Annotated in this window: 103 protein-coding genes, 1 tRNA gene, 1 pseudogene, 3 riboswitches and 2 other annotated features; of the genes and pseudogenes, 24 read left to right on the top strand and 81 right to left on the bottom strand. The window is 30.2% G+C overall.

The genetic code is table 11. The features are described from left to right. Positions 1 to 166: 166 nt before the first annotated feature. The 5 genes from CLOPA_RS06100 to CLOPA_RS06085 form a co-directional block, all read right to left on the bottom strand. Entirely contained in the window at positions 167 to 511 is a 345-nt protein-coding gene (locus CLOPA_RS06100; RefSeq protein ID WP_015614594.1) for a phenylpyruvate tautomerase MIF-related protein, read from the bottom strand. A 202-nt stretch (positions 512 to 713) separates the two neighbouring features. Further along, on the bottom strand, positions 714 to 1,340 hold the full coding sequence (locus CLOPA_RS06095; protein ID WP_015614593.1) for a hypothetical protein: 627 nt from the start codon (positions 1,338 to 1,340) through the stop codon (positions 714 to 716). A gap of 51 nt (positions 1,341 to 1,391) precedes the next feature. Beyond that, positions 1,392 to 1,520 (bottom strand): hypothetical protein, encoded by a 129-nt coding sequence (locus tag CLOPA_RS26435; protein ID WP_278246037.1) that lies wholly within the window; start codon positions 1,518 to 1,520, stop codon positions 1,392 to 1,394. 18 nt (positions 1,521 to 1,538) lie between these two features. After that, positions 1,539 to 2,153 (bottom strand): HD-GYP domain-containing protein, encoded by a 615-nt coding sequence (locus CLOPA_RS06090; RefSeq protein ID WP_015614592.1) that lies wholly within the window; start codon positions 2,151 to 2,153, stop codon positions 1,539 to 1,541. After that, the gene (locus CLOPA_RS06085; protein WP_015614591.1) at positions 2,131 to 2,442 is read right to left on the bottom strand and encodes a DUF2325 domain-containing protein; all 312 of its coding nucleotides are present in this window, start codon (positions 2,440 to 2,442) and stop codon (positions 2,131 to 2,133) included. The genes CLOPA_RS06090 and CLOPA_RS06085 overlap by 23 nt, the downstream gene beginning before the upstream one ends. A 236-nt stretch (positions 2,443 to 2,678) precedes the next feature. Beyond that, positions 2,679 to 2,735 (top strand) — a sequence feature (sodium ion sensor (DUF1646 type); this cis-regulatory element may regulate processes involved in with the transportation of sodium ions). A gap of 203 nt (positions 2,736 to 2,938) precedes the next feature. On the opposite strand from CLOPA_RS06085, the gene CLOPA_RS06080 reads away from it, so the two are divergent. Beyond that, the gene (locus CLOPA_RS06080) at positions 2,939 to 4,135 is read left to right on the top strand and encodes a cation:proton antiporter (protein ID WP_015614590.1); all 1,197 of its coding nucleotides are present in this window, start codon (positions 2,939 to 2,941) and stop codon (positions 4,133 to 4,135) included. Between the two features lie 80 nt (positions 4,136 to 4,215). Here the strand turns inward: CLOPA_RS06080 and CLOPA_RS06075 are convergent, their stop codons facing one another. The 6 genes from CLOPA_RS06075 to sleB form a co-directional block, all read right to left on the bottom strand. Beyond that, on the bottom strand, positions 4,216 to 5,535 hold the full coding sequence (locus tag CLOPA_RS06075; RefSeq protein ID WP_015614589.1) for a chloride channel protein: 1,320 nt from the start codon (positions 5,533 to 5,535) through the stop codon (positions 4,216 to 4,218). Between the two features lie 69 nt (positions 5,536 to 5,604). Beyond that, the gene (gene nth / locus CLOPA_RS06070; RefSeq protein WP_015614588.1) at positions 5,605 to 6,246 is read right to left on the bottom strand and encodes an endonuclease III; all 642 of its coding nucleotides are present in this window, start codon (positions 6,244 to 6,246) and stop codon (positions 5,605 to 5,607) included. Positions 6,247 to 6,332: 86 nt separating this feature from the next. Then, the gene (locus CLOPA_RS06065; protein ID WP_015614587.1) at positions 6,333 to 7,037 is read right to left on the bottom strand and encodes a lysophospholipid acyltransferase family protein; all 705 of its coding nucleotides are present in this window, start codon (positions 7,035 to 7,037) and stop codon (positions 6,333 to 6,335) included. A 94-nt stretch (positions 7,038 to 7,131) separates the two neighbouring features. After that, positions 7,132 to 8,112 carry a tRNA epoxyqueuosine(34) reductase QueG gene (gene queG, locus CLOPA_RS06060; RefSeq protein WP_015614586.1) on the bottom strand — a complete coding sequence of 327 codons (981 nt, stop codon included), beginning with the start codon at positions 8,110 to 8,112 and terminating at the stop codon, positions 7,132 to 7,134. 187 nt (positions 8,113 to 8,299) lie between these two features. Continuing rightward, entirely contained in the window at positions 8,300 to 8,875 is a 576-nt protein-coding gene (gene epsC / locus CLOPA_RS06055) for a serine O-acetyltransferase EpsC (RefSeq protein WP_015614585.1), read from the bottom strand. Positions 8,876 to 9,366: 491 nt separating this feature from the next. Beyond that, entirely contained in the window at positions 9,367 to 10,068 is a 702-nt protein-coding gene (sleB, locus tag CLOPA_RS06050; RefSeq protein ID WP_015614583.1) for a spore cortex-lytic enzyme, read from the bottom strand. Positions 10,069 to 10,874: 806 nt separating this feature from the next. Between sleB and CLOPA_RS06045 the strand changes: the two genes are divergently transcribed. Then, the gene (locus CLOPA_RS06045; protein ID WP_015614582.1) at positions 10,875 to 12,824 is read left to right on the top strand and encodes a YgiQ family radical SAM protein; all 1,950 of its coding nucleotides are present in this window, start codon (positions 10,875 to 10,877) and stop codon (positions 12,822 to 12,824) included. 266 nt (positions 12,825 to 13,090) lie between these two features. Here the strand turns inward: CLOPA_RS06045 and CLOPA_RS06040 are convergent, their stop codons facing one another. The 4 genes from CLOPA_RS06040 to CLOPA_RS06025 form a co-directional block, all read right to left on the bottom strand. Next, positions 13,091 to 14,470, bottom strand: a complete 1,380-nt coding sequence (locus tag CLOPA_RS06040) for a sensor histidine kinase (protein ID WP_015614581.1) — start codon at positions 14,468 to 14,470, stop codon at positions 13,091 to 13,093. Next, on the bottom strand, positions 14,460 to 15,143 hold the full coding sequence (locus CLOPA_RS06035; protein WP_015614580.1) for a response regulator transcription factor: 684 nt from the start codon (positions 15,141 to 15,143) through the stop codon (positions 14,460 to 14,462). The genes CLOPA_RS06040 and CLOPA_RS06035 overlap by 11 nt, the downstream gene beginning before the upstream one ends. 253 nt (positions 15,144 to 15,396) lie before the next feature. Next, entirely contained in the window at positions 15,397 to 15,969 is a 573-nt protein-coding gene (locus CLOPA_RS06030) for a phosphatase PAP2 family protein (protein ID WP_015614579.1), read from the bottom strand. 230 nt (positions 15,970 to 16,199) lie between these two features. Further along, on the bottom strand, positions 16,200 to 17,594 hold the full coding sequence (locus CLOPA_RS06025; protein ID WP_015614578.1) for an MFS transporter: 1,395 nt from the start codon (positions 17,592 to 17,594) through the stop codon (positions 16,200 to 16,202). Positions 17,595 to 17,900: 306 nt separating this feature from the next. Here CLOPA_RS06025 and CLOPA_RS06020 point away from each other — a divergent pair, with 306 nt between their 5' ends. Beyond that, positions 17,901 to 19,001, top strand: coding sequence for an MGDG synthase family glycosyltransferase (locus CLOPA_RS06020; RefSeq protein WP_015614577.1), 1,101 nt, complete (start codon positions 17,901 to 17,903; stop codon positions 18,999 to 19,001). A gap of 38 nt (positions 19,002 to 19,039) precedes the next feature. Here the strand turns inward: CLOPA_RS06020 and CLOPA_RS24180 are convergent, their stop codons facing one another. Beyond that, complete coding sequence (locus CLOPA_RS24180) at positions 19,040 to 19,204, bottom strand: hypothetical protein (RefSeq protein WP_207637900.1); 165 nt, start codon at positions 19,202 to 19,204, stop codon at positions 19,040 to 19,042. 356 nt (positions 19,205 to 19,560) lie between these two features. On the opposite strand from CLOPA_RS24180, the gene CLOPA_RS06015 reads away from it, so the two are divergent. After that, the gene (locus CLOPA_RS06015) at positions 19,561 to 21,168 is read left to right on the top strand and encodes an FMN-binding protein (RefSeq protein ID WP_015614576.1); all 1,608 of its coding nucleotides are present in this window, start codon (positions 19,561 to 19,563) and stop codon (positions 21,166 to 21,168) included. Between the two features lie 279 nt (positions 21,169 to 21,447). Here the strand turns inward: CLOPA_RS06015 and CLOPA_RS06010 are convergent, their stop codons facing one another. The 6 genes from CLOPA_RS06010 to CLOPA_RS05985 all read right to left on the bottom strand — a co-directional run bounded on the left by CLOPA_RS06010 (position 21,448) and on the right by CLOPA_RS05985 (position 26,717). Then, a complete protein-coding gene (locus tag CLOPA_RS06010) occupies positions 21,448 to 22,965 on the bottom strand; it encodes a sensor histidine kinase (RefSeq protein WP_015614575.1) in 1,518 nt (505 codons plus the stop codon). Continuing rightward, positions 22,966 to 23,652: a response regulator transcription factor gene (locus CLOPA_RS06005; protein WP_015614574.1), complete on the bottom strand. Its 687-nt coding sequence runs from the start codon at positions 23,650 to 23,652 to the stop codon at positions 22,966 to 22,968. 39 nt (positions 23,653 to 23,691) lie between these two features. Further along, a complete protein-coding gene (locus tag CLOPA_RS06000) occupies positions 23,692 to 24,345 on the bottom strand; it encodes a hypothetical protein (protein WP_015614573.1) in 654 nt (217 codons plus the stop codon). Between the two features lie 53 nt (positions 24,346 to 24,398). Next, on the bottom strand, positions 24,399 to 25,280 hold the full coding sequence (locus tag CLOPA_RS05995) for a YegS/Rv2252/BmrU family lipid kinase (protein ID WP_015614572.1): 882 nt from the start codon (positions 25,278 to 25,280) through the stop codon (positions 24,399 to 24,401). Between the two features lie 265 nt (positions 25,281 to 25,545). Next, positions 25,546 to 25,974, bottom strand: a complete 429-nt coding sequence (locus tag CLOPA_RS05990; RefSeq protein ID WP_015614571.1) for a CBS domain-containing protein — start codon at positions 25,972 to 25,974, stop codon at positions 25,546 to 25,548. A gap of 53 nt (positions 25,975 to 26,027) precedes the next feature. After that, entirely contained in the window at positions 26,028 to 26,717 is a 690-nt protein-coding gene (locus CLOPA_RS05985) for a TVP38/TMEM64 family protein (protein ID WP_015614570.1), read from the bottom strand. Positions 26,718 to 26,961: 244 nt separating this feature from the next. On the opposite strand from CLOPA_RS05985, the gene pssA reads away from it, so the two are divergent. Beyond that, positions 26,962 to 27,498, top strand: a complete 537-nt coding sequence (pssA, locus tag CLOPA_RS05980) for a CDP-diacylglycerol--serine O-phosphatidyltransferase (protein WP_015614569.1) — start codon at positions 26,962 to 26,964, stop codon at positions 27,496 to 27,498. Positions 27,499 to 27,532: 34 nt separating this feature from the next. On the opposite strand, the gene CLOPA_RS05975 is transcribed toward pssA, so the two are convergent. From CLOPA_RS05975 to sdaAB, 3 genes are read right to left on the bottom strand one after another with little or no spacing between them, the layout of a single operon-like run. Then, positions 27,533 to 27,907: a hypothetical protein gene (locus CLOPA_RS05975; protein ID WP_015614568.1), complete on the bottom strand. Its 375-nt coding sequence runs from the start codon at positions 27,905 to 27,907 to the stop codon at positions 27,533 to 27,535. Positions 27,908 to 27,917: 10 nt separating this feature from the next. Then, a complete protein-coding gene (gene sdaAA / locus CLOPA_RS05970) occupies positions 27,918 to 28,799 on the bottom strand; it encodes an L-serine ammonia-lyase, iron-sulfur-dependent, subunit alpha (protein WP_015614567.1) in 882 nt (293 codons plus the stop codon). Next, the gene (gene sdaAB / locus CLOPA_RS05965; protein WP_041711313.1) at positions 28,800 to 29,483 is read right to left on the bottom strand and encodes an L-serine ammonia-lyase, iron-sulfur-dependent subunit beta; all 684 of its coding nucleotides are present in this window, start codon (positions 29,481 to 29,483) and stop codon (positions 28,800 to 28,802) included. Between the two features lie 282 nt (positions 29,484 to 29,765). On the opposite strand from sdaAB, the gene CLOPA_RS05960 reads away from it, so the two are divergent. The 3 genes from CLOPA_RS05960 to fba all read left to right on the top strand — a co-directional run bounded on the left by CLOPA_RS05960 (position 29,766) and on the right by fba (position 31,968). Continuing rightward, complete coding sequence (locus tag CLOPA_RS05960) at positions 29,766 to 30,437, top strand: DUF421 domain-containing protein (RefSeq protein WP_015614565.1); 672 nt, start codon at positions 29,766 to 29,768, stop codon at positions 30,435 to 30,437. A gap of 77 nt (positions 30,438 to 30,514) precedes the next feature. Further along, entirely contained in the window at positions 30,515 to 30,895 is a 381-nt protein-coding gene (locus CLOPA_RS05955; protein ID WP_015614564.1) for a DUF4363 family protein, read from the top strand. Positions 30,896 to 31,044: 149 nt separating this feature from the next. Further along, positions 31,045 to 31,968 (top strand): class II fructose-1,6-bisphosphate aldolase, encoded by a 924-nt coding sequence (gene fba / locus CLOPA_RS05950; RefSeq protein ID WP_015614563.1) that lies wholly within the window; start codon positions 31,045 to 31,047, stop codon positions 31,966 to 31,968. Between the two features lie 30 nt (positions 31,969 to 31,998). On the opposite strand, the gene CLOPA_RS05945 is transcribed toward fba, so the two are convergent. From CLOPA_RS05945 to CLOPA_RS05935, 3 genes are all read right to left on the bottom strand, one after another. After that, complete coding sequence (locus tag CLOPA_RS05945) at positions 31,999 to 33,123, bottom strand: MalY/PatB family protein (RefSeq protein ID WP_015614562.1); 1,125 nt, start codon at positions 33,121 to 33,123, stop codon at positions 31,999 to 32,001. A gap of 652 nt (positions 33,124 to 33,775) precedes the next feature. Next, on the bottom strand, positions 33,776 to 34,813 hold the full coding sequence (locus CLOPA_RS05940; RefSeq protein WP_015614561.1) for a nucleoid-associated protein: 1,038 nt from the start codon (positions 34,811 to 34,813) through the stop codon (positions 33,776 to 33,778). A 25-nt stretch (positions 34,814 to 34,838) separates the two neighbouring features. After that, positions 34,839 to 35,342: a DUF6106 family protein gene (locus CLOPA_RS05935; RefSeq protein WP_015614560.1), complete on the bottom strand. Its 504-nt coding sequence runs from the start codon at positions 35,340 to 35,342 to the stop codon at positions 34,839 to 34,841. Between the two features lie 235 nt (positions 35,343 to 35,577). On the opposite strand from CLOPA_RS05935, the gene CLOPA_RS05930 reads away from it, so the two are divergent. The 5 genes from CLOPA_RS05930 (at position 35,578) to CLOPA_RS05910 (ending at position 38,623) form a co-directional block, all read left to right on the top strand. Next, positions 35,578 to 36,117, top strand: coding sequence for a class IV adenylate cyclase (locus tag CLOPA_RS05930; RefSeq protein ID WP_015614559.1), 540 nt, complete (start codon positions 35,578 to 35,580; stop codon positions 36,115 to 36,117). Between the two features lie 65 nt (positions 36,118 to 36,182). After that, positions 36,183 to 37,046: a DUF5685 family protein gene (locus CLOPA_RS05925; RefSeq protein ID WP_015614558.1), complete on the top strand. Its 864-nt coding sequence runs from the start codon at positions 36,183 to 36,185 to the stop codon at positions 37,044 to 37,046. A gap of 199 nt (positions 37,047 to 37,245) precedes the next feature. Beyond that, on the top strand, positions 37,246 to 37,863 hold the full coding sequence (locus CLOPA_RS05920) for a J domain-containing protein (RefSeq protein ID WP_015614557.1): 618 nt from the start codon (positions 37,246 to 37,248) through the stop codon (positions 37,861 to 37,863). A gap of 17 nt (positions 37,864 to 37,880) precedes the next feature. Continuing rightward, positions 37,881 to 38,399 carry a hypothetical protein gene (locus CLOPA_RS05915; protein WP_015614556.1) on the top strand — a complete coding sequence of 173 codons (519 nt, stop codon included), beginning with the start codon at positions 37,881 to 37,883 and terminating at the stop codon, positions 38,397 to 38,399. Between the two features lie 147 nt (positions 38,400 to 38,546). After that, positions 38,547 to 38,623: transfer RNA gene (locus CLOPA_RS05910), tRNA-Gln, on the top strand. Between the two features lie 21 nt (positions 38,624 to 38,644). Here the strand turns inward: CLOPA_RS05910 and CLOPA_RS05905 are convergent. Then, positions 38,645 to 40,603, bottom strand: a complete 1,959-nt coding sequence (locus CLOPA_RS05905; protein ID WP_015614555.1) for an IucA/IucC family protein — start codon at positions 40,601 to 40,603, stop codon at positions 38,645 to 38,647. Between the two features lie 374 nt (positions 40,604 to 40,977). Beyond that, positions 40,978 to 41,176: a binding site (T-box leader), on the top strand. A 149-nt stretch (positions 41,177 to 41,325) separates the two neighbouring features. Between CLOPA_RS05905 and leuS the strand changes: the two genes are divergently transcribed. After that, entirely contained in the window at positions 41,326 to 43,752 is a 2,427-nt protein-coding gene (leuS, locus tag CLOPA_RS05900) for a leucine--tRNA ligase (RefSeq protein ID WP_015614554.1), read from the top strand. Between the two features lie 259 nt (positions 43,753 to 44,011). Here leuS and CLOPA_RS05895 read toward each other — a convergent pair whose 3' ends face one another. The 3 genes from CLOPA_RS05895 to CLOPA_RS05885 all read right to left on the bottom strand — a co-directional run bounded on the left by CLOPA_RS05895 (position 44,012) and on the right by CLOPA_RS05885 (position 47,922). After that, positions 44,012 to 45,232 (bottom strand): IS256 family transposase, encoded by a 1,221-nt coding sequence (locus tag CLOPA_RS05895; protein ID WP_015614553.1) that lies wholly within the window; start codon positions 45,230 to 45,232, stop codon positions 44,012 to 44,014. Between the two features lie 171 nt (positions 45,233 to 45,403). Further along, positions 45,404 to 46,522 carry a Ger(x)C family spore germination protein gene (locus CLOPA_RS05890; RefSeq protein WP_015614552.1) on the bottom strand — a complete coding sequence of 373 codons (1,119 nt, stop codon included), beginning with the start codon at positions 46,520 to 46,522 and terminating at the stop codon, positions 45,404 to 45,406. Then, positions 46,519 to 47,922, bottom strand: coding sequence for a spore germination protein (locus CLOPA_RS05885; RefSeq protein WP_015614551.1), 1,404 nt, complete (start codon positions 47,920 to 47,922; stop codon positions 46,519 to 46,521). The genes CLOPA_RS05890 and CLOPA_RS05885 overlap by 4 nt, the downstream gene beginning before the upstream one ends. Before the next feature lie 129 nt (positions 47,923 to 48,051). On the opposite strand from CLOPA_RS05885, the gene CLOPA_RS05880 reads away from it, so the two are divergent. Continuing rightward, on the top strand, positions 48,052 to 49,158 hold the full coding sequence (locus CLOPA_RS05880) for a GerAB/ArcD/ProY family transporter (protein WP_015614550.1): 1,107 nt from the start codon (positions 48,052 to 48,054) through the stop codon (positions 49,156 to 49,158). A gap of 177 nt (positions 49,159 to 49,335) precedes the next feature. On the opposite strand, the gene CLOPA_RS05875 is transcribed toward CLOPA_RS05880, so the two are convergent. Then, a complete protein-coding gene (locus tag CLOPA_RS05875) occupies positions 49,336 to 50,133 on the bottom strand; it encodes a GTP pyrophosphokinase (protein ID WP_015614549.1) in 798 nt (265 codons plus the stop codon). Positions 50,134 to 50,750: 617 nt separating this feature from the next. Between CLOPA_RS05875 and CLOPA_RS05870 the strand changes: the two genes are divergently transcribed. Further along, complete coding sequence (locus CLOPA_RS05870) at positions 50,751 to 51,737, top strand: methyl-accepting chemotaxis protein (protein ID WP_015614548.1); 987 nt, start codon at positions 50,751 to 50,753, stop codon at positions 51,735 to 51,737. 55 nt (positions 51,738 to 51,792) lie between these two features. Here the strand turns inward: CLOPA_RS05870 and CLOPA_RS05865 are convergent, their stop codons facing one another. The 4 genes from CLOPA_RS05865 to tyrS form a co-directional block, all read right to left on the bottom strand. Further along, entirely contained in the window at positions 51,793 to 52,485 is a 693-nt protein-coding gene (locus CLOPA_RS05865; protein WP_015614547.1) for a metallophosphoesterase, read from the bottom strand. An 82-nt stretch (positions 52,486 to 52,567) separates the two neighbouring features. Then, positions 52,568 to 52,855, bottom strand: a complete 288-nt coding sequence (locus tag CLOPA_RS05860) for an EscU/YscU/HrcU family type III secretion system export apparatus switch protein (RefSeq protein ID WP_015614546.1) — start codon at positions 52,853 to 52,855, stop codon at positions 52,568 to 52,570. A gap of 26 nt (positions 52,856 to 52,881) precedes the next feature. After that, the gene (locus CLOPA_RS05855) at positions 52,882 to 54,336 is read right to left on the bottom strand and encodes a hypothetical protein (protein ID WP_015614545.1); all 1,455 of its coding nucleotides are present in this window, start codon (positions 54,334 to 54,336) and stop codon (positions 52,882 to 52,884) included. A gap of 642 nt (positions 54,337 to 54,978) precedes the next feature. Next, positions 54,979 to 56,199 carry a tyrosine--tRNA ligase gene (gene tyrS, locus CLOPA_RS05850; protein ID WP_015614544.1) on the bottom strand — a complete coding sequence of 407 codons (1,221 nt, stop codon included), beginning with the start codon at positions 56,197 to 56,199 and terminating at the stop codon, positions 54,979 to 54,981. A gap of 211 nt (positions 56,200 to 56,410) precedes the next feature. On the opposite strand from tyrS, the gene CLOPA_RS05845 reads away from it, so the two are divergent. Continuing rightward, on the top strand, positions 56,411 to 57,238 hold the full coding sequence (locus CLOPA_RS05845) for an RMD1 family protein (protein WP_015614543.1): 828 nt from the start codon (positions 56,411 to 56,413) through the stop codon (positions 57,236 to 57,238). A gap of 89 nt (positions 57,239 to 57,327) precedes the next feature. On the opposite strand, the gene CLOPA_RS05840 is transcribed toward CLOPA_RS05845, so the two are convergent. Next, a complete protein-coding gene (locus CLOPA_RS05840) occupies positions 57,328 to 58,413 on the bottom strand; it encodes a sensor domain-containing diguanylate cyclase (protein ID WP_015614542.1) in 1,086 nt (361 codons plus the stop codon). Positions 58,414 to 58,693: 280 nt separating this feature from the next. On the opposite strand from CLOPA_RS05840, the gene CLOPA_RS05835 reads away from it, so the two are divergent. Then, positions 58,694 to 58,858, top strand: coding sequence for a zinc-ribbon domain-containing protein (locus CLOPA_RS05835; protein ID WP_015614541.1), 165 nt, complete (start codon positions 58,694 to 58,696; stop codon positions 58,856 to 58,858). A gap of 30 nt (positions 58,859 to 58,888) precedes the next feature. On the opposite strand, the gene CLOPA_RS05830 is transcribed toward CLOPA_RS05835, so the two are convergent. Beyond that, on the bottom strand, positions 58,889 to 59,455 hold the full coding sequence (locus CLOPA_RS05830; RefSeq protein WP_015614540.1) for an ECF transporter S component: 567 nt from the start codon (positions 59,453 to 59,455) through the stop codon (positions 58,889 to 58,891). Between the two features lie 579 nt (positions 59,456 to 60,034). Here CLOPA_RS05830 and CLOPA_RS24850 point away from each other — a divergent pair. Further along, entirely contained in the window at positions 60,035 to 60,190 is a 156-nt protein-coding gene (locus tag CLOPA_RS24850) for a hypothetical protein (RefSeq protein WP_015614539.1), read from the top strand. A 180-nt stretch (positions 60,191 to 60,370) separates the two neighbouring features. Here CLOPA_RS24850 and CLOPA_RS05825 read toward each other — a convergent pair whose 3' ends face one another. From CLOPA_RS05825 to CLOPA_RS05710, 26 genes and pseudogenes are all read right to left on the bottom strand, one after another. Then, positions 60,371 to 61,231 carry a kinase involved in propanediol utilization gene (locus CLOPA_RS05825; protein ID WP_015614538.1) on the bottom strand — a complete coding sequence of 287 codons (861 nt, stop codon included), beginning with the start codon at positions 61,229 to 61,231 and terminating at the stop codon, positions 60,371 to 60,373. A gap of 98 nt (positions 61,232 to 61,329) precedes the next feature. After that, on the bottom strand, positions 61,330 to 62,076 hold the full coding sequence (locus tag CLOPA_RS05820) for a hypothetical protein (RefSeq protein WP_015614537.1): 747 nt from the start codon (positions 62,074 to 62,076) through the stop codon (positions 61,330 to 61,332). Next, positions 62,067 to 62,552, bottom strand: a complete 486-nt coding sequence (locus CLOPA_RS05815) for an ECF transporter S component (RefSeq protein ID WP_015614536.1) — start codon at positions 62,550 to 62,552, stop codon at positions 62,067 to 62,069. Before CLOPA_RS05815 ends, CLOPA_RS05820 begins: the two co-directional genes overlap by 10 nt. A 188-nt stretch (positions 62,553 to 62,740) precedes the next feature. Beyond that, positions 62,741 to 63,076, bottom strand: coding sequence for a YnfA family protein (locus CLOPA_RS05810; protein WP_015614535.1), 336 nt, complete (start codon positions 63,074 to 63,076; stop codon positions 62,741 to 62,743). A gap of 17 nt (positions 63,077 to 63,093) precedes the next feature. Next, a complete protein-coding gene (locus CLOPA_RS05805) occupies positions 63,094 to 63,867 on the bottom strand; it encodes a cobalt-precorrin-6A reductase (RefSeq protein WP_015614534.1) in 774 nt (257 codons plus the stop codon). Then, positions 63,864 to 64,580, bottom strand: a complete 717-nt coding sequence (gene cobJ / locus CLOPA_RS05800; protein WP_015614533.1) for a precorrin-3B C(17)-methyltransferase — start codon at positions 64,578 to 64,580, stop codon at positions 63,864 to 63,866. Before cobJ ends, CLOPA_RS05805 begins: the two co-directional genes overlap by 4 nt. 177 nt (positions 64,581 to 64,757) lie before the next feature. After that, the gene (gene cbiG, locus CLOPA_RS05795) at positions 64,758 to 65,843 is read right to left on the bottom strand and encodes a cobalt-precorrin 5A hydrolase (RefSeq protein WP_015614532.1); all 1,086 of its coding nucleotides are present in this window, start codon (positions 65,841 to 65,843) and stop codon (positions 64,758 to 64,760) included. Then, entirely contained in the window at positions 65,815 to 66,591 is a 777-nt protein-coding gene (cobM, locus tag CLOPA_RS05790; protein ID WP_015614531.1) for a precorrin-4 C(11)-methyltransferase, read from the bottom strand. Before cobM ends, cbiG begins: the two co-directional genes overlap by 29 nt. A 16-nt stretch (positions 66,592 to 66,607) precedes the next feature. Next, positions 66,608 to 67,273, bottom strand: a complete 666-nt coding sequence (locus CLOPA_RS05785; RefSeq protein ID WP_015614530.1) for a cobalt-factor II C(20)-methyltransferase — start codon at positions 67,271 to 67,273, stop codon at positions 66,608 to 66,610. 54 nt (positions 67,274 to 67,327) lie between these two features. Further along, positions 67,328 to 67,894 carry a precorrin-6Y C5,15-methyltransferase (decarboxylating) subunit CbiT gene (gene cbiT / locus CLOPA_RS05780; RefSeq protein ID WP_015614529.1) on the bottom strand — a complete coding sequence of 189 codons (567 nt, stop codon included), beginning with the start codon at positions 67,892 to 67,894 and terminating at the stop codon, positions 67,328 to 67,330. Continuing rightward, a complete protein-coding gene (gene cbiE / locus CLOPA_RS05775) occupies positions 67,875 to 68,612 on the bottom strand; it encodes a precorrin-6y C5,15-methyltransferase (decarboxylating) subunit CbiE (RefSeq protein WP_015614528.1) in 738 nt (245 codons plus the stop codon). The genes cbiT and cbiE overlap by 20 nt, the downstream gene beginning before the upstream one ends. 119 nt (positions 68,613 to 68,731) lie before the next feature. Next, positions 68,732 to 69,142: a hypothetical protein gene (locus CLOPA_RS05770; RefSeq protein ID WP_015614527.1), complete on the bottom strand. Its 411-nt coding sequence runs from the start codon at positions 69,140 to 69,142 to the stop codon at positions 68,732 to 68,734. A 232-nt stretch (positions 69,143 to 69,374) separates the two neighbouring features. After that, positions 69,375 to 70,466 carry a cobalt-precorrin-5B (C(1))-methyltransferase CbiD gene (gene cbiD / locus CLOPA_RS05765; protein ID WP_015614526.1) on the bottom strand — a complete coding sequence of 364 codons (1,092 nt, stop codon included), beginning with the start codon at positions 70,464 to 70,466 and terminating at the stop codon, positions 69,375 to 69,377. A 4-nt stretch (positions 70,467 to 70,470) separates the two neighbouring features. After that, positions 70,471 to 71,100 (bottom strand): precorrin-8X methylmutase, encoded by a 630-nt coding sequence (locus tag CLOPA_RS05760; RefSeq protein ID WP_172638640.1) that lies wholly within the window; start codon positions 71,098 to 71,100, stop codon positions 70,471 to 70,473. A 94-nt stretch (positions 71,101 to 71,194) separates the two neighbouring features. Next, positions 71,195 to 71,641, bottom strand: coding sequence for a GNAT family N-acetyltransferase (locus CLOPA_RS05755; protein WP_015614524.1), 447 nt, complete (start codon positions 71,639 to 71,641; stop codon positions 71,195 to 71,197). A 26-nt stretch (positions 71,642 to 71,667) separates the two neighbouring features. After that, positions 71,668 to 72,987 carry a cobyrinate a,c-diamide synthase gene (locus CLOPA_RS05750; RefSeq protein WP_015614523.1) on the bottom strand — a complete coding sequence of 440 codons (1,320 nt, stop codon included), beginning with the start codon at positions 72,985 to 72,987 and terminating at the stop codon, positions 71,668 to 71,670. A 4-nt stretch (positions 72,988 to 72,991) separates the two neighbouring features. After that, positions 72,992 to 73,531 (bottom strand): cob(I)yrinic acid a,c-diamide adenosyltransferase, encoded by a 540-nt coding sequence (locus CLOPA_RS05745; RefSeq protein WP_015614522.1) that lies wholly within the window; start codon positions 73,529 to 73,531, stop codon positions 72,992 to 72,994. Between the two features lie 189 nt (positions 73,532 to 73,720). After that, positions 73,721 to 74,770: a pyridoxal phosphate-dependent aminotransferase gene (locus CLOPA_RS05740; RefSeq protein WP_015614521.1), complete on the bottom strand. Its 1,050-nt coding sequence runs from the start codon at positions 74,768 to 74,770 to the stop codon at positions 73,721 to 73,723. Between the two features lie 97 nt (positions 74,771 to 74,867). Further along, positions 74,868 to 75,905 carry a S66 family peptidase gene (locus CLOPA_RS05735; RefSeq protein WP_015614520.1) on the bottom strand — a complete coding sequence of 346 codons (1,038 nt, stop codon included), beginning with the start codon at positions 75,903 to 75,905 and terminating at the stop codon, positions 74,868 to 74,870. 70 nt (positions 75,906 to 75,975) lie between these two features. Beyond that, complete coding sequence (locus CLOPA_RS26430) at positions 75,976 to 76,098, bottom strand: hypothetical protein (RefSeq protein WP_278246036.1); 123 nt, start codon at positions 76,096 to 76,098, stop codon at positions 75,976 to 75,978. 90 nt (positions 76,099 to 76,188) lie between these two features. Then, positions 76,189 to 76,284 (bottom strand): annotated as a pseudogene (locus tag CLOPA_RS25910) (GyrI-like domain-containing protein); the annotation flags it as partial. 35 nt (positions 76,285 to 76,319) lie between these two features. Next, positions 76,320 to 77,279 carry an adenosylcobinamide-phosphate synthase CbiB gene (gene cbiB / locus CLOPA_RS05730; protein WP_155241873.1) on the bottom strand — a complete coding sequence of 320 codons (960 nt, stop codon included), beginning with the start codon at positions 77,277 to 77,279 and terminating at the stop codon, positions 76,320 to 76,322. Beyond that, the gene (locus CLOPA_RS05725) at positions 77,276 to 78,913 is read right to left on the bottom strand and encodes a cobyric acid synthase (protein WP_015614518.1); all 1,638 of its coding nucleotides are present in this window, start codon (positions 78,911 to 78,913) and stop codon (positions 77,276 to 77,278) included. The genes cbiB and CLOPA_RS05725 overlap by 4 nt, the downstream gene beginning before the upstream one ends. 2 nt (positions 78,914 to 78,915) lie before the next feature. Continuing rightward, entirely contained in the window at positions 78,916 to 79,761 is an 846-nt protein-coding gene (locus CLOPA_RS05720) for a sirohydrochlorin cobaltochelatase (RefSeq protein ID WP_015614517.1), read from the bottom strand. Between the two features lie 275 nt (positions 79,762 to 80,036). Continuing rightward, a riboswitch (cobalamin riboswitch) is annotated at positions 80,037 to 80,242 on the bottom strand. Between the two features lie 82 nt (positions 80,243 to 80,324). Further along, the gene (locus tag CLOPA_RS05715) at positions 80,325 to 80,753 is read right to left on the bottom strand and encodes a hypothetical protein (RefSeq protein WP_015614516.1); all 429 of its coding nucleotides are present in this window, start codon (positions 80,751 to 80,753) and stop codon (positions 80,325 to 80,327) included. A gap of 28 nt (positions 80,754 to 80,781) precedes the next feature. Further along, complete coding sequence (locus CLOPA_RS05710) at positions 80,782 to 82,242, bottom strand: FTR1 family iron permease (protein ID WP_015614515.1); 1,461 nt, start codon at positions 82,240 to 82,242, stop codon at positions 80,782 to 80,784. 450 nt (positions 82,243 to 82,692) lie between these two features. Here CLOPA_RS05710 and CLOPA_RS05705 point away from each other — a divergent pair, with 450 nt between their 5' ends. Then, entirely contained in the window at positions 82,693 to 83,157 is a 465-nt protein-coding gene (locus CLOPA_RS05705) for a hypothetical protein (protein ID WP_015614514.1), read from the top strand. A 485-nt stretch (positions 83,158 to 83,642) separates the two neighbouring features. Here CLOPA_RS05705 and hemB read toward each other — a convergent pair whose 3' ends face one another. Next, complete coding sequence (gene hemB, locus CLOPA_RS05700) at positions 83,643 to 84,611, bottom strand: porphobilinogen synthase (RefSeq protein WP_015614513.1); 969 nt, start codon at positions 84,609 to 84,611, stop codon at positions 83,643 to 83,645. A gap of 275 nt (positions 84,612 to 84,886) precedes the next feature. Next, positions 84,887 to 85,129, bottom strand: a riboswitch (cobalamin riboswitch). Between the two features lie 436 nt (positions 85,130 to 85,565). Beyond that, the gene (locus CLOPA_RS05695) at positions 85,566 to 87,155 is read right to left on the bottom strand and encodes a peptide chain release factor 3 (protein WP_015614512.1); all 1,590 of its coding nucleotides are present in this window, start codon (positions 87,153 to 87,155) and stop codon (positions 85,566 to 85,568) included. 808 nt (positions 87,156 to 87,963) lie between these two features. Between CLOPA_RS05695 and yidA the strand changes: the two genes are divergently transcribed. The 3 genes from yidA (at position 87,964) to CLOPA_RS05680 (ending at position 92,705) form a co-directional block, all read left to right on the top strand. Then, positions 87,964 to 88,770: a sugar-phosphatase gene (gene yidA / locus CLOPA_RS05690; RefSeq protein ID WP_015614511.1), complete on the top strand. Its 807-nt coding sequence runs from the start codon at positions 87,964 to 87,966 to the stop codon at positions 88,768 to 88,770. A gap of 259 nt (positions 88,771 to 89,029) precedes the next feature. Further along, positions 89,030 to 90,946: a diguanylate cyclase domain-containing protein gene (locus CLOPA_RS05685; RefSeq protein ID WP_015614510.1), complete on the top strand. Its 1,917-nt coding sequence runs from the start codon at positions 89,030 to 89,032 to the stop codon at positions 90,944 to 90,946. 100 nt (positions 90,947 to 91,046) lie between these two features. Then, positions 91,047 to 92,705 carry a PAS domain-containing sensor histidine kinase gene (locus CLOPA_RS05680; RefSeq protein WP_015614509.1) on the top strand — a complete coding sequence of 553 codons (1,659 nt, stop codon included), beginning with the start codon at positions 91,047 to 91,049 and terminating at the stop codon, positions 92,703 to 92,705. 192 nt (positions 92,706 to 92,897) lie between these two features. On the opposite strand, the gene trpS is transcribed toward CLOPA_RS05680, so the two are convergent. Then, complete coding sequence (gene trpS, locus CLOPA_RS05675; RefSeq protein WP_041711308.1) at positions 92,898 to 93,902, bottom strand: tryptophan--tRNA ligase; 1,005 nt, start codon at positions 93,900 to 93,902, stop codon at positions 92,898 to 92,900. 207 nt (positions 93,903 to 94,109) lie between these two features. Beyond that, a complete protein-coding gene (locus CLOPA_RS05670) occupies positions 94,110 to 94,484 on the bottom strand; it encodes a desulfoferrodoxin (RefSeq protein ID WP_015614507.1) in 375 nt (124 codons plus the stop codon). A gap of 345 nt (positions 94,485 to 94,829) precedes the next feature. Here CLOPA_RS05670 and CLOPA_RS05665 point away from each other — a divergent pair, with 345 nt between their 5' ends. Further along, entirely contained in the window at positions 94,830 to 95,021 is a 192-nt protein-coding gene (locus CLOPA_RS05665) for a hypothetical protein (RefSeq protein ID WP_015614506.1), read from the top strand. Positions 95,022 to 95,097: 76 nt separating this feature from the next. On the opposite strand, the gene CLOPA_RS05660 is transcribed toward CLOPA_RS05665, so the two are convergent. From CLOPA_RS05660 to CLOPA_RS05615, 12 genes are all read right to left on the bottom strand, one after another. Further along, positions 95,098 to 103,752, bottom strand: coding sequence for a GH36-type glycosyl hydrolase domain-containing protein (locus CLOPA_RS05660; RefSeq protein WP_015614505.1), 8,655 nt, complete (start codon positions 103,750 to 103,752; stop codon positions 95,098 to 95,100). A 192-nt stretch (positions 103,753 to 103,944) separates the two neighbouring features. Then, complete coding sequence (locus CLOPA_RS05655; protein ID WP_242834274.1) at positions 103,945 to 104,892, bottom strand: MFS transporter; 948 nt, start codon at positions 104,890 to 104,892, stop codon at positions 103,945 to 103,947. Further along, positions 104,852 to 104,980: a hypothetical protein gene (locus CLOPA_RS26425; protein ID WP_278246035.1), complete on the bottom strand. Its 129-nt coding sequence runs from the start codon at positions 104,978 to 104,980 to the stop codon at positions 104,852 to 104,854. Before CLOPA_RS26425 ends, CLOPA_RS05655 begins: the two co-directional genes overlap by 41 nt. A gap of 61 nt (positions 104,981 to 105,041) precedes the next feature. After that, on the bottom strand, positions 105,042 to 105,092 hold the full coding sequence (locus CLOPA_RS25905; protein ID WP_242834307.1) for a hypothetical protein: 51 nt from the start codon (positions 105,090 to 105,092) through the stop codon (positions 105,042 to 105,044). A 397-nt stretch (positions 105,093 to 105,489) separates the two neighbouring features. After that, the gene (locus CLOPA_RS05650) at positions 105,490 to 106,626 is read right to left on the bottom strand and encodes a hypothetical protein (protein ID WP_015614503.1); all 1,137 of its coding nucleotides are present in this window, start codon (positions 106,624 to 106,626) and stop codon (positions 105,490 to 105,492) included. Between the two features lie 472 nt (positions 106,627 to 107,098). Continuing rightward, a complete protein-coding gene (locus CLOPA_RS05645; protein WP_015614502.1) occupies positions 107,099 to 107,911 on the bottom strand; it encodes a Cof-type HAD-IIB family hydrolase in 813 nt (270 codons plus the stop codon). A gap of 32 nt (positions 107,912 to 107,943) precedes the next feature. Next, positions 107,944 to 108,699: a DeoR/GlpR family DNA-binding transcription regulator gene (locus CLOPA_RS05640; protein WP_015614501.1), complete on the bottom strand. Its 756-nt coding sequence runs from the start codon at positions 108,697 to 108,699 to the stop codon at positions 107,944 to 107,946. 33 nt (positions 108,700 to 108,732) lie between these two features. Next, positions 108,733 to 109,347, bottom strand: a complete 615-nt coding sequence (locus CLOPA_RS05635) for a DeoR/GlpR family DNA-binding transcription regulator (protein ID WP_015614500.1) — start codon at positions 109,345 to 109,347, stop codon at positions 108,733 to 108,735. A gap of 390 nt (positions 109,348 to 109,737) precedes the next feature. Then, on the bottom strand, positions 109,738 to 110,511 hold the full coding sequence (locus CLOPA_RS05630; RefSeq protein WP_015614499.1) for an SDR family NAD(P)-dependent oxidoreductase: 774 nt from the start codon (positions 110,509 to 110,511) through the stop codon (positions 109,738 to 109,740). Between the two features lie 46 nt (positions 110,512 to 110,557). After that, positions 110,558 to 111,922, bottom strand: a complete 1,365-nt coding sequence (locus CLOPA_RS05625) for a hypothetical protein (protein ID WP_015614498.1) — start codon at positions 111,920 to 111,922, stop codon at positions 110,558 to 110,560. 326 nt (positions 111,923 to 112,248) lie between these two features. After that, positions 112,249 to 113,550 carry a diaminopimelate decarboxylase gene (gene lysA, locus CLOPA_RS05620; protein ID WP_015614497.1) on the bottom strand — a complete coding sequence of 434 codons (1,302 nt, stop codon included), beginning with the start codon at positions 113,548 to 113,550 and terminating at the stop codon, positions 112,249 to 112,251. A 153-nt stretch (positions 113,551 to 113,703) separates the two neighbouring features. After that, positions 113,704 to 114,903, bottom strand: coding sequence for an aspartate kinase (locus tag CLOPA_RS05615; RefSeq protein ID WP_015614496.1), 1,200 nt, complete (start codon positions 114,901 to 114,903; stop codon positions 113,704 to 113,706). 130 nt (positions 114,904 to 115,033) lie between these two features. After that, positions 115,034 to 115,220: riboswitch (Lysine riboswitch) on the bottom strand. Positions 115,221 to 115,343 lie beyond the last annotated feature (123 nt).

Here is a 115,343-nt window from a genome sequence, read left to right as displayed (position 1 = left end):
AAGATTTTTTATGTATTATTTTGCACATACATACAACACCTACTTACAAACCAATTAAAATAAGAGGTCAACCTTTTCCTTTCTCAATATTTATGAAATTTACTTTTAATTTTATGTGTTCCCATACAAATAAATACAATAAATTTATATCCTTCAAAAATATATTCTAAAATAGAGTTCCATTATAACCCCAATCATTAATTTCATGGAAAATCACATATGTACTTTCTCCATCAATATTAAGTTCATCCCTTAATAAATTGCAAATAGCACCAGTAAGCTTTTCTTTGCTTTCTCTACTTGCACTTCCGCATATCTGTACTTCTACAACTGCTGCTTTTTCTTTTTTTTGACCCTTGAAATATAAAGTCTTATTATCATTAAATCCTACAAACAGCCAATCCTCACTTTTGCCAGGTAAAATGCTTATAAGTTCCCCTAATTTCTCTTTTATTGTATTTTTCTTTTCCTCTGTAAGTTTCATTGTTAAATTTGAGTTAATATAAGGCATCCCAACACTCTCCTACTAAGTTTATATTAAAATTTCTTTTTTACCACTTATTTAAATTTTTCTAATTAAATTATACCATGATATTAATAAAATTACATTTAATTATTTATTTTATATAGTTTCACATGCTAATTGAACTTTTAGCAAAAATAGATCAATTGTCCACTTCTTATAAAGTAGCTTCTTAGTTATATTTAAAAATTTAGTTTGAAGAATTACAAATTTTATTTAATTTCTGAAGTACAATTTTATAACCAGCTTTTATAAAATTATTACTTATTAATTCTTCATAACTAATTTCATTATCTATGTCTAAATTTAGAATTATACTCATATTTTTCCCATAAAGCTTTTCTAGGAATATTTCAAAATCTATTTTTACAGAATCATAGCCTCTATTATTTTTATAATCTAAATTTTTTATATCATAATTTATCTTTTCAATAATTCCATATAATTGATATAAATAGCTCATTTCTTTTAAATTAAAATCATCCGTAAGAAATGCAATTGCTTTAGAATATTGAGTATTCACTGGTATATAAATTGGATATTTGTCATTTTCATTACTATTAATATTTCTTATTGACCTTATACTTTGAAATATAGCTGTACATATATCTAGCTGCAGTATATTTGCATATTGGCAGGTGTTTTTTTTCCTTATATTTTCTTCTAACCTTCTGCTTTCATTAAATATTTCATTTTGAACCTTTGTACTTTTATTAGTAGTACTTTTAGCTATGAGATAACTGCATATGGCACCTATAAGGGTTCCGATTATGATTGCAGTAGCCGAGATCATTTCTCTAAAAAAAGTTTTTGTCATATCATTCCACTCCCTTTGCTGCAAGATAAAAATATATTTAATTGTTAATTTTTATATTTTCTTCATTTTTTCAATTATTATGCAAATATAAAATAAAAGCTTTAATACTGAAGTTAACTGCATTGTCAGTATTAAAGCTTTTATTATAACAAGTTCTAAAAACATCAATAAATTCTTCATAAATTTATTATTATAATTCTATTTTAGATTAATAATTTGTCTCATAAAATTCAAATTATCCTCAATACACTCAATTATGTATGGATCAAACATAATAGCTTTGTTAATTAATACTTCTTTCATGCAAATCTGAAAATCCATTGCTTTTCTATAAGGTCTATTAGAGGTCATTGCATCAATAGAATCACATATAGCTATTATCCTTGCACCTAATGGAATATCTGTTCGAATAAGTCCATTTGGATATCCTTTCCCATCCCATCTTTCATGATGATATAATACCATTTTTGCTATATGTTTTAATTTTTTTGACTTACTCAAAATATTATATCCTATTTTAGGATGCATTTTTATATACTCCCATTCGTATGGTAATAATTTCCCCTGTTTATTCAATACCTTATCCGGTACACCTATTTTCCCAATGTCATGAAGATGTGCAGCTATATGAATATTTTCAATATCTACTCCTTTTAGACCAATTTTTTTAGATAATTCATAGGACAAAAAAGCTACTCTTTCAGAGTGACCACTTGTATAAATATCCTTAGCTTCAAGAGCTGTTACTAAGCTTTCAATAATATCATGATATATAGTCTTTTCCTTAGTTCTAAATAGAACTTCGCTTATCATTTCCTATGTCCTCAATGCACTTTTGAATAGTTTTCTCCATACACGTCCACGAACGTTTACTAAAGGCAATTCTTACATCACACTTTCTAGATTGCTCCTTTATAGTTTGTGAAAGCTTGTGTCCTACATAATCTACAAAAACTAAAACTAAATCTGTCTTTTCAGGAATTTTTATCTTCTTGTCACTCTTCTTCCTGCCACTAACATGCTCTATATTCTTAAATCCCTTCTCCGTTAATTTTTCCTTTATATTATCTAGTTTGTCTCCCCCAACAAGTAAAATACTCATAAAATTTTCCTCCTATTATTTTAATTCAACAAAACATCCCTTATTGATTTCAATTTATGTATTGATATCGATTCTCATTTTCATTTTAATATAGATTTTACCACTTGTAAATATATTATTCCCATATATACATTTTTTTATTACTTTAATTGTAATTTTGTAGTAAAAATTTTATATGAATTGACTTAATATTATATCTATGCTAGTATCAAATTAAATTGAATATTTGTATTTTCGGTTGGACGAATAATTTATTTGTTTTCAAGAGATTATGACTTTTGGGGTGGAAAGTTTCAATACTTACCGCTTTTTTTGTCGTTATTTTAAATTTATTTTACCTTTAATCTAAAAATCATATTGCAATAAACTAATTATTTTAATATTTATTACAAATGACTATTGATTTAGGTATATTGTAATTATCTATTATCAGTTAAATGTCTAATTGAAACTTATATACTAAAAATAATTTAAATTATTAAATAAGGAGGTCATCATGGAAATAACCTTATTAAACATTGCTTTAATATTAGTATTCACAAAAATAGGAGGGCTAATAAGCAAAAAATTTAAAATGCCTGAAGTTCTTGGAGCTTTAGTAGCTGGTGTAGTTCTTGGACCAGTGATATTGAACATTGTACATTATGATGATAATATAAAGCTGCTTTCAGAGTTAGGAGTAATCATGTTAATGTTTCTTGCAGGCGTAGAAACAAATGTACAGGAATTTAAAAAATCAGGCTTATCTGCACTTATAATTGCACTAATGGGAATTATGGTTCCTTTAATTTTGGGTACATTATCTGCCTATATCTTTTTCAATAATTTATGGGAAAATATTACTATTGGGGTAATTTTAACAGCTACCAGTGTCAGTATAACAGTTCAAACCTTAACAGAACTTGGTAAATTAAATTCCAAGTCTGGAATTAATATTTTGGGAGCTGCGGTAATAGACGATGTACTTGGTCTTATTCTTATTTCTTTAGTACTTGTTTTAGCTCAAACAAATACTACAGCAGCTACCACATCTTCTACTGCCGTAATACTCTTGTTAACTTTTACAAAGATAATCCTATTCTGCATTGGTTCAATATTCGCAATAGCATATTTGCCAAAATATATAATTAGATTCTCCAAGGATATAAAACCAGGACGATCTGTACTTACATTTTCCATAGCCTTTGCCCTATTAATGGCCTTTATAGCTGAATCTTTGGGAATGGCTGCAATTACAGGAGCATATATATGCGGTCTTATTCTTTCATCGCTGCATTACAAGGAATATATAGAACGAAATTTAAAAGCCATTTCTTCAGGATTTTTATCTCTTATATTCTTTGCCAGCGTTGGTCTTGAAACAAATTTAAATGGATTGAATTTAAAAATAGTACTTATAACTATAGTAATGTTCATAGTGGCCGTAATAGGAAAAATAGCAGGCTGCGGTATTGCTGCCAGAATGTTAAAAATGAGTAAAAGCGAATCCCTGCAAATTGGAGTAGGTATGATTTCAAGAGGTGAAGTAGCTATAATAACTGCAAATATATGCCTTCAAAGAAAACTTATATCAGAGGAAGTATTTCTACCCACATTAATAGTAGTAATACTTACCACTATAATTACTCCTATTCTGTTGAAAATGGCATTTTCCCACAGAAATGAAAAATTAATTGAAAACAATAATATATAAATAACTATAAAAAACAGTGCTTTCTCTAATAGGCATTACTAAATTTTGAGACCGTATTGTTTCTTAAATCCATTAAGCTGTTATTTCCACATTATATGTTTTTTTTCTGATATTTTTTGTTCTTTAATATCACCTATTTCCATATCTGTATCAATTGACACTGAAGGTGTTTTAGAGTATACAAGAACTTGAGTTGGGTAAATACTTTCATGACCAACTATTATATAGCTTATTCCTATTGCTATAGCTGCATATATTCCAGCCTGATTTCCAAAAAGCTCCATGGCAATTATAATGGATGAAATAGGAACATTTGAGCAGGCAGCTAAAAAGGATGCCATGCCTATTGCGGAGTAAAAAGCTACATTTGAACCTGTAATTTGCGCCCAAGCATTTCCAAAGGAAGAGCCAATGAAAAGCATAGGTGTTAGAATTCCGCCACTTCCGCCAGAACCCAATGTAAAAGCAGTTACTAAAGCTTTATTTATAAATAAGAAATTGTTAAATTTTTCACCTGAAACAATTCTATTTATAGTTCCATCTCCTATTCCAAGTGACTGAAAAGAATTAAACATATAAATTGTTGCTATTATTAAAATACCACCTATAATTCCTCTCAATGGAGCATATATTTTGATTTTTTTAAAGCCTTTTTCAACATATTTAATTAATTTTATAAACAGTATAGCTAAAAATCCAATGGCAATACCAAAAACAAATACTTCTAAGAATGCAGTTACCTGATTATTGGGTACATATTTTATAGTAAAAATCAAAGGTTTATTTCCCATATATAGTCCAACATAGTAACTTACAAAAGAAGATATGAGTGAAGGAAGAAGAGCTATGTATGAAATTTTGCCTATGTATAAAACTTCACAAGCAAATATTGCAGCACCAACGGGAGCATTAAATACAGACACAAATCCAGCACTTATTCCGCATACCACAAGACGGCGCTTGTCCATTGCGTTCATTTTTGTTATCTGACCTATAAAAGATGAAATTGCACCACCTATTTGAGTGGCTGGGCCTTCAAGCCCAACTGAGCCACCGAAAATTATAGTTATAAATGTAGTTAAAAGTTTTACAGGAACTACAACTATATTCATATTTCCATTATTTTTATTTACACTTTCAATAGCTTTTTCTGTACCATGACCTTTTGCATCAGGTGCAAGTTTAAGTATTATAAAACTACTTAAGAAGAATGCCGCTGGAAGAAAAAAATAATAAAATTTAAACTTTGATGTAAAATCAGCACCAATCACTATAATTTTTATAAATAAGGTTGTAAAGGATCCTACTAATAAACCTATTAGTATAGATAAGAAAGTCCATTTTAGTGCACTTGCAATAAAAATGGATTCCTCTGTAGAAATTTTTTTTAAAGATCTCACAAAAGTCACCTCTTGATTTATTTTATCAATCTTGAGTATAGATTCCAATACTTCAATATTACTGATTAATTATAAGTGACTAAAATTTTCTTTATAATAATTACAATATTCACTTATGGGGCAAATTTCACACTGTGGCTTTCTCGCTTTACATATCTTTCTGCCGTGCCATATAAGATAATGGTGTGCATTACTCCATAATTTTTTTGGAATAACCTCTCTAAGTTCTTCTTCTACTTTAAGAGGATTGTCTCCTGAAGCAAAGCCTATCCTCTTAGATACTCTAAATACATGGGTATCTACTGCTATAGCGGGTATATTAAAAGCATTAGACATTACCACATTTGCAGTTTTTCTCCCTACTCCAGGTAATTTAATAAGCTCCTCCATGGTATTTGGAACCTGACCATTATAATTTAAAAGCAAAGCTCTAGATGTAGCCAAAATATTTTTACTCTTATTTCTATAGAAACCACAGGGTTTAATCTTTTCTTGAAGCTCTTCATCTGTGAGTTCCGCCATTTTTTCTGGAGTATTGTATTCATTAAATAATTTTTCAGTTACCATATTCACTCTTACATCTGTACATTGAGCAGATAAAATAGTTGAAATTAAAAGTTCATAGGGACTCTTAAAATTCAGTGCACATTTTGCTTCATTATAGACTTCACTTAGAATTTTTAAAGTACTATCAATATCTTTCTTCTTCAATTTATCACCAACTTTTATTTAGATATGCTAAAATAAACAATAATTCAAAGCCGCTATCTATACATTTTAACTGTTTAATTTGAACATTACTTATATACTCCTCTGTATTCCTCTGGCAAAAGCTCCGCAATTTTCTTCATTGCTTCATCTGCAGCTCTTTCCTCATATTCCTTTCTGCCTTCATCTTTATCTCTCTTTGACATTTCAAAAGGTTTTCCGATTTTTATATACACATCTGACTTGTGAAAGGTTTCATTATTCATGTCAGCATCTCTTCCTACAGGAAGAAGTTTTTCGGAACCGTACATTCCTATAGGTACAACCGTAGCCTTACTTAACTTTACAATTAAATTAAGTCCTCTTTTAGCTTTTATCATAGAACCTACTCTACTTCTAGTTCCCTCAGGAAACATCACTATATTTTCCCCACTTTTAAGTAATTTTATTATGTTTGATATTCCCTCTTTATCTGCAGTATTTGGTATTATAGTTGTATTTTTAACAGCTATTGTACCTAGATAAGTTAAAGCATCGCCCTTTAATTTTACACCTGCTACAAAGGTTGGATCCCATTCCTTCATAACTTTCCATAAAATAATTCCATCAGAATTACTCAAATGGTTACCTATAAAAAGAAATGGTCCCTTTGCTCCTTCTAAATTCTCTGTTCCCGATAAATGAATTTTTGCATGTTTATCTATAAGTCTCGACAAAAATTTAATAGCAAAAACTCTAACCACTCCAGTAGGAAGAAGCTCTATAAGTCTTAATAATTTTGGAGAAATAATCACTTAAATCCCGCCTTTCAATTAATAAATTATATATAATCCATAGATATACAAGCTATATGTAAATTATAAAATTAACTTTCAATTGTCTATTATATTATAATTTATTAAAATTTAAAAGTCTATTAAGGTATTCATTTATGTAAGGTGATATTATTTTCTGATTCTCTACCATTCTATTATTCTTATACAATAAAAAGTTTATAAGAGCATTCCTTTGAATTATATTCTTGCCTCTCCACCCGCAGGAAGACAATTTATATTTATCATTGAAGGTTTTATTATCCATACAAATAAGTTCATATAGATCAACCTTGCTCATAAACTCCAATGGTTGAAAATCTTCTATGCTTGAATATTCCACCTCATAATTAAAAGGACACACTATCTGACAAGTATCACAACCAAACAGCCTCCCATTAAATCTACTAAACCATTCATCTTCTATGTGTTTTTTCTGTGTAATATAAGATAGGCATATATTCGGATCATTAAAATCTCTATTTATAGATTTAGTAGGACATGCATTTATGCATCTTTCACACTCCCCACATTTGCTTTTAATTGATTTATCCGGCTCTATAGATAAATCTGTTATAATCTCTCCTAGAAAAACATAGGAACCATACTTTTCATTAATAAGCATATTGTTTTTACCTATAAAACCTACTCCACTTTTGTAGGCTATATATCTTTCTGGAAGAACATTACTGTCTACAAAATATTCTGATCTTCCCCCTATCGCTTCTATAAAATTACATACTTTTTCAAGATAGCTGGACACTACTTTATGATAATCTTTTCCTCTTGTATATGAAGAAAAATATACATCTTCTCTTTTATATTCATTAACTCTATAGGGAAATGCTATAGATATGATAGTCTTACCTTTCTCCATGTAAAAATTAGGATTTATTCTCTTATTTATATCTTTTTCTTCAAACTCATTTTGTAATTTCAAAGTTTTTCTCTTATTCAGATATATCTCTAATTCATAAAAAGTTTCGCATTTACAAAAACCTATTTCTGAAATACCTAGTTTTTTACAAAAATCTATAATATGACTTTTATTACTCATATATTTTTCTCCATTTATATTCTTGTTTTTTGCTCCATATTACTGAATCTTATTTACTACAAATTGATTTAGGCATATGAAAATAAATAGTAAATCAAAGATACGACGTATATTTTGAATATGCCTTATACTAAGAAAAAAACTGCCCCCTTAGCAGCAGTTTTGATTATCAATTAATTTACTTAACTTAATACATATAATCCTTCATATCAATTATATTTTTTTCTTCTACTATACTTTTTTCTTCTAGTCTGGGAGGAATTATTCTTGCTGGCACTCCAACAGCTGTACAGTTATCAGGTACATCCTTTAATACCACCGCATTAGCTCCTATTTTAACATTATTCCCAATATTCACAGGTCCTAATACCTTCGCCCCACTACCTATAAGAACATTATTTCCAACAGTAGGGTGTCTTTTTCCCTTGTGTTTACCTGTTCCCCCTAAAGTAACCCCATGATATAATACCACATTATCTCCTACTTCAGCAGTTTCACCAATTACAACTCCCATTCCATGATCTATAAATAGACCCCTTCCTATTTTTGCACCTGGATGAATTTCTATTCCAGTAAAAAATCTGGCTAACTGTGAAATTAATCTGGCTAAAAAGAACATTTTTGATTTATAAAAAAAATGAGATACCCTACTCCATAATATTGCATGTACACATGGATAAAGTAAAAATACTTCAATCCTATTTCTAGCAGCAGGATCATTTTCCATTATTTTGTCTAAATCGTATTTCAGATTATTAAACATTAACATCTCACCTCAAATAGATATATAATTGTTTTATATATCTTTATATAAAATAAAAAAACTCCACCCCATTATAGAGACGAAGTTCATAGCTCGTTATCCACTCTAAAAGCTACATATTCAAGCACATTATGCCCTAAAGCTATAACGGGCTTCACCGTTGTCTTTTACTAAAATTCAAAGACACTATTCCAAAGGGCACTTCTCTTAAACTTCCTTTAAGAACTTTTTCAGCTTCCAGTTCTCTCTCTGCAAATTCCATTTAAAATACTTTCCTTTTTCAACATATTTCCAAGTGTTTGAGTATGTTTTTATATACTTATTATATTCTATAATTATTTTTTGTCAACTGTATTTTGCAAATAAATGTATTTTTATGTACATATCAATGAATCAATCTTAGAACAGTTTGTTTTTTTCAATGAATTAGAAAATAAAAATCTAAGCTCAGTGAAGATATAAAATTCACTGAGCTTAGACTATTAAATATATTAGCTACAAAATCTATGAGCACCAATAATTTTAATTAGTGGTCTGGACCATATCCATTGGCTTGTAGATTTAGCTGGATTAAAATAATAAATTGCCCCTCCTGATGGATCCCAGCCGTTTAGAGCATCTCTTGCTGCATTAATAGAACTTTGTTCTATGTTAGCATTTATCTGACCATCTACCGTCGCTGTAAACGCCCCTGGCTGATATATCACTCCCGCAACAGTTGAAGGAAATCTTGAATCTCTTGTTCTATTGATAACTACTGCTCCTACTGCCACCTGACCTTCATAAGGCTCTCCTCTTGCCTCACCATTAATTAATCTTGCAAGAAGCATTAAATCCTGACTATTACCGGAATACTGTGCATTAGTAGACTGTGATGGGTTATTTATACCTAAAGCTGCCAAAGTACTATCTCCTACAATACCATCTGCCGTCAAACCATTTTTACTTTGAAAACTTTTTACAGATAAATAAGTATCATATCCAAATTTACCATCTACACTACCTTTATAGTAACCCCAATTTTTTAATTTAGTTTGAATTTGAGTTACTGCAGCGCCACTTGATCCATATTTATAGGAAATAACATTGACAGCGTTGCTATAGGGAGAAAAAATAATGGAAGTACTAAAATATGTAACTAGTAATACCGCTATTAGAGAAAATGTAATTTTTTTATTTTTTATAGTCTCCATATAATCATAGCTCTTAAGCAAAACTTATATATTTAAAATAAAACTTTAAATAAGTTTTACTAAGAGTATTCCTCCTTTTCATAAATTTTGTTACCATTTAATTTACTTTTACTCTTTTAAAAGATAATTCTATTTTTTACTTAATTATTGAAAAAAATACTTTTCTTTTAAAGGAAATTTTTTCTTTATCCTTTACTTATAGAAATATAAAATTCTTGATTTAAGAAAGTTGCCAACTAACTTGAAAGTTTCTGTTCATTAATCAGTGAAAGCTTTAACGTCGCTTCGCTGGTTAAAAGTGATAGACTTGGCTAAAGCCAAAAGTGAAGGGTATTTTTTCTCCGCTTTCGCTGCGATAAAATTTAAAATAAAAAATAATTAGCCTTTCATAATAATTAAACTTTTAGTTATAAAGCTTTTTCGCAGCACAGCGGAGAAAAAGCCTCCTTCACTATTCACTACGTGAATTCTTTCACTTTTAATCGAGGCGAAGCCAAGATTAAATCTTTCACCTTGACGCCCCAGCGGCAATCTTTCACTTTTTCACCGCGTCAGCCAGGTGAAAAGCTTTCACTTGTTAATGCTCAAAAATTACCATGTATTAGCTTAACTAACCTGATAGTTAGTTCGCCCTTTCTCACTATTGCATATTTATATTTATCTCATATTATGTTAATATTATTTATTAATCAATATTACACAATACTAGTTTTTTATATTATTAAAAAAATACATCAATAACTGTACAAAACTATTTAAAATTAGAAATACATTGAAATATTGAAAATAAGTTTAGGAGAAAATTAATGAAAGAAAACAATAGATTTTTACCCATATGTAAAAATGATTTAATAGAAAGAAGAATAGATCAACTTGATTTTATAATAATAACGGGAGATGCCTATGTAGACCATCCTTCCTTTGGCAGTGCTATAATTGGAAGAGTTCTTGAAAATGAAGGCTTTACTGCTGGAATAATAGCTCAGCCTGATTGGAGAAGTTCTAAGGATTTTATGAAGCTTGGGAAACCTAAATATGCTTTCTTTATAAACTCTGGAAATATAGATTCTATGGTTAATCATTATACTGCTGCAAAGAAAAAAAGACATGATGATTTCTATTCCCCCGGAGGCGAAAGTGGTCATAGACCAGACAGAGCGCTTATAGTATATTGCAATAGAGCTCGTGAGGCTTATAAAGATGTACCTATAGTTGTAGGCGGCATTGAAGCGAGCCTTAGAAGGTTTGCTCACTATGATTACTGGGAAGACAAAGTTAGAAGAAGTATACTCATTGATTCTAAAGCAGATTTATTAGCCTATGGCATGGGTGAAAAAACTACCGCTCAGATAGCAAATTTATGTAAATATGGCATGAATATAAAAGACATGAATGATATACGCGGCACGGAATACACCACTTCAGACATAAGTTCCTTAAAGGACTATGTAGAAACACCTTCCTATGAAGAGGTTTCTTCAGATAAAAAAGCCTATGGAAATGCCTATAAGCTTCAAGATATGGAACAGGATGCATTTAGAGGAAAAGCCATTGTTCAAAAGCATGGTGATAGATATATAGTACAAAATCCACCACAATATCCTTTATCAGAGGATGAAATGGATGTAGTATATAATCTTCCTTACACTAGAACCTACCACCCATGCTATGAAGATAAAGGTGGAATACCTGCTCTTACAGAGGTTAAATTTTCCATTACCAGTCACAGAGGTTGTTATGGCGGCTGTTCCTTCTGTGCTCTAACTTTTCATCAGGGTAGAACTATTCAGCATAGAAGCCAGACTTCTATTATTGATGAAGCTAAGGCTATGACAAATTACAGTGACTTTAAGGGCTATATTCATGATGTTGGTGGTCCTACTGCTAATTTTAGACATGTATCATGTAAAGAGCAGCTTGAGAGAGGTGTATGTAAAAATAAACAGTGTCTTTTCCCAAATCCCTGCAAAAACTTAAAAATTGATCACACTGAATATCTTAGCCTCTTAAGAAAGCTTAGATCACTACCAAAGGTAAAAAAGGTATTTATACGTTCTGGAATAAGATATGATTATCTCATACATGATAAAAACACACAATTCTTTGAGGAACTTTGCAAATATCACATAAGTGGTCAGCTAAAGGTTGCACCTGAACACATAAGTGATAAAGTTTTAAAGAAAATGGGAAAGCCCGGTAGAAATGTTTACGATAGCTTCGTAAAAAAATATTTTGATATAAATAATAGTTTGGGAATGAAACAATATCTTGTTCCTTATCTTATGTCAAGTCATCCAGGAAGTGACCTTAACGCTGCCATAGAACTTGCTTTATATATAAAGGAGATGAAATACGTGCCAGAACAGGTACAGGATTTTTATCCCACACCTGGAAGTTTTTCTACTACTATGTATTATACAGAAATGGATCCTTTTACAGATGAAAAGGTATATGTCCCTAAAACGCAGCATGAAAAAAACATGCAGAGAGCACTGCTGCAATTTGCTAAACCAGAAAATTATAAAATTGTTAAAGAAGCATTAGTAAAGGCTCATAGAGAAGATTTAATAGGCGGTGGTTCTAATTGCCTTATCCCATCGTTTCCAAGGGTAAAGGTAAACAAATCCACTAAAGCTAAAAATAGTAAGCAAAAAATTTCAGATAATGAAACAAAGCATTTTTCTAATAATAAAAACAATACAAAGATTAATAAACATAATTCCAAGAAGAGTAAATTAAAAACTAGAATAAACTAACAGTTTTAATTTATCTAGAAAGCATGTATTTGTATTCATATCTTCTCCTGCTTACAAATACATGCTTTTTAGTAAACCTGATTATAGTAAATTTCCATCCTAATAATTTCAATCTATCCGTGCAGTTATATATTTGCTATCTATCCTCTATAGGCGAGAGCTAGATAGCACATTAAAATGTTAGTTGCTCTTTGTAAACTGAAACAAATACAATAGAAAATAAATACACTTCTTCCATATAAATTCTATAGCTTATCATATTTTTCCTAATTATTTATGTTAATTTTAATGATTATCCTTGTTCCCTTTCCTTCCTCACTAATTACTTCTATATTTCCATTATGTCTATCCACAATCCATTTGGCAATAGATAGTCCAAGACCTGTTCCTCCTTTATCCTTAGACCTGGATTTATCAACAGTATAGAACCTATCAAATATTCTTTCTATTTCTTCCTTTGGTATTCCAATTCCAGTATCACTAATTGTCATTTCTATAGTTTTTTCTTCCATTACAGAGTTTAGAACTATATTGCCATTTTCGGGTGTAAACTTAATGCTGTTATCAATAAATATTCTAAGCATTTGTTTTATCATTTTATAATCAGCGACAATCTCTACCGCTTGATTTTTTTCACTTAATATATTATGAGTTTTATCTATAAGCCTACTTTCTTCAATTACCTCATCTATAAGTTTATTTAGAAAAAACCTAGTTTTATTCATCTCTAAAACGCCGCTATCACCTTTAGCAAGGAAAAGTAATTTTTCTATCATATCGGCCATAGTGGAGACTTCAAACTTAATAGCATAAATTGACTTTTCTAAAGCCTTTTTATCATTTTTACCCCACCTGTCAAGCAAATTTACATATCCACTGATTACTGCAATAGGAGTTCTTAATTCATGTGAGGCATCAGATACAAATTGAGTTTGCCTGTTAAAAGAATCCTGAAGTCTGTTTATCATATTATTAAAAGTAGCAGCGAGTCTTTTAAGCTCATCCTCCGGACCCTTCATATCTATTCTTTCATTTAAATTATTAATACTTATATTTTCAGCTGCTTTAGTAATATTATCTATAGGCTTCAGCATTTTTTTACTTATAATATATCCAATAATAATTGAAGAAACAATACCTATGAAATCTGATACTGCCATAAAGGAAAATAATATCTTCATAAAATCATATTCTCTACCCATATCTTTAATTATTTGCATATTTTTAATACCATAATTATTATTTTCAATTTTTACATTTTCATATATCAGATGTCTATCCTGTTCCTCTAAATGCATTATTTTGTCATAATCCTCATTAATCTTTACATTGTAATAATATCTCTCAGGAATACCTACTGTCTTTCCATCCTTTTCTGTAAGCTTTATATATAAATTTTCTCTGGATGGCAAATTTATCAATATTTTTTTATCTAGTGTATCGCTATTATCTTGCTGGTCTCTTATATCATTTAAAATTATATTTTTGACATCAACTACCTGCTTATTGGCCTGGGAATAAAAATAGTGTTTTATTCCATATAAAACTGAAGCATTTAATATAAGTAATATAAAGGAAAACATAAAAGCATAAATTATTGTTAATTTAACAGAAATTTTAGCTCCTCTAATAATATTAATTTTCATTAATTACATATCCTACCCCTCTAACAGTAGTAATAATTTTATTTTCAAAATCATCATCTATTTTGCTCCTCAAGTATCTTATAAAAACATCTACTACATTTGTGTCACCCTCATAATCGTAGCCCCATATTTTTTCAATTAGCTGCTCTCTGGTAAGAACTATATTTTTATTTATAAGTAAAGTTTCTAATAAATCATATTCCTTCTTTGTCAAATCAATTTTTTTACCATTTCTTAATACTTGATGTGTACTATTATTCATTACTATATCCTTAAATTTTATTTCATCATATTTACAGCTTGATGATATATTATTTCTCTCTATTACTCTTATTCTGGCTAATAGTTCCTCTATTGCAAAAGGCTTGGTCATATAATCATTTGCCCCAATATCTAGTCCTTTAACTTTATCACTTACATCACTTTTGGCTGTAAGCATTATAATGGGTATATTGTAGCTGCCTCTAACTTCTCTACAAACTTCCATTCCATTTAAACCAGGCAGCATTATATCAAGAATAATCAAATCATATCTGTTTTTCTCAATTTTTTTAAGTGCATCTATACCATCATGAGAAACATCCGCCTTATATCCCTCATGAGTTAATTCCATTTCAATAAACATAGCCATCTGTTTTTCATCTTCCACTATGAGTATCTTGAAAGCTTTCATATTTATCCTCTTTCTACTCCAAATATTTACTGAAACCACGCAGCTGTTTCACTATTAAAAATAACTATTAATTTCAATTTTTAACCTAATGTGCAGAATTCTCCAATCCTCTATAGGTAGGAAATGGATACCATACCCTTGGTGCAAGGGTATTTCAAACCTGTGGAGAATGTAGGTAACGTTGTACTCAATAATTTATTATATCTAATAATTCCCAATGCTATACTCATAGTTCTCCTTAATTACCTTCTCACTAATATATTTTGTATGGAACATGAATGTTCTGCATAGAAATTATATTTAAAATTATAAATACTGATTTTGAACAGAGTATCCCGATTATAATACCTCCTATAATATCTGTAGGATAATGTACATACAAATATAATCTGGATAATGCTATTAAGAATGCTACTGACATAAATATTATTCTATATTGATGGAAATACATAGATAATACCCCTGCAACAGCAAAGGATGAACTTGTGTGTCCTGAAGGAAAGGAATAGGATATTGGCCTCGAAATTAGAAGGTGAATATTAATTCCATTATTACAAGGTCTAATCCGCTTTACTATATGTTTCACTATCCCCTCCCCAACAATTGTACTTACAAATAATGTTAGTATCACTATATCTCCAATTGTTCTATAAGGTCTATTTAATAATAAAATAATTGCCACTGCTATCCAAATAATGCCTACATTTCCCATTGCAGTTACTATAGGCATTAATTTATCTAAATATTTATTTTTTAAATATTTATTAATAGAATGCAAAACATAGTTATCAAATATATTTATTCTATTTAAAATATTTAAATACATATTTACTCACCTCTTTCCCCTAATTTACATATATTATTCACACTGGAGATTAAAATTGGATTAAAAATATTTTATTTATCAAAAAAATTTTTAATCCTACTTAAAATTTTATCGGGCAAGTAATTACAGAGAGGTTGATAGATTTAATATTTATAAATATTAAATCTATCAACACTTACAAGAATTACTTGCCCAATTTAGATTGAATATACTACCGAAACAATAATATATTAATTAACCTTAGCCCTTCTATACAATGTCTTCTTTACGTCTTTTATATCTCTGACATTTGTTTTTGCTATTTGTAAATAACAGATAGCAGCCGGAACCAAAAACATCTGAAATATTACCATAGTTATAATATAATTACTTGGTTCCCTTTTATATATTGAAATAAAAGCTAACAAATATCCTATTCCTACATTTCCAACAGTTCTACCAAGACTGTTTGCAATGTTAGATATGCTAAAAGCTGCACCCCTATGTTCTGGAAGATTCACCTCTGTTATTAATGCTAACCAATTTGGAGTATTTGAAGATTGAGTAGCACTTGCCAAAAAAGACAGTATAAATATTCCCAACATCCATGGATTTATAACTATTTCTCTCAAAAGACTTATTAGTATAGAATAAGTACTGCTGGTATCAATTAAAAGTTTATTCATTGGCATTATAAACATAATTACATAAAGAGGCATAGTTATAAATACAAAAAATGAAGTCATTAATGCCCTTCCTTTATAACTTTTTCTCTGCAATAAATCTCCTAAATATCCAAAAGCAGAGGACGTCAAACCACCTAATTGCAATATTGCATACAGATATCCAGCAGCTATAATAGCCGTTTTATTATCATAACCTTGATTTTGTATTTTTGAAATATATAGAGTTGGAAGCCATATAAGACTCCCAGTAGTAATATTCATAAAAATACCTTGAAGCAACAACAATAGGTTAGTCTTTTTACATATTATTCCTTTAACTTCATTTAATTGTATAGTGTGATTATAGCTATTTCCCTCTCTTATAAGCTTTTTAAGTTCAGGCTCCGCTCCACCTAAAACTGGTTCTCTTATAAAAACATATAAAACAGTTAAGAAAAATCCTATTATACCTACAATCTGAAAAGGCTCTCTCCAGTTACTTGATGTAGCAATAAGTGACGCCATTAGAGATCCCATTATACCCCCAAAACCCTGAGACATTCCCCAAAGACTGAGAAGCATTCCTCGATATTTATAGGGTATAAAGTCTGTAAGCACACTAAAACCAATAGACGCTATACAGCCAAGACCAATTCCTGTAAAAAATTGTGATACTATAAGTTCTAAATAATTATTACTCCTAGAAGTAAAGAAAACGGCTATAGACCAAATAATGGTACCAAACATAATAAGCCTTTTCCTATTGTACTTTCCTGCTGCATATCCCCATAATATAGATGACATAGCTGTAACAATTATATTTATAGCAGATACAACTCCTAATGAAGATATAGTTATGTTTAAATCCTTGGCTATTGAAGAAAACAGAGGTGGAAATAAACCTATTATAATATTGTCAAATGCTGCTAAGGCTACAAAGATAAACACAGTATATATTGTTCTAATATTATTTCTATTCATATATAAAAAATCACTCCCCAAATTATATATTACTGTACCTGTTTGATTTTCTAAAGTTATATTTTTACATTGATAAATTTTTTACTTATTGTTAACATTAAATATGAGCTTATTAATATAAAATTTATTTATAGGCATTTAACAAAATTCATTAATTATTCGTGTAATAATTAATATGTATTTTAAACAAAATACTAAAGAGCAATACGGCATATGAAAATAAATAGTGAGTTAAAGATGCTAGCATACTGACTATTTATTTATTTGAATGTGCCTAAACTATTATTTAATTACAGAGGTGAAAACATGACTAAAAACATATTAATTATTTCTTCCAATTATACAGGCAATGGTCACAAAAGTATATCAGAGGCTCTATGCGAACAATTCGCTCTGCATTCTAATGTAAAAGTAACTGTAATAGATGGCTTTTCCTTAGGTGGTGATTCTCTCCTTAAAATTGGTAAATCCTATGGTACAATTACAAGAACTGCCAAAGGTTTATGGCAATTAATCTGGGATTTATCATCAATTAAACCATCTATAATAAATGAAATAATTGAATTGACCATAACTGATAAATTCATGGAATTATTTAAAAGCGTAAAACCAGATTTAATATTATCACTACATCCTAATTTCAATGGCTCTATAATAAATATTATGGAGAAAAACAAAATAAAAATTCCTTTTATCACTTTTATTGCTGATCTAGTGAGTATTTATCCACTTTGGGCAGATAAAAGAGCTGATTATATAATTAGTCCAACCATTGAAGCCATGGAAAAATGCATACAATTTGGAGTTCCAGAAACAAAGATTAAAGTTTTAGGTTTTCCTGTACGCTCAAAATTTTATAACAGCCCCGATATTATAAACCAATATGGCACCTATAATAAGCCTTTAACTTTCCTATTGCTTAGCGGAGGCGATGGTGTTGGTAATATGAATAAGATTTCACATATTCTCCTTAGTAACTTTAATTGCAATTTAAATATAGTTACAGGCCGTAATTCACTATTGAAAAAGAGACTTGAAAAATCTTTACTTGAAAAATATGCTGATAAAGTTCATATTTATGGTTTCGTAGATAATATTGAAGAACTTATGGTAGACTCTGATGTAGCCTTCACCAGAGGTAGCCCAAATGTAATGATGGAAGCTATTGCCTGTAATTTACCTATGATCATAACTGGAGCTTTACCCGGCCAAGAGGAAAGAAATCCCCAGTATATTAAAAAATATAATATAGGAGCAGTCTGCACCAATGTGAGAAAGCTAAAAACCACCATTGATAACTTACTTTCCCATGATGCTTCTGAATTAATAAAAATTAAAGAATGTCAAAAAAATTATAGTGATCCCAATATTGCGAAAAATATAGTTGATTTTATAATTCAAGTGTAGAATAAATGGTCTAAAATAATAATTTTAGACCATTTATTTTATATTATTAATACCTCTTGTTTTTTTAAACCTTCTGCCAAAAAACTATCCTTGCTAATTTTTAATATATATTTATAAATATATAAATTATACTTAGACAAAAGTTCTTGAAAAGCACTTTTATCTCGGTTCCTACATCTTTCTATCAATTCATTCTTTTCCATATGTATCAGCCCTAGTTCTTTCGTTAAATTATCTACATGATAAAGTGATTAACAATCATAAATTGATTATATATATGTAATATTCTAATTGCAACCTATATATCATCAAAATATCAACTTAAGTTCAGCAAGTAATCCAGTTTATGTTCACCTTTATTATCTTTAAGAAAGATTAAAATCAAATTAAAAAAGAAAAAAATATAAGAGGATTATGAAAATCACTTAAAATAATATTAACAATATAGTTACTCATTTCTCAGCAAATTTTAAGTAAACTCTAAGTGTTTATTAATATAGGTGTTATATAGTTATATTCATAGTATATTTTAATAAATAGAAATAGGAGAATTGATGTTATGAAAAAAATACCTAAAATACAAATATTTAGAATTTTTGTTCAAATTGCATTTTTATTTTTACTCCCCGGTCTTTTTGCTTTAGCTTTCAGTCAACTAGGTCAAATATATTCTGCGATCATTAATGGAAAATTTAATCTTCTTCAGTTATTTCCTAATTTGGTGTCAATGTTAACACTTTTCATTTTAACCATAGTATTGAGCAGATTTTTCTGCGGTTGGTTTTGTGCCTTTGGAACTTTTAATGATTTTATATATATTATATCAAGGAAAATATTTAAAACCAAATTTAAAATTGATAAAGATGTAGATGCTGTATTAAAATATTTAAAATATGTAGTTTTATTGTTTATAGTAATTTTCATGTGGACAATTGGCAGCAAAGCCTTCCAAACTTTTAGTCCCTGGGATGCCTTTGCACAAATAACTAATTTACCGCAAGTTATCTTAAATTATCCACTAGGCTTTATTATATTGATATTAATAGCCTTGGGAGCTGTATTTATCGAAAGATTTTTCTGTAGATATCTATGTCCTTTAGGAGCTGTATTTTCAATAATATCTAGGATTAGTATATTTAAAATAAATAAACCTTCTGATAAATGTGGTAAGTGTAGAGTATGTACTAACAATTGTTCAATGGGAATAGAGTTATATAAACTTCAAAATGTAAGGGGCGGAGAATGCATAAATTGTTTAAAATGTGTAGAAAAATGTCCTAGAAGTAATACTAAAGCCACCATTTGTGATGAAAACATTAATCCAGCATTAGCTAGTTCAGTTGCCATAGTTGCTTTTGTAGGAATATATTCCGCTAATAATGTGGCTGGTAAAGTGATAAGTCGTAATTTTCCAGTTACTGTATCAGCTAATACAAGCAGCACTATGCCACAAACAAAATATAATGATGGAACTTATACTGGTACCGGTACTGGCTTTAGCGGTGGTACAACTAAAATTTCAGTTACAGTAAAAAATGGTAAAATTGCTAGTGTTGAAACAATATCAGATGAAGATACGCCAGACTATTATGATAGAGCCTACAGCTCAATACCAAACGAAATAATTTCAGCCCAATCTACTGAAGTAGATGCTGTTTCAGGTGCTACATATAGCAGCCATGGGATTATTTCTTCAGTACAGGATGCACTTAGTAAAGCAGTAGCAAGTAATACTAATAATACTAACGTACCAGCAAGCAATAATTCTTCTTCAGATAGTAGTACTACTAAATCAGCTGAAAATAATAATTCAACACTAAATAGTAATACATCTGCTGCAAGCAATACAACACCTGGTGTAAGCAGCGCAACACCTAGTGCAAGCAGTGCAGCTGCTCAACGTAAATATAAAGACGGAACATATACCGGAACAGGTAATGGCTTTAACGGTGAAACTAAAATTTCAGTTGCGATAAAAAATGGTAAAATTGTTAATATACAAACAGTATCAGAAAATGATCAATATTATAGAATGGCTTACAGCTCAATAAAAGATGAAATAATTTCGGCTCAATCTCCTCAAGTAGATGCAGTTTCAGGTGCTACCTATAGTAGTAAAGGAATTATCACAGCAGTAGAAAATGCGTTAAATCAAGCTAAAGCATAGAATTTATCTCAAAATATATTTGTTATGAAAATTTATCCGATAACTAGTAGCTGTAACACTCCACCTCCTAAAGATGGAGATAACAGCCACACGTTCCTAGATAATTCATCTAAACTTAGTGGGAATACAAACTCCCACTAAGTAAGATTCATTCATAGCTAAACTTTCATAATTATAAAAAACACTATGAAATCCATATAATTTTAATTGATTTTCATAGTGTTTTTATTTTTTTTGTATATAATTATGAATGTTATTTAGGAAATCATTCATTAATTTTTACTTTTGGGACACCCTCTTTAAATATATAGAAAAGGTAGTTCCTACTCCTAATTTACTGTTGACTTGAATTTTTCCATAATGATCATCTATTATAGATTTAACTATGGAAAGTCCTAAACCATATCCGCCGTATTTACGTGATCTATGGGACTCATTACGAAAAAATCTATCAAATATTTTAGCAATATTCTCTTTAGATATTCCCGTTCCATTATCTTTAACCTTTAGAATAACAAAATCCTTTTCACAATCTGTAATAATACTTATAATGCCCTTCTCCTCATCCGTATGCCTTACTGCATTTTGCATCAGATTATAAATAACTTGCTTTATCTGATCTCTATTAGCATGAGCTAATACATTGTCCTTTAACTGTAATTCTATTTTTCTTTCTTTTGAAAGTATTTTTAGCTGAGGATATATTTCATTTATAATATCACTAATATTTTCTTTATCCATTTTTACAGGAGCATGTTGGTCTAATCTAGTCAACAATAATAAATCATTAACCAATTTATTAAGCCTTTCGCTTTCTATTAAAATACTATTCAATGCTAAATCCAATTGTTTCTCATTTTTTGCCGCTCCTCTTAATAAAACTTCTACAAAGCCATGAATGGATGTAAGTGGAGTTCTTAATTCATGGGAAGCATCGGAAATAAACTGTCTCATCTTTTCTTTAATGTATTGTTCTTTTTCAAAGGACGTTTCTATTTTCCCAAGCATAGTATTAAAAGCACTTGCTAATTTATCAATTTCCAATTGTTTATTATCCACCGGTAAACGAGTATTTAATTCTCCAACACTGATATTCTCTACAATATTAGTCATATTATAAAGTGGTTTTAATGTATATTTAAATACTGTTATACCAAATATTCCGCCTACAATTAATGTTAAAATTGAAACTGCTATGTAAATGTAAAATTGTCGATAAAGTATATCCTCAACAGGTTTAGCCGAAATGCTTAATTGTATCAAACCTGAGGGGAAATCTAGATTTCCAATTTTACGAAAGGATACTATTTGTAAATTATTATTTTCATCTTTAACTAATCTATACCCTTCTAGGGTTCCACTTTGCTTAAATAGCCATTTATAATCATCCTGTGATAACTTTGGAATAGGAACAGTTTGTTGGAATCTATCTAAGTCTTTAGATTTACTTATATCATTAGTATCTATGTTGCTTGGTCCTTTACTAGCACCTACTACAATATTTCCATTTATATCTATAATTGCACCACTCATATTTGAATCAATTGTTTTATCCATAAGGTTATTTGAATTTTTTATAACATCTACTGATGTTTGAATTTGCTGTACTTTGTGTTCATCGAGATTATGAAATCTGGAGTCTAAAACCTGCTCTTTACCTCCATATAAATATTCTTTCATGGTTACATATTGCAAAATTCCAATTATAATTAATAACAATATTAATATTAGAAAAAAACGAGATAATAGCTGCCATTTTAAGCTATTAGTCTTTAGTATATTTTTGGGCCTTTTCATCTATATTACCACCTTATAACCTACACCACGTACATTGCGAATAATTTTATGTTCCTTATCCTCAAGCTTATCTCTTAGGTATCTAATATACACTTCTACTATATTTTCTTCACCATTGAAATCATTACTCCAAACTTTTTCAAGTATTGCTGCTTTACTCAATACTAATCCATTATTAACTAATAAATAATTAAGTAAATTATATTCTGTTGGAGATAATTTCAAAATTTTATTATGGAAAGAAATTTCATGAGCACCATTATCCACTGAAAAATCACCTATATGTAACACATCATTTAGCTCCGGAAATCTATTACGAAGCCTAACGTTAATTCTTGCTAATAATTCCTTGAAACTAAAGGGCTTTACCATATAATCATCTGCCCCTAAATTTAACCCTTTAACTCGATCATCTATTTCATCCTTAGCAGTAAGCATGATAATGGATGTTTTTATAATTTTCTTTATTTCAGAGCATACCTCATAGCCATTCATACCCGGCATCATAACATCTAATATTATTACATTGGGATTTAATTTTCTCGCTAACGAAATTGCCTCAATCCCATCAGATGCAGTATGTACAATAAAGCCTTCAGCTTCCAGCCCCATTTTTATAAATAGGGTTATACTCTCCTCATCATCTACAACAAGAATGTTTACTTGATCTTTATTTAATAAAGTCATAAAACCTATCTCCCTTTTCTTTTGCTTCCCCTTTTAAAGCTATCTTTTCTTTACCTTGTGCAGGCAATAATTTAAAGTTGATATCCACATAAATTCTCCCCATATATACTGAGGCATAATTTCAATACCAATATAAGGTAATATAATGGCCACTGTAGTACAAAGAGCAGAGCAAACTACCAATATTATACCCATCTTATTTATATTTGAATTACTTATAGCATTAATTGCCAACATTAAAAAAAACATATTTATAACAAGATAAATTATATCTATATACCAAAAATTATGTTGTAAATTCATGCTATAGCCAAGTGAACTATCATTTATCATTGATATATACACTGTAACCTTTGAGAACATAAAAAAATAGATAATTATAAATGCTAAAGCTCCCAAAGTAATATGTAAAAAATTTATCCTATCTCTTCTAAGTAAAATATATAGTATTATAGCACCACTTATTGGTATACACACAAAATGTAGAAAATAAACAGACTTCATAATATACATATAACTGAGATTATTATTTATATACATAATAAAAAGTGATATATATCTTAGCAATAAAAAAATTAAAACAATGCTGCTAAGAGCTCGTATTTTTTTTGGACCTTTTAAGCATAGTCCTATTCCAAATAAAACAGATAATAAAACAAGCAATAATAGAATTAGATATATATAAACCATCATTTATCTTCTCCTCAAACTTATTATTACTTATTAATATTAGTAAAAAACTCTATTTATTCTTCTATACCTAAAATTTTTAGTCCATGCTTTATACAGGTAATTTTAAGTGGAAAATCTGGACCTTTCTCCCCATCTATGTCTGTAGTTATATCCTCATAGCTTTCTATTTCCAGTTCATCAGTTTTAAAATACATTATTGAACTATTATCTAAATGATCACCTTTAAGCATGTTTATAAATAGGCCTATCATATCTACAGGATTACTAGCTTTTATTATAATTACGTCTAAAAGGCCATCATCTAAATGAGCTTTATAAGCAAAATTCAGATTTCCCGCGGTTTGTCCATTAAATATAAGAACCAAGTACATATCGCCATCGAAATGATTTTTAGAAGATTTAACCTTAACCTTTAACTTTCTAAAATTAGGCAGTTGCTCTATGCCCTTAATATAATAGGCTAACTTTCCCATGGTGTTCTTTAAATTGATATCAATTTTTTGTGATATATCTGTAAACAGCCCCATACTAGCTACATTTATAAAATATTTATCATTTATTTTACCTAAATCAACTTTTTTTACATCTGTATTCAATATCTGTTTACAGGCCTTTTCAATGTCAGCAGGCATACCAATAAATTTTGCAAAATCATTAGCTGTACCTACCGGAAGAATAGCTATAGGTATATCTATTTCTTTATTCTTCATACAATTAACCACTGTATCTACAGTCCCATCTCCTCCAGCTATAAGTATATATTTATAGTCATCTTCTATATCCTCAAAGGCCTTATCTATGTTAAATCCCCTACTTATTCTATAGGGTATTACGATATAACCCTTTTTTTGATGTATCTCTATAACCTTATCTATGTTGGTTATAATGGAATTTTCTCCCGAATAAGGATTATAAATAAATTTTACTTTATGCATACTGAGTCTCCTATCAATAAATTTCATAATAGTATAATGTAAAATTATTATAAAAGCACATTTATGTTTCTTTATATAGTATATTCTATTTTTAATATTTGTTTCAAAATAATTTGTAAACAAATAACAAGTCAACATACATATTTTCTTTGACTTGTTATTTGTCCGATGACTAGTCCCTGGATAATTCATCTAAACTTGATGGGAATAAAAACTCCCACCAAGTAAGATTCATTGATTTAATGTGCCTAATATCAGGCTGTTTTTAAATTATTGGTGTACAAGGCTCTGAAATCTCACATAATGTCTTTTCCGCTAAGTTTTTCATAGTAGAATTAGTTGCTATATCACCTAAAGAGATAATACCAACTAAATTGTCATTTTCTACTACAGGAAGTCTTCTTATCTGTCTTTCACTCATTATTCTTGCTGCATCTTCAGTCTCCATACTAGGTTGTATAAGCACAGGATTTGAAGACATTATTTCTTTAACGGTTTGTACTTTTGCATTTTGTCCATTGGCTACAGATCGAAGAGTTATATCCCTATCTGTAATAACACCTACAACTTTTTCCCCTCTGCATACAGGAATAGAACCAATATTATGTTCCATCATAAGTTGAGCTGCCCTCTCAATGGTATCATCTGAATTTAAACTAGCTACACTTTCAGTCATTATTTCGCTAACTTTCATAATAAAAACACCTCCTAATTATATTTTAACCAAGAGTAATTTTTATATGATACCTAATTAGTTTTTATTTTTTTATACCTTCTATATATGTAAGAAGCTGTAACCGCAACACCAGCCATTGCAGCAATAGGTACTAACATTTTAACTGAAAAAGGTCTATTTAAATGCTTTCCCATAAAGGAATAAGCTAACATTTCCGGTATTATTCCAAGCATAGTTCCAAGAATGAAATCCGTATATCTCATTTTAGTAAGCCCTGCGGCATAACTAAGAGGGTCATAGGGAAAAACAAAAGATAATCTCATGAGAAACATTATTAAAAAACCATGTTCTTCTATTCTATTGTCAAGTTTAAAAACCTTTCCTCTAAGTATTTTATCAACAAAGGGTTTTCCAAGCATATGAGCAAGGAAAAATGCTAGGGAAGCTGAAAAAAAACATCCTATCATACTCAATGCAAAAGCATACATTGGTCCAAATATATTTCCTGCCAATATAGATAATAGTGAAGTTGGAATAACTAAAGCCACTGGTTTAAGTGAATATATTATAATAAAAGCAACTGCCGCAAAATTTCCATAGCTTAATATATAATTTTTTAAATATCTCATGGATATGTGTTTTCTAAAATGTCCCATACCTATATATGTCAATATAGCTCTATTACAAAAAAATAAGTATAAAACAATAATCACAATACAAATAATAAGAACATATTTAAATTTGTAATTATAGTTCTTCATATTTTTATCATCTCCAGTATATTATATAATAACATGGTAGTAAATTCATTTCTAGTATTTGCAAAAACTAGAACACTTATATATATAAATATTAATAAACTATTAACTATTTTCTATAAATGAGTTATAATAAATGATATTATTATTCATGTTTAATATTGCACCTTGATATATTATAATTATCTGGCTGATATTTGCGAACTCATTATGCAATATCATAGAAAACATAGGAGTGATTTTAAAAATGGCTAAAAATTCTGTACCAAATTTTTTTACATTAAGTAATTTGGCCTGCGGGGTATTATCTCTTTTGATGACATTCGAAGCTTCATCACAAAATTTAGGTGCTTACAAATGGGCTTGTCTCTTTATTATATTCGCAGCACTTATAGATAGGTATGATGGTAGAGTAGCAAGATATTTAAATGTTTCTAGTGAACTTGGAAAGGAACTTGATTCACTAGCTGATTTAGTTTCCTTTGGTGTTGCTCCTTCCATACTAATTTTTAATTTGTATGATTTTTCTAGATTTGGTCTAATTGGCTATGTTTTAGTTTTGCTATTGCCAATTGCAGGAGCATACAGACTTGCAAGATATAATACTACAACCTTTGATGGAAATTTCATAGGGATTCCAATAACTGCTGCCGGCATAATTGTTGCATTTTATTCCCTAGTTCTAATTTTATCTAAAGCGACTCCTAATCCAATTTTAACCATTGTCTTAATAGTAATGCTTTCATATCTTATGATAAGTAGGTTAAAAATTAAAAAAGTGTAAAAAAAGAGCTCCATAAACTAATTATGGAGTTCTTTTAATTTGATGATTTTAGCTCTTCTTCAATTTCTGTACGAATACTATCTATATTTGTAGATTTTTTTAGAAATTCACTTTTAAGCTTACAATATTGAATATAGTGTACATTAGTATCATCCATGTCACTCAATATGCTATCAATAACATCACCAAGCATATCCACTCTCTTAAGTGCATTTTTTACATCATTTTTAGTAGCCAGTGCTATTTGATTGAGTTCACCTACTCCGCCGATTAAAAGTCTATAAGAATTAACAAGCCTCCCAAGTAGATCCGCAAGATTGCTAACATCGGAGTAATAATTTTCTATAACTTTTCGCTTTGACAAATCAAATCCACCCTTAAGATAAATATCACTAGTATTATATGTCATAAATGCTGATTTAATGATTTTTGCTCTGAACAAATTTCTTAAGTTCAAGTCCTGTTTTAGTAACTGCAAGTCCTCCCATGGCTGTTTCTTTAAGCTCACAGGGCAATTGTTTCCCTATGGTATACATAGCAGCTACACAATCATCAAAGGGTATTTTACTTTCCACACCACTGAGTACTAAATCTGCTGTAGATAATGCACTTACAGTGCCTCCTATATTTCTCTTTGCACAGGGTACTTCCACAAGCCCTGCAATAGGATCACATACAAGTCCCAAAATATTTTTTATGACTATAGCTGCTGCATCTAGTGCTTGTTTCGGACTGCCTCCAAGCATCTCTACTGCTGCTGCTGAAGCCATGGCTGCTGCAGATCCACATTCTGCTTGACAGCCTCCTTCCGCTCCAGCTAACGTAGCATTTTTAGCTATTATTATACCTACCCCCGATGCTGTTAACAGTGCCCTTATAAGCTCATCTTCAGACTTACCATACTTTTCGCCAGTACTTATTATAACTGCCGGTAAAATTCCACAGGATCCAGCAGTAGGTGCTGCAACAATTTTCCCCATAGCTGCATTTACTTCTGAGGAGGATAATGCTCTTGCCATAGCCGTAACTAAAAATTCTCCACATATGGTATTTTTACTCTTAGCATATTTATATACTTTTACAGCATCCCTACCAATGAGACCACTGACAGAGGTTACCTCATGAGTTAATCCATATTCCGCCGATTCCTTCATTACATTTAAAGCTCTCTTCATTCTATTCAATATAGTGTTCTCTGTTTCACCACTTTTCTGCATTTCCTGCAGCAGAGTATACTGGTATATGGATATATGATCCTTGCTGCATATATCTACAAGTTCACTGCCTGTATTTACAAACATTTATTTCCCCTCCGTAACTGGATTTACACATCTTATATTTTCAATGTTTCCTACATCTTTTATTTTATTTAATATATTTTCAGATATAATTTCATCTGTTTCAAATATCATGGCTGCAGTAAGACCCTTGCTTTTTCTATATACCTTTAAAAATGCAATATTTATACCTGCTTCAGATATAACCGTACTTACCTTTGATATCATTCCCGGTACATCCTTATGCTTTATTATAAGAGTTGGATAATCTCCGTCAAAGTCTACCTTTTGTCCATCTATTTCACTTATTTTTATATTTCCTCCTCCAACTGAAGAACCTAAAACTGTAACTTCACTTCCATCCTTTCTTGTAATAATAAATTTAACTGTATTAGGATGATCTATGCCAAGATCTGTCTCTATGAACTCATATTTTAAATCTGTCTCTTTTGCTATTTCAAAAGAATTTTTAAGCCTTTCATCCCAAGGATCCATCCCAAGAATGCCTGCTACCAGTGCTTTATCTGTTCCATGGCCTCTATAGGTCTTGGCAAAGGATCCATGAAGAAAAAATTGAACTTTTAAAATTTCTTTTTCTCCTGCAATTATACCTGCAATTCTTCCAAGTCTTGCTGCACCTGCTGTATGTGAGCTGGAGGGTCCTATCATTATTGGTCCTACTATATCAAAGCAACTAAACTCTTTCATACCTTTATCACCCATCTTTTTCTTCAATAGTGTCATTTATGCATATGAAAATAAATAGACTAGTTACTCACTAGTTATTTATTTGAATGTGCCTCACTATAATTATATATAAATATAGTAAACTACCCCCAATCATAAAACAACCACTACTATTTGTAAAATTTATTATCTTCCTGTCTTCCAGTAAAAGGCAACTAAAATAGAAAATTTATTTTGCATTAAATTTCACAAATATGCAAACATTATAGATTGTAGATAGAATAACTACTAAGGGGAGATTTTATGTTTATTCTTATGATAAGGACTATTATATTATATATTTTACTGATTATAGTAATGAGAGTCATGGGAAAGAGGCAAATAGGCGAATTACAGCCTTTCGAACTTGGAATAACTATAATAATTTCTGACTTGGCTTCGCTTCCTATGCAGGATACAAGAATACCTATTATTCATGGAATAATACCCATAATAACTCTTTTATTTATAGAAATAATTATTTCCATATTACAATTAAAGATTCAGCCTGCTCGTTTAATAATATCCGGGAAACCAAGTATACTGATCAATAATGGTAAAGTAGATGTAGAAGTAATGAGAAGTCAAAGACTGAATATGAATGATTTATTAGAGGAAGTACGTCTTAAAGGCTATTATAATCTGCAGGATATAGAATTTGCCATATTAGAAACCAGTGGGCAATTATCCATAATTCCAAAGACTGAACTTTCTAATGCCACAAAACAAGATTTAAATGTTAAATGTAAGCAGGATACTATTCCTGTAACCTTAATATTAGATGGTGTAGTTAATCATAAAAACTTAGATATTATAAACCGGGATGAAAAATGGCTTATGACTACATTGAGAAGTAAAAATATAAATTCATATAAAGATGTATTTATTGCCCTTGTTGATTCAAAGGGAAAATTTTACACACAACTTTATCAATGAAACTTACTTAGTGGGAGTTTGTACACCCATTAAGTTTAGAGATATGAAATTTAAATTTTATACGAGGAGGATATATAATGAAAAACGTTGTTGTAGCTTTTGTCTTATTTGCAGCTATGATATTTGCTTGTTTTCTTTCAGTAAAATATCTAAACAAAATATCTTATATCATGTATTCCTCTAATAATTCTATAAAAAATTATATTAATGATGGCAATTGGAAGGCAGCTAATAATCTATCAGCTAAAATAACTAATGATTGGCACATTTATTCCAATAACTGTTCTCTATTTATAAATCATACTCTAATTGACGATATAAGCATAGAAGAACACAAGCTTGAAGAATACATAAAATGTGAAAATAAAGATGAAGCTCTTGCATCTGCTAAAAGTATAGAATTTTTGATAGAAAGAATTAGAAAATTAGAGAAAATTAACATTCAAAACGTATTTTAATGAAAATTAACATTTAAAACGTATTTTAATGAAAATTATTGTGCCTAAACTATGGAAAATAATCTTCATTTGAATTATAATAAATGTAGGGAGATGTCCCACTGGGACAAAAATAGTCCCCATTTAAGTTTGAAAGGTGGAATTTTAAAATGGCATTAGTTACTACTAAAGAATTGTTTAAAAAGGCTTATGAAGGTCATTACGCAATAGGTGCTTTTAACATCAATAATATGGAAATAATTCAAGGAGTTGTTAACGGCGCAAAAGCTAAAAAATCACCAGTTATACTTCAAGTATCATCAGGTGCTTTAAAGTATGCTGGTCCTAAATATTTAAAGGCAATGGTTGATGCTGCTATAGCTGATACTGGAGTAGATCTTGCTCTTCACTTAGACCACGGTCCAGATTTTGAAACAGTTAAACTTGCTATTGAAACAGGTTTTACTTCAGTTATGTTTGACGGTTCACATTTTGAATATGAAGAAAATGTAGCTAAAACTAAAGAAGTTGTTGATTATGCTCATGCTCATGGCGTTGTAGTTGAAGCTGAACTTGGAGTACTTGCTGGAGTTGAAGATGACGTTAAAAGCGACGTTCATGTATACACTGACCCAGACCAAGCAGTAGACTTCGTAAACAGAACTGGAGTTGATTCATTAGCAATAGCTATTGGAACAAGTCACGGTGCTTTCAAATTCACTGGAGAAGCTAAATTAAGATTTGATATCTTAGAAGAAATACAAGAGAAATTACCTAACTTCCCAATAGTTCTTCATGGTGCTTCTGCAGTTGATCCTGTAGCTGTTGCAACTTGTAACAAATATGGTGGAGATATTGCTGGTGCAAAGGGAATACCTACTGATATGTTAAGAAAAGCTTCATCTCTAGCTGTATGTAAAATCAACATGGATACAGATTTAAGACTTGCTTTTACAGCTGGTATCAGAAAAGTATTTGGAGATACTCCAAAAGAATTTGATCCAAGAAAATACTGTGGAGCTGGAAGAGCTGCAATCCAAACTACTGTAGAAGATAAAATAGAAAATGTTTTAGGTTCAGCAAATACTCTATAATTTTTAAAAGGAAGGTATCCCCTTCCTTTTTTACTTTCTTATAGCATCTTCTATCCTATGAAAGGCTTCCTCTAACAACTGACGGGAACAGCCAAAGTTAAGTCTTACAAAACCATCTTCGCCAAAATCCTTACCATCTGAAAAAACCACCTTAGCTTTTTCATAGAAAAATTGAAATGGTTTTTCTATTCCAAGTGGTCTGAAATCCAGCCACATTAAGTAAGTCCCTTCCACATGTGTATAAATTACTCCAGGAAATCTATTAGAAATTTCTCTTTCAATATAGTCACGATTATCACGTAAATAATTTATAAGCTCTTTTTTCCACTGCTCTGAATCTCCGTAGGCAGCACGGCAAACTTCATAGTTCAATATCCCTGGATGAGGCATGGCATAACCTGCTGCCTCAAAACGTTTTTTAAGATTCTTATTAGGAATAATTGCAAAAGCAATAGGAATTCCAGGAATATTGTATGTCTTTCCAGGACTCATAAGAGTAATAGATCGCTGAAGAGCAATATCTCCTGTAGTTACAATAGGTATATGAGGTCTATCAAAAACTAGTTCACAATGGATTTCATCTGACACAAGAATTAAATCATGTTTATTACAAAATTCTGCTGCCTTTAAAAGTTCCTCTTTTGTATATACTCTTCCCACAGGGTTATGTGGATTACAAAGTAAAAATACCTTTGTTTCAGGAGTAATTCTTCTCTCTAAATCCTCAAAATTCATTTCATAGCCTCTACTACCTAGCTTTAATGGAGAAACAATTCTATGCCTCCCAGCTTTTACTGGTGCAGAAAGTAACATGGAATAATTAGGTGTAGTAGTGATTACGTCTCCTTGTCCCATTGCACTTGCCACCCTAAGTCCGGGTACTACACCAGGAAGCCAGGTAATCCATGATTTTTTTAATTGAAACCCATATTCCTTATAAAACCACTTAAAAATAGCATCATAAACTTCCTCACCAGGGTTTGTGTATCCAAAAACACCATGAGCCGTTCTTTTCTCTATAGCTTTAATAATAGCAGGTGAAGATTTAAAATCCATATCCGCTATGAAAAGTGGAATATAACCTTCAGGAACTGTATCCCATTTGATACTATTAGTACCCTTCCTGTTTATAATAGAATCAAAATCAAATTTCATATTATTCACCTCTTAATTTTTATACTTTTTTATATCCATAACATAAATTCTATTGATGATCCATCTAATTGAGAATATTGAACAATATAAGAAAAGTACGAATTAACTTGATTGTTTTTGTTCATTAACCAGTGAAAGCTTTAACGTCGCTCCGCTCGTTAAAAATGAAAGATTTGGCTACGCCAAAAGTAAAGGATATTTTTTCTCCGCTTCTCTACGAAAAAATTTAAAACAAAAACATTCAAATAGTTATTTTATAGTCCGTAGGACCAATTGTATTATACTAATATGATATTATCTTATAGAGTTTTAGGCTTACAATATTGGATAATTCAACTATTCCAACGACCTACCGGTCTAAAAACATATTTGAACTTCCATAATCATATAATCATTAAATTTTTATTTATAAGGCTTTTTTCGTAACGCAGTGGAGAAAAAGCACCCTTCACTATTCACCACGTGAATTCTTTCACTTTTAACCGAGGCGAAGCCAAGGTTAAATCTTTCACTTTGACGCTCCAGCGGCAATCTTTCACTTTTTCACCGCGTAAGCAAGGTGAAAAGCTTTCACTTGTTAACGATTTAAAATCACCATCTATTAGTTTGATCAATCTTTATAGTTAGTTCGCCCCTTTTTACTACTGAGAATTTATTTCTCTATATAATTCTTAATATGCTTAATAACTATATTTATTGTTCCATCACCATTTCTCACAATTTCAAACCTTGAACTATCATCATAAGTCTCTTCATTTATATAGACATCAATATCCTTGTCTATTTTGAGGCGTACTCTCTTTAGCTTATTCTCTACCCACTGTTTATCAACCTCTACATGCTCGCCTACACCTTGTTCCTTAACATATTGAACAAAATTTTCTGCTACATCTTTACTTTCACCAAAAACATCCTGAGAAAATTCATTAATATCAATTTTATCCTCCTGCTTAAGTTTTTTCTTAAGAGAAGATCTGACAACCTCTGCTGCTTCCGCATTATCCTTTAAATTATTTCTTGTCCACTTTTCAGCTGTCTTAATAAAATTACGGGTAACATCTCTCTCATTCTCAACCACAGTGCAGCCCAAAAAATTACTTATAAAATAATTTGAACCATAGTCTTCACCATCTTTAGTTTTACTCTGCTTATCTATAAGCATTAAATCAAAACTGTTCTCATCTAAAATAGGCTTTATAAAAGCGCATTTTTGAAGTCTCTGTCCTCCAGACGGGAGGCCTATAAATTGAGGTATTATATTTATTCCTATTTTATCCTCCAAAAATTCTATATTGTGAGTGTAATTTTTAACATAATCCATTTTTAAAAGTGCCAGCATAGGCCCAAATTCTGTAGATATAGATACTACTATGAGATCACAAGATGGTATATTCCCATTTGACTTCATTAATATAAAAAGCTGCTTTGCTATTTCTTTAGATATAGCTATGAAAGCTCCCTGACCACTTAGATATTCCTGTGAAAGCTCCTTAACAATGTTTCTTTCACTATTAAATACTGCATATTTTAATTCTTCATCTTTTAGAGATTTTTGTATATGTTTTAATATATATTCATAGGTTTCATCTGAAAGCTCCAATGTGTATTCATCGTAGATGGGCTCATCACCATTGTTGTCTAACACATGAAGGATGGCTTCATTCAAATTAACCTCATTAATGTATTCCAAATTATTCCCTCCAAATTGTTTATGATTATCTTAAGGATGTTTTTACTTTTCTAGGGTTCATCGAAAAGCATACTTCTATAAATTTCTTATCCGGCCCAAAGTTTATTCTTAATTTTTCCTGATTGCAAACTGTTAATATACTGTAAATATCGCTATTATTACAATTATTATAACAATTCAGTTCTTTGTCATACTTAAAGTCGCTAGACTTTACAAAATCACTTTCTGCCTTTGCCATGAGTTCAATATCTCTTATTTGGAAATTAGCTGCTGTTTTTCTATTGTTTTTATCTATTATCTTATCAATATCTATTTCTCCATTAGTAAAGCTATATTCATATTCCACATATAACTTTCTCCTGGCAACAAAAATAAGAACTGCTATTACAGCAAATATAATAAAACCTATAATCTTCATTATGGCGAAAAAAACTAAGGCTATAAAACTAGTAGCATACATTAAAAACTTAATATAATTATATAATCTGCTGTCTTTCCTACCCACAAATTGTTCATAAAAATCATTCATTATTTATCCCCCTCGTCTAACATTTAAATATACTTAATTATATCATATCAATCTTTTAATCTAAACTTATAAGTTTTTACATAATTAGTCAGTATACTAGTCTATTTTGTAACTTATTATTTATTTTCAGATGCCTTATTTAATTCCACTATGTTATAATATCAATGAATATTATTTGAGGCATGTAAAAATATGAATTTAAACTGTCCTTATGACGGATTAAGAGGTGAAATTTTTGAAAGAACTGGAAACAAAGATAATACATATAAATGTAGATGAAATAAGAAGTAAACTACTTAACATAAAAGCTGAAAGAGTAAAAATGGAAAATCAAATTAATAATTTATATGACTTTCCTGATAATAGACTACTTAAAGAAAAGGGCTACGCTAGAATCAGAGTTATAGAAGATTTATTAAAAAATGAAACACGCTATTATATGACTACAAAAAAACTTATAAGTCAGGAAAAATATAAAATTATGGAAGAGAATGAAGTTATCATAAGTAATGGTGATATAGGTAATGATATATTCTTGTCTCTTGGTCTAATACTTAAAAGCAGCATAAAAAAATCTAGAGAAAGCTATAAATATAAAAATACTTTAGTGGAAATAGACATAAATGATAAATCCTTTTGTCCCTTCCCTTATATTGAAATTGAAACTAATGAAGAAAATGAATTAAAGGAAATAGTACAACTTTTAGGTTACACCATGGAAGATACTACTTCAAAAACCATATACGAAATACTTAAAGAAGCATCAAACAAATAACCTTCTAGTATTCCATATGGTAAATTTAAAACTTGTATATGTATATATAAGAAAAAGGAGCCGCTATGTTTGGATATGTACTACCCTCAAAGGGTGAACTTAAGATAAAAGATTATGAGAAATTTAAAGCTTATTATTGTGGTCTTTGTCTCTCTATAAAAAAGAATTATGGAACTCTTCCAAGGTTTATCGTAAATTACGATATGACCTTTGTAGCAATTCTTCTTGATGCTTTAGAGAAAGAACCCTGTGAGCTTCATTATGGAAACTGCATAGCTCATCCCGTTAAAAAAAGGAATTTTATAATTAATAATTCAGCACTGGACTATGCCAGTTTCTTAAATGTAGCACTGGTATATTTTAAACTGACAGATGACGTGAAAGATGATAAATCAAAGCTGAGTAGCTTATCTGCCTTCTTCCTAAAAAATTACTTTAAGAAATTTCCAGATAATCTTAAAAAACATAGTAATTTCATAAAGGAAAAGTTAAATGAATTATATAAATTAGAAGATACTGTAGATAATATTACCATAGATGAACTTTCTCATCCCTTTGCAGAGCTTACAGCCTTTGTACTTAGTTCCTATCCTAAATTGCAAGATTATAAGGATACGCTTTATACCCTTGGATATAATCTAGGTAAATGGATATATATAATAGATGCCTTTGATGATTTAGAGGAGGATATGAAGAAAGGTAAATTTAATGCCATAAATAATATTTTTAACGCTGAAAATTTACCCTTTAAAGAATTCAAAGCTTCCATAAAGGATAGAATAGATTTCATATTAGTTACCTGTGCAAGAGGTTGCTTTGAATGTCTTAATAAACTTCCCCTTAAAACCAACAAGGATATTCTCTACAATATATTACAGCTTGGTCTTTTAGAGAAAATGGAGAAGGTTTTTATCACCCCAGTTGTATGATTTTATCCGTTTATTCCAAGAATCACACCCATGTGAGGTGCAATTTTGGGGAAATTCTATCCTTGGATGCAATTTAAATGGTATTTTTACAGTTAATTTGTTAAGATTAAAAGAGAAGACTTAAAGTTTACTACATTGTATATGAAAATGTAATTTAAAATATAATAATGCTTACATAAATGCGAGGAGGAAACAATAAATGAGAAATCCCTATGAGGTACTTGAGATAAAGGAAGGTGCTTCCGAAGCAGAAATAAAAAAGGCTTATAGAGAATTAGCAAAAAAATATCATCCTGACCAATATGGTAATAATCCATTAAAGGATCTTGCAGAAGAAAAGATGAGAGAGATAAATGAAGCTTATGATTATCTTTTAAAGAATCATAGTTCAAGTCAAAATAGCTATAATAATAACAGTACAAATTATAATCAAAGCTACAGTTCACAGTCCACTGGCAATAATGCTGATTTATATAATTCCATACGAATGGATATAAATAATGGTAATTTAGATTCAGCAGAGCAGAAATTAACTGGTATAAAGGTAAGAGATGCAGAATGGAATTTTCTAATGGGCAGTGTTTGCATGAAAAAAGGCTGGTATGATAATGCCTATACTTATATAAGTATGGCGTATAATTTAAGCCCTCAAAACCCTGAATACAGAAATGCCTTTCAATCTCTTAATCAGAGAAATAGCACCTATAGAGAGCCCTATTTTAATAGAGGAAGAAACGATAGAGATGATTGCTGCAGTATTTGTATAAGCATATGGTGTGCAGAACAGATGTGTGATTGTATGGGTGGAGGCTGCTAGTTAGGAGGTTAACTTGTATGGCGAAAACAAAAACCAGTAATATAACTAAAGGAGGATTATATACAGCACTATCACTGTTATTTATATATATCTCCAATATATTACCTACAAATAAATTCTTTATTCTTATAATAGTTTCCTGTATAATTCCTATTTCCATAATCACTACCAATTTAAGAAATAGCGTTACTATTTATGCAGCTACCTCACTATTATCCCTTCTGCTGCTGGGAATAAAATTAAATGTATTATCCTATATAATATTCTTTGGAAGCTATGGCTTTATAAAATACTATATAGAGAAAATCAATAAACTGCCTATTGAAATATTATTAAAAATTCTATTTGCTAACATATGTGCTGTAATTATCTATCTTATCTATAAATTGATATTTGTGGTGGATATAATAGCAGCAACAAAGTTTCCCATTGCCCTTTTAATAATTGCAGTGGAAATTATTTTTCTACTTTATGACTACGCTTTAACTTTATTTATCTCTTATGTGGGTAAAAACTATTTGAAAAGACTAAAATAGTAACGAGAGCATTTTTAATGTGGTTATCTGCCATACTAAAAATACTCTTAATTATATCTGAAATTACTTTTTATTTATTTAGAAATTTTTTCATCTATATTGTATTGACATTTGCTAAAAAACTGATAGAATATTAATTGTCGCTAATGCCCTATAGCCAAATTGGTAAGGCACCTGATTCTGGCTCAGGCATTGTGTGGGTTCGAGTCCTGCTAGGGCAGCCAAAAAGCTAAGATTTAAAAATCTTAGCTTTTTTGATTTTTATACATGGGATTATGAAGTTTTACATATATAAATTTATTTCCTGATTTGTCTTCAATTTTCATTTTAAAAAGGCTTTTACTGAATATATAAGGCTGAAATAAATACTCTTCGTCCTCTAATGCATTTTTTTCATATCCAGCTTGTTTAATTGATGCAAATATTGATTTGAATATATTTTTTACAATTTTCCATAAGGTATCTTCATCTATATTATATCTTTCAGATAAATAATAAATAAATTGTCCAATATTGGAAATAATTAAAGAATGCATTATTACCTTTTGACAATCTTCAGGTCCCTCAATAACATTCCATGAATTCTTAAAAAATTTATGCTGTGGGAAATTCACTTTTAATCTATCCAGACATACGTTAATTGCCTCTGCATCTCTTATAATTACTTTTTCCGGATAAAAATTTTTCAATACAATTATACTGTTCTGAAGATGAGCCTCCAAAGCAATGCCATATACTGTCAGCAGCCTAATTACATCTGTTGTCATCAAACTTGTATATTGCTGAAAAAACTTTAAAACAGCTTCATTAGTGCTTGTAAAATCATTAGTCTTTAAATATGCTGCCAGTATATCATCTATTACAGTATTATCCTTATTTATTAGAGACTCCTCATAAAAAGCTGCTGCTGGAATTGCTATACTATTTTCCCCTACAAAGCTATCTATGCTCTCACGATATATTACACCAATATATTTAGATATATGAATACTGCTCTCCTCATTTTGAAATTGAAATTTATCTGATACTCCTTTATTTTGTTTTATATCAGAGATTATTTTAGAAATATATATTGCATGATGACAGGCTCTATTAGACAAATGCCTTCTTGAACTTGTTATCTGAAGTTCCATTGGCAATTTTATAAACTTATCTAATCCTTTCAAAAGTAAGGATCTAAAAGCAATAAGAGGCCGTCCTTCTATATTGACATCACCGTTTATTTTAAATAATTCTTTGCTGCTATTTAATGTCTTATTATCCAATACTTCAATATTATTATTTATTATGTGAGAATATTGCCAAGGATGAACAGGTATAACGTAATAATCCTCCCAGGATAATCCCAAAGCCTTAAATATATTTTTTAATTTTAAATAATTTTCTTTAAAAATAGTACTAATATAATCATCATAATTATAATCAAGGTTAGAGTTATATACTGCTAAATTTCTCTTCACAGCTATAAGTTCCAGCTTAAAAGTATTCTTGGCCTCTGGTGAATACTTTATCAAATCATCTACAGTTAAGCCTTGCTTTGACTTTGGTGTGGGATGCATTAAATGCCCATTTATGCACCATTGCTCGAAAAAAGTCAAGAGTTCATTTTTATCTCTATTATAATTACCACTAAATATATCTCTATAGATTTTATTATCCAAATGCAGATTCTTTAATCTTAATAATGTTGTCATAAAAAGCTGAGCATTACTTATGTGCAGATCCTTACTTATTTTATCTATATTATAAGACTTTAAAATACTGATGCTTTTAAATACATCTATTACTGTATCAGTACTTTTTATTTCAACTATATTATTATCTTCAAGTAAAATTGGAAATTCTTCAATTAAAAATCTCTTAAGCTCATACTCTTTTTTTATAAATATTATAAATGTAGTCTTTTCTTGCGTAAAATAAGGTATCCTAGCTATTTTTTCCATAGCAATATTATTTTTTTTCAAGTAATTCTCAATAACTAAACTATTGTCATGATTAACTTTTTGAAATATTTCTTCTGTGGAAAATTCTCTTAGAAAACTGCTTAAAAACCGTGAAATAGAATTTAGCCTAGCCTGGTAAAGGCATTTTAAAATATTTCCTTCTGAAAATTTATTTTCCATTGCCCATTTAAAAATCTTTTTTTCCTCTTGATTCATGTCATAGTCATCTGATTTTAAGGGGATCTTATTATTAAAATTCATATCAATACCTCTTTCTTTTATCTATGTAAAAATAACACTTTAAAGATGTGATATAGATTTCATAATAGACAAATATGTAATTTTTTACAAAAATTATACCATCTTATGTTGAATTTTTCATATTAAAACAATAAAATACTGATGTATTAATCAACTTATAGTTTCATCTTTAATACACTAGCTCATTTATCTTCCTTATTTTTACAAGTAATAGCTTATCTTAAAAATGTATAAGTCATCTGAAAATAAATTATTATTAAACAATTAAAAATATGCTAAAATACCAATACTTATTACTTTTAATTTGGCTTTTTAAATTGTATTGACAATATATGATATATAATCTATAATTTATTGGTGTAAATATATTTTTATATTTTGCTTTGAACAAGAATAGTAATATTGAAATCATCTAAAGAGAGCTGTTGTTTTGCTGAAAGACAGTGATGATAATATATGAACTCACTTGGGAGCATTGCTGCCAAAAAGCAGTACGGTTAAAACCGTTATATTGTAAAGTGAGGTTCTTACCTAATTAGAGTGGTACCACGGAGTTTAACCTTCGTCTCTTTTTGAGATGAGGGTTTTTTTTAATATGTTTTAAATATTAGCTAAAACTAAAGGAATTGATATTTAACGTGAACTTAGCAGAAATACTAATATTCTAATAAATAAGATAAGATATATTATTACATATGAGATATTGAGGAGGTCATTCAAAATTGGGAAACTACAGTACTAAAATTGATGAAAAATGGCAAAAAATATGGGAAGATAAAAGCCTTTATAAATTTGATGAAAATAACATGGGTAAAAAATTATATGCTCTAGAAATGTTTTCATATCCTTCTGGAGCAAGGCTTCATGCAGGTCACTGGTTTAACTACGGTCCAGTGGACTCCTGGGCAAGATTTAAGAAAATGCAGGGTTATAACGTATTTCAGCCTATGGGCTTTGATGCTTTTGGTCTTCCAGCAGAAAATTATGCTATAAAAACAGGAGTTCATCCCAAAGACTCCACTATTAAAAATATAGAAACCATGGAAAAACAACTTAAGGCAATGGGAGCAATGTTCAACTGGGATCATGAGGTTGTAACCTGTTTTCCTGACTACTACAAATGGACTCAGTGGTTATTTTTGAAACTCTATGAAAAAGGCTTAGCTTACAGAAAAAAAGCTCCTGTCAACTGGTGCCCTAGCTGCAATACAGTACTTGCAAATGAGCAGGTAGTAGATGGTGGCTGTGAACGCTGCGGTACTGAAGTAGTAAAAAAAGATCTAACCCAGTGGTTTTTAAAGATTACCGATTATTCAGAAGAACTTTTGCAAAAACTTGATGATTTGGATTGGCCAGAAAAAACAAAAGCCATGCAAAGACACTGGATTGGTAAATCTAAAGGTGCTGAAGCTACTTTCAAAGTGGATAATAGTGATGTTACCTTTGATGTATTTACTACAAGAGTAGATACACTATTTGGAGTTACTTACGTAGTTCTAGCTCCTGAAAGCCCATTAACAGATAAAGTTACTACTACTGAACACATAGAAGCTGTAGAAGAATACAAAACTCAGTCAGCAAAACAATCTGATATAGAAAGACAATCTTTAACAAGAGAAAAAACTGGTGTATTCACAGGCTCTTATGCTATAAATCCTGTGAACGGCAAAAAAGTTCCTATTTGGGTAGCTGACTACGTACTTGCCACCTATGGAACAGGTGCTGTTATGGCAGTTCCTTCTCACGATGAAAGAGACTTTGCCTTTGCAACAAAATATAATTTACCAATAATAAGGGTAGTAGAAGGCGGAGATTCTCTTCCTTATACTGACTATGGTAAACTTGTAAACAGTAGTGAATTTGACGGTCTATCTGGTAATGAAGCTAAGGAAGCTATAGTAAAATTATTATCTTCAAAAAATCTTGGTCATTGGAAGGTTAACTACCGACTTCGTGATTGGCTTGTTTCAAGGCAAAGATATTGGGGTGCACCTATTCCTATAGTTTACTGTGAAAAATGTGGAATCGTTCCTGTACCAGAGGATCAGCTTCCTGTTGAACTTCCCTATGATGTTGAATTTGCTCCAGATGGCAGGTCACCTCTTGCAAAATCTGAGGAATTCGTAAATACCACTTGTCCACATTGTGGTGGACCAGCTAAAAGAGAAGTTGACACTTTAGATACTTTTGTATGTTCATCCTGGTATTATTTAAGATACCCTGACAGCAAAAACAGTGACAAGGCTTTTGATCCAGAAATTATAAACAAAATGCTTCCTGTAGATAAATATGTAGGTGGACCAGAACATGCCTGCATGCATCTTTTATATGCAAGATTCATCACAAAGGCTTTAAGGGATATGGGATATCTAAATTTTGATGAGCCCTTCCTTTCACTAAGACATCAGGGCTTAATACTTGGACCGGATGGACAAAAAATGAGTAAATCCAAGGGAAACACAATATCACCTGATGATTATATAAAAGAATACGGTGCTGATGTATTCAGACTATATCTTATGTTTGGTTTTGACTACACAGAAGGTGGTGCCTGGAGCGATGATGGAATAAAGGCTATCTCAAAATTTGTGGATAGAGTTGAGAGAATTTTATCACAATGTACTGAAGCTTCCGCTGACAAAACTACCATAGATAAAGCTGAAAAGGAATTAAACTATGTTAGAAACTTCGTAATAAAGAGCGTAACTGAAGACGCTGAAAAATTTCAGTTTAACACATGTGTAGCCAGAATAATGGAATTCACAAATGCACTTTCAAAATATCTCAATGAAGAGAAAAAAAATACTGAACTCCTAAAGCAATGTGTCAATGATTTTATAAGAATTTTATCTCCTTTTGCTCCTCATTTTTCGGAGGAAATGTGGTTAAATACAGGAAATAATTTTTCAGTATTCAAGGAAGCTTGGCCAAATTTTGATCCAAAAGCATTAATTAAAGATGAAGTTGAAATTGCAATACAGGTGAATGGAAAAATCAAGGCAAGAATAGATATAGCCTCTGATTTAAAGGAAGATGCAATTAAGGAAACTGCATTAAAGGATGATAATGTCAAAGCAGCTATTGAAGGTAAAAATGTTATCAAGGTAATTGTAATCAAAGGAAGATTAGTTAATATAGTTGCAAAGTAGAAAATAAATATGAATAATGTCTTTAACTATTCTTTTGCCACTATAATAATTTAGATATCAGTTTAAAACATTGTAAATAAATAGTAAGTCAAAGGAGTCTGTCAATAATTTTGTGTAAACTGCCATAAGAAATTTTAAATTAGATGTTTTTATGAGAAACTAGGTTTGGTATTAGAAATATAAAAACCTAGTTTTTTATATTTATTATATATTTTTACAGTAAAGCATTATAGCTATGACTAGAAGATTATAGGTAAATTTAAAAAATTACAGTTTCAAGCCTATCACTAAAATATATAGATAATTGAGCTAGTATTTGAGCCCATCCACGTATAGATTGGGTCCACTTTTTGCTTATATCCATTGTTGCTAGATAAAGCATTTTAAGTAAAGCATCATCTGAAGGAAATACGCTTTTACTCTTGGTTACTTTTCTTAATTGTCTATTATAGCTTTCCATTGCATTGGTAGTATATATTATTTTTCGTATCTCTGGCGGGTATTTGAAGAATGTAGAAAGTTCTTCCCAATTAGCTTTCCATGAGCGGATAGCAATAAGATATTTATCTCCCCATTTTTCTTCAAATTTAGCTAGCTCCGCTAAGGCTGCATCTTCTGTTGCAGATGTATATACTAGTTTTAAATCTGCATTGAATGCTTTTAAATCTTTATAAGATACATATTTAGAAGAGTTTCTAATTTGATGTATTATGCATCTCTGAATCTCAGTACGAGGATAAATCGCTTTAATAGCTTCTTTAAATCCATTAAGACCATCAACACAAGCTATAAGTATATCATTAACCCCTCTATTTTTAAGTTCATTTAATACTAAGAGCCAGTATTTTGATGTTTCATTAGCTCCAATCCAAATTCCCAAAACTTCTTTAATACCATCTAAGTTTACTCCAATAACTGCGTAAGCAGCCTTGTTTATGACTCTATTATCCTGTTTAACTTTATAATGTATGGCATCCATAAAGATTATAGGATAAACGGCTTCTAATGGTCTATTTTGCCATTCTTTAGCTATAGGAGTAATTTTATCTGTTATACCAGATATTAGTGTAGGCGAAGCCTCAAAACCATATATGTTTTCTAAGTGAGTAGCAATATCTCTGGTAGTCATTCCTTTTGCATACATACCAATAACTTGATCTTCAATTCCAGATATATCTGTTTGATTTTTCTTAACAACCTCCGGTTCAAAACTACTGTTTCTATCTCTTGGTACATCAAGTTGAAATTCTCCAAGATCTGAAATTACCTTTTTAGAGCTTCGTCCATTTCTACTATTAGATGTATTTTTATTTTTGTAGTCATATTTAGAATATCCCAGATGGTCATCAAGCTCCGCTTCTAACATTTCTTTAAGCGTATCGGCGAATAGATCTTTCAATGTTTCTTGAACATCTTTTGCACTTGTAGGCTTTGTTTCCTTAATAAGTTGTTTAATAAGTTCCTTTCTTGAAAAAGACATAATCTGTGCACCCTCCATTTAATAAGAATAATTATATCATCTTTATGGAGTTTACACAGATTATTTTACACTCTCAGTCAAAGATACGACGTATTTTGACTTACTATTTATTTTTGCATGCCTAAGAATTTATTGAATGCATTTTTCTCTACCTATAAAACAACTATAATCTTATTTGTATGCTCTTATTCTTCCAGGACTATCTATAAATACGCTTGGCTGTATTTCCATATTAGTATGCTCTATTATATTTTCACCATATTTCATACCCTTTTCACCATATTTATTTTCAACATCCTGTCCGATCATAAAAATATCTAAATTTCTATTTTTGTATTTATTAAATATATTCATGCAGGAATTAATTAAATTAGCCTCTGCCCCCCTTCTTATTTCATCTAACTGTTCATCTGTCAAATCCATATATTTCTGTACTTCAACAATTCTAGCTTTTATATTCATTTTTTTGGTAACCTGTATATTGTTACCATTCATATTTACATCAGTATTCGTTTTACTGTTTTCTATAGCCAATGATATATATTTTGTCTTATCCCTTGGATCAGCCACTTCCATAGAGCCTAATGAGACTGCATCAATTAGAAAATTATAAGCCTCCCCTTCTGATTGTGGAAGCATTTCAGCCAATTTATTATCTTTCATTATAGCCCCGCCGTTAATTACAAGAGTAGGAATAGGTTCATCATTGTTTATCTTTAGTACTGTCAATACATCTGTCTTACTTGGAGCCAACCTTCTCGATAAATATCTGTTAAGTGAAGATTGAACTGCTCTTGGGCTGCTTCTTACATTGCCTATTAAGTCCCATACAAATAGACCTATATACTGTTCTCCTTCAAAATTTCCTTTGGCAAGTCTTTCTACATCACCATCATAAACCAGTAAATAAGGCTTTATTATAGCATTTACATCTCTTCTAAAAATATCAAGATAATTTTCTATCCCCTGTGCTGCAGCTGCTTTTGTATATATTATAGCTTTATTTTGTGTATAATTTATCTGAAAACTAGATGCCAAATTTATATCGTTTACCGCTTCATAGACAGTTTTACCTGTGCCCTTTAAAACAATTCTCTGACCTGTTTCTGCAGCTTTAGATGCAGCTCTAACTGATTTGAAAATCTCCAAATATACTACAGGTTTATTTTCTTTATCTATGTCTACTATTACTGAAGTTACAAAAACTACATTATTTATATCCGTATAGCTAAAGCATCCATTTAAAAATATAGAAGCTGTTAAAAATAAACATATAAGTAATTTTTTCATTTTTTACCATCCTCATTCGTAAAGTCTCCAGATATGGAATCTAAATCATCTCTTAAAATTAAATCTCTAAAACTAAACTTTTTAATGGTTCCCATTGGAAATACATATTTAAATCCACAGCTTTTTAGTCCAGCTATTTCAGATATCATTAGAACTATCCCTACAAAATAGCCTGGTAATCCAACAACACTGGATATTATTATTAAAAAAATTGACCAAAAGGTTATTGCTCCATAAATTTTTGGTGTCAAAAATGAGGCTATGGAAGTTAAAGCCACAATAATTATTGTAGTTTCAGAGGCAAAACCTGCACTTACAGCGGATTGTCCTAGAATTAAAGCACCCACAATACTCATTGCCTGCCCTACTGGTTGAGGCAATCTTACTCCGGCTTCTCTCAATATTTGAAAGAAAAATATCATTATAATCATCTCTACTACCAGGGGAAATGGTACACCTGCTCTGGATATAGAAAGCCTAAATACAAATACAGAAGGTATTAGTGAAAAATGATGAGTGGTTAAAGCAACATACAGTCCTGGTAAAAGCACTGAAATAATATATCCCAGCCACCTTAAAATTCTTAGAAAATTAGACATATATTTGTTTAAATAATAATCATCTGGCATTTGAAAATTTTCATAGAAGAAATAAGGTGCTGTAATTACAAAAGGTGTACCATCAACAATAATTGCTACTCTTCCTTCAAATAATTTTGAAGCTACCACATCCGGTTTTTCAGTATAACCTACAGTGTCATAAAGGGTACGCTTTTCTTTTAGTTGCTCTTCTATATAATTTGTATCCAGTAAAAAATCCACATCCATCTTTTTTAGTTTCTTTCTTATTTGAGATACCAATTTACTGCTAGCTACACCTTTTATATAAACTAGTATTACAATTGAATCAGATTTTTTTCCCATATACATGCTTTCAAATTTTAAATCCGCATTTCTAGCTTTTCTCCTTATAAGAGAAATATTATCTACAAAGGCTTCTGTAAAACCTTCTCTTGGTCCTTTTATAACACTCTCTGTAATTGGTATGGATACAGACCTTCTAGCCCAGCTCTTTGCCTCACAAAATATTAGCCCCTCATAAAAATCAGAAATTATAACTACATCTCCTGAAAGTATATGCAGCAGTACGTCATGACTGGTATCTATATTCCCTATGGAATTGGCAAATATAATACTTTTTTTTATATCTTCTGCAGTTTCAATATTATCTCTTTCTTTTACAATGGGTTCAATTATATATTGGCTTATAAAATGAGAATCTGTTAAATTATCAATAAATATTATATATATGCAGCCTTTTTTACACTTTATCTCCCTATTTTTTACATCTACATTATCCTTTAACTTTTCCTTTACAAATGTAATATAATCTTCATTCATGCTATCACCTGCCTTATTTTTTCTTTACCTTGCATAATTTTCAATAAATATCAAATAATAGAATTAAGTACAAAGCTTTCAATAGTAGTATGGATTTTTATAAATACTTTATGCAGAAGAGGTAATGTTATGGATAAATTTAATGGTACTCATTTAATTTTTCTCCTATGTGGAGTAACTATAGTTTCAATGAAAACCTATCCTTCTCTTTATACTGAATTAGGCGGTAGAGATTCCTGGATAGCTGTAATTTGCTCAGGAATAATTATATTTTTGTTTGCTTATATAATTATGGCTATAATGCAAAAAAATAACAATTATAATATATATGATATCTATTGCAGTGCCTTAGGAAAAGTATTGGGAAATATACTTATTTGGTGTTTTATATTGACTCTGTTCTTCACCTTAATAGAATGTACAGCTGTTGAAGCAAATTCAATGCATGTTAGCATGTTAGCTGACACGCCGCCTTGGTTTTTTTCAGTATTCTTTGCTATACCTGCTATATACACAATTTGGAGAGGAAGTCACTCCATAGTTATTGTAACTATAATCGGAATAACTTTAGTAGCCCTTTCTGGAACTAATTTAGCTATACTTACCTCTAAATATAAAAATTTTAATTTTCTTTTGCCTGTTATGGAACATGGCATAACACCAAACTTTCTTATAAGTATCATAAAAAGCTTAGCATTTTTTAGTTTTTTTTCTATAATATTACCTTTTCTAACAGAACTGGAAAATAAAAAAACTGTAAAAAAATATTTAACTATAGCTCTTTTATTCATTATTCAAATGGAAGTAGTTTCTACTGCGGGAATTATAACAACCTTTGGAACTTTACTTGGAAATACAATGTATTATCCAAAATTAACTCAAACTCAGCTTATAAATTATTGGGGATTTTTAGAAAGTGGTGAATTATATGTATTATTACAGGTAGTTGCAGGCTGGTACATAAAGTATGTGTTAACTTTTTTCTCTATGAAGTTGATATTAAATAAAATAAATATACGAAATAAGTTTTATATTTATTTTGTAACTGCACTAGTTTTAATAATTTCATTTTTATTTTCTCGTGATATAGTGTTACTTTTTAAAGCATTAAACATATTCCTCTATATTTCACTTGCTAATTTTATTGTTATACCAATTATAGTATATATAATATTTCATTTAAAAAATAAAAAAAGTTTAGAATCAAAAACCACTATAAAATCTTCCAAAATATAAAGCTATTAAAAAATTCATTTTATAAATAGAATTAATTTTTACTAATGATTTTCTAAACCATTTGATTAATTGAAGCCAACGTAAATGATTGAATCTAATACATAAAATCAGGATAATTGAAAATTTTCAATTATCCTGATTTTATATTAATATTTGAAATTAAATTTTTAATTTTATTTAATATTTTTTAAACTCATAAATTGATTTTTCTATGGCTTCTAGTAAGCTATTTAATTCAAATACATCCTCTTCTTCAAGTAATTTATTCAGCCGATTCTTATAATAAACAGCTTCAGATAACTTATTCATAGAAGATAACACTAAGATGTCATTCACAATATCAGAAATCAAATTTGATTTTACTTCAAATAATTTCTGAGCATCCTTTATCTCATCTTTAATTTCAAGCATCTGTCCATCTAATTGAAATGCAGCATCGGCAGCATTTTTAAGTTTTTCTCTTACCTCTATAGGTATGTCATGTTTATATTTATAATTTAAAGAATGTTCGATAGTAGCCCAAAAATTCATAGCTAATGTTCTTATTTGTATTTCTGCTAATATTTCTTTTTTTCCATCTGCTAAGTTAACTGGATATTTTATAATCATATGATAACTTCTATAACCACTATCTTTTACATTGTTTATATAATCTTTTTCATTTATTACAATCATATCCTGTCTTTGTCTAATTAAATCTGCTACATGCTGAATATCATCTACAAACTGGCACATTATTCTGATTCCAGCTATATCCTCCATGTAGCTATCAATTTCATCTAGAGTTAAATTAAGTTTCTTAGCTTTTTCCAAAATACTGGATATTTCCTTCACCCTACCAGTAACAAACTCAATTGGGGAATATTCATTTTTTTTCCTATACTCTTTTCTTACACTTCTCATTTTTACTTTTAATTCCTCTACCGCTTGACTGTAAGGAATTAAAAATGTCTTCCATTTAACCATCATAGTCATAAAGAATCATCCTTTTCAATAAAAATTTATCTAAAGATCAATTGTCATAGATATTATTTAGACTATAATAAAAAATAACAATCATACCCGTTCTAGATAATTGATATAACTTAATATAATACATAATTCAACTAAGCAACATTCATTTATGGAATTTTATCCACAGTAAATTATTATAATATTATATGCTATATTTTTCAATTAGATAAAAAAAATTGTACCAATTAATATTAATTTTAATCTTATATTATTTTATCTTATATTAATTTTTAGAATTTTCTATCTAAGTTCAGCAAATCATTATTAATAAATTTAATTACTTTTTAAAAAATATTACAAATAATATATATAATATAATTATTTACATATATTGTTTATTAAATTTTAGTTTACCTAAAATTTAGAATCAATAAAAAATATTCAAAAAGATTTGATAGTTCTTACTAAAAAAGGTATAAATTCATCTGACTCCAATATTAATAAAAACATGGAAATTAAAAAACCTAAAAAGAAAGGATTTTTCTCAAAGTTTTTCTAATTTAAAATATATTTCTCTACAGTTTTAACAATGCTATACGAGAAATAAACTGTGAAACATTATAACGAGGAGGATTCATATGTCACTTTTTAAGAAAAATAAAACTTCCATCTCCAATACAGTTGAAAACAATATAAACAAATTAGAAGAATATAAAAGCTTTATAAATGAAATTTCTAAAGAAATAGACTCCGCTATAGAAAGAATAACTTCCGATTCTGAAGCTATTTCAAATACAACTTCTACAATTGATTCTTCTTTAACTGAAATGGCCTCATCTTCTCATGAACAAGAAGAAAATTTTGAAAAATCTGTAGGCTTGCTTGAAGAATACACTGAATATACAAGCTCAATAGACTCTAATATTCAGGATGTAAACAAAAAAATAGCTGATTCCAGCAGTCTCACAGAAAGTAGTCTAAATCAAATTAAAAATCTGGATTCATCCCTTAGCGATCTTGAATCTGCCTTTAAAAGTTCTTCATCAATAGTTAATGATATGGTTTCAAAAATAGAATCAGTTAATATTATAACAGATACCATAAGTCAAATTGCAAGTCAAACCAATCTTCTTGCCCTTAATGCTGCTATAGAGGCCGCAAGAGCTGGAGAAGCTGGTAGAGGCTTTGGAGTAGTTGCTGATGAAATAAGAAAATTAGCTGAAAGCACTAAATCTGCAGTAGAGAACAGTACAAAAATACTTGAAGAAATTAAAAACGATATATTGAATACTTCTTCAACTATGTCCACTGCTAATAGTGCTATTAGCTTACAAAACGAAACCATTAAAACCACTAAGGGATCTCTTTCTGGAATAAAAAATTCTATTGATAATACCTTAGGTGAGATAAAAGTAAGCATAAATTCATTAGTAGAAGTAAAAGATAAGGAAAATTCTATAAAGGAAACCTTTGAAAATATATCTTCCCTTAGGGAACATCATTCAAATATATCTAATGAAATTACATCTTATGTTGAAAATCAATCTCAACTTTTGGAAACAATTAATACTACAGTAAATGATCTTAAAAACACAGTTTTAAAAATAAATAATTTTTCCAAATAAAATAATATAGCTTATTTTGTTTCTTGATACATATATAATACAGCCTCAATAAAAATCATGTTAAAATTTTTATTGGGGCAAAATTTACATAATCACAGGAAGTTATTATATACTCTAAATTATTCTTTTTAACTACTGACTTTATTTTTTGAAGTGAACTTCCATGTAAATGGCCATAAATTATTTTTTCTACTTTATATTCTTCTAATAAAGCAGTCATAGCATTATCCTCTTCTTTCTCAGAAAAAGGCGGAAAATGAATCATTACTATTATTTTATTATATCCACTTTTAACAGCGGCATCTAAGGATAATTTTAATCTTATAAGTTCTCTTTTATATATTTTTTCATCATGCTCTGTAAAGCTTTCAAACTTGGGATTATTCCAGCCTCTTGTTCCACAAATAGCATAACCTCCGTATGTGTAAAAGTTATTTTGTATAAATTTCATATCTTCATAAAGTTTATTCAACTTAGTTATAGAAGTCCAAAAGTAGTCATGATTTCCCTTTACAAATATCTTGGTACCTGGTAGCTTATGAATCCATTCCAGATCTTTTATTCCCTCTTCCATGTGCATAGACCATGATATATCACCTGCAACCAGTACTGTATCTTTTTCTGTAATATTAGCTAACCAATTATTTTTTATTTTTTCGTCATGTTTATACCAATTATCGCCAAATACATCCATTGGTTTGTCTCCACTTAAAGCTAAATGAAGGTCTGATATAGCGTATAAAGCCATTAATTTCCCTCCTTGTCTATTAGCAAGTATTCAATTAAAAAATGATTCTACAACATTAATAGGATTGATTATTAACTATCCCTTACTTTGGTGTTTTTTCAGTTTGCTGATTTAAATTATCGTCTATATCCATGACATAGTTTATTACCTCTGCAACTATTTCATATAATTCTGTAGGTATGCTGTCACCTATATCTACATTTAATAATAAATCTGCTAACTCCTTATTATACACTATAGGCACCTTATTTTCATCAGCTTTTTCTACAATCTTATCTGCTAGCGCACCAACTCCTGCTGCTGTAACCAATGGTGCTTCATAGCCTTTATCATATTTCAAAGCCGCTGCTTTTTTCCTTTCATAAGGCATTTATATTCCTCCTAAATTCGATGTATTTACACCCTTCTATCTATATTATTACTACACTCATTATTAAAAAAACTTCGACAACTTGCTATGTCAACTTCACTTTCTTTTGGTTTTACCTTTAAACTTACTGTATACCCCATATCTATCTTATTTAAAAAGTTATCTTTAGCTGCTTTCAAAAGTTTAACCCACTTGTGTTCTGATTTTATATCCACATTTAGGTTCTTATTATTTACAGTTATAAAAGTATCTATTACACCCATATTTACAGTTTTAATTGAAGCTATTAACTTTACATTTTTTGAGTCTATTTTTTTCCCACTTTTTCTATCATCCTTAACAATAAACTTAAAAATATAATCATTATCTTTAAAATTCAAGGGTATATCTACATAATAATATCCTTCAGATATAACATTGAATAATTTTATATCATTTATATTATTTCCTAAAATATTTGATATTTTTTCTAAGCTTTCTCTATTTAAATTCCCTTTACTAATCAGCTCTTTAATAGTGCCCTTCATGAAATTAATTTTAAAATTTATTTCATTGATAACTGTCTTATTTAAATCATTATTTAAACTGACATTTAACTTATTATTTAAGATATTTTCTATTGATTTATTTAAATTATTTTTTTCATCTACAGCGACCATATTATCTATTTCTTTGTTAGCAACTTCATTACCTAAAATTTTATCAGACACCTTCTCTGGAATTTGTTGCTTTAATGCATCTTTTTGCTCCTCAAATATATTAAGTTGATTTATTTTATCATTTATAACTTCTAAGGATTTGTATATAGCTGCATCCTGTTTAAAAATTTTATTAAAGCTTTTTATATTGTCTCCATTAATTTCTATTCCATTTTCAATAAAAGAAGTAAGTTCTTCCAGGCTAAGACCCTTTAATTCTTTAAAAAAGCTTTCCAATAATTTTTTTACTTCCTTGCCTTTATCACTATTCACATCTATATTATTTTTTACTATGTATTGATTTATAAACTCATCTTCTTTATTAGGATTTTCAATTATATTATCTTTAAATTTTAAAAGTGATTTCACATTTGAAATATTCTCTTTAGTAAGTGGTATGTTATGCTCCAATAAAGATTTTAGTATATTGTAATCTTCTTTACTGTATGTATTTGCTATATAGCCTCTTAAAATATCCTGTTGTGAATCAATTAAAGTGCCATTATTTTCTAAATTATGTGGAAGTATTTTAATCTTTATTTTACCCTCTTCATAGCCCTCTACAATAAATTTATTAAAAATATTGGCATCATAATTTATATCCTTGGTAAGCTTGGCACTAAATTTCCAGCCATCATTTAATTTTAGCACAGCCTCACCTTCACCAGTATTTTCATCCAATATTTTAGCAGAAAATACTTCACCGATTTCAAAACTAAGTTTACGAACAGCTTTCCCAGCATTATACTGCACAAGATTATTAACATTTGATATTCCAGCCATTATAGTACCCCCCTCTCTTAAATTAATCTTATAAAATCTACAATTAAACATATGAAAATAAATAGCAAGTCAAAAATACACTAGTATACTAGCTAGTTATTTATTTATCATGACTTAAGCGAACCTGTATAATACTTTATCTAATTAAATATACTCTATCTTATTATAATTATTTTGTAATTTAATAGTTTTATATATTATATATTATCGTTAATTTATTGTATTTTTTCACTTGTTAAATTATATAATTTAGATTGTAATACATATAATACTTTTCAGTAAGTGCTGAAATTTCTGCATGTGGAAAAATACCCCTCAAGATAAAGCTATAAATATTACTAGTGGCATCAATGAATCTTACTCAGTGGGAGTTTGCATTCCCGCTGAGTTTAGATGAATTATCCAGGGACGTGCCGCTGTTATCTCCAGCTTTAGAAGGTGGAGTATTACAGCGGCTAGTCATCGGATAAATGTACAAAATCTACCTTAATATTTAATTGCAATAAAAATACAGCTTCAGATGATATTCACCTGAAGCTGTATTTTTATTTGATAGCACATACCATAAATATCTTTGAATCAGATCCAAAGTCTTTTTGTTTTTTTGTAAGCTATATTCTTCTCTTAATTATATAATATACACTATTCCACTACTATTTTATAAAATTTCTTCTTTCCTCTTTTTAAGAGAACACTGCCATCTTTAAAGTCATCTTCACTTATCAATGCATTTACTTCTGTAATTTTAGTATCATTTACTACAATACCACCCTGTTGTACGAGTCTTCTTCCTTCTGATTTTGAAGGTATTATCTTTGTATAAACCAATGCATCCAGAAGTGGTCCTCCAAGCATCTCTTTAGTTATGGATACTGTAGGAACATTACTCATATCTTTTCCACCTGAGAAAAGTGCTTCTGCTGCTCTTTCAGCTTTTTCAGCTTCCTCTTCTCCATGAACAAGCTTTGTAACTTCAAATGCAAGTATCTTTTTTGCCTCATTTATTGCTGCATCCTTTAATGCTCCAAGTCTTTTTACCTCATCCATAGGAACAAAAGTTAAAAGAGAAAGACATTTTTCTACATCAGAATCAGCTACATTTCTCCAATACTGATAGAAATCATAAGGTGTAGTTTTTTCAGTGTCAAGCCATACAGCACCACTTTCAGTTTTTCCCATTTTCTTACCCTCACTATTAGTAAGTAGTGTAGCTGTCATGGCATAAGCTGGTTTACCTTCTTTTCTTCTAATAAGTTCTACACCTGAAATCATATTTGACCACTGATCATCTCCACCTAGTTCCATTACGCAGTTATACTTTTTATTCAGCTGCAAAAAGTCATAACCCTGCATAAGCATATAGTTAAATTCCAAGAATGTAAGACCTTTTTCTAATCTTTGCTTATAGCATTCTGCTGTAAGCATTCTATTTACAGAAAAATGTACTCCTACTTCTCTTAAAAAGTTTACATAATTTAAATTCATAAGCCAATCAGCATTGTTTGCTAAAATTGCTTTACCATCACTAAAATCAATAAACCTACTTACCTGCGCCTTTATACACTCTACATTATGGTCAATATCTTCCTTTGTAAGCATCTTTCTCATATCTGTCTTACCTGATGGGTCACCGATCATAGCTGTTCCTCCACCCATGAGCACTATTGGTCTGTGCCCTGCCTTTTGCATATGTGACATAAGCATAAGAGCTAAAAAATGACCAATATGTAAGCTGTCAGCTGTTGGATCAATACCTATGTAAAAAGTTATCTTTTCCTTTTCAAGAAGCTCTTTTATCTCTTCTTCATGTGTAAACTGTTTTATAAATCCACGTTCTATTAAAGTATCTACTACACTTGACAATTAAATCACTCCATAAAGCTAAAATTTTCACCTATTTTATTAGTATATATGTAAATTTCATAATTATCAATAATATACTGTATATAAACTTATTTTTGTGATAGAATTTAGGCATATTCAAATATATAATTAGTTAGTATGCTAGCATCTTTAACTTACTATTTTTTTCATATGCCTTAATAATCATTTACTGGAAAGGAAGATTTTATTCATGCAGGGTTGGAGTTTTAAATCTCTTGTACTAAGTAGCGAAATAAATTTAAACATCATAGCTGATCATTTTGGAATAAATAAGAAATTCAAGTGGGGGGATCCTTTAGTCCTCACAGATAACAGATTAAATGGAATTCTTAAAGTTCCAAATAACAAAACTGTATATATTTATCATTATGGTTCATTAGTATTTATTAACATGGAATATCATGAAATTCAAGATGTTATAAAATATTTGAAGGAAATAGATGAAATTCTCAGAAATAATACTCCTAGCGAGTATATAGATGAATATAATCTAGAAGTATCTTCGGATTATGAATATGCACTATATAATGATCTTATGACCTCAAATGAATTCAGGCCCTACTATCTTGATATAATATCTCTGGTACTTTCGAAATCCACATCCCTACATAAAATTGAAATGAATATAGATAAGCTTTTAGATAATATAGAAGATGTAATAGATTATCTTGATAAAGGTAAATTCAATATGTCAGATATTGAAATTTCTAAGACCTCAGCTAAAGTTTTAAGATTTAAATATGATACTCTATCCTATCTTATGCTACTTGATAAACCAAAATCTGCTTGGGATAATGAGGATATAGAAAATTTCTTTTCCGAAATATCTGAGCTCTTTGAAATACAGGATAGGTATAAAAAGATATCTCATAAAACTGAAGTATTAAAAGACATAACTTCTGTATTTTCTTCTCTTTCTCATGAAAAAAGAGGTACTAAACTAGAAATAATGGTTATCGTATTGATACTTCTGGAATTGATTATTGGAATAGCTGAATTAATTTTTAGATTATCCTAATAACCTTGTTCAACTTTATTTTTTTCAGTACTATTGTAAAATATCGAAAATTATATTCACACAAAATAACTCGTGCATAGTGATTAGGATTAGATAGTAACAACTTTATTTCTCCCTGAATTTTTAGCTTCATAAAGCATTGAATCTGCTACACTTAATACTTTTTGCACTGTATTCCCATTTTGTGGATAATAACTTATACCAAAGCTAGCCGATATAGATTTCTTATTTCCATCATACTCCACAATATTTTCACAAATTCTTTTCCTTATCTCCTCTATTCTATTAAAAACCTCTCCATGATTATAAGCTTTACTTATGTATATAACTATCTCTTCTCCACCGTATCGAGCCAAACAATCCATGTCTTCCATACCATCTTTTAATATATTAACTACAGATATAAGTACTTTATCTCCAAATTGATGGCCATAAGAATCATTAAATCTCTTAAAATTATCTATATCCATCATTACAATTGCAAATTCCTTTTTCCGTTTCTGCAATAGTTTTTTTTCTAAAAACTCGAAAAAATACTTTCTATTGTATATTCCCATAAGGGGATCTCTAATAGAACTCTCTTTAACCTGATTATATAGAAAATTATTTTCAAGAGCTATAGCTATTTGGTTTGCAATGGCAGATATAAATGTTATGTGATCATGACTAAAAAAATTAAAAAGCGTATGTTCTACTATTATATATCCCCTAAACTCATCTCTAAGATATACTGGTACACCTATTGCTGAGTGAATATTTGCTTTACTATTACATCCCAAAAATATAGAATCCTTGCAATTGAGCACAAAGGGCTGCTCATTATTAAGACTTTTAAAAAATTCATCATTTTCAAAATCAAGCTTACAGCTCTTAATATTTGTAGCTTTCACTATTAAATGATTTGTAGCTTTATCTATAAGACAAATGGAAGAATATATAACTCCCAATATGCCAATAATCATATCATTAATCATAGTAATAAGATTATCAGCACTTACATTGGAGTTAATATATTTACTTACCTCTACAATGTTAGTAAGTGAGTCTAATTTCTTCTCTAATTGTGTGTTCTTTTCATTCATCATTTGAATAGTACTTTCTGCAAAGTTCTGATAAGTTTCAAATTCCTCTTTAAGCTTTAAAAATTGTGATTGAATATCATCTTTTTTATCCATAATTCTACACTTTCCCTTTTATATCATATATGTTATCACTATAATAATTATATTTCAAAATCAACAAAAAACAAATGATATATTTGTTTTTTGTTGATTAAATTAAATAAATTAATAATGTTGAATTTTCCAATCTATATGTTATAATAATCCATAGAGTAAACTACTCATAATTCAGTAGGTTAATTATCAAGGTGATTTCAACTCCTCTTTTATCATAGGAGAAGGTTAATTATCAAGATACATTATTCCTATGATATTTTCAAGGAGGTTTTTTATAATGGCTGATAAGACTATCGTATGTAAAGACTGTGGAAAGGAATTTGTTTTCACTGAAGGTGAACAAGCATTCTACAAAGAAAAAGGATTTGAAAATGATCCAGTTAGATGTCCTGATTGTAGAAGATCAAGAAAAGCTAACAGAAACAATTTCCACAGAGAGTAATAGCAATAAAAGAGAGGATTTACCTCTCTTTTATTTTATGATTCTTTTAATATTATTTTTTATTAATAATTCACTTATAGGTACTGCTATGAGTATTCCAACTATAACCTGTGCTATATTTCCCGGCACATGAGTTGATTCAATAATAAGTGCTTGGTTTAATGGCACATTAGTGTAGAAATGCTCTATAAATACTCCTGCAAAGTAGTAGGCCCCTATCATCCAGATTCCGGCAATAATAAAGCCAAAGATATTGTTAATTACATTTTCACCTTTATAACTACTCCTATAGGCAATAACTGCTGCAATATAACCCATTACTCCTTTTATAACAAAAGTATATGGTGCCCATATAGAATAGGGTGATAATAAATCGAACAAACTCATTCCTATAGCCGCAGCTAAAGCTGCCTTTTTCTTCCTAAGTAGTACTGCTGCAAGAAATACCATACTATCTCCTAGGTGCACTACTCCTTTATATCCAAGACCTACTGGTACATTAATCATTGCTGTGGCAACATATACTATTGCTGCCATTAAAGCTATCTGTACCAAGTCAATAGTACTTACCCTTCTTCTAGCTTGTTTTAATTCCATTTTTACCCCTCCAACTATTTGTTTTAATTAGACATCTTTGTCTTGCTATTTATTTTCAGATGTCTCACAAGTAATAAGTCAATAACTTCTTAACAAATTTAGCATTCTAAAATACAATTTAATAATTTATTAGGTATTCGAAAATAAATAATAATTCAAAAATGCAAAATACTATCATACTAACAGTTACCTATTAAAAATACTTTAATTGTTTTAGTAATTATTATAAATTCCTGTGAAAATCATAATCTTAAAATGCCATCTTGAATAAAGTACATTAGACTTATTAAATCTTTTAAAAGATTTAATAACAATTATAAATAAAATATATATTATTGCAAATGTATCCCTACATTTAAATACAAGTAAATATTTTTTTGAATATTAATTATTATCTTGGATAAAATATAAATAATGTTACTTAATATAAATTTCAAAAAATTAATCAAATATATAGATAAACAACTTCAATAATGAATTTTGCCTTAACAAAACAAAAAGCATTGAAAATACTATATTTTATCAATATGTAAATTAAGTTTTCATATTGTTTATCTATAATTTGCACGGAGGATACACATGAAATTTTTACGTTGGATAAGCAGTCTTTTTCTACTACTTTTTATAGTAGGCATAATATTTAAGGCTGGAAGTAATTTAATAAATATAGTGCTGATTTTGTCTGCATTTTTACTAGTTTTAGATATGTTTTTTCAAAGGAGAAAATCTATATAAGGCATGTGAAAATAAATAGTAAGTCAAAGATGCGACGAATATTTTGAATCATACAAGGAAACAGGTTCTGATGATAGTGGGCTATCTGAGGGTTCTGTTGACGCAGTAGGATTCAAAATAGGCTAGCATACTGACTAGTTATTTATTTGAATATGCCTAAATAGAAAATAGAACCCTACCCTAAAATAATGGAAGTAGAGTTCTATCAATATTCTTTATGGCTTTAACTAAATATGTGCTATACTCATTTAATTCACGTCTGTTGCTATGATTTCTGTAGTATTTCAGCTTTTCTAAATCATCAAGTATTATACCCAAACAATTTCCACTATGAGCTCCTAATATCCCAATACCACCAATATCCTTCATTATATATAAAACTTTATCTAAAAAATCATATTTAAGTCTATGTTGATTTCTAATTATGCTCTCTGTAGAACAAAAAGCTAATTTTTCCAAATTTCTTTCTCTAACTCCTTCAATTAAGATTGGAATTAAATCTGATATATCACCATGAGCTGGTAGAGTTTTTTTGTTAAATTCAATTGTATTAATTTTATTTCTACCCTCAAAAATCACTACATAAAACTCCATATAGTTTCCTATAGTTTTCTTAAAAGTTCCTCTTTTATAATCAAATAAAGTCATTTTTTCGAATATAATACTATCTGTAGGTTCTATTCTTAAACATTCTTTTACAAGCTCTCTCTCACTAAATTTTCTATTAAAGAGTTTAAGCAATGCATTATAAAGAGCACATAAATCTGCCGTACTGCTGGCAAAACCCTTTCCTATAGGAATATGTGAATTTACATTTATCTTTAATATTTTACCAAATTCTTCATATCCCCATGCTTTCAATATATTAATCATAAATTTATTTGTCTTATAATTACCATGCTGCCTATATGCGCAGCTATCTTCGAATACCCTTACTTTAGTGTAAAGATTAATAGGACAAGATGCTAACACATCTAAACCTCTCATATTACCTTGTACTATTTCTCCTACACTTCCCGGATAGTATGCAGTAGCTTCCATTGGTTATCTCCTATACAATACAAAACTATGACTTATACGTTATTAAAGTTATATAATATTTAATATAATAAAAATTCCATCTAAGTTTAATAATCAATTTAATTCTTCATTAAATAACCTATTATACTCACATTATTAAAATCTTTTATTATTTCATCAATCTTCTTCAGATCTACAGCAGCAATAACACAGGTAGAAGGTCCTCCTGACTTATGTGTATCAACTAAGAGTTCTGTTTTAAATTTCAACTTAAATCCGTTATTCCTTGCAAGCATTTCCGTCTCATAAGCAATGCCTTTAGAGCCAACAGGTACTATCTCGTAGACATCTTTTGATTGTTGAAGCTTACAAATGGTATCATAATCAATAATTTCATCATCTTTAACAAAGCTAATTTCATGTCCTACCTTTGGAAGACCTATACTCACTATAATAGCTTCTTCCTTAACGGAATTAACTTTAAGCTTATCTTTACTGACCATGCCTATAGCTGTTATTCCAATTCCCGTGGAAATAGTTTTAAAATTCTCCTCAGTACTTCCTGTAAGGGTCATGTCATTTATTCCCGCCAGCATTAATTCTTCCTTTATTCCCTTTATAACCGCCATACCGGTATCATTCATTTCATTACAAACTGCATTGGTAATAGTAATAATTTCAGCTCCAGAACATATAACCTCCATAATGGCTACTCTTACAGTAAACCTAGCTGCATAAATAGTAGGAACCTTAAAGGTATCTCCTTCTTTCATTCCTATGCCGCCGCAGCTGTCACAAGCTATAACTATAATACGATTTTCATCTATAGAAATTAAACTTAAATCTCTAATCTTTTTTACTTCCATGCTTTTATATTCTCCGGTAAAAATTTATATACTAAATAAGCTATTAGTATATTTAAAAACGCTGCTAGACATAGAATTGGAATCATTGCCATCATTGCCCATCCCATAATGGGTACTAATATAAGTACAGATATAGGTCCATTTATTATTATTCCTATAATAGCAGCTATAATTATGCCCAGATATCTATTTATCTTAGAAAGTTTATTATATATTATTCCGAAAAAAAACATAGTAAGAGCCATATCCACCATAATTAACATATGTACAGGCAATGTATATGGAAAACCACTAGTTGCAGCAGTTAAAAAATGTCCTAGGGCTCCTATAATAGCACCATAAACCGGTCCTAGAATTAAACATCCTAAGAAACCTGCCATGGAGTCAAAAGCTATGGTTCCCATTATTTTTATGTTGGCACCTAAAAAGCTTACAGCAATGAACAATGCCATTATAACTAGTTTTCTTGTTTTCATGTCTAATACCTTCTTTCACTTATATTTAGTATACAATGTACTAAATCTGTTGTCATGACTATTTTTACATGAATTACATACAATCAATGTAAATATAATTTTAAAATTGCTTAATAACATATTGCTATCTATAATATGTTTAGAAATGAGAGCTTCCTTAGTTGAAATTCACTTATTAAATTGCTCCCTTACCCTCTTGGATAATACATTATTATTAAAACACCTATAAGTGCAATAAAGCCTCCAATTAAGTCAAATCTATCTGGGATAACCTTGTCTATCTTCCATCCCCATAAAATTGAAAGAACAATAAATATTCCTCCATAGGCTGCATATACCCGTCCAAAACTAGAACTTGGCGGTTGTAATGTTGGTACTACTCCATAAATGATTAAACTTATAGCTCCTGCTAAACCGTACCATATGCTTTTACCATCTCTTAGCCATAACCATATAAGATATCCTCCACCTATTTCAAATACTCCAGCTAACACAAAATAAAATATTGATTTAAGTATTCCCATCAGTAGCACCTACTTTCTCACATTAGTGATAATTTATTCACTACAAAATCAACTACCTCATCTTCACTGCTAAAACTATTTTCAGTATTAATTGTGTGTCTTTCAATTACCAGTGCCTTTATTCCCATATCTAAAGCGGCTCTCAGCTTTTCCTCAGTTCCACCCTGAACACCGCTGTCCTTAAGGATCACTGCTTTTGAATCGTACTCCTTTATAAAACTGCAGTTAAGTTCATAACCTATGAGACCTTTAATAGCTATTATATTTTCGGTCTTTACACCTAAGCCAAAACACTTATCCATAACCTTAACAGAGGGAAGAACCCTATGTATTATTCTGTTGTTTAGTTTCATATTGATAAACTTTTCAATATTATTGCTGCCAGTAGTATTTAAAATTGTTCCATTAATATGTAAAAGTTCTTCTTTAAGCTCATCATAATCTTTAACTTGAATTATATTGTTATTTCCCTTAAATTTATCTAAGATAGATTTTCTTTCATACCTGACATAAATTATCCCAAGTCTTTTACATGCCACCATAGCATTTTGTGTAATAACTAAGGCATAGGGATGGGATGCATCTACCAAAATTTCTATCCTGTTTTCCCTTAATTGCTCTATAAGTTCTTCTAAAACAAGAGGCTTCGTATTCAACTTTTTAAATTTAAAATTTTCCAGTAGTTGTCCACCATACTCAGTAGCTGTGGTAATAAATATATTATCAGTATACCGGTTAAGCTTTGAAAGTATATTTTTACCCTCTGAAGTTCCAAGTATAAGGCCTATCATAGCTTATATCCTCTAGGAGTTATGAATATTCCATTTCTTACAAAGCTTTGGCTGTTTCCAATAATAACAACAGAAAGCATATCTGCATCACTATCATCAAAAGAATCCAAAGTAAATAATTGCTGTTTTTGCCCTTCCCTTAGAGCATTTTTAACTATTGCCACAGGCGTATGTCCCTTCCTGTATCTCTTTATTATTTCTATACTTTCCTTAAGGTAATATGGTCTTCCTTTGCTTTTAGGATTGTACAGTGTAATTACAAAATCACCTTGTGCTGCCATTTCGACTCTTTTCTTTATAAGTTCATAGGGTGTCATAAGGTCACTAAGACTTATATTACAGCTATCATGCATAATAGGTGCTCCTAAAACGGAAGCTGCTGCACTAGAGGCTGTAACTCCTGGTACTACTTCTACCTGTTCATCTTTTCTCATTTCTAAAACAAGCCCCGCCATTCCATAGATTCCTGCATCTCCAGTACTAATTATGGATACTACCTTATCCTTTGAGAGTCTCAGAGCCGCTCTACACCTTTCCTCTTCCTTCATCATTCCTGTAGAAAATATTTCTTTACCTTTAATTAATGATTTTATCAATTCAATATATTTAGTGTAACCTACTATAATTTCACTTTCCTCTATCACCTGTCTAGCCTTTACTGTCATATGTTCAAGACCACCTGGACCTATACCTACCACGTACAATTTTCCCACGAGGATTTCTCCTTTCCATTATTAAATCTTAGTATACTAATGACTTCTTAAATTCATTCATATCAATTATGTTAATACATATTGCAATAAATTATATTCATTATAAAGTAACTATTCTATTTAATTCTCATCTGTTAATTATTTTAATTGCAGCCTATATAAATTAATATCTTAATTTTAAGCTTTTCCAACACATAAAGTCATTCCAGAAATACTTAACTTTTCTGTTAAAAGTATGCCACCACATAGTTCTACGCATGGCTCACAAACTGCTCTTATACCTATACTCTTCTCCACAAAATCACTGCCTTTATATTTGTGCTGAACTTTCCTTATGGCCTCTCTAGTAAAAATTTTCAATTCTCCCTTTAAAGCCTTATTTAATTCCAGAATAGCCTTTTCATCCTTTTTTATCTCTACAGTAGCTACATATTTTACTGCTCTTTTATCTATATTAAGTTCTTCTAATTTTTCACAAACCTGCTCTATCATCTTTTCTGCTGGGTAATTCTTTTTACAACCTATTCCAAGCACAACATCTCTTCTTATAAGTTTTAATTTTTTTTGATTATTGTACTCGGCTTTGTTAAAGCCTTGTATCTTAGCCTTATCAGTTACATATACAATTCCATTAATCTGTTCTTTTTCTTTTTTCAGACTAACTTCCTTTGTATGTAATCTACAATTACTATGATCATCTGAATTCATTAATCTATAACTTTCAAGTTTATCTTCTAGATTAATATACCCCTCCGGCAAATCAATTTCATTTTTATCATCTACAAATGCCACCTTTTTCCCATCTACCAATAGAGCTGATATTTCCTTTGCATCCTTTAGGCTATCTATTATCAAATTATTTTCCAATGCAATAATATCTGGTGCCTTTACTTTTAAAATATCCGTAGCTGTAGTTATAACTGGTAATGCTCCTACTATCTCTGCAAGCTTTATAGAGAGAGCATTAGCTCCACCTAAATGCCCACTTAAAAGACTTATTACATATTTTCCAAGCACATCTATAACTATTATTGCTGGATCTATGTCTTTAGATTTTATGTAGGGAGCTATAGACCTCACTGCAATACCCGTAGAGGATAGAAATATCACTGCTTCATATTCTTTCATAAGTTCTTTAGTTATATTATTTATATTAAACTCTTTTATTTTAGTTTTAGAATATAAGTCTATATCAATACTTTTGCCAATTCTTTCAGCTATAATATCACCTTTATTATTCAGACTTATTACTGCTATTTTCATTTATACCCTCTCTAAACATATGTGTAAAGCTCTTATCATAAAGCTTACTCTTTTCATATTCACAATCTATGAAATCTCCGACCAATATCTGTGCACATTTAGTTATATTTGCTTCTTTTACCTTTTCAGAAATATCATCTAAAGTACCAATAATAGTCCTCTCATCTTTCCAGGTAGCTCTTTCTACTATTGCCACTGGTACATTTCTACCATAACCCTTTTTCAATTTTCCCACTACTTTATCAATCATACTAACTGATAGAAAAATTGCCATAGAGGCTCCTATAGCTGCTAATCTTTCAAGATCTTCTCCCTTTGGTACTGGCGTTCTGCCTTCTATTCTTGTGAGAATTACAGTTTGACTCACCTTTGGAAGGGTAAATTCTCTCTTTATTGCCGCCGCTGCAGCTGTAAAAGAGCTTACTCCAGGGATAACTTCATAGCTTATGTTCAGGCTATCCAATATGTCCATCTGCTCCTTTATAGCACCGTATATAGCTGGATCTCCAGTATGTAATCTCACTATAATTTTGTTTTCAGTACTGCCTTTTTTAATAACTTCAATTACCTCTTCAAGATTCATAGAGGCAGAATTGTAAATTTCCACATCTTTTTTACAGAAACTCATATGTTCTTTGCTTACTAGTGAACCTGCATAAATCACTATGTCAGCCTTAGCTAAAATATCTCTTCCCTTTACCGTTATAAGATCCACATCTCCCGGTCCTGCTCCTATAAAATAAACCATGCACTCACTCCCTTTTCTATTTCCTATTTGCTATAATAAGTGACATATATTCTCTGTTTTTTAATATATCATCTCTATCTCTTAAAACTTCCTGTCCTTCTCTGCCAGCTTTTTTTATGTATACATAGGTAAAACCTTTTTCTTCCAAGATATTAAGTATTTCTTCCTCCATTTTATATACTTTCATTATAACCACATATTTTTCATCTTTAATAGTATTTACTTTCTCTCCTGGAACTATAAGAAGTGGTTCATTGCCAATTACTAAAGGTTCCTTCGCAAGACTGGCACAGGCGCAGAAGGAGGTTATTCCAGGCACCGTTTCTGTTTCATATCCCTTTTCTTCTATGTATTTTAAAAGATATATATAAGTACTGTATACAAAAGGATCTCCTATCGTTAAAAAGGACACATTTTTGCCTGCTTTAAGCATTTCCTCTATGACCTCAAAGGCTTCATATATTTTCTGTTCCTGCTCCTTTCCTCCCATAGGGAAATGTTTCACTATTATCTCTGTATCCTTACTTATGTAATCTTCTGCTATTTCTAGTGCTATGCTTCTCCCACCAGCCATACCACTGGGAACTACCACTACTTCAGAATTTTTTATTGTTTTAACTGCTTTAAGTGTAAGCAGTTCCTTATCTCCAGGTCCAACCCCTATGCCATATAATTTAGCCATTTTTTCCCTCCTGTATTTGAATCTTATATGATTCACCTTAAACACATATTCTTTCTAATGTTTCTTTACCGCTGTTACTATAAAAATAGGATTGATTGCCACCAGCATACCGCTCTTTCCCTTGCCTTTGCTCACTGCTACCTGAATTAAATCTATATCATATTCCAGATTCCTAAGTGTGTGCATTGCTCTATATACATTATCAATGGTAATAAAATTTAACACCATATTCTTTCCCTGCTTTAACTTTCCTCCATAGCTAGTTATTATATCCTCTATATTTCCACCACTGCCGCCGATAAATATAGCATCAAATTCTCCTTGTATACTATTTACTGCCTTAAGAGCTTCTCCTTCTATAATACTAATATTATGAGCACTAAATTTCTCTTTATTTTTCTCTATTAAATCTATTGCTTCTTTGTCTCTTTCAACAGCTGTAATCTGACCCTCATAACATATTTTGCTCATCTGTACAGATACAGAACCAGTTCCAGCACCTACATCCATCACCTTAAAATCTTTTTCTAAATTAAGCTTAGAAATACTGAGTATTCGTATTTCTTCCTTTGTCATAGGAGTTTTACCCCTTATAAATTCTTCATCCCTTATGTATCTCATTTTCTATCACCACCACCGCTAAATCATCAATGAATCTTACTTGTTGGGAATTTGTACTCCCAACAAGTTTAGATGAATTATCCAGGGACGTGTCGCTGTTATCTCCACCTTTAGAAGGTGGAATATTACAGCGACTAGTCATCGGATAAAATTCTCTATGTATAAATTCCTCTGGCTTTCCAATTAAAATTCTTTCATCATCATAGGACAAGTTTTCTCCTATATATACTTTAACTGAAAGCTTTTCCTTAAATAATCTTTTACAAATTTCTTCTGGAGAATTTACCTTATCTGTAAGCCATATAGATACTTTATAGTCTTTAATTTTCTCTATAAAATTTTCTTCTCTTCCATGAAGACTTCCAAGATAGGCTTCCTGCCAGGATTTATTGAGTTTTGCCATAAGATATTGAAAAGAACTTATACCTGGTATTGTAATTAATTCACCTTTGTAATTCCTATTTATGTAATCTGAAATTCCATAGAAACAAGGGTCTCCAGAAGCTACAATGGAAATACTCTTATCCGCATTATTATTTATTATATCCAGTATTTCCTTTAAAGTCTTCACTAATATTCTATTTTTATCTTTAATAAAAGCTATACTCTCTATTGCTCTTTTAAAACCTATAATAATATCTGACCTATCTAAAATTTCTATAGCTTTAACCAACATGTATTTTCTGCTGCCTGGACCAAGACCTACTATATAAAGCATAATTTTATCCTCACAATTATAAAGAGTTTTCATATATTTTAATTATAGAATAACCTTAATAATATTTCGCACTAATATTTTTTCTTCATATCAATTGTCCTTTCATTAATTATATAATATCATTTTGTATAAAAAAGAACTTGCTGCAATTTACTTGTGTATTGTTTTGGAATAGTATAACCTGTTGAAGTTTTATTTACATACATATACATAGAAGAAGTATTATATTCTTTAGTCAACCATAAATAAATAGTTTCTCTTCTATTTGTAGTGTAATATAATTCAACAATGTAATTAGCTGGAAGTACATCAAGCGTACCGTTTATCTTTTTACCATGTTTTATGGATTCCACCACTATATCTATACTTTTAGGATTAGTTAAAGAAGTTAAATAAGTTTTTTGAGATTGATTATATTTGGATATTTCATATACATTTATTTTGACAACTTTATTATAATAGTATTTATAAATTACAATAAATCCAATTAAAAACACTGCTATTGAAAATAAAATAATTATTTTCTTCATATAATTAACCTCCAATTCTAAAAAGTTTTTTTAGTGCGATAACCCATTTGTGAGTATTTTAACTACCTATTTAACCAGCGAAGCCCCGGTTAAATCTTTTACCTTGCCGCGTGTCGGCAATCTTTCACTTTTTCGCCGCGTCAGCTAGGTAAAAAGCTTTCACTTGTTAACGAGCTAATATTCCCATTTATTAGTTTAATCAATTTGGTGTTTATTTCGCCCTTTCTCACAATTATGTATTAATATTATCTCTACTATCAAAAAGTACTCCTCTTTCCATGGAGAACATAACTACATCTACCTCTACTTGATTATAGGAAAACTGCTGAATTTTCTGCTTTATCTTATTTCCTATTCTATGATAAATCTGTTCATAATTATCCCCTAAAAGATTAACTGCCCCTTCAGTAGTTTTTTCATTATACACCTTTTGTACAATTTCTGTATTTTCTCCCATAAGTGCCAGTTCAAGAGCTATTACCTCAAGCCTTACATCACATACTCTACTATGAGTATTGAAGCAGCCTGCTGCTACTTTACACAACTTTCCTATGTGACCTATAACCGTAATCTTTTTTATCTTCTTTTCCACACAACTATTTAGTGCAAAGCCTACATAGTTGGACATGGATACTATTCTTTTAGGATCAACTCCAAGTTCTTTAGCTTTATCTTCTCCCATATTTCCAAAAACCAAAACTAATTCTTTATAACCCAATACAGCTTTTTGATTTATCTCCAGCTTTATGGATTCCTTTAGTGCTTCTTCAGACATAGGCACTACTATTCCCGTTGTACCCAGTATGGAAATACCGCCTTCTATATTAAGTCTTGGATTAAATGTCTTTTTAGCTATTTCTTCTCCTTTTGGCACAAATATAGTTATTTCTATACCTTTATCCTTAGGTAAGACCTCTCTTACCTCTTTTTCTGTCATATTTCTTGGTACTGGATTTATGGCTGGTTCACCTTTTTTAACATATAAACCTTCACCATTAACTACACCTACACCTTTTCCACCTTTTAAAGTATATCCACTGTCCTTCTTCTCCGCTCTAGCCCATATTTCCAGTCCATGGGTTACATCTGGATCATCTCCACCATCTTTTATAATACAACACTCCACATAATTTTCACCTTTAACTATTTTCGTAACTTCCAATGAAAGCTCTATTCCTTTAGGTGTGTCTATTCTAATTTCCTTCACTTCATTGCCATGGTAAAGCATGATAGCCGCTGCTTTAGCTGCTGCTGCTGCGCAGGAACCTGTAGTATATCCACATCTAAGCTTTTTCCCATCACAATTTATATATAAATCAAGCATATTTCTACTCTCTCTCTATAATCATATACATAAGTGCATTTACAATAGCCGCTGCCACTGTACTTCCACCTTTTCTACCTCTTACAGTTATTAGTGGTAAATCCAATTTTTCTATTTCCTTCTTGGACTCAGCTGCCCCTACAAAACCTATTGGTGCACCTACAATAAATTTTGCATCAGCTTTTCCTTCAATTATAAGTTCCTTAAGTCTATACAAAGCCGTTGGTGCATTTCCAAACACAAAAAATTGCACACCTTCCTCTACTGCCTTCTCCACAGCTGCCATAGAACGGGTTATCTTTCTCTCCTTAGCCTCTTTAGCTATATCCTCTCTTGACACAAAGCACTCCACTTTGCAATTTAGCTCCTTAAGTGCCTTCTTGTTTATCCCTGTTAAAGCCATATTTGTATCCGTGTAAATAGTAGTACCATTCTTTAATACTTCCAGAGCCCTGTCAATAGAACCCTCTCGTATATAAAGCAAATCCTTGTACTCAAAATCTGCTGTGGTATGTATTACTCTCTTTACTATGCTAATCTCTCTCTCAGAAAAATCATGCTCCCCCATTTCTTCCCCTATTATTTCAAAGCTTTTCTTCTCTATATCCATAGGCATTTTTATATAATCCATAATTTATTTTTAGTGAGTAAAAATATGTAAATAATAGAACTCACTAAGTGTCACTTCCTTTCTATCCCTCATCTAATTTATCTTACAATACTTTTAATTAAAGCTTTATTATAAAGCCTGTCTTTATACCCCTAGCAAATCCAGCTTTTTCATAAAACCTCAAAGTTTCTTCTTTTTTTGAACCTGTTAACAACATAACTTTATAACACTTCTTTTCTTTTGCAATTTCTACTGCTTTATTCAATACTTTGGTTGCATACCCTTTTTTCCTATAAGCTGAATCTGTAATAACATTCTCTATAAGTCCATAAGGTCGTAAGTTTCTAGTAAGATTTTCTATAATTGATATATTGCAGGAAGATACTAATTTACCATCCACTTCAACAACAATATAATATAAATTGGCATTATTATATATTGAATTCCATATTTCATGTAAATTTTCGTTATTTGACACATCAGGGTCTTCAGGCTGTAACTGTTTGTATAAATCAAGTAATTCATTTAGTTCATCATATTTTATGAACCTTGCAATTTCAGACATTTAATTACCCTCCATCTTTTTATATGCTATCCCATCAAGCCATTCCCAATTAAATACTTAAACATTGCCAAGTTTCCAAAAAAATGCACATGAGCATAGCTTCCTAATGTATTACCTTTAACATAGCCACAGTTCCACTGCTTTTTGGAATTATCATAACTATCTTTTGTAATCTCATATATATTGCTTTCTTCTAATATAACCTGCGACTTATGAAACTCATGACAATTAAAACGTAAACCTACAGGTAATACTGAATTCTCATTGACTACCTTTACTTTTGCATACCCAAAGTTCTGAAGCCTATTAGTCATATTAGACTCACCTTTAAAAAAACCTACAGTTTCTTTTCCATTTATTGCTCCCGTGAGATACATCAAACCTCCGCACTCAGCATAACATCTTGTTCCAGAATTTAATGCATTTCTTATACTATTTAGCATAGTTTTATTTTCGCTAAGTCTTTCTATAAATACCTCTGGATATCCTCCTCCTAGGTAGATGAAGTCCACTTCCTTAGGTAGTTCTTTGTCTTCTAGTGGACTAAAAAACTGTACCTGCCCTGCTTCCTGCAAAAGCTCTATATTTTCCTTATAATAAAAGCTAGAAGCCTTGTCATAGGCCACTGCTGATTTTATTTTCATATTCTTTACATGAAAATTATCACTGTATTTTTCAGCAGGAACAAAGTACTTTAACAGCAAATCAACATCCACATTATTTTCTATAAGCTCTGCACAGATCTCAATCTTTTTATTTAGGTCCTCAATTTCAGCACTTTGTACAAGTCCTAAATGCCTGCTCTTAAGTGAAAGTCTCTCATCCTTTGGTACATATCCAAAGACTTTAACTTTACAGTATTTCTCAACTGCTGCCTTTAAAAGTTTATAGTAACTTTCCTTTATATTATTAAATATTATTCCTGCTATATTGATACTTTCAAAATTCATCAATCCCTGTATTTCTGCACATAAAGTAGAAGCTTTAGCTTTTGGTGATAAGACTAAAATTACAGGTAAATTAAGTACCTTTGATACATGGGCTGTAGAATACTGAGTACTTATTCCCTTTCCATCATAAAGGCCCATAACCCCTTCCACTACAGCATAATCACCTTTACCTCTAGAAAAGCTAGCTTTAACCCCCTCTTCTCCCATAAGATACAAATCTAGATTTCTAGCTGGAACTTTTGTAATGTATTCATGAAAATCTGGATCTATATAATCAGGACCCACCTTATAGCTTTGTACCTCAAATCCTCTGTCTTTAAGAACCTTTAATAGTCCCATAGTTATTGTGGTTTTCCCCCCTGAACTTCCATTAGAGGATATAACAATACTTTTCATATGCTTAATACTCTATCCCTTCTCTAGCGGGAACTCCTTTACCAAAATAATGCTTTATTTCTTTCATTTCTGTAACCAAATCTGCCCTATCTATTATTTCCTCTGGTACATTTCTTCCCGTTAGTATAAGCTCCATATTATGAGGCTTAGCTTCTATAAGCTGTAAAAGCTGCTCCTTTGACACAAGTTCATTTGACAGTGCTCCCATAATTTCATCCATAATCAAAATATCACATTTATTGTTTTTTAAGGTGTCCAAGCAAAATCTATAAGCTTCCTGTACTTCAAGCTTTAATTCCGCTTTTTCACTGTCATTTAAAGTCCAAAAGAAACCTCTCTTTTTTTCAAATCTAAAAACCTTAAAATTAGGTTCTAACTTTTTTATACTTTCAAGCTCTCCAGTGGAACCAGATTTTAAAAATTGAACCATGAATACACTATAACCATCTCCTGCTGCCCTAACTCCCAGTCCCACAGCAGCAGTAGTTTTACCTTTTCCGTTTCCTGTATAAATCTGTACATAACCTTTAGATAGCTTTCCCATAAAACTCCTCTTTTCTTATGTTTACCAGCTCAATATTAATTATAGTTTTCTAATAAATCCTTTTTACAATGAATAATTTTTAATTCATACCTAAGATATGCATAATAAATTAACTAACTGCTAATTGCTATCAATTAAAGTCTATTGATATTTACAACTAGTTTGGTATTTTAGAAAATAATAAAATATTTAAAAGCTACTATCTTTTAAAATCTTAATTAATTTTTCATTGGATTCTCTATCCTTTATGGCAAATCTTACATAACTCTTATCAAGTCCTCTAAAATTACTGGTTTTTCTGATAATTATCCCATTCTCAAGGCAATATTCATATAGTTTCTCTTCATTTACATTCCTCAGCTTACAAAGTACAAAATTTGAAAAGCTTTTAAAGATTTGCTCTATAAATGGAATCTCATTAAGCTGCTTAACAAAAAATTCTCTCTCTTCTTCTATCCACTGAAGAGATTTTTTGATATATTCTTTATCTTTCAAGGAGTATTTAACTGCTAATTCGGCAAAACAGTTTATATTCCATGGATTTTGCTTTTTTCTTATATTATTTAACAAAACTTTATTACTGCTTATACCGTATCCAAACCTTACTCCTGGCATAGCAAAAAACTTAGTTATAGCTCTTATAATAAAAATACATTTATTATCTTCTATTTTATCTAGGAAACTGTTTTTTATTCTGCCTGTAAACTCTATAAAGGCTTCATCCATAATTATTGTTTTATTCTTAGCTTCACAAATCTCTATAATAGTCTCCACTTTAACTTTGTCTATAATATTCCCATTAGGATTATTGGGATTTCCTACTATAACTGCTTCAACATCATTTAGTTTATTCTCAATATCCTCATAGTCAAAATCCATGTTATCTAGTAATTTCGAATATTCTATGTGGCAGCCCCACTTTTTTGCGTTTATTTCATATTCTACAAAAGAAGGCACTACTATTAATATACTTTTAAAATTGCTTATAACTAAATCTATAATTTCTGCTGCACCATTTCCCAGCACAAAATTTTCTTCTGCAGTACCAGTATAATCTGAAAGGTTTTTAATAACTTCCCTATACTTAATATCTGGATATCTGGTTACAGAATCTAAAGCCTCTGCTATATTGTTTTTAAAGCCTTCCGGTACTCCAAGTGGATTTATGTTGGAGCTGAAATCTAGAAGCTCTTGTCCTTTAAAAATACCATCGGTATATATGTCTCCGCCGTGAATCATATATAAGCCACCCCATTTTCACATAAGTTTATTTACGTATATTTATCCTTTTGTTCATTATAATTTGTCACTAATCACTATTGATTATAACAAGAAGTTATACTACCCCGGATTCAAGTATGGAAAAAGTCCTCCTATCACAATCAATTTCTGCCATTGCACCATATGGCAAACATATCATTGGCTCATTATGCCCAAAAGACATATTATAGACAATAGGAAGATGATAAAGTCCTAATTCTAACAGGATCTTCAAGATTGAATTCTTGTATTCATTATAATATTTTTCTTGATATGGTTTTCCAAAAATTATTGCTTTTGCTTTTTGCAATATACCTTGACTACCATAATTTCTAAGCCAATATTCTATATAAATTGATCCTGGCATATCCTCTGATGTTTCAAAGAATAGAATAGCATCTTCAAATATATCATTTGATGGCCATAACGAAGTACCTTTTATCATCTCCATTACTTCAATACATCCACCAATTAAATGGCCTTGAGTCACACCCTTGCCTTGCAAAAACTCATACCCTTGATTTTTCACCATAGTTTTTGCAACATTGGCGTTACTTTCACTCCATTCTATTCTTTCTCCAGTCCATTCTGTAGTTACTGGTATTAACCCAATTGGAGAAGTATCAAATAGAACTTTTTCTAACCAGCTAGAAGTATAGTCAAACACTTTAATATTTTCTGCCAATTCCGCAAGAATAGATGCACCATAGAAACTTGACAAATTAGCTTTAAGACACATAAAGTGTGTTATAGTTGCATCAGAGTAACCTATAAATATTTTAGGATTACTTTTTATGATATTAAAATCAATATATGACAACATTCGTACACTTTCATTACCACCTATACAAGAGAAAATCGCTTTTATAGATGTGTCAGAAAAGGCTGCCATTAAATCTTCTGCACGTTTTTCTGGATGATGGTATAGATAGTCAGATCCTTTTAAAGTGTTTGGCATTTCTACAACTTCTAAACCAAACCACTCTTGCAATCTCTTTTTTCCTAAGTTATATCTCCAGAGTAAATCTGTATCACCAGCACCGCCCCACGACAGGCTTACGGTGGCTACCTTATCGCCTCGGTTTAATCCTTGAGCTTTTACTAATTTCAGCATTTATTTCACCTCACATGATAAAATAATCTTGCACAATATAAAGATGTGTCTATCTGCCTTTTTAACTCTCTCACTGACCAATTAGAATTAATACTTTCTTTTTCGTAGAAGCTTCTTTTGCTACATTTTTTCTTGCTGTAGATACTATTTTTTTAATATCTGTAATTATATTTTCAATATTATTTTGTGCCATTTTACCACCTCTTAGGCTTAACCTTCTGATGTTATATTATCATAGTTAGTATTCCAATAAAAACCATAAAATAGCCCTAATTGAAATTTATTACTTGTACTCAACAGGATGTCTTAAAACAGTTTTTAATTTTTCGGGACTTGTTTTTCGCGGATCAGATAAATAGATTTCATGATGTCTTCTTTTTGTTCCATCTGGTTGAATCGTTGAAATAGCATTTCTCAAATTATTACTTTCAAATAAACTACAATAACATAAATAATTAGCAACAAAATCTCCGAACCATACATCAACTTAATAACTTCTTTAATATGCTTTTTATCTAAATTCTGCTTTTTATCCCCTAATGTAGGCTTGTAAACAAGCTCTCCAAAATAGCTGTTAGTACCACCCAGCTGTATTTTCATTGCACCAGCAGCTGCTGCCTCAGGGTAGGCACAGTTTGGACTTTTGTGATTTTTTCTATCCCTAATCATTATTTTGAGACTCTCTAAAATATTTCCCTTCACCAAAGGAGAAACTAATGCTATAAGTATACCTGTAATTCTGGCAGGTATTAAATTAAACAGATCATCTGTCTTTGCCGGAAAAAAACCTATGTAATAATATTTTTTATTCTTATACCCCAGCATGGAATCCATGGTATTTATGCCTTTATACAGCATAGCTAAAGGTGCTCCACCAATCATGGCAAAAATGATAGGTGCTATAACTCCATCAGAAGTGTTTTCTGCTACAGTTTCAACATCCGCCCTTATTATTTTCTCTTCTGAAAGTTCTTTTGTATCTCTTCCTACAATATAGGAAAGCTTTATTCTGGCATCCTTTATGTCCTTATTTTGAAGAGAAGTGTGTACCTTCATTGCTGCTATATTTAAGCTCTTTGCTGCTAGTGTAGTCCAAATTATCAGTACATTCAATATGTGATGTAATATTATAAATGATTTAACAATTTCTAATACACAAAATGGAATGATAAAGCTAATAGATCCAACAACTATTACAATTAAAGCACCGAATAATCTTAACTGATTATTATTTCTAGAGAATTTTCTAGCTTTCTTTTCCAAAAAGCTTATGATTTTTCCAATATATATTATAGGGTGTGGAAGCCATCTTGGGTCTCCTAATATGAAATCTAAAATTACTGCTAAAACTATATCCAAAGCTGTATACATCATTTTTTCAACCCCATAAATTTATATATACTCTCCATGTCCAAAGCGTTCCTAACTATAGCTGCTAATTTATCCAGTTCTTTTTCTCTAAGCTTTTCATATTCCTTAGATTTTTTAAGAATTATACCTTTTTTACTTCTTAACAAATTCACTATGTACTCTCTAAAATAAATGCTGTCAAATATTCCATGAATATAGGTACCCATAATGTTTCCTTTTTCATTAATAGCACCATCACTGTAATTTACTTTCAGTCCATTTTTATCTGTTATATTAAAAAGTGGCTTTGAGTTATCTCCATATTTACATATTCCCATGTGAATTTCATAGCCATAAACTTCTTTATTTTTATAATTGTTTTCTTTAATTTTCATATTATCTTCTTGATTTATTTCTTTGTAGACTCTTTTATCTACTTTATACTGTAAACTATACAATTTCCTATCTTCTTTTTCACCTACATTATTGTAATTTACCATACATGTATCAATATCCTTGGATAAATCATCTGACGCCACAACCGCCCTTACTCTTGTTGTAACCTTTTCTTTTTCAAAAGTTGTATCAATATCTAACAGCTTCATTCCCTCTGTATTTAACATATTTGTTTCAACTTCATAGGGATCTTTAACGGAGTTCCCCAGCATCTGATATCCACCACATATACCTATAACAATTCCAGCTTTACTGTATTCTCTTATCTTTGATTCCAAACCACTTTTGCGAAGCTTTAATAAATCCTCTATGGTATTCTTACTTCCTGGTATAATTATCATATCAGGATTTCCAAACTCTTCTATGTTAGTTATAAATCTTATGGATACATCCTCTTCAGCTTTAAGTGCATCTAGATCTGTAAAATTAGATATATGAGGAAGCTTAATAACTGCTATATCTATTGCTCCATGCGGCTTATTTTCAAATTCTACTGCTCCGTCCTCGTCTTCCAGCTGTAGATTAAAATAAGGTACTACTCCAATGCAGGGTATTTTTACTATATCCTGAAGCATATTGAGGCCTGGTTTTAGTATATCTATGTCCCCTCTGAATTTGTTTATAATAGTACCCTTAACTCTTTTCTTTTCATCATCCCTTAGCAAGAGCATAGTACCTGCAAGAGAAGCAAAAACTCCACCTTTATCAATATCTCCTGCTAGTATTACAGGTGCATCCACCAGTTCTGCCATGCCCATATTAACTATATCCCTGTCTCTTAGGTTTATCTCAGCAGGGCTTCCTGCTCCTTCCATAACTATTATATCAAATTCTTTTTCCAGTTCCTCAAATTGCTGCTTTAGCATATCCCTAAACACCGGTTTCATATTGTGATATTCCATGGCGGTGTAATTTCCATAGACTTTACCATTAACTATAACTTGAGATTTCTTATCAGAAGTAGGCTTAAGCAGTATGGGATTCATATAAGCCTCTGGCTCCATACCACAGGCATAAGCTTGAAGTACCTGGGCTCTTCCCATTTCTTTTCCGTCTAAAGTTATATAAGAATTTAAAGACATATTTTGTGATTTGTACGGTACAACCTTGTAGCCATCCTGCTTAAAAATCCTGCATAATGCTGTAACAAGAATACTCTTACCTACAGAAGAGGCTGTACCCTGTATCATTAACTTTGCCATATTTAAATCCCCTTTTTAGTTCTTCCCATATTTTTATATTTACCTATAATAGTGTCTTCTACATGGTTTACAAATATCTTTCTAAATAAAGGATTTTCTCCCATACCATGCATATATAAATTAACCTTAAAGTCCTCTTTTTCAAGAATCTTTTTCCATGAATCCTCTTCATCTGAAGCCATGTCATTATTACAGTGATCTCCAGCTACCACCATAAGAGGCATTAACGTAATTTCTTCTACCTTATCTCTTTTTAGTGTGTTTATAATATTGTCCAGCGAAGGATAACCTTCCACCGTTCCAATATATACATTATTTATCTGGTGATCTCTAAGGACCATCTGAAGACAGGAATAGCAGGCATTTGCAGGATGAGTTGTTCCATGCCCCATAAACACTACTGAACCTGTTTCAGGCAGCTGAAGCTTTATAGCTTCCATAGCCATTAAATAATCATCCTGAAGCTGTTCACCATCTCCCTTAAAATAAAGTATAGGTCTTCCTAACTCAATTTTATTAAATACATCCTTTTGTCTGTAGCTTTCCACTACCCTTTCTACATACTCATATTCCTCTCCAGGCATTATATGAAGGGACTGAACAATAACTTCTTTGTAGCCTTCCTCAGCTATCTTTTCTAAAGCTTCTTCTGGCGTATCTACAATATATCTATCTCTTTCCCTAAGTACTTTAATTATCATATGAGAAGTGAATGCCCTCTTCATATCATAGTCCTTAAACCTATCCTGTATGCACTGTTCAATGCTGTCTATAGTTAATTTTCTAGTTTCCCCATAAGTAGTTCCAAAACTTACTACAAGTATCACCTTATCCTTTTTCTTATGCAAACACTTTTCCTCCAATCAAAATAGCTGCAAGTTTGTAAAAAATAAAAAAGGTAGTGCTTTCAGTAGCACTACCTTCTAAAATAAAAAATTCACAAATTATCAGAAATTTTTATCACCAAAAGATCTTCCCCTCCGAAAGCTTTATAAACAGAGTTCTTGGCATCAGGTGGAGTTTTTATCCCATCTGATGCTTAGAAATCGTTATCCAGGGACGTAGCCGCTCTTTACTCCCACTTCCACAGAGTGCGATGGGAGTATTAGAGCGGGTAGTCCTCGGACAAATTACAACTTAGGCAGGTCTCCTGACTTATGTATCATCCTAACCTTAGCCTTCCCCATATAATTTTAGTATATACTCCATACGAAATCATTGAGTGGCATATTAAGGTTCGTCCTCATTTACAGTAGCGGGGGCTGCTGCGGACTTCAACCGCATTCCCTTTTCACCTTTTTGCAAGGCACCTAAGCTTCTATTAAATTTTCTACTTTAGTTTATATCATAATGAATATTATAGCAATACATGTAGTAAAAAATACTCCAGTAATTAATTGTATAGAATACTCTATTTCAATTTTCCCACTTCATCAAGCTGTTTATCTAAAACATCAATGGCATCAATCAAAGTCTTAGTATCAAGTGGTTTTATTTTTACTGCTGCATTTATTGTATGTAGCGGCTGTTCTACTTTTTCATACAATTCCTTATTTTTATCTTTAACGTTATCTTCAAATACCTTCCAGTTATCCTCAAGTCCTGCAGATGCATTTACAGCGCCTTCCTCATCTTTATTCTCAAGTTTTGATTTCATATCCTTTAAAACATCTTTCATATTTTTAGAACCTTCAGCTATACTTAATGTTTTTTCACCTTTAGCAGCAGATTCATTTTGTTCTGTATTTTGAGTTTTAGGTGCTCCTGCATTAGAACTGCATCCAGTTAGTAAAAGTGCTGTTATTGTTGTTGCTGCAAATATTTTTTTTAAATTCATCATTTTGAAAAACCCCCTAATAATCTATACATTATTTCTTTGAAGATGCCTTAATATATCTCCAAGCTACCATTGCAATAGCTAACACTATTAAAATTAATTGTGGAATTAAGCTTTGAAGAGATGGATAGACACCAAGCCAATCTATAGTTGGCAAAACATCATTGGTAGTTGTTGGTAATATTCCTGCTATTTGCAATCCATTAATGCCCATACCCGTAAATTTTATTCCTAAATAAAATACTAATAAGCTTGAAACAATAAAAAATGGTCTCATTGGAATCTTTAATCCTACTTTTAATATTAAGAATGCTATAGCCACTAATATTAAAGCACCTAATACTATTCCTGATATCAATGTAGTTAAACTAATAGATGATGCCATTCCTATATAAAACAGTACAGTTTCTGTTCCCTCACGAAAAACTGCAAGAAATGCTAAAAGTCCAAGAGAAAACAGACTTCCTGTGGCAATTGCCTGGGTACTCTTATTTTTAATATAATCATTCCACTGTTTTGCACTTGATTTGCTATGAAGCCAGTAACTCACATAAATCAGCATTACTGCTGCAAAAACACCTGTCCATCCAGCTATTAAAAAATTATTATTCCCAAAGGTTCCGGATGTAAATAATACCTTAATAATTATTGCTAATATAATACTTACGATTAATCCAACACCTACTCCACCAAAAATCCATCCTTTTTTATCTTCATGTCCGGATTTTTTAATGAATCCAAGCAAGGCAATAACAACTAATAATGCTTCAATTCCTTCTCTAAGAATTATTGTTATAACATCCATTATTCCATATGAATTTTTACCCTCCACAGTGGATAGGTAATTGTACATTCTATCAATAACCATTTCAGCCTTAAAGGTCTGTGCAGGTTTCATTGAAAGATAGGCTTTAGCTGTGACCATGTCCTTTTCTGCATCGCTGTATATTTTCTGTGATTTTGTAAGTATAACTCCTTCAACATCCAACCAGGATGAACTAAATTCATTCATAGATTGCAATGCGGCTCCATTGTCACCATTTTTTATCTGCTCTTTAGCTTTTCCCAAAATATTTAATAAGTCCTTAACTGTGACATTTTTATCATTTTTATTAGATATTTGATTTTCATATTTACCATTAATAAATTTTTCATTAGTTCCCTTTAAGTCAACTAATGCTTCAACAACCTTATCCTTCTGAACAGGATTTTGAGAGAATAAAAACTGCACCATTCCCATTTTTTCCTCTATATCCCCATAAGCTAGTTTGGATTGGCTTTTAACCCCATCTTCAAGTTCCAGCCAAGCTTTATTATATGCATCGTATTCTGCCTTTCCTTTGTCTATATCTCCTGCTTGAACAAGTTCCTGTGCTTTATTCACCAATTTATTTGCCTCCACAAGACTTTTGCTTACATCGGCAGCAAAAGCAGTAACTGGCATAATAAACAATATTAACAGCACAGTGAGTAAAGTTATTATTTTTTTCAAGTGTCATCAACTCCTTAATATGTATTTTAAATATTGAAAATCCATTTCTCTTGAAAATGATAATTAGTATCATTAATATATTATTAGAAATATTACTTACTGTCAATATATTTAATAATAATCTTTATAATAAAATTTTTTACATTGCTAAGTTAAATGGTAATAATTATTTTTATTTATCAAAATATAACAATATGCAAAAGTGCAAAAATAAAAGGTTTAGTATTAAAAAATAATTAAATCTAGCTACTAAATGTTTTACTTTACAAATTCTTCTTTAAATAATTCATTAAAATGATATTCTCCTTGCAGCTTTGTAAAAAAGTCTATTCAAAAAGTGATTATTAATCAAACTAGCTAGCTATACAAAATTGTACTTTGAAAATTGAATGATATGGTATTTATGATATTATTAAAGTAAATATTATTTATATAACAGGAGGAAAAGAAATGGGATTTTCACTTATAGGAACACTGATTGCTATCATAATATTTGCACCAAACTTTTTGGCAGTAAAGTTTCCACCTAGAAATGCTCCTGTGGATTCAAAAGATGCAGGTATAGTATTCACGATTTTAGAAAGAATTGGACAAGTTGGTTGCATTATTCTTCTTGTGATTTCAAAAGACAATTTTCAAAATTTAAGCATAAATGTTTGGGCTGTACTTATGCTGTTCTGTATTATAGTGTACTACTTCTTATGGATCCGATATGTGTTAAAAGGACATGATTACTCATTACTGTGGAAGCCACTTATTTTTATTCCAATTCCCATGGCTATTTTTCCTGTTTGTGCATTTGGATTTGCTGCTATTTTAGGGAAATCCATTTGGTTAGGAATTGGAGTTGCTTTCCTCTCTATTGGCCATTTTGTGAATAGTTGGCACAGCTATAAATATTTAAAATCATCATAATCATATTATAAGAAATATTTTAAATACCGTATTATTAAGTAAATGAATTTGAGATGTCTTTTGTTTGCACTTCAAAATTATTTTACATGAACTTAATTCAAAACTACATTTCGATGTAGTTTTTGAATATCCTGTAACTTCAAGTAATCAATATAAACAGACTTCTAAGCTTCAGACATATTTTTTTATATCTAAAGCTTGGAAGTGGTTATCTAAAATAAAAAATTCACACTATACCTTTTCTTACATCACTGTTTTAAAATGAGTTTCATTGGGTTTTGAAGTGTATTGTAAATATCCTCGAGTGAATAATTAGAAAATCTTATTTTGGCGGTTTTAAAATCTGTTAAGTGACTTTTACTGTCTGAACGCAGTGAGTTTAAAAGTCATAGGATTTTAAACAAAGCCAAAATTAGATTTTCTTTATGAAACGAGGGATATTCTAAGTATAATTCAAAACCCAAGCTTTGAAACTCATTTTAAAACTATTCCCCCCTCAGCCAGTGACAAGCATCCAGTGCAAAATATGTTATTATTATATCCGCACCGGCTCTCTTTAGAGATACCAAGACCTCCATAGCTGTAGCCTTTTCATCTATAACTCCAAGCTTTCCAGCAGCCTTAATCATGGCATACTCACCACTTACGCTATAGGCAGCCACAGGATAATTAAATTTATCTCTTGCCCACCTTATTACATCAAGATATGACATTGCAGGTTTTACCATTATTATATCTGCACCTTCATTTATGTCATCCTCTATTTCAAGCATAGCCTCTCTAATATTAGCAGGATCCATCTGATAGCCCTTTCTGTCTCCAAACTGCGGTGCTGAATCTGCAGCTTCTCTAAAAGGACCAAAGAAGGCAGAGGCATACTTTGCACTGTAGGCCATTATAGATACATCTTTATAACCATTTTCATCTAAAGTATTTCTTATTGCCTGAACCCTTCCATCCATCATATCGGAAGGTGCTACCATATCTGCACCAGCCTTTGCATGGGATAAAGCAATTTCTGCTATATATTTTATAGTTTCATCGTTGTCTACTCTTTTATTCTTTAATATTCCACAGTGCCCATGACTTGTGTATTCACACATACATACATCTGTAATTACCAGTAAATCCGGGGCAAGTTCCTTAATTTCTCTTACTGCTTTTTGAACTATTCCATCCTCTTCAAAAGCAGAAGTTCCAATTTCATCTTTATGATCTGGCAATCCAAAGACCATTACGCCTTTTACTCCAGCCTTTGATATCTGCTGAACTAATTCGTGTAATCTATCTACCGACCAATGATAATTATCCGGCATGGATTCTATTTCTTTTTTTATATTTTCACCTTCTGTTACAAATATAGGGTAAATAAAATCATTGGGAGTTAAAACTGTTTCTCTCACTAAACTCCTAATGGTTGAATTTTCTCTGAGTCTTCTATGTCTTCTAAACATAATCACCCGTCCAAATAAAGTCTACCTGATTCTAGTATATGGTAAATTTTACTATAACGGTTTTCACCATCCTTTCAACTAGAAAATTTAATATACAATAAGTTTTGCTATTATTATTGATATTATAACAATAGTAAAGTTTATTTTTTTAACTGGCTACATAAAAAATAAATCCCTTCAACAAATAGTGTTAAAAGGATTCCATAATATATTTATTAATATGAAAATATTAACAAATATATTTCCGTCTTAACACCTTCCTATCACTCGTAGAGACATGGCGAAAAATACAGGCAGGTATCCTGACTAAAGACTCATTATTTAAAATACACCTTCCCAGTTTCCCAGTGGTTTAGGCATCGTAAAAAATAACTAACCTTATCTTTCACTGGTTATTTATTTTCAGATACCTTATTGTATTTAAATTCATCTATTACAGTGGCGGGACCGTCCAAGAATTTCACTTGATTCCCTTTTAATTAATTAAATGTAATTAAACCTGTACTTTATTTATTATTAAACTTTATTTTAGTGTACGATTATACCATAATCCTGTCAATATTAAATTAATTCTTAAAATATTTTCTACAAAATATTTAAATGGGTATGGGGTTTCTTTTACCTTAGTGTAATATATTCCACAATGTATCTAGAAATACATTGGATTATTGATGCAATTTCAGTAATGCTTCTTGCCTATATTACTGTTAAATTAGTGAATTTTCTATTTGCTAAATTAGAAGTACCATTAAAAAATCGTTTTAGCAAATTTTATTACAGAAATAGTATAGATAAATACTACTGCATTTATAGAAAAAGATAATTGTGTTAATCTATAAAATAAAAGAAACTATATCAAAATAAAAACACTATCAAAATCCACTGAAATTCAATGATTTGATAGTGTTTACTTCATTACAAGTATGAATTAAATATCACCAAGCTATTCCTTAATTATGACTTAGAAATATCAGATAATACTAATCCTTTATTGTGCTCTAATGCCCAGCTTATAGACCAATCACTTTGGAAAAGTAATAAATTTCTGTCATCTAAATCCTTCACAAGTTTTGAATCTGAAGTTATAACTAGAGTCTTTGGATCTATGTCCTTGTTTTCTATCCATCTTATATTTTTAAAACCCAATCTATCCATTTTTATATCTACATTGTATTCATTTTTTAATCTGTATTCCAGCACTTCAAATTGAAGTACACCTACAACCCCCACAATAAGCTCTTCTACACCGATATTTATTTCTTTGAATACCTGTATAGCACCTTCCTGTGAAATTTGAGTTATGCCTTTTATAAATTGCTTTCTCTTCATGGTATCCACAGTTCTAACTCTTGCAAAATGTTCTGGCGCAAAGGTCGGTATACCTTCAAATTTAAACTTATCAGCACTTTCACATAAAGTATCACCTATATTAAATATACCAGGATCAAATACACCTATAATATCCCCAGCATATGCCTCATCAATTATTTCTCTATCCTGTGCTAAAAATTGCTGTGGTTGAGTGAGTCTTACTTTATTTCCATTTTGTACATGGAAAACCTCCATGCCCTTTTTGAATTCTCCAGAACATATTCTCATAAATGCAATTCTATCTCTATGAGCTTTATTCATATTAGCCTGAATCTTAAATATAAAAGCTGAAAAATCCTTTCTAAATACGTCTATTTCACCTTGATCAGAGTCTCTAGCCAAGGGTGGTGGAGTTAGTTTTAAAAATTCTTCCAGGAAGGGTTTAACGCCAAAATTTGTCAGGGCACTACCAAAGAATACTGGAGTAATTTCTCCCTTTTTTAGCTTTTCTATATTGAACTCGTCTCCAGCTATATCTAAAAGTTCAATATCTTCTATAAGCTTATCATGAAGTCCATCCCCCAATAAGTCTCTAAAAACATCATCCTCTACATTTCCTTCCACAGTTTCTACCTCTGTTTGACCATGATTTCCACCATCAAAAACCTGTATTACTTTCTTTTCTCTTTCATATACCCCTTTAAAGTCTTTACCGGAACCTATAGGCCAATTTACAGGATAAGTCTTTATGCCAAGCTCTTCTTCCAGCTGCTGCATAAGCTCAAAAGGATCCTTACTTTCTCTATCCATCTTATTTATAAAAGTAAATATAGGTATTCCTCTAAGGCTGCAAACATTAAAAAGCTTTCTTGTCTGGGCTTCTATACCCTTTGCTGCGTCCACTACCATTACTGCGCTATCCGCCGCCATTAATGTTCTATAGGTATCTTCACTAAAATCCTGATGTCCTGGAGTATCCAATATATTTATGCAATAGTCTTCATAATTGAACTGCATTACTGAAGATGTTACAGAAATACCTCTTTGCTTTTCTATTTCCATCCAATCAGATACTGCATGTTTTGCAGCCTTTCTAGCCTTAACCGAACCTGCCATTCTTATTGCACCACCGTATAAAAGAAGCTTTTCTGTAAGTGTGGTTTTACCTGCATCCGGATGGGATATTATTGCAAAAGTTCTTCTTCTCTCTATCTCATTTATAAAATCACTCACTTAATTCTTGCTACTTAAAACTTATAAAATCTATCAATAAATCTTTATACTTAAAAATTTATATGTAAAAATCATCTTGATTTTTCAGATTCTATAATGTTACTTGCTTCAAGTAACTCTTACCTCCTCTAATTTCTTTGCATTTTACGCCGTAACCTGCGTGATTATTAAAAAATATATATTAATTTACATTGGTTTTTCCACCTCAATTATGTACAAAGTCAAACTATATAAGTTTTTTAATTTTTATGTAAATTATAAGCACATGGCCTCAGCATACATTATATAATATATTATTTACCAGGTTATTTATTATTACACTAATAAAATTCAAAGCTTAAATCACTTATAATATTTAAAAGGTCTGCGGAAAACACAGACCTTTTAAAAAACCTAAACAAATTTAATTATATCATTTTTATAGAAATTTTCAATAAATAGAATAAATATTGTTAAAAGATTGTTTCTAAGCTTGCCTCCAGTATTAAACTTATCTTTATATTTTTGAGTCTCACATTGTTAAATAATTGAATAAATTGTTTTCGCTATGAATATTTAATGTTATAATCATATTCGAATCATGCTTTGTTAGTATTGTGTTTTTAACGAAAATATTATGCTGCAAACTGATTATTCACTTAATTTTACAATTACTATTGAACAACCTAATATTTAAATAAAGTCTTTTTAACTTTATTATCATGTCTGTAGTTTTATAATATAGTAATAAGCTTGCATATTCTGTGATTTTAATCACTTTTAATAATATAATATTGATAATTTCAATTATGCAACTGGGAGGAATTTTATGTACAAACTAATAGCTATTGATATGGATGGAACATTACTAAAAAATGATAAAACAATTTCAAAAGAAAATTTTGATGCTGTACAAAATGCTCGTAAGAATAATGTAAAAGTTGTCTTAGCCACAGGAAGGCCAGTTAAGGGCATTGAAAGATATTTAAAAGAATTAAATTTAGTAGGAGAAGATGAATATGCAGTTACCTTTAATGGAGCATTAGTCCAAACTACTAATAGTAAACATATCATTGGAAAAGCACTTTTAACTTTAGAGGATTTTCATTATCTATATAACCTAAGTAAAGAATTAAAAGTAAATATTCATGCCCACACAGAGGAGGAATGCATTACTCCAAAATCCAGCAAATATAGTATATTAGAAGCAGAACTAAACTCAATTTCCCTAAAAGAGACAGATTTTAATAATCTAGATAAAAATACAATTATAGTTAAAGTGATGTTTATTGATGAGGAAGAAATCCTAGACAGAGTAATAAAATCTCTTCCAAAAGAACTATATGAAAAATATACTATAGTGAGAAGTGCTCCTTATTTCTTAGAATTTTTAAACAAAGAATCTAACAAAGGTACTGGTGTAAAATTACTTAGTGAAAAGCTTGGAATAAAACAAGATGAAATTATCTGTGTAGGTGATGCTGATAACGATAAACACATGATAGAATATGCAGGTCTTGGCGTTGCTATGGGCAATGCTGATGATAAGATAAAAGAGCTTGCCAATTTCGTCACCAAATCCAATGAAGATAACGGTATAGCCTATATAATTGATAAATTTATATTTAATAAATAGCTTTATCTGCAAAATTATGCTTTTATGAACTAAGCACTATGAAAAATTATTAATTTGAATAATCTTTCATAGTGCTTTATAGATTTAATTTATAAAATATGTGCAGCTTATTAATAAATTACTATTTTTTAGCACTATTACCTACTTTTACAATCACATTTAAAAGCATATAGTATAAAAAATCATTAGACTTATGTGAATTTTTACCATATAATTAAAATATATATGTTAAGTGAATTATAACAAGGAGTGCTACAAAATGTATTTTCTTTCATTACTATCATTAATTTGCTCAATTATTTATTTATATATTGGAGTAAATATTTTTAGACTAAAAAAAGATTCAATTTTAACAAGATTATTTATTTTATCATGCGTTGGTATGTTTATATGGTCATCTTCCTATGGATTGTTTTATATTACAGCAGATAATACTCAAATTGTATTTTCTAAAATAGCATCCTTAGGATGGTGCTTTTGTCCTGCTCTACTTCTGCATCTGTGCCTAATTTTTACCAAAAATAAATTTTCTAAAAAAAGGATATTAGCTTATGCTATATATATACCTGGTAGTATATTTTTCTTTATAAGATTATTTTTAATTGGCTCTGATACATCCACATCACCAATATTATTAAACCTTTTTTATAAATTTAATTTTATATATAATTTGACCTTTACTTCTGCCTGCTATTTACTGCTTTTCATCAGTTATAAAAAGTCAATAACTATAAAAGAAAAGAAGCAAACCAGAATGATTATACTTACAGGTACTTTTTCCTATATTTCTAACATAGCTATGCAATATACTCTATCCATATATGGTCTAAAAAATATACCTCAAATAGATCAAATTTTAAACATAGTAATTTTCTTAGGAATATATTATTCAATTATTAACTACAGTCTATTTGAAATATCACCAAATCTTATAATAAATAATTTAATAAGCCAAATGCTTGGCGTAGTTATAATTATTTCTCCTGCGGGAGAAATATTAAATATAAATAAGTTTATGGAGAAACTAACTGGATACAAAGCAGATAGCTTAATAGGAAAATCTATATATGAATTAATCGATTCTAAAGACATATTAGACAGCATATCAAAAAATAATTATGATACAGGTAATTATATAGAAATAAATTGCAAGACAAAAAATAATGAAATTATTCCTATGAATATATCGCCTTTCCCAATTGTAAATAAAAAGATAAATGAAATATCAGGTATACTTTTAGTAGGTTACGACATTAAAAATATAAAAAAACTTCAACAGGAAGTTGAAGATCATAGAAAAAATGAAGAAGAATTAAAAGAAAGTGAAGAAAAATTTAAAATAATGTTTTATAAACATACCTCCATTATGTGCCTTTTTGATCCTGAAACTTTACGTATATTGGATGTTAATGATGCTGCCATAAAATTTTATGGATATTCTTATGAGCAGCTTAAAAATATGAAAATAACTGAAGTAAGTAAACTAAAAGAGGATAGTTTACGAAATATTATAAACAAAATAATATACAGCAATGATACTACCCCCTATAAAACTAAGCATATACTATCTGACTGTAATCTTAGAGATGTGGAAATACATGCAACTCCTATTACCTTTAAAAATAAAAAAATAATATTTTCAATTATAAATGATATTACTGAAAGAAATAAAAATGATGAACATATATCATTTTTAGCTTACCATGACAGTCTAACGGGGTTACCCAATAGAAAGCTTTTTTACTTAAAACTTGAACAAACCTTATACCAGGCCCAATTAAATAATGCGGTTTTTGCTGTACTTTATATAGATTTTGATGGCTTCAAGGCCATAAATGATACCTATGGGCATCAAATTGGAGATTTTGTTCTTCGCACTTCTAGCCAGAAACTAAAACATTGTATAAGAAAAGAGGATACTTTAGCACGTATAGGTGGAGATGAATTTACAATTTTACTTAATGATATACAAAATTATGAGAACGCTCAATTAGTGGTGAAAAAATTGTTATCTATACTTAATGATCCAATAATCATAAACAATCATAAACTTTTTATAAATGCAAGTATAGGAATAAGCCTTTATCCTCTTAATGGAGATACTATTGATTCTCTAATACAAAATGCAGATCATCACATGTATACTATAAAAAGACAAAAGAAAAAAATTCTCTAGAAAAAATTTGAACAAAATAGCCATTTCATAATGAAGATAATTTATTACAATATACATATAATTATAATATTTGACATTCAATAGAAAGGAAAGTGATTTTATGAGTGCATATAGTCTTACAAACAAAAATAAAATTACTAAGAAAAAACAAAAGAAAAAGTTCTCTACTAAAAATATAAAAATAATTTATCAATGTTATGATTTATTACCTGACCCAATAATAATTGCAAAAAAGGATAAAGTTCTCTATGTTAATCCTGAAGCTTGTAAACTTTTTGGTTTGGAAAAACCTAAAACTGTTTTTGGAAAATCTATTTTTAAACTAATATCTTTTACTAGTGACTCTGATAGAGATACATATATGCATAAAATAAAAGAAACATGTTTTAAGCAATTTGATTGTAAAATCAATTGCACCGACGGTCATACTGTAAATGTATACTTAAAATTAAGAGTATGTAATATTAATTCAAAAACTTACAATTTTATTACAATTGAAGATGTATCAAAAATGAAAATTTTAGAAAATGAATCTAATACTGGCAAAGAACTATATAAAAAACTGTTAAATATTTCTCCTGATGCAATTTGCCTTCATGATGGACATAATTTTTGTTTTCCTGCCAATACTTTAGTGAAAATGTTAAAATATAATGATTCTTTAGATATTATGGGCAAATCTATAATTGATATTTTGCCTAAAGAATATCATAATCACTTTAATGATAGAATGAAAAAAATTTTGAATTCAGATGAAATTCTTCCAGATTCAAAATATAAATTTATAAATAGCAAAAATAATCTAATTGATGTTGAATGTAAATCTGTAAGACTTTACCTTAATGGCAGATATGTAATTATATCTTCTATAAGAGATGTTACAGAAAAAAATAAATTAATAGCCGAAAATTTAAAGGCAGAAGCAAATAAAGAGCTATTGGAAAAAACCCTTGAATATGACAAGCTAAAAACAGAATTTTTTTCCAATATATCTCATGAACTTAGAACACCATTAAATATTTTATTAAGTTCTTTGCAGCTCTTAAATCTCTATTTAAAGGATGAAATCGTTAATATTAAACCTACAAAGAAATATCTTAGTGTTATGAAGCAGAATTGCTTTAGATTACTAAGATTAATAAATAATCTCTTAGATATAACTAAAATAGATTCAGGCTTTTATAATCTAAATTTATGTAATCGTAATATTATAGCTGTAGTGGAAAATATAACACTTTCTGTTGCGGATTATTTAAAAAATAAAAAAATCAATATTATTTTTGATACTGATATTGAAGAAAAAATAATTGCCTGTGATGAGGAAAAAATAGAGAGAATAATATTAAACCTTCTTTCAAACTCCATAAAATTTACAGATGTCAATGGTACTATAAATGTAAACATATACGATGGGAAAGATTACATAAAAATATGTATAATTGATGATGGTATAGGTATACCTAAAGAAAAATTAAATACTATTTTTGATAGATTCATACAGATAGATAAATCACTTACAAGAAATAGCAAAGGTACCGGTATTGGTTTAGCCCTGGTTAAATCTTTAGTGGAGCTACATAATGGAAAGATTCAAGTTGAAAGTGAATACGGAAAAGGATGTAAGTTTACTATTTTATTACCTGTTAAAATAATAGCTAGTGAAGACCAATCTAACTTATATGGTACTTTTATAGATACAAGCTCACAGGATACCAAAATAGAAAAAATGAACATAGAATTTTCAGATATTTATTTTTAATATTAGTCATCTAAACTTGGCGGGAGTACACCAAACTCCCACCAAGTAAGATTCATTGATATATGCGGGATGGTGTGTAATTACCATTCAGCAAGAATTAACTAATAAAACGCCTTAAATAAAATAACTTTTCACAGAAATTTTACCATGAAAAGTTAAATTAAAATATTACTGCTGTATTTTAATATAGTCTTATTTAGACACAGGTATAAATCCAATCTTTTTTTGTACTTTCCTTAAAGTTTTGTTTGCTATATAACTAGCTCTTTTTGCACCCTCTTTGTAAATTGATTCAAGATAAGCTTTATCAGTAGTAAGGTTCTTAACCTTATCCTGAATTGGTTTAAGTTCATTTACAATAGCTTCTGCTACATCTTCTTTAAATTTAGCATAGCCTTGACCTTCATATTTTTTTTCTATAGCTTCAATGCTTTCGCCAGTCAATGTATTAAGTATAATCATGAGATTTTTAACCCCAGGCTGATTATCACTATATTTTACTATTCCTAAACTGTCTGTTACAGCTCTTGAAATTTTCTTTCTAATAACCTCAGGAGGATCCATAATCAAAATAAAGCTATTTGGATTATCAGAAGACTTAGACATCTTCTTTTCAGGTTCCTGAAGACTCATTATCTTAGCGCCTTTCTCTGGTATATAAGGTTCAGGTATTTTAAAAGTAGGACTATAAGCATTATTAAATCTTTCTGCAAGATCCCTTGTTAGCTCTAAATGCTGCTTTTGGTCTATTCCTACTGGTACTAAATCCGTTTGATAAAGCAATATATCTGCAGCCATCAATACAGGATAATTTAAAAGACCTGCTGATACACTGCTGCCATATTTACTGGATTTATCCTTAAACTGAGTCATCCTATTAAGCTCTCCTACATAGCTATAACAGTTTAGCAGCCAAGCTAATTCTGTGTGTTCTGCCACATGAGATTGAATGAAAATTGTACTTTTTTCAGGATCTATTCCTGCTGCTATGTAAATTGCCATTACTTCTAGAGTTCTTCTCCTTAAATCCTTGGGTTCCTGTTTAACAGTTATTGCATGAAGATCTACTACACAAAAATAGCAATCATATTCATGTTGAAGCTTTACCCAGTTTTTTAAAGCTCCTAAATAATTTCCTAAAGTTAATTCCCCTGAAGGCTGAATTCCACTAAATATAACTTTTTTATTTTGTTCCAATTTTTCTACTTTATTTTGTTCCAATTTTTCTACCATAAATTGTTGCTCACCTCTTATTAGTTACTAAAAGCTCAAGTATATTTTGTTATTGTTTCCTTTTACATGCCTAATATTATACTCCAAAATTAATTTATATTAAATAAAAAACCCTAAATAAAGTAAAAACATTACTTCATCTAGGGCATACTACATATGTTATATACTAAATTACTTTTTCCATAGACCGTGAATATTACAGTATTCTCTTACAGCTACTATTTCTTCATCGATTTTAAAAGTTGCTTCTGGTTTTTCTCCTGGGTTTAGATATTTTCTATACAGCTTGTTTTTTGTAATTACTTCAATCCACTGTATATAATGAGTATCAATCATTGGATGCTCTACTTCCCCAACTTTTACAAAAACTTCTTCCCCTTTTTGCTCAACTACAGGAACATGTTTTTCTAAAGCTGCATCCTGAGTATTTTCTGTTATTAATTCCATAGGTTTTCCACAGCAGACCAAAGTTCCGCCAGCTTTATTAACAACCTCTACAATATTTCCACATATAGGACATTTGTAAATTTGTTTTAATTCTGTCATTTTATATCCCTCCCAAAATCTTAATAAATAAGTATATTTTAATTAAATGTAGAAATAAGAGCAAATATCTTATTTTTTATTAAATAGTTTACCCATGAACTGATAAACTATTCAATAAAATAAACCTATATCTTAAGCAATTTTCCATAAATCACCCAATAGGACAATTACTTTTAAATAAGATTTATTCTACATTCGCTTATTTTTAATTATATCATTAACAAAGCAATTAATAAATATTTTAAAGAAATCTTTTACATAAAATTCTAAGTTTAATTTATTTTTTTAAGGACATACTATTTTATAAAGACTTTTTATAAAAGTTTTTAAAGGAGGTTTTTATATATGTCAAAAAAAATACCCTATTTACCAAAGGAAAGAGAATATTTTGAAGCTCCGCAAAAAAAAGTTAAAGCTTATTCAGAAAGAGATTATACTGAACTTCCTGATAATGTAATAGATCCTATAGTTTCAAATAATATTTCAAATGTAGAATTTGACTACACTTATGATCCTTTAGATGATTACGACGACTAAAAATGTATTAAAAACTAGATAATCTAAATAAGAAGACTGATACTGGAAACATTTTAGTATCAGTCTTTTTATAATCTTAAAATTTTATTTCTACAACATGTGCTCCCTCTGCCATAAATGGAATTATTCCATCCTGTACATGCTTTCCATCAATTGTTACAGATTTATTTTCTGATCTTTTAATTATTATATTATACATACAATTTTCATGTCTATAATTTATCTCATATTCATTCCATTCCTTTGGAACACAGGGATTTATTCTAAAGCCTCTTTCACCTACAAGTGACAAACCTAGAATCCCTTCTATGCCAACTCTATACATCCAACCAGCAGTACCTGTATACCAGGTCCATCCGCCTCTTCCCACATGTTCACCAGCATATACATCTGCAGCCATAACATAAGGCTCTACTTTATATATTTCACTTTCCTCTTTAGTTTTAGAATGATTTATAGGATTTATCATATTAAACAGTTTCCAAGCTTTATCTGTCTTCCCCAGCTTCGCCATGGCAAGTATTACCCAAGTTGCTGCATGAGTATACTGTCCTCCATTTTCTCTTACTCCTGGTACATAACCCTTTATATATCCTGGTTCCAATTTAGAATTATCAAAAGGAGGCGTTAATAATAAAACCATTCTTTCATTTTCTTTAACCAAATATTTTTCCAGTGAATCCATAGCAGCTTCTGCTCTTTCAGGGCTTGCTGCCTTTGAGATAACTGCCCAGGATTGAGAAAGTGAATCAATTCTACATTCATCATTTTTAACTGACCCTAGCGGTGTTCCATCATCAAAATATGCTCTTCTGTACCATTTTCCATCCCAAGCATTCTTTTCAAGATTCTCTTTTACAAAATCACTTAACTCTGAATATCTTTGACTCCTATATTCGTCTCCTTTAATTTTGCATATATCTTTAAAATCTCTTAGAATGCTATACACAAACCATCCAAGCCAAACACTTTCGCCTTTTCCCTGGTTTCCAACAGTACTCATTCCATCATTCCAATCACCACTACCCATTAGTGGTATATTGTGAATACCAAATTTAAGTCCCTTTTCTAAAGCTTTTATGCAATGTTCATATATGCTTCCTGTTTTATCGGACTTCTTGGATATACTATATCTTTCATCCTCACCCTCCTTTAAAGGCTCATCTTCAAGATATTCTACTGATTCTTCTAAAATACTGTAATCTCCAGTATTCTTTATATAATCGCTTGTTACATAAGGAAGCCATAACAAATCATCTGAAAATCTTGTTCTTATACCACTATCTACTACAGGATGCCACCAATGCTGTACATCTCCTTCAAGAAATTGCCTTGATGCACTTATAATAATCTGTTTTCTAGTCATTTTAGGTTTTAAAAAGCTTAAAGGCATTACATCCTGAAGCTGATCCCTAAAACCATAAGCTCCTCCAGACTGATAAAATGCAGTTCTAGACCATAATCTACAGCTTATTGCCTGATACATGAGCCATCCATTTAACATTATATCCATAGTTTCATCAGGAGTTTTAACCTTGATTTTACCAAGCATATTTTCCCAATAGGTTTTTGTAAGATATAATTCCTTAATTACATTATGATAATTAGAATATCTATCAATTACCTCTCCTATCTTCTCTAGACTTTCATCTTCTCCAAATATAATCCAAAGGCTATTCTCTTCTTCTGCCTCTAAACTTATTTTACAATTTTCAGCCATACAAGGATCCAACCCAGCTCCAATGTTATTAGAGAGAGTAATCTTTTTAAGTGCCTGTGGTGAAGTTAAGCTTCCACCTCTGCCAATAAACTCTTTTCTGTTTCCTGTAAAGCTTTCTTCGTTTCCACCTAAAATTTTTAAATAGGCATAAGAGTTCCCAAAATTTTGGCTATAAGGATTTTTAGAAAACATGAAATTTTTTTCTTTGTCTATATTAGTTACTATATGAATACCAGTATGACTAGGGACAACACCCATCACAATCTGACTATAGTAACTTACAGATAGATTTCTTTTAATATCAGATATATTTTTAAGCTTAACCTCAATAAATTTGACACTTTCCTCCATAGAGGCAAACATTGTCATTTCTCCAGCTATGCCATTAGCTGTATGCTTAAAATTAGAATATCCATAACCATGCTCTATAATATACTTTCCCTTATCTCTTATAGGTTTGGGAGAAATACTCCACAGCTTTCCTGTATCCTCATCTCTTATATAAATTGCTTCACCTAATTCATCAGTAACGTAGTCATTGGACCAAGGTGTTATCTTATTCTCTCGACTATTCCTAAACCAGGTATAGGCACTGCCCGCTTCGGAAATGTGGAAACCAAAATTTTTATTTGATATAACGTTTATCCAAGGAGCAGGGGTATTTTTATAATCCTCTAAGGTTATAACATACTCATTAGCTTCTGTGTCAAAACCTCCAAAACCATTATTATAGGCAAGTTCTCTCTCTGGATATTGAAATTCAGATACTCTATAATTTATATTCTTAGGTTGAATATCTGCTGCATCTTCCTTAAGCTTTATGCTGCTTTTTACCTGACTTACTAAAAGCCCTTTATCAGAATCTATAACAAGTCTGCTTATTCCCATTAAAAGTTTAATATCTTCTTCACCCATAGTTGCATTGCTGTGGAGGAAAACTCCTGCTGGTTTATTTTGTTTATCACGAGAACGACTTGATGCAATTACATCTCCTAAGGAATTTTGTAATTCCTGCAAATAAGAATTTCCATTCATATTTATTATTACAAGATCCACCTTTAAGCCTTTCATAGACCAGTATTCATGAGCATTAAGCATCTGTTTTACAAGCCCTATATCTGACTCATTTCTAACAATCAATAAAGCTATAGGTAAATCTCCTGATATACCATAAGCCCACAAAGCACTTTGAGATTTAGACACACCTTTAATGTAATACTCTCTTTCTCTTACCATGGTATTAATAAATAAAAGTTTTGAAGCCATAAGCTGATATAAATTTGCTTGATTTGGCTTAATACCAAGATAATTCAGTTCAACCTGACTCTGACTCCAGGAAAGTTCAAAGGCTCTTTTTATATTCTGAACTTGATGATACTTTATTGCCATATTCAATGCATCTTCTCTTGAGTCAGTAATAGAATTTACAAAAACAATACTGCAGGAAGTGCCAGGTTTTATCTTTATACTTCTTCTAATACTTATTATAGGATCCAGCACATTTCCAACTGTATTCTTTAATTTATCATTACCCTCATCAAAGCATAACGGACTGGTAACATCTCTACCTCTTCCTATAAAATTCACCCTACTTGTTTCATATTGAATATCATCATCATTTTCTCCATCTATGAACATAGTCTGCATAAGCCATGGTTTATCTTGCTTCTTAGCTCTAGGTCTTCTGTTGGCCAAAATACACATAGGACTTTCTACAAATTCTGTCCTAATAAATAAATTACTGAAGGCAGGATGAACCTCATCTGCATTTAAAGGAGCTAATGTTATTTCTGAATAACTAGTTAATTCAATGAGTTTTTCAACATTTCCATTATTTTTTAATGTAAACTTTCTTACCTCTGTATTATCTTCACTGGAAACAGCTATTTCAGTATGTGTTTCTACATCCCCATCTTTTCTTTTGAATTCTACTTTATCCAGAGCAAAAATAGCTTCATAGGAATCACCTTCTGTTTTGCTTGGCTCATAGGCAGCACTCCAAAGCCTATTATCTGTAATATCTCTTATATAGAAAAATAATCCCTTATCCTCAGTGGTTACGTCTTCCTTCCATCTATAAAGCATCATATCCTGTTTTTTACTATATCCACTTCCACTATTAGAGATCATCATAGAATAAACTCCATTTGATAATATGTGAGTTTCAGGCATTTCAGTTTTGGCATTGTTGTAAATTCTCACAATAAAATTACTTCTATCATTTTTCTCATTATTTACTGCTTCAAATACCTTATCTCTATCATAAACCACTCTCTTAGGAACTCTTTCCTGGAGTAATAATTCTGTCGCCTTTATTTTTGGGATATTATGGAATATGTTTTGTAAAACAAACCTATTTAGTATATTATCCAAGGCCATTAGACTCATTCCCTGATGATGCACCATAAAACATTTTATAATAGCCTTTTTTATATTTTTAGGTAATCTGTTTTCTGTGTAATCTACAGCTTCATAAAAACCATACTTTCCCTCAAGACCTTCTGACATAATTCTCTTTATATTACTAAGTGAATTATTAACATCCTGCTGCATGGCAAGTACTGTTGAGTATGGAGATATTACCAATTCATCCACCAGCCCTCTTTTCAGTCCTATACCTGGAACACCAAAAGCTTTATACTGATAATTAGAAGCTATATCAAATTTATAAAAAGCTGATTCAGATATTCCCCAGCAGGATATCTTTCTATCTTTAATATATTTTTTCTGGCCTTCTACTACGCTTTTGTAGGTTTCATTTAAAAGCGTATCTTCATAGTTCTTCATTATAAGCATAGGCATGAAATATTCAAACATAGTTCCACTCCAAGATACAAGGCCTTTGCCTTTCCCCATAAAACTCATAGCTCTTCCAAGTTTAAACCAATGACTTTGCTCTACATCTCCCTTTGCAATAGCTACAAAACTTGCCTGTCTTGATTCTGAAGCCAATAAATCATAGTAACAGTTTGATATTTTATTTGCTTCCATATCATAGCCTATGGAAAATAATTGTCTTTTGGAATCAAAAACTATTTTAAAATCAGTTTCCTCTGCCATAGTATCCAATCTCATTCTTATATCTTCCACTTTATTAATAAGCTTTTCAATTTGAGTCTTGCTTTCATTAAACATATTAATAATTTTATCTATCCAAGTTATATCCTTTCCAAAAGAAAAAGCATCGTCACTTACAGTAAAGGTACTTATTATTTTATCAATTTCCTTTGGTATATCTTTAAGAGCCACATTATTTGATAAATTTTTTATGGCATTTCCCTTATTATTTATCATTTCATCTCTTTTTGAAACCAACTCTGCCCAAGGAAAAATTCTATCTATCTCATCTAAGCCCATTTTTATCTGATGCCTTGCTTTTGAATTCCAATAAAGTATTATATTTTTATTATTTTTTTCAAACTTGTCACATTCACCAGATAAAGTGGTTAAAGTTCTTTTCCATGTAGCAGCATCCATATTATAAGCCTCTATTTCGCTTATCATAGAATTATAGTTATTTTTTACTGAAAAAGCATTTTCTATCTCCTCATTGGAAAGTCTTAAAATATCACAAATTCCCTTTGCATATCTAATAGTTATTAAGGGCTCACTTATATATTCCTGTAAAGCTCTGGATGCCAGCCATAAATATCCTACTAAATTTCCGCTGTCTACTGTTGAAATATATCTAGGATTTAATGGTTGCTTTGTCTTTGTATCATACCAATTATAAAAATGTCCTTTATATTTTTCCAAGGATTCCATACTGGTAAGTATTTTATCTAGTCTATCTACAAGTTCAGGCAATGTTAAATATCCTAAATCATAGGCAGCTAAGTTAGATGTAATACCCATTCCCATATTCGTCGGTGAAGTCCTATGAGCTACTCCTTTTGCAGGATCTTCCTGATAATTGTCTGGTGCCAGCCAGTTTTCTTCATCATTTATGAAATCTTCAAAATATGCAAAAGTTTTTCTACTTATCCTTCTAAGTAGATTTCTATCTTCATCAGATAACTTAATATCAACTTTTTTTCTATCCTTACTGATAAAGTAAGCTATAATAGGACTTATAAACCAAAGAATGCAGGATGGAAGTATAATGTATCCTACAGGCTGCTGTGCCTTAAAACCCAAAGCTGCTATTATTGCTGCTACAGCACTTCCCGTCCACATATATAATAGATATCCTGTAAATTTTTTATTACTATTTGCCTCTGTATCAGCAGCAGTCTGCCATTCCAATAATTTTTTTCTGCTTATAGTTATTCTATATAGAGTTCTAAAAATAGCATCCAGCATTAAACATGCATTAAAAGTTAAAAAAGTAAATATTAAAAATACCTGTTCAATGACATTTTTATTGCTATTCATCTTTCCAGATATACTTATTCCCCTCATTGGTGAAGCTACAATCTCCGAAACATCAAAAAGCCATGGGGAAATAAGAGCTATAAATGCTAAACTGAGCCATTTATCTATACCATCTGGAACAATTGTAAGGGAAAGTATCAATAAGATTATAATAGAAAGAGATAAAGTACTTCGTCTTAAATTATCTAACATCTTCCATTTTGAAATAACATTTAACGAAGAAGGTTTAAACATATATGGTATGAGCTGCCAATCTCCTCTTACCCATCTGTGTAATCTTTTAGTTCCAGAATTATAATAAGATGGATATGCATCAATAAATTCCACATCTGTTACCAGCGCGCATCTAGCATAGGCTCCCTCTAGCAAATCATGGCTTAATACTGAATTCTCTTTTATCTGTCCATCAATTGCATTTTGAAAAACATCTATATCATAAATTCCCTTACCGGTATATATACCTTCTCCAAATAAATCCTGATAAGCATCAGAGATGGCAGTACTATAGGTATCTATACCTGTTTCTCCAGAAAATATTTTTGAGTAGAAGGTCTTATTGGCACTTACTGTATCTATGCTTATTCTCGGCTGCATAATGCCATAACCCCTTGTAACCTTTTTCTTCTTAGTGTCTACAATAGCTTTATTCAATACATGGCTCATTGCCCCCACTAATTTTTTAGCTGTATCCCTTGGAAGCTGAGTATCCGAATCCAGTGTTATAACATATTTTACATCCTGCAGCTTTACTATTGATCCACTTATAACATTATAGCTGGTGTCACTGCCTCCACGAAGAAGCTGATTAAATTCCATTAGCTTTCCACGCTTTCTTTCCCATCCAAGCCAGCTATTTTGTTTTTTATTATAGGTTCTAGCTCTATTAAGGAAATAAAAGATATCCTCATTTTTTCTTTTATATTTTTCATTAAGCAATTTTATATCATTTAATGCTGTTTCATTAATTTTATTGTCCTCTGCCTCACTTTCGTTTTGGCTATCTTTAAAATCTCCTAGTACAGCAAAATATAAATTATTTTCTTCATTTGCAAGATAATATACTTCAAGTTTACTAATAATTTCATGAACAGTTTTTTCATCACTTAATATAGCCGGTATGACAACAATAGTTTTACAATCACTTGATATTCCCTCTGAAAGTTCCATTTTAGGTATAAATTTTGGTGTAGCAAGATGGTTTATACTCCAATTTAAAATTGAATTAACAATCTCACTACAAGGTATTATTATAGCTATACCTGAAATTATATATCTCCATAAAATAAAATTAGCATCATCTGCTAAACTTCTTGCTATAATAAATATCAAAAGCCCTATAGTGCCAGCAATATTTAAAAATATATACCATGCTGCTTTATGCTTTTTAAAAGCATATGTAAATATATCTATTCCCCTGGCTCTATAGCTTATTTTTCTCTTAAGATAATTTACTCCTTTATCTATAATGTAATATCCTACATGTTTTTCATATTCATTTTTAGATTTTTCACTAGCATTTAGAGAACATTCTATACACAGTCTAGCTAAATAGGATTCAGAAATACCCATATGCTTAGCCATTCTCTCTACATTATGCCTATAATAATCTCTGGAGTTAAAATCCATTTTTCCATAAATTCCACTGGGATCCTGCCTTAATATTTCATCCGTATAGCTTAATTTTTCAAAACCTTCTGTCCAGTTCAAAGCTTCTACTTCCCTTATGGAATTAATGCAATTTCCCATAGAAAGCTGAAATCCAATTTCCTTTTGATGTTCAGTTATCATAATTTTTTCACTGCTACTTTCTATAGCAGCTAAATTATTTTCTATCCAATTGTATATATTTTCATTATCTATTCCATTATCTCTTAAATCCTTTAAAAGTCTTCCTGCAAAATGTGCTGTAAACTTAGGTTTTTCAGCTATTATATTTTTCAATTCTTCATCTATTTTTCCATTATTTACAGCATTTATTAATCCATCTCCTAATCTATCAGCTCTATTTTTTTCTTTCTGAGCTGTTACTATTTTATTTGTAACACTGCCTATATTTTGCAGTAGAGCAATTCTAAGCATATTTGGCAAAGCCCATAGTTCACTATTTGTAAGTACAGTTTGTTTCTGATAGGTTTCAATAAAGGACATTATAGTCTTTTCATCGATTTTTCCATATGTATGAGATACCATTTCCATAGCAATATGATATACCCTAGGATACCCCTTAAATATCCCCTTATTTACAGCAGGTAAATTTTTATAACAATACTCTGGCAAATTATGTTTTATATCCTTATATTCTTTTTCTATTAAATATAAATTATCCATTAACCACTCTGCTGCTGGAATCACATCTCTCTTATACCTTGTATCTCTATCTATATATTCATATCCTGCAAGTATATCTCTGTAATTCTTATCAATACTTTTCATTATTTTTCTTTTACTATTTGTAGTTTTAATCCTTTTGTGATAATCAGATATATAGGCAGCATGTCTTTTTAGTCCCTCTCCCTCCAAATTTATAGGAGGAAACTCTTCAAAAGAATCATTCCTATGTCTTATCTCAAAGGTAACAACTATAAATATTGATAAAATTAAAATTACAGCACTTATCTGTATATATATGTAAGGCATAAATAACCGTCCTTTCCTAAAAAAATACAAAGCATCTTTGAATTATTATTTATTTTTGGATGCTTAATTTATTATTCCCATATTTGAAACATTTAATCAGAAAATTAGAATCGATATTAAAAAGTCAACAGATATTTGGCATACTGTTGACTTTTTAATATTTTAAATTATTTTATCCGATAACTTATAAAATCAAAGGTTCTCTGAAGGTTTAACCTTAACTTTATTCATAAAGAACAGAGCAAGAATGAAAAAGCATGCTCCATAGAAGAACATATATTTATAGCCAATAAGATCCATAATAGCTCCGAGAAATGGAGGGGAAATTATGTTTGCTACTGAAGAAAATAGATAGTAGAGTCCTGTATAAGTACCTATATACCCTGCAGGAGCCATTTCTGCTACATATGGATAGGAATTTATATTAATTAAAGCCCAAAAAAATCCAAATATTAAAAATGTAATTCTTATAGGAGTTATAGAGTGAAGAAAAGCTACTATTAAAAAACCTACTATTATACCAATAATACCAATTTGTATTGTCCTCTGCTTACCAAGTTTGGTTCCGATAATTCCTGCTGGTATGGCGAAGACCAAGAAGCTTAAGGATACAAAAGTAAAAGACATAGCTGCAGTGCTTACTTTTACACCTAAATATATTTCACCATAACGTGTAAAAAATGTTTCTATACCATTAAAGCCTATAAACCATGAACATATGCCAAATAACAAATACCGTGTATTTTGACTTTTCAGACCTTGCCTTAAGCCTTTTATTAGGTCTACCTTGTCTTCAGAATTCTCATATTGAATAACATCTCTTTTTTCCTTAATAAAGTTAAAGGTAATTATAAATGAAATAAGTATAAGTACAGCAGCAAGATAAAATGGATAGGCAGGATTTTTATCCCATAATAATGAACCAACAAAATATGCAATGAGGGAACCTATACCTCCCATAAAATTAATGATACTATTTGCTTTACTTCTGTTTTCCTCATAGGTTATGTCAGGCATTAATGCTACTACTGGTGAACGGAATATGCTCATGGATAAATTCATAAGTACAAGGAAAATAATCATAGTTTTGAGGTTTGTATTATTTGGAATCAGCGTTACAAAAATAGCTGCAAGCGGCATTCCAAGCATTATATACTGACCAGGTTATGCTCACAGCAAAAAATCCGAATCCAAGTAGAAAGGTTTTTTTGTAATTGAGTTTTTTCATTTTAGACCCCCTAAATATTTAAGTCTGTATTCTACTAGACCTGTTCTCTTTGTTTCTTTATTTACATATTCGTCATGAATGAGTAGAGTACCAAAACTCCATCTTTGGTCATCTGTACGTCAGTTTCAATTCCTGTACAGTTCATTTATATAACTTTTTTTAAAAGCTATCATAGTATTTTCTGGGAAATATCCTCTAGCACCTCGGTGAGCGAAATTAATAACCATAGAAGTACCCCCTATTATATTATTAATAAGCAATATTCTTTATGGTCTACTTTATGGTCTATAAAAAACCTTTTATTTTTTATAAGTTTAACATAAACTTAAAGATATAAAAACTATCCCTGTAGTGAGGGCTTACCTAAACTTGCTAAAGTTAAAACAATAAATATTATATTACACAAGTACTTGTTGTATAATATAATAAAGACTTGATAGTGAAGTAATTTCAAAAAAGCTCTGTATTTAGACATTTTCACTAAATACAGAGCTTTATATATAAATCTGCTAGCCATTGTTTAAAACTTTATAAAAAGTATCATTGTATGTCTTACCTTTGTACACAACTGATACATCAATCCTGACATTATATCCTTTAGGCAAATCACTTAAGCTTACAGGTATAGATTTAAGATTATTTGAAGCAGTATCCTTATAATTTACATCTCTACCTTGTAAATGAAAAGTTATATCATAATTTAAAGCTTCACCCGCTGAACCTTGCGCAAAATCAAAATAAATTTCACTAAAAGTATCAACATACCATATTCGTCTCATACCAAATCCATTAGGAGCTATTATTCCATCATTTTTTTTAATACTAAACCATCCATTACTAACACCTACAGTCTCAGTATAATTTGTTGTGGAATTAGAACTTTGTTGAGTTTTACTATTACTATTTGTAGTTGAATTAATGTTCTTCTGAGTATTATTATTACTATTTGCAGTTATATTAGCATTCTTCTGGGTATTACTATTACTGTTTGTAGTTGAATTAGTATTTTTCTCAGCAGTTTCTTTTTTTAATTGTTCAGCTTCTTGTAATTGTCTAGCCTTATTTTCTTCATCTTCTTTTTGCTTTTTTATTAGCGAATCATATTCATTCTTTAGCTGATTTGCCTCGTTATTATTACTATCGAAGTTTAATACTACATTTAGAAAATTTATTGCTGAATCGTATTTTTTATTATTAGCTTCATTTTTTGCATTTTCAATATTCTCAGCTATATGTAATTTTTTTAATTCATTAATTTTATTATTTGAATCTATGTATCTCTTACTATCCTCTTTAGCTACTTTTTTAAAGGAATCCATTGCTTCAATATATTTTTTATCTTTGTATAGCTGCATTCCTTGATCATAACTCTGCTTTGAATTCTTAACTTTATTAGCTAAATTGATGTTGTCATTAATCTCTTTGCTATGTTTTTTCCCCAAAAATGTTGATTGTGCTTTTTTATAAGAAACAATTGAACTATCAAACTTGTCCTCTTTTAAAAACTGTGTTCCATTATTCATTAAATTATTATAACTATTTAAACTATATGCATAAACTGATGACGTCATAATAATAAAGAATACTATACATGTTACTATAATTAGCCTGATTCTTTTCCTTTTTCTTATGTTTTCTTTTCTCATTTTTTATTCACCATACCTTATATTATCAATGAATCTTACTTGGAGGGAGTTTGTAGTAAGAAAAACTCCAAGTTTCTGCTGTAGAGTCTGTTTTTTGATATTTTAAATTATATCATGGAATTTATGTAGAATAAAACAATATCTTGTATCATATTTAAAGTTATTTATGTGATATTTCGATATTTATTAATATATTTTTAACAAACGTATAACATAATTAAAAATATTATTTAAGTTTACTTAATTTAGAGAGTTATTATTAAATGTAATATATTACATTTGAATTAAAGTAATAATTTAACTATTATATTAATTTCAAACTATATTATATAAAAAAGAATTTAGCATGTAATTTTACTACTAAATCCTCTTTTTATTATTTAAATTTTATCTGATGTAATAAGTCCCATCTCCTATTAATTTAAACTGATATTATTTTTAACCTTGCAAATGGTTCTACTGCCAATAGCCACTAATCATCAGCTAAAACAAACTCCCTAATAGCCTCTGCTACCCCATCCTCATCATTAGTTAAAGCTATTTTATTTGCGCATCTTTTAACTTTGTCAGGAGCATTACCCATGGCAATGCCAAGACCTGCATATTCTATCATATCCATATCGTTATAGTTATCACCCATGGCGAGTATTTCATCTCTATCTATGCCAAACTTTTCTTTCAATACACTAATTGCTGAGGTTTTTGAAGCTTCCTTAGGCATAATCTCAAGGTAGGTTGGTTTAGAAGGATATATATTCAAATCATAGTCCTTAACTTTTCCCTTTAGCAAATTTATTTCATCAGACTCCGCCATACATAAAATCTTGTTAGGCCCTGTTTCATACTCTTTCCAAAGCTTAATAAGCTCATTAAAACTAGCAATTATTGGAGTAATATTCGTTATATCACTTTCCTGTTTAGCCCAGTAATCCATTTTTTCTATATACCATTCATCATCTTTATACAAGCTCATGTGAACCTTTTCATTGCAAACAAGCTTATATAATCTCTCTAAATTATGAGCTGGTATAATATTTTTTGATAGAATATTACTACTTTTATCCAAAATCAAGGCACCACTATAGCAGATAATCGGCTGCTCTATTTCCAGTTCCTCCTGCAAAAACAATATTCCCTTTGGCATCCTTGCAGAAACTAATATAACTGGTATTTCTCTTTCGTTAGAAGCTATTTTAATTACTTCTTTTGTTCTTTCTGAAATTTCATGCTTAGAATTTAGTAAAGTACCATCAATATCTAAACATATCATTTTAATTTTACTCATTTAACCCATCTCCCATTAAATACAATTATTAATTACTTACAAATAATCAACTGAATATCCTGTGCCTCAATAATATTCATAAACACCTCAGGTGGTCTTTGATCCGTAATAATCACATCTACCTGCTCCCAATTTACTCCTTTATAATAACTGGAAAGCTTAAATTTTTTACAGTCAGTAAGAATAATTACTTTATCAGACTTCTTTACCGCAGCTTGTTTAACAAAAGTATCTTCTTCGTCATCATAGTATATCCCGTCTTCATTTATTGCTGCTGCTCCTATAAAAGCTGCATCGAACCTTATTCCATTAAGATAATCCGTACATCCCGGTTTATAAAAGAATCTATTTTTGTCGTGGAGTTTACCTCCTATGGAATGTACCACAATCTCTTTTTTCTCTGAAAGTATTTCAATATTATCTAAAGAATGAGTGAATACAGTGACACTTTTATTTAGATATTCTGCTAGAAAGCTAACAGTTGTGGACACATCAAAGAAATAATGCTCTTTTTCATTGATAAATTCCATAGCTTTCTTAGAAATAGCCTTTTTCTCCTCAGAATAATATTTAAGTCTTTCCCTGTAGGCTTCAATTGTGTTTCTTAGAGTTGGCAGGCTGATTCCACCATGAGTACGAATTGCCGTTCCCTGCTCTATAAGCTTTATAATATCACGTCTTGCAGTATCCCTTGACACACTGAACATTTCACAAATATTATGAATGGACATGTTATTGTGTCCCTTTAAATATTCAAGTATTTTTAAAAGTCTTTCTTCCTGGTACATTCAATCACCTTATCCTTTAATTTATAACACTATCTACATAATAATTAAGCTGTGTGGATCAATATTAATATTTTGCGATACTATAATATCTACAAAAGAATTGCAACTCATTGGATCCACAATGATAATATCTATTTCATTTAAGTCTAAGCCTTTATAGCAAGAAACATTTTTGTATTTTTCATGCTCTGCAAGTAAAATAACTCTTTTAGCTTTTTTAGCTGCTTCTCTTTTAATATCAGCATCTTCTTTATCATCATAATATATTCCATCTTTTGTTATAGCCGTAGCCCCTAAAAAAGCAACATCAAAATTTATTCCTTCAAAATAATTTTTGTTGTCTTCACTATAAAAAAATCTATTATTTTTATTAAGAGTATTTCCAACAGAATGCACTTCAACATCTTTTTTCTCTGAAAGAATATACAAATTATCTATTGAATGAGTATATACAGTAATTTTTTTATCTATAGATTGGGCCAGAAATTGAATACTTGTAGAAACATCAAAAAAATAGCTTTTGCCTTCTCTAATAAACATTAAAGCCTTTTCAACAATTTTCTTTTTCTCTTCTGAGCGTATACTAAGTCTTTCTTCATAAGAATGATTACATTGTTTGCAATATTTACTTTCATTATCTTGATGCATATAATCACCCCCTGCTTTTATTATAAGCATTTATAAGTATTTAATCAACACTTTTAAGTATTATTTTTTTTACCATTATATAAAATAATTTTTGTGGAAAGTTATCTTACATCTGTGAACTTTCAATTTAGGAAGATAACAATGCCTAGTAAATACACTATATAAGTATAAAAAAGGAGCTGCCTCACAATACATATATGTATTGTGAGGCAGCTTTTTAACTATTCTGCTATTAAAATAATATAAACAGAGTTCTTTGTTTCAGGTGGAGTTTTTTTCTCCAACTGAAACTTAGAAATCGTTATCCAGGGACGTATCAGCCGTTATCTCCCACTTTGATAGAAGTTTGGGGTATTACGGATGGTAGTCATCGGATAAATTTATTTATACTTACTTTTTCTTAACTGATAATTTCTTTTGATATCTAAAAACCATATCACTTACAAAATTTCTTGGAAGTCTTGTGAGTATTTTATTAGCTACCCCTGGAATCACTACTCTTTTATTATTTTTTAGTCCCTCATAAGCTATCTTGGCTACTTTATCCGGTTCCATAGCTATTGATGAATTCTCTCTTCCAGCTGCCTTTGCAAAATTTGTTCTGGTGGCTCCAGGGCACAAGACAGTAACCGTTACATTGTAAGGTTTTAATTCCTTGTAAAGTGCCTCTGAGAATGATAGTACATAGGCTTTTGTAGCATAGTAAATTGCAATAAATGGACCTGGAGCAAAAGAACCTGTAGAGGCTACATTCAAAATTTTACCTTTTTTTCTCTCTATCATTTTTCTTGAAAAGAGCTTTGTGATCTCAGTTAAAGTAATTATATTAAGCTTCAGCATTTCCATATCCTTTTCAATTTCAATCTCATGAAATAGTCCTACAGCCCCTACACCAGCATTGTTTATAAGCACGTCCACCTGCAAATTTCTATCAGTAACATTATCAAATAATTTCTTTGCAGCACCCACTTTTGATAAATCCTGTCCAATTATTTCAACCTTTATTTTATATTCATCAATTAATTCATCAGCTAATTTTCTGAGTTTTTCAGTACTCCTTGAAACTAAAATTATATTATATTTATGTAAAGCAAATACTTTGGCCAGTTCACGGCCTATTCCACTGGAGGCTCCGGTTATTAGCACTGTATCCATATCATTCATCAATTTAACTCCTCTACTATCTGACTTAAATTGATAATTACATTTTCTATAGTAATACTCTTTCTTTTAAAGGCTGTAATTTTTCACGATATTCTGGAGAAATTCTATTAAGTACATCTATTACGTCAGAAGCTTTAACAGAATCAATGCTGCAAACTAGATCATATAAAAGTGGTTCTAGAAATTCTTCTGTAGAAGGTACTTCTTTAATAATTTCAGAAATGGGCTTAACATAGGTTAAAATTTCCTTTGCAAATTCCTCGGATACTATATCTAAATAATAATAGGTAAAACCATATTTATAAATTTCCACTAGTCTAATTGCAAAATGTAAACTTTCACTTAAAAACAAATCACATATGTGTGTACAATCTATTGTTGATCTGGCATTTAAGGGAATTTGCTCTTTTATAAACTTTTGCTCTTTCTCAAAATCATAGGTTTCTATATTAGAAGTCTTTGAAAACAGAAAATAAATTCTATTCCAAAACAAGTAACATTCCTCACATAATTCATTATCCAGAGGCAATTTAAGTGCTAATTCATCTATACCATCAATTATTCCCCACAATCCTGCAACATCATCATAAGTATTTATTCTTGGAATAACCTTAGAAATAAGTAACCGCATGTATTTAACATTTTCATTATTAAATAATTCAGGTTGTTTTTGAAACTCTGATAAAAGTTTTTTCCCCTGTGTTAAAAGAATATTATGTCTTTCTGTAGAATTATAAAATACTGATAATTTCCATTTAAGGGCAATCCCTTTAAGCACTGGCTGATAGATCCAAAGTTCATCAGCTTTTATTATTTTTTCAAGTTCTTCTATTATTTCAGTTTTTGAAAGTGAAAAACTTAATATAAGTTCCATAAAATGTTTTTCCTGATTATCTAACATATTTCTATTATATTCATAGAAAGTGTTAGCTTCCCCTTCTCTATCATTCATCAATAAAGCTAAAATATAACCAATTACTCCTACTCCACCATTTTCATAGTGCACCTCAAACAAATTCAAAGCAGCTATATGTAAGCCATCCTGGAGATATGCTGTTGCCAAATTATCTTCTATTGTACGTACATGACCTCTAGGCGCCTCTTTAAGAGAAATTTTAAATAAATCAATAGCTGTCTTAGAATCATGTTCATACAAAGCAGCTATTCCCAGCAAATTATCTCTTTCAAATTTTCTTTTCTCCTTATCGGCCAAGTTATGATATTTTTTTGAAATTTGTTTATAATCTTTTTTACTTAATAACTTATTTAACCATCTATTTTTGATAAGATTAACAATAAGACTAATAAATCCACTAAAATATTTGTGTAAAAATAAAGTTGCTTCTACTATAAGAACAACCAGTATAACGAATATTATAAAAAAAAGTAAATCCTTGTTAATATGTGCCACCTCCTTAAAATATGTATATATAATTTATATTACTCTTTATTACCAGTTAATTATACTATAAAATGGTACAACTACTTCTTTAAATTGTGATTATATTAAAAATATTTTACATTTATTTATAAATAACTTTATATTACAAAAAAATAAAAAATTCGAGAAGCTATCATATAGACGGCTTCCCGAGCTTATCCTTCTGCTAAAACAATTAAAGTGCTTCTATGTTTAGCTTCCCCTGCGCAATAAAAGGTACACTTAATATACTTTACGTACTAAATTCCAAGTTCATTTTCAATTAAGTAATGTTTTAAATGTTATCTCTACCCTACTTATAATAATGGAAGCTCATTTCTCAGAACATCTCCATAAGATTCTCTTCTGCAGATAATTCTTGCATGGCCATCTTTTACTAATACAACTGCTGGTCTGGGTATTTTATTATAATTATTTGCCATAGAATAGCCATAGGCCCCAGTGTTTGAAACAATAAGTATATCTCCACTTTCTGCCTGTGCAATATTTGTATCTGTTAAAAGTATATCTCCTGATTCACAGCATTTTCCTGCAATTGTTACCTCTTCACTAGTTTCATTATTAATTTTATTGGCAATAGCACATTCATATTCTGCCTGGTAAAGTGATGGTCTTATATTATCAGTCATACCCCCATCTACAGAAACATACTTTCTTATATCAGGGATATTTTTAATAGAACCCACTGTATAAAGTGTAGTTCCTGCATTTCCTATTATAGATCTGCCAGGTTCTATCATTAGAGCTGGTAAATTTATTTGCAGTTCTTTTACCTTGTCTTCTGCTCTTTTTAATATGGCACTGCAAAACTCTTTAGCTTCTCTAGGCTTATCTCCCTCTTTATAATATATTCCAAAGCCGCCACCAAGATCTAATTCTTCAATTTCATAATTCAACTCGTCTTTTATAGTTTTTATTAAATCAAGCATTATATCAACTTCCTCTTCGTAAGGCTTTATCTCAAAAATCTGAGAACCTATGTGACAATGAAGTCCCTTTAGCTTTATATTTGGAAGTGATATTGCCTTTTTAACTGCATTTATTGCTTCATTATTTATCAGAGTAAATCCAAATTTTGAGTCTACCTGCCCTGTTTTTATATATTCATGGGTATGTGCTTCTATTCCTGGAGTGATTCTTAACAGTATCTTTTGAACTTTATTATTCTTTCCTGCTATTTCATTTATCTTTTCCATCTCGTAAAAATTATCCACAACAAATCTTCCTACATTGAAACTTATCCCCATTTTAATCTCATCAATAGTTTTGTTATTTCCATGAAATAGTACTCTCTTCATAAGAAAATCTGCTTTATGTGCAGTATAGAGTTCTCCACCAGATACCACATCAAGATATAAGCTCTCTTCATTTATTACCTGACACATTGCAGTAGGCAAAAATGCTTTTCCTGCGTAAGCAACTTTATTCTTACCTTTATCCACATCAAAGTTTTCATAGTAGTCTCTACAATTCTTTCTAACAAGTTCTTCATCTATTACATAAAGAGGAGTCCCGAACTCCTTACAAAGTTCATTGGAACTTATTCCCCCTATGTATAATTCATTTTCCTTAATTTCCATAGTACCAAACAGCTTCATCAAATCACCTCTAAAATTTTTTAATATCTATCTAAATAAGCAACTATCGTAAGAATACATTATAATTATACTAAATTAACTACTCTAAACAATGAAAATACATAAAAATTTTAAATATTTTTGTTTATACACATAAATGTATGTTCTTATTTGCTAATGCCTGAAATTCTTTATTACTAACTCCACTGCCTTTTGCTTATCACTTTGCTTTATTGCACAGGTTATTCTTATCTGTGAAGTAGTTATCATCTTTACCTCTATTCCATTATCACTAAACAATTTAAACATTTTAGCAGCAACCCCAGAACTTGTTTTCATACCTATGCCAACTACAGAAAATTTATCTATATCCTTATCAACATATACATTTTCCCTTTCAGCAAAATCATCAATTATGTTAAGACATTCCCCCAAAGATTCTTTTGGTATTGTAAAAGATACATTTACTTTACCATCTATAGGAGCAGTCTGACTTATCATATCTATACTAATTTTTTTGCTGGCCAAGGCTTCAAAAAGATTTGACAGAATATTTATATCACTATATATATCCTTAATAGTTACTGCCACATCCTCATCACTAGTGGCAATGCCAGTTACAGGTTTGCTCTCCATGTTCATAGTATTTACCTCCCTAATAATCGTTCCCTCTACATTGCCGAAGCTAAGTCCTACATGTATAGGCACTTTATATTTTTGTGCAAGTTCTATGGCTCTTAAATGGAGAAGTTCTGCACCAAGACTAGTAAGTTCAAGCATTTCCTCATAGTCAATTTCCTCTAATTTTTTAGCTCCATCATATTCCCTTGGATCAATGTTATATATACCATCTGCATAGGTATATATCTCACAGATTGCATTTAATTTTACAGCTATAGCAACCGCGGTAGTATCTGCTCCTCCTCTTCCAAGAGTTGTTATATCTCCTATGGAATTAATACCTTGAAAACCTGCTATTACTACAATTTTATCTTTCCTGAGGCTCCTATTTATTCTCCTGTCATCTAAGTCTTCTATAAGACATTTACCGTAATCACCTATAGTTCTCATTCCAATCTGATAAGCGGTATAACTTATGGCATCACAGCCCATTTCCTTTATAGCCATAGCAAGTAAAGAAGCTGAAGCCATTTCCCCTGTGGATAAAAGTCCATCTAATTCTCTTTTATCCGGTTCATCTGAAATTTTCTTTGCTAAATTTATGAGGCCGTCTGTAGTATCTCCCATAGCAGAAACCACTACTACCACATTATTTCCCTCTTCTTTTTTATTAATAATATTTTCTGCCACTTTCTTTATTTTATCGATGGTAGCCAGGGAACTTCCACCATACTTTTGTACAATTAATGACATACAGCTTCCTCCTATTGGTATTGCAGCCTATATATGTGTACTTAAAGATTTTATAAATCTTTAAAATACAAAAACGACAAAGGAACACCTTTGCCGCTTTATATTACTACATAATATCACGGAACTTTGTGTACCCTGTAGCTCTCCACTCAATGCATATTATTGCATTTCATCAGTGACAACCTTCCATATATTTTATGTAAGGCCAGAATATAATCCTGTCGGCTTATATTCTTCGGCTGTAACTCCTTTTTTAATTTATCAACGCCTACCGACTCCAAATAAATACTCTTAACTACAGCACCTCTACCCTAGGTTAACAAACCCTATTAAATTGTATTTAAGTATATCACATAAGCTTAAATACTTCAATATTGTTTTATAAAATCCGATAAAATTAAAATTTATAATTAAATCAAAAGACTGAGTAAAAACAGTTG

It is taken from the genome of Clostridium pasteurianum BC1 (assembly GCF_000389635.1).
Taxonomy (GTDB): domain Bacteria; phylum Bacillota; class Clostridia; order Clostridiales; family Clostridiaceae; genus Clostridium_I; species Clostridium_I pasteurianum_A.
Note: the sequence above shows the minus strand (reverse complement) of the source record. Positions and strands in the feature narration are given on the sequence as shown.

Bases quoted from the DNA above. Each gene is read 5' to 3' on its own strand.
- CLOPA_RS06100 (WP_015614594.1), bottom strand. From the start codon at position 511: ATGCCTTATATTAACTCAAATTTAACAATGAAACTTACAGAGGAAAAG.
- CLOPA_RS06095 (WP_015614593.1), bottom strand. From the start codon at position 1,340: ATGACAAAAACTTTTTTTAGAGAAATGATCTCGGCTACTGCAATCATA.
- CLOPA_RS26435 (WP_278246037.1), bottom strand. From the start codon at position 1,520: ATGAAGAATTTATTGATGTTTTTAGAACTTGTTATAATAAAAGCTTTA.
- CLOPA_RS06090 (WP_015614592.1), bottom strand. From the start codon at position 2,153: ATGATAAGCGAAGTTCTATTTAGAACTAAGGAAAAGACTATATATCAT.
- CLOPA_RS06085 (WP_015614591.1), bottom strand. From the start codon at position 2,442: ATGAGTATTTTACTTGTTGGGGGAGACAAACTAGATAATATAAAGGAA.
- CLOPA_RS06080 (WP_015614590.1), top strand. From the start codon at position 2,939: ATGGAAATAACCTTATTAAACATTGCTTTAATATTAGTATTCACAAAA.
- queG (WP_015614586.1), bottom strand. From the start codon at position 8,112: ATGAGTAATAAAAGTCATATTATAGATTTTTGTAAAAAACTAGGTATT.
- epsC (WP_015614585.1), bottom strand. From the start codon at position 8,875: ATGTTTAATAATCTGAAATACGATTTAGACAAAATAATGGAAAATGAT.
- sleB (WP_015614583.1), bottom strand. From the start codon at position 10,068: ATGGAGACTATAAAAAATAAAAAAATTACATTTTCTCTAATAGCGGTA.
- CLOPA_RS06045 (WP_015614582.1), top strand. From the start codon at position 10,875: ATGAAAGAAAACAATAGATTTTTACCCATATGTAAAAATGATTTAATA.
- CLOPA_RS06040 (WP_015614581.1), bottom strand. From the start codon at position 14,470: ATGAAAATTAATATTATTAGAGGAGCTAAAATTTCTGTTAAATTAACA.
- CLOPA_RS06035 (WP_015614580.1), bottom strand. From the start codon at position 15,143: ATGAAAGCTTTCAAGATACTCATAGTGGAAGATGAAAAACAGATGGCT.
- CLOPA_RS06030 (WP_015614579.1), bottom strand. From the start codon at position 15,969: ATGTATTTAAATATTTTAAATAGAATAAATATATTTGATAACTATGTT.
- CLOPA_RS06025 (WP_015614578.1), bottom strand. From the start codon at position 17,594: ATGAATAGAAATAATATTAGAACAATATATACTGTGTTTATCTTTGTA.
- CLOPA_RS06020 (WP_015614577.1), top strand. From the start codon at position 17,901: ATGACTAAAAACATATTAATTATTTCTTCCAATTATACAGGCAATGGT.
- CLOPA_RS24180 (WP_207637900.1), bottom strand. From the start codon at position 19,204: ATGGAAAAGAATGAATTGATAGAAAGATGTAGGAACCGAGATAAAAGT.
- CLOPA_RS06015 (WP_015614576.1), top strand. From the start codon at position 19,561: ATGAAAAAAATACCTAAAATACAAATATTTAGAATTTTTGTTCAAATT.
- CLOPA_RS06010 (WP_015614575.1), bottom strand. From the start codon at position 22,965: ATGAAAAGGCCCAAAAATATACTAAAGACTAATAGCTTAAAATGGCAG.
- CLOPA_RS06005 (WP_015614574.1), bottom strand. From the start codon at position 23,652: ATGACTTTATTAAATAAAGATCAAGTAAACATTCTTGTTGTAGATGAT.
- CLOPA_RS06000 (WP_015614573.1), bottom strand. From the start codon at position 24,345: ATGATGGTTTATATATATCTAATTCTATTATTGCTTGTTTTATTATCT.
- CLOPA_RS05995 (WP_015614572.1), bottom strand. From the start codon at position 25,280: ATGCATAAAGTAAAATTTATTTATAATCCTTATTCGGGAGAAAATTCC.
- CLOPA_RS05990 (WP_015614571.1), bottom strand. From the start codon at position 25,974: ATGAAAGTTAGCGAAATAATGACTGAAAGTGTAGCTAGTTTAAATTCA.
- CLOPA_RS05985 (WP_015614570.1), bottom strand. From the start codon at position 26,717: ATGAAGAACTATAATTACAAATTTAAATATGTTCTTATTATTTGTATT.
- pssA (WP_015614569.1), top strand. From the start codon at position 26,962: ATGGCTAAAAATTCTGTACCAAATTTTTTTACATTAAGTAATTTGGCC.
- CLOPA_RS05975 (WP_015614568.1), bottom strand. From the start codon at position 27,907: ATGACATATAATACTAGTGATATTTATCTTAAGGGTGGATTTGATTTG.
- sdaAA (WP_015614567.1), bottom strand. From the start codon at position 28,799: ATGTTTGTAAATACAGGCAGTGAACTTGTAGATATATGCAGCAAGGAT.
- sdaAB (WP_041711313.1), bottom strand. From the start codon at position 29,483: ATGAAAGAGTTTAGTTGCTTTGATATAGTAGGACCAATAATGATAGGA.
- CLOPA_RS05960 (WP_015614565.1), top strand. From the start codon at position 29,766: ATGTTTATTCTTATGATAAGGACTATTATATTATATATTTTACTGATT.
- CLOPA_RS05955 (WP_015614564.1), top strand. From the start codon at position 30,515: ATGAAAAACGTTGTTGTAGCTTTTGTCTTATTTGCAGCTATGATATTT.
- fba (WP_015614563.1), top strand. From the start codon at position 31,045: ATGGCATTAGTTACTACTAAAGAATTGTTTAAAAAGGCTTATGAAGGT.
- CLOPA_RS05945 (WP_015614562.1), bottom strand. From the start codon at position 33,123: ATGAAATTTGATTTTGATTCTATTATAAACAGGAAGGGTACTAATAGT.
- CLOPA_RS05935 (WP_015614560.1), bottom strand. From the start codon at position 35,342: ATGAATGATTTTTATGAACAATTTGTGGGTAGGAAAGACAGCAGATTA.
- CLOPA_RS05925 (WP_015614558.1), top strand. From the start codon at position 36,183: ATGTTTGGATATGTACTACCCTCAAAGGGTGAACTTAAGATAAAAGAT.
- CLOPA_RS05920 (WP_015614557.1), top strand. From the start codon at position 37,246: ATGAGAAATCCCTATGAGGTACTTGAGATAAAGGAAGGTGCTTCCGAA.
- CLOPA_RS05915 (WP_015614556.1), top strand. From the start codon at position 37,881: ATGGCGAAAACAAAAACCAGTAATATAACTAAAGGAGGATTATATACA.
- CLOPA_RS05905 (WP_015614555.1), bottom strand. From the start codon at position 40,603: ATGAATTTTAATAATAAGATCCCCTTAAAATCAGATGACTATGACATG.
- CLOPA_RS05895 (WP_015614553.1), bottom strand. From the start codon at position 45,232: ATGTCTTTTTCAAGAAAGGAACTTATTAAACAACTTATTAAGGAAACA.
- CLOPA_RS05890 (WP_015614552.1), bottom strand. From the start codon at position 46,522: ATGAAAAAATTACTTATATGTTTATTTTTAACAGCTTCTATATTTTTA.
- CLOPA_RS05885 (WP_015614551.1), bottom strand. From the start codon at position 47,922: ATGAATGAAGATTATATTACATTTGTAAAGGAAAAGTTAAAGGATAAT.
- CLOPA_RS05880 (WP_015614550.1), top strand. From the start codon at position 48,052: ATGGATAAATTTAATGGTACTCATTTAATTTTTCTCCTATGTGGAGTA.
- CLOPA_RS05875 (WP_015614549.1), bottom strand. From the start codon at position 50,133: ATGACTATGATGGTTAAATGGAAGACATTTTTAATTCCTTACAGTCAA.
- CLOPA_RS05870 (WP_015614548.1), top strand. From the start codon at position 50,751: ATGTCACTTTTTAAGAAAAATAAAACTTCCATCTCCAATACAGTTGAA.
- CLOPA_RS05865 (WP_015614547.1), bottom strand. From the start codon at position 52,485: ATGGCTTTATACGCTATATCAGACCTTCATTTAGCTTTAAGTGGAGAC.
- CLOPA_RS05860 (WP_015614546.1), bottom strand. From the start codon at position 52,855: ATGCCTTATGAAAGGAAAAAAGCAGCGGCTTTGAAATATGATAAAGGC.
- CLOPA_RS05855 (WP_015614545.1), bottom strand. From the start codon at position 54,336: ATGGCTGGAATATCAAATGTTAATAATCTTGTGCAGTATAATGCTGGG.
- CLOPA_RS05845 (WP_015614543.1), top strand. From the start codon at position 56,411: ATGCAGGGTTGGAGTTTTAAATCTCTTGTACTAAGTAGCGAAATAAAT.
- CLOPA_RS05840 (WP_015614542.1), bottom strand. From the start codon at position 58,413: ATGGATAAAAAAGATGATATTCAATCACAATTTTTAAAGCTTAAAGAG.
- CLOPA_RS05835 (WP_015614541.1), top strand. From the start codon at position 58,694: ATGGCTGATAAGACTATCGTATGTAAAGACTGTGGAAAGGAATTTGTT.
- CLOPA_RS05830 (WP_015614540.1), bottom strand. From the start codon at position 59,455: ATGGAATTAAAACAAGCTAGAAGAAGGGTAAGTACTATTGACTTGGTA.
- CLOPA_RS24850 (WP_015614539.1), top strand. From the start codon at position 60,035: ATGAAATTTTTACGTTGGATAAGCAGTCTTTTTCTACTACTTTTTATA.
- CLOPA_RS05825 (WP_015614538.1), bottom strand. From the start codon at position 61,231: ATGGAAGCTACTGCATACTATCCGGGAAGTGTAGGAGAAATAGTACAA.
- CLOPA_RS05820 (WP_015614537.1), bottom strand. From the start codon at position 62,076: ATGGAAGTAAAAAAGATTAGAGATTTAAGTTTAATTTCTATAGATGAA.
- CLOPA_RS05815 (WP_015614536.1), bottom strand. From the start codon at position 62,552: ATGAAAACAAGAAAACTAGTTATAATGGCATTGTTCATTGCTGTAAGC.
- CLOPA_RS05810 (WP_015614535.1), bottom strand. From the start codon at position 63,076: ATGGGAATACTTAAATCAATATTTTATTTTGTGTTAGCTGGAGTATTT.
- CLOPA_RS05805 (WP_015614534.1), bottom strand. From the start codon at position 63,867: ATGATAGGCCTTATACTTGGAACTTCAGAGGGTAAAAATATACTTTCA.
- cbiG (WP_015614532.1), bottom strand. From the start codon at position 65,843: ATGAAAATAGCAGTAATAAGTCTGAATAATAAAGGTGATATTATAGCT.
- cobM (WP_015614531.1), bottom strand. From the start codon at position 66,591: ATGGTTTATTTTATAGGAGCAGGACCGGGAGATGTGGATCTTATAACG.
- CLOPA_RS05785 (WP_015614530.1), bottom strand. From the start codon at position 67,273: ATGGCTAAATTATATGGCATAGGGGTTGGACCTGGAGATAAGGAACTG.
- cbiT (WP_015614529.1), bottom strand. From the start codon at position 67,894: ATGAGATACATAAGGGATGAAGAATTTATAAGGGGTAAAACTCCTATG.
- cbiE (WP_015614528.1), bottom strand. From the start codon at position 68,612: ATGCTTTATATAGTAGGTCTTGGTCCAGGCAGCAGAAAATACATGTTG.
- CLOPA_RS05770 (WP_015614527.1), bottom strand. From the start codon at position 69,142: ATGAAGAAAATAATTATTTTATTTTCAATAGCAGTGTTTTTAATTGGA.
- cbiD (WP_015614526.1), bottom strand. From the start codon at position 70,466: ATGCTTGATTTATATATAAATTGTGATGGGAAAAAGCTTAGATGTGGA.
- CLOPA_RS05755 (WP_015614524.1), bottom strand. From the start codon at position 71,641: ATGTCTGAAATTGCAAGGTTCATAAAATATGATGAACTAAATGAATTA.
- CLOPA_RS05750 (WP_015614523.1), bottom strand. From the start codon at position 72,987: ATGAAAAGTATTGTTATATCCTCTAATGGAAGTTCAGGGGGGAAAACC.
- CLOPA_RS05745 (WP_015614522.1), bottom strand. From the start codon at position 73,531: ATGGGAAAGCTATCTAAAGGTTATGTACAGATTTATACAGGAAACGGA.
- CLOPA_RS05740 (WP_015614521.1), bottom strand. From the start codon at position 74,770: ATGATTCACGGCGGAGACATATATACCGATGGTATTTTTAAAGGACAA.
- CLOPA_RS05735 (WP_015614520.1), bottom strand. From the start codon at position 75,905: ATGCTGAAATTAGTAAAAGCTCAAGGATTAAACCGAGGCGATAAGGTA.
- CLOPA_RS26430 (WP_278246036.1), bottom strand. From the start codon at position 76,098: ATGGCACAAAATAATATTGAAAATATAATTACAGATATTAAAAAAATA.
- cbiB (WP_155241873.1), bottom strand. From the start codon at position 77,279: ATGATGTATACAGCTTTGGATATAGTTTTAGCAGTAATTTTAGATTTC.
- CLOPA_RS05725 (WP_015614518.1), bottom strand. From the start codon at position 78,913: ATGGCAAAGTTAATGATACAGGGTACAGCCTCTTCTGTAGGTAAGAGT.
- CLOPA_RS05715 (WP_015614516.1), bottom strand. From the start codon at position 80,753: ATGATGAATTTAAAAAAAATATTTGCAGCAACAACAATAACAGCACTT.
- CLOPA_RS05705 (WP_015614514.1), top strand. From the start codon at position 82,693: ATGGGATTTTCACTTATAGGAACACTGATTGCTATCATAATATTTGCA.
- hemB (WP_015614513.1), bottom strand. From the start codon at position 84,611: ATGTTTAGAAGACATAGAAGACTCAGAGAAAATTCAACCATTAGGAGT.
- yidA (WP_015614511.1), top strand. From the start codon at position 87,964: ATGTACAAACTAATAGCTATTGATATGGATGGAACATTACTAAAAAAT.
- CLOPA_RS05685 (WP_015614510.1), top strand. From the start codon at position 89,030: ATGTATTTTCTTTCATTACTATCATTAATTTGCTCAATTATTTATTTA.
- CLOPA_RS05680 (WP_015614509.1), top strand. From the start codon at position 91,047: ATGAGTGCATATAGTCTTACAAACAAAAATAAAATTACTAAGAAAAAA.
- CLOPA_RS05670 (WP_015614507.1), bottom strand. From the start codon at position 94,484: ATGACAGAATTAAAACAAATTTACAAATGTCCTATATGTGGAAATATT.
- CLOPA_RS05665 (WP_015614506.1), top strand. From the start codon at position 94,830: ATGTCAAAAAAAATACCCTATTTACCAAAGGAAAGAGAATATTTTGAA.
- CLOPA_RS05660 (WP_015614505.1), bottom strand. From the start codon at position 103,752: ATGCCTTACATATATATACAGATAAGTGCTGTAATTTTAATTTTATCA.
- CLOPA_RS05655 (WP_242834274.1), bottom strand. From the start codon at position 104,892: ATGCCGCTTGCAGCTATTTTTGTAACGCTGATTCCAAATAATACAAAC.
- CLOPA_RS26425 (WP_278246035.1), bottom strand. From the start codon at position 104,980: ATGAAAAAACTCAATTACAAAAAAACCTTTCTACTTGGATTCGGATTT.
- CLOPA_RS05650 (WP_015614503.1), bottom strand. From the start codon at position 106,626: ATGAGAAAAGAAAACATAAGAAAAAGGAAAAGAATCAGGCTAATTATA.
- CLOPA_RS05645 (WP_015614502.1), bottom strand. From the start codon at position 107,911: ATGAGTAAAATTAAAATGATATGTTTAGATATTGATGGTACTTTACTA.
- CLOPA_RS05640 (WP_015614501.1), bottom strand. From the start codon at position 108,699: ATGTACCAGGAAGAAAGACTTTTAAAAATACTTGAATATTTAAAGGGA.
- CLOPA_RS05635 (WP_015614500.1), bottom strand. From the start codon at position 109,347: ATGCATCAAGATAATGAAAGTAAATATTGCAAACAATGTAATCATTCT.
- CLOPA_RS05630 (WP_015614499.1), bottom strand. From the start codon at position 110,511: ATGAATGATATGGATACAGTGCTAATAACCGGAGCCTCCAGTGGAATA.
- lysA (WP_015614497.1), bottom strand. From the start codon at position 113,550: ATGAAGCTGTTTGGTACTATGGAAATTAAGGAAAATGAATTATACATA.
- CLOPA_RS05615 (WP_015614496.1), bottom strand. From the start codon at position 114,903: ATGTCATTAATTGTACAAAAGTATGGTGGAAGTTCCCTGGCTACCATC.